The organism is Mycolicibacterium sp. ND9-15 (assembly GCF_035918395.1).
Lineage (GTDB): Bacteria > Actinomycetota > Actinomycetes > Mycobacteriales > Mycobacteriaceae > Mycobacterium.
In genome coordinates this window covers 3689423-3801271 of record NZ_CP142362.1, presented here as the reverse complement: position 1 = coordinate 3801271, position 111849 = coordinate 3689423, and the positions used below count along the sequence as shown (strand labels likewise).

Here is a 111849-nt window from a genome sequence, read left to right as displayed (position 1 = left end):
GGTCATCGCGACCGCGGCTTCCTCGACGTTGAGCGTCACCCCGTCGCGGGCGCGCCGCAGCACCCGCCGCAGAGCCGCGGGACTGGGCTGTTCGGATTTCGGTGGGATCACCGGGCTGGGCAGATCGGCGCCGCGCTGAGGGTTCAGAGCCACTCCCCTGTAACCCCGGCATTGACGAGTTTCATCCGTGCGTCTCACATTCTGAAACCGGTGCACCCCGCATACCGGTCACGATAGTCCCCGCTTCACGTAGGCCCGCAGCACCGCGGCCGGTGGCAGGGTGCCGAGCGCGATCAGCAGCAGCGCCGCATACTCCAGTAGCTCGACGCCGCCGAAGATGACGTCGTCACCCGGCCCGCCCAGCGTCATCAGCGCGACCGTGAGCAGCCATGTCCACAGCGGCAGCGCCGCAACGCGCGGCGACGAGGTCCAGTGCAGCGCGGCCCACACCAGCGCGGCATTGACCACGCCGGCGATCACCGCGCTGACGGGAAACGGCGTCGTGCCCAGGCGTAGGGGAAGGAAGAAGGCTGCGGCGACCGCGCACAGCACCCCGTCGATGGCCAGCAGCGTCAGGACCGCCACGCGACGACGATCCGCGGCGAAAGGAAGTGAGCTCAGGTCGGGATGCTGTCCAGCAGTCCGGTGAGCGAGCCGATCACCCACTGCAGGCTGTCGAACCGGTCTTGCCAGTGCTGCAGATTGGGATCGAGGTCTTGATCCATGTGCCGTCCCTTCGTCGCGCCGCCGACTGCGGGGGAGCTTACTCCTCCACAACCTCCTTATCGAAGGTCAGTCCGGCGAGGAGGTCGGTTTCCCAGCCGCGGTGGTCGCGCTGGCCCGCGCTGCCCGCCGCCAGGATGTAGTGCTCGACCGCGCCGATGGGTAACGCGATGTTGTTGGACAGCGCGAACGAGCGACCGGTCGGTGCGACGCTGATCTGCGTGGTGTGCGCGCGCATCGCCGCCACCTTGGCGCTCAGCTTTTCGGGAGCGTCGATCACCGCGTCGATCTCGTCGTCGGGGTAGCCGAAGGGCACCTCGTCGGCCGTCACCCGGATCCACTCCGCGGGCGCATCACCGAGCCCCGCAAGACCCTCGGCGATGGCGGTCTTCGACGTCACCGTCCAGTAGACCTTCGGCACGGTCCAGGGGACACCTGGGCAGTCGGGCCCGCCGGCGGCTGTACCGGCGGCCCTGACGGCGGCCATCGTCACCTCGTGGCAGCGGATGTGGTCGGGATGGCCGTAGCCGCCCCGCGGATCGTAGGTGACGACGACGTGGGGGCGCAGGTCACGAATGGCCGCGACCAGTGCTCCGACCGCCTCGATGGGATCGGCGTCGACGAACTTCTGGTGGTGGCGGGCCGGCGTGCCCGCCATCCCGGAGTCGCGCCAGCGGCCGGCCCCGCCGAGGTAGTCGGGTTCGTCGAGCCCCAAAGCGTTGAGCGCGGCGGTCAGTTCGCCGACGCGATAGCCACCAAGTTGGTCGGCGGCGTCGACGGCGAGGTTTGCCCACCGCTCGCCGATCACCTCCCCCTCCTCGCCGAGCGTGCATGTAAGGACCCGCACTTGTGCGCCCCGGGCGACGTAATGGGCGATCGTGGCGCCCGTCGTCAGCGTCTCGTCGTCGGGATGAGCGTGCACGAACAACAACCGTGCGGCGGCGGCGCCGTCCATCGTCTTGGACTCCATTCGCACCAGCTTGTCTACGGCTTCGTCTTCACCCATTTGCCGGCGTCGCCGACGATGCCGACCGGCACGGCGCCGGACAGGCTGACGTTCTCGACGCTGGGCCCGGCCGCCACGATCGTGGTGTCCTGCAGGATCGGCAGCACGGTCGCCATGTTCCACAGCCGCGGTTCGACGGCGCTGATCACGTCGGCGATGTCCTCGCTGCCGTCCAGCGCGGCGTCGATCTTCGGCTGAATGCTGCGGTCGCAGATGCCGGTGATGTTGCTCGGCGCCTGGACGAGCTCACCCGAGTCCGGTGCCGGACTGGGCGTAGTGGCGGTGGGAGTCGGCTGCGTCGTGGTGGGTCTGGTCGCGGTGGTCGTCGCCGGCCGACCGGGTCGCGCCGTCGCCACTGGAGTAGCCTCCAGCGCCCGGCAGCCGTACCGCGACGCAAGGGACGTCGCGAGGTCTCCGCCCGCGTGATGCCAGCCCACCACCGCGTCCACCCGGTTGTTGGCCAACGCGTCGCCGTAGAGAACCACCGGGTCGAGCGCCGACACCGAGGCCGCGATGCCGACGTTGCGCAGTTGGTCGGCGGCGGTGTTGGCGACCGCCACCGAGGTGGGGTCGTTGGCCGCCACCCCGATCACCAGCGACAGCGGCTCGCCGTCCTTGGCGATGTACCCGCGCCCGCCGTCCGGCGGCGGGGTGCCCGGGGTGGGCGGCGGGCTGATCACGGCCGGCTCGGGCTCATAACCGGCGTCGGCGAGCAATCCGAGCGCGTCGGCCTTGGCCATCGCCGGCGGCGCGGTCGGCACGTAACCCGGATCCGACGGCGAGCGCACTTGCGCCTGCGCCAACGTCACCGTGTTGTCGTCACCGGCGCCCACCGCGGCGAGAAGATCGATATCGAGCAGGCCCAGAATCGCCTTGCGGACTTGAGGATCGACCAACGTCGGCTGCTGGGCGCGCAGGCTCAACTGCATCACGCGCGGCGTCACGATCCGCGCGGTGCGCACATCGGGGATCGCGGAGAGTTGCGCGAACGCGGCCGCCCCGCCGTGCACCTGGGCGACCTGCGTATCGCCGTTGCGAATCGAGTCGGCGAGTGCGGCCGAGTTGCCGCCGCGCCGGAACAACACCTGATCCGGCTTCGCGGGCGCGCTCCAGTACCTGTCGTTGCGGGCCAGCAGGATCTCGTCGCGCTGCGGGTCGATGTTCTCGACACGGAACTGACCGCCCGTCACGGGCAGCGCACGCGCCAACCCCGCGGCGAATCCGCCCGGCACGTCCTTGACGATGTGGGCCGGAAGGATGTTGTTGAACAACTCGCGCCACGCCGGATACGGCTGGGAGAACGTCACGACCGCGGTCTTGCCGCCCTCGATCGACTGGACGCCGGTGATCAGGTCGTAGCCCGCCGGGTCGACGACACCGGGCTGGCTGACCATCTGCCGCCACAGGTACCAGAAGTCGTCGGCGGCGATGGGCGCGTTGTCCGTCCACGACGCCTCGGGGCGGATCTTGTAGGTGATGGTGAACGGGTCCTCGCTCGTCACCTCCGCCGACTGCAACAACGTGGTGTCGAGTTCCCAGCGCGACCCGGTCGGGGTCTTCGGATCGGCGATGGGCCGGAACGAACTGGGCAGCACCAGCGAGCTGATCGCGGCGTTGACCGGTGACTGGTCGGACAGCAGATGCGGATTGAAGCCCGGCCCGATCCAATCGATGGCCATGATGATCTGCGTCGCGCGCAGAGGCGGCGGGGGCGGCGTCTCGGAGGTGTCGGTGCTCTGCGGCGCGGGTGGAGGGCTCACGGTGCACGCGGCCACCAGTGTCACCATCGCGAATACCGCGGCGATGACGCGTTGGGGGCCCGACACGACAAACAGGGTATCGACAGCTCTAACCGCGGGCCTTCGCGCGCGCCTTGGCGCGGGCACGCAGGCTCGCGGTGAGCTCGACCTTGCGGACGCGGACGACCTCGGGAGTGACTTCCACGCACTCGTCCTCCGCGCAGAACTCCATGGCCTGCTCGAGCGTCAACTCCAGTGGACGGGCCAGGGTCTCCATGACGTCGGCCGTCGAGCTGCGCATGTTGGTCAGCTTCTTCTCCCGGGTGACGTTGACGTCGAGATCCTCGGCGCGCGGGTTGATTCCGACGACCTGACCTTCGTAGGTGTCCTGGCCGGGCTCGACGAAGAACTGGCCACGGTCGGCGAGCTGGATCATCGCGAACGGCGTGATGCTGCCGCTGCGGTCCGACACCAGCGACCCGCTGTGCCGGGCGCGGATCTCCCCTGCCCACGGCCGGTAGCCGTCGAACACGGCGTTGGCGATGCCCGTGCCACGCGTCAGTGTCAGGAAGTCGGTGCGGAAGCCGATCAGGCCGCGGCTCGGCACGACGAAGTCCATCCGCACCCAGCCCGCAGCGTGGTTGGTCATGTCCTCCATGCGGCCCTTGCGCGCGGCCATCAGCTGCGTGATGGCGCCGACGAACTCCTCGGGGCAGTCGATGGTCATCGCCTCGAATGGTTCGTGCAGCTTGCCGTCGATGGTGCGAGTGACCACCTGCGGCTTGCCGACGGTCAGCTCGAAGCCCTCGCGGCGCATCTGCTCGACGAGGACGGCCAGCGCCAGTTCGCCGCGGCCCTGCACCTCCCAGGCGTCCGGCCTACCGATGTCAACGACCTTGATCGACACGTTGCCGACCAGTTCCTGGTCGAGCCGGTTGCGCACCATCCGCGCGGTGAGCTTGTGGCCGGACACCTTGCCCGCCAGCGGGGAGGTGTTGGTGCCGATGGTGACCGAGATCGCCGGCTCGTCGACCGTGATGCGCGGCAACGCGTGAGCGTGCTCGGGGTCCGCGAGCGTGTCACCGATCATGATCTCGGGTATGCCGGCGACCGCGACGATGTCACCCGCGATGGCCTCGTCGGTGGGATTACGCTCGACGCCCACGGTGGCCAGCAGTTCGGTGATCTTGGCGTTCGTGATGACGGGCACGCCGTCGACCTCGCGCATCCAGGCGACTTGCTGGCCCTTGCGCAGCTTGCCGTTGTAGATGCGGATCAGCGCCAGGCGGCCGAGGAACGCCGAGGCGTCGAGGTTGGTGACCAGGGCCTGCAGCGGAGCCTCCGGGTCGCCGCTGGGCGGCGGAATGTACTCCATGAGGACGTCGAACAGCGGGTCGAGGTTGGTGCCGTCGGGGTTCTCGCCGTTGGCCGGCGCGGTGGTGCTGGCGATACCGGCCCGGCCCGACGCGTACAGCGTCGGCAACCCGAGTGCTTCCTCCGCAGCCGTCTGCGCTTCCTCATCGAGGTCCGATGCGACGTCGAGCAGCAAGTCGTGGCTGTCGGAGACCACCTCGCTGATCCGCGCGTCGGGGCGGTCGGTCTTGTTGACCACGAGGATGACCGGCAGGTGCGCGGCCAGCGCCTTGCGCAGCACGAACCGGGTCTGCGGCAGCGGGCCCTCGGACGCGTCGACCAGCAGCAGCACGCCGTCGACCATGGACAGCCCGCGTTCGACCTCGCCGCCGAAGTCCGCGTGGCCGGGCGTGTCGATGACGTTGATTACCGTCACACTGCCATCAGCGTGGTGGCGGTGCACGGCGGTATTCTTGGCGAGGATCGTGATGCCCTTTTCGCGCTCCAGGTCACCGGAGTCCATGATGCGCTCGGTGGCGTCGTCGCCGCGGTGTGTCAGGGCGCCGGACTGGCGCAGCATGGCGTCGACCAGGGTCGTCTTCCCATGGTCGACGTGTGCCACGATGGCGACGTTGCGAAAATCCACTGCGAGATTGTCGCAGCGCGGTCGGCCAATCACGAAAACGAGAGATCCCCGTCACTTGCGATACGGCGAGCCGATCGAGCTCGAGGGTCGTGCGATCAGCCGGTTTCCGCGGGCGCGAGGGCCTCTTCGGAATCGGCTTTCTGGTCGGCGGCGGCTTCCCGATGACCGACATTTCGCATGGCGACCGCATGTCCGACTCCGATGAGTAGCGCGACCGGCCAGTCGATCACCTGAGCCGCGGCCAACACGCCAAGTGCAGCGTAGAAGGCCAGCTGGTCTGGCCGCGGCACGCCCACCCGCCCGAGGACCGGGACTCGGACCGAGAACCGCTGACCCTCCTCGACCAGTTTCGACAGGTCACGGTGCTCCGCCACGAACGACCGTGCTGCATCCCACATCTCGCCTCCATCAAATCGGCGTGAACCGCTGACATTTTTATCTTGGTTGGTTAGCCTTACCTGCATGACTGATGTCTCGCGCTCGGTGGGGCCCGAAGCCTTGCTAGACGCCGGTGTCCGCTTACTGACGCCCCCTCTGCGCGAGATCTATGCGCTGCTCGTTCGCGTCGGCGTACTGACCATCGACGACTGAGAGACCTTCTCCCACACCTCGGGCAGCGACTGTATCGCTGCGGAGGCCCTGTCGGCCAGGTTCGGGGCGACCTTCGGAAGCGCACCGGCGATCGCGGCGGCGCCGGCCGCCTGTGCCCAACCGATGGGGCCGACCGGAGTGCAACCGAACACCTGGCTGACCCCCGGGGTGCTGATGATCGCGGCCATCCCGGCCAGCGTCCCGATATTGGTCAGCACCACCAGGCGCCCACGTGAATCGGTCAGTGTCTGACCCATCTGCGTCAGCACCAGCCCGATCAACCCCATCGTCGCCGCCCGGCGCGGCGTTCCGGTGGCGCGGCCGAACACCCAGGCCAGCGTCCCACCGGTCGCGGTGGAGGCGCCCCGAACCCAGATTGCTCGCCACAGCGCGGCCTCGTCGCGATCGGACATCTGTTCGCCGGTCTGCGGGCTCACCGCCAGCGCGGCCGCAGGCAACGCGTCGGTGAGCATGTTGATCAACAGGATCTGACGGGCATTGAGCGCGGGACGACCCATCACCAAAGTCGTGATCAAGGCAAAACTCAGCTCACCGATGTTGTGTCCCACCAGCATTGACACGGCGGACCGCACCCGTTGCCACAGTTGTTCGCCTTCGTCGAGAGCGTCGGTCAACGCACCGATGTCACCGCCGAGGAGCATCACGTCGGCCGCGGTACGGGCGGGATCGCTGCCCGCGGACACCACTCCCACACCCACTGTGGCCGCACGAATGGCGCCCGCGTCGTTGGCTCCGTCACCGACCATCGCCGTCACCAGGTCGGCCGCCTCGAGGGCCTGGACCACCTGAACCTTGTGTTCGGGCGCCATCCGGGCGAACACGCGATGGTTCCGTGCCGCCTCGACACGCGCTTCCGTGGTGAGCGACTCCCACTCCGGTCCCGTGATGACTTCGTCGGCGGTGACGGTCAGCCCGAGGTCGTTGGCCACCACTGCGGCGGTTACCGGATGATCTCCGGTGATCAGGCGCACGCCGATATTCCGTGCCTGCAACTGCTCTAACAGCGGGCGCGCACCGCTGCGGGGTGTGTCGGCGATCCCGACCACGCCCAGCGGGGTGAGGTCGGACCCGCACAGTTCGGCCAGCTTGGCTTGATCGGCCGCTGCTGCCGTGGCCTGCTCGGGGGACAGTTCACGCTCGCCGACCGCCAGTACCCGCAGACCGGCCGCGGTCATTTCCTCGATCAGCGCCGTCATCTCCTCGTGGGCCCCGGCCAGTGCGGCCGTCACCGCCTCCGGCGCCCCCTTGACCGACAGCCGGGTGCCGACCAGCGCGCCGGCGTAGGGCCGGTCGGACTGGAACGGCAGGCGGGCGTCGGTGTCCCCGGGGAAGACGTCGATCTCGGCCGCAGCCAGGCGCACGGCGTCGTCGGTGGCATGGTCGGACTGGTCGCTGGACGTGGGCCGCACGGTGCGCACCGCGGCGGCGAGCACCCTGCCGGCGTCGACACCCGCGAGGGGCCGGACCGTTTTCACCTGCAACCGGTTCTCGCTCAGCGTGCCGGTCTTGTCGAAGCACACCACGTCGAGGCGGGCGAATGCCTCGACCGCCCGCGGATTACGGATCAGGACGGATGACCTGGTGAGCTCGCGGGCCGCAGCGAGCTGGGCCAGCGTGGCGACGAGCGGCAGGCCTTCAGGTACGGCGGCCACCGCGATCGCGACGCCGCCGGCCACCGCCTCCCGCAGCGGGGTGCCCCGCAGCAAGCTGAGCAGGCCGACCGTCCCGCCGCCGGTGATGCTCCACGGCAACGCCCGGCCGGTGATGTGCGCCAACTGGGCGTGCAGCCCCACCTTGCGTGACTTGCGTCCGGTCATCGCCGCCACCCGGTTCATCTGTGTGCCGGCGCCGACCGAGGTCACGATGCCGGTGACGCGGCCGGAGAGCAGGGTGGTGCCCGCGTAGAGCATGCTGACACGTTCGGCCAGTGGAGCCCCGGGGGCGGGTTCAGCGGTCTTCGCGACGGGCAGCGACTCGCCGGTCAGCGACGATTCGTCGGCCTCCGCGGCGTCGGCGACGATCACCCGGACATCGGCGGGGATGACCTCCCCCGCTTTGACGCGGATCAGGTCACCCGGTACCAGGGCTCCGGCGGGCACGTCTTCGTACCGCTCCCCGGATGCCGGGCCGACAAGTCGTCGGGCCAGCGGATCCTGTACAGCCAGCAGCCGATCGAGCACGCGCTCGGCGTGCAGCGACTGTTGGGCGGATATCGTCGTGTTCGACAGCAACACGCCGGCCACCAACGCAGCGTCCAGTGGTGAACCGAGCAATGCGCTCGCGGCAGCGCCCGTGGCGAGGAACGGCGTCATGGGATCGGACAGGTCCTCCCGGATGGCGTCGAGCAGATCGGCGAGCATTCGCCACGACCGCGAGACCGCTGCGATGATCGGCTGCAGCGGACCCGTCGCATCACTCTCCGTGCGTGCGGAGCCGTCGAGATGTTCCCGGGGCAGCAGCCGCCGCACTTCCTCGACCGGCAACGCGTGCCACTCGTGCCCGGGTTCGGGATGCGGCAGTCGCTCACCGAAGACCCCGTCACCGATGCGGTAGCCGGTCCACAGCGCAGCGAGCGCGGCGAGGTTGCCGGCCGCCGGCCCGTTGCCGACGACATCTGGCATCAACATCAGCGCACCGAGCACCGAGGAGCTTGCCGACACCTCGATGCCCTTGGCGGTGGCATGACGTGCGGCGGGCAACGCGTGCAGCATCCGCCAGACCCCGGCGAGGTCAGGCAGCAGCACGTCCGCCGCCCACGGCGGAGGGTAACCGTTACACCAAACGCCAACTGTCACATCGGCTTCGGCTGCAGCGCGCCCAGCGCCCGCCGTCACCAGCATCACTTGGGCATCGCTGCTCCGCAGCGCCGCCACCGTTTCGGCGAGCGCGTCGTCGACCGTTCCGGTGGCCGGTCGCAACTCGTCGAAGCCCTGACCCAGCGAGCGCAGGCCCTCGTCGTCCAGCGACACCACCCGGGCGCCGGCCCGGCGCGCCTCGGTGACAACCGCCGATGCGAGCGGATCACGGATGGCGCTCACCAGCGCCTCCCCGTCGTCGCCCGCGTCCGCGATGCCGGCCAGCCTGTGCCAGCCTGGCGCCAACCGGCCGTCATCGAGCGCCGCTAGCGCCGCCTCCCAGGCCGTGGCGCGGCTCGCGTTCTCGACGCCGCGGACGCGGGTGACGGTCAGCTCATCGGTGTAGAGCACGCGCGGATCGATCACGACGGTGTCGATCCGGTCCAGTCGGCGCAGCGCGGCCGGGCGGAGCACCAGTCCGTGGTGGCGGGCCGTCAGACCGCGACCCAACGCGCATGCGAAGGACTCCTTGACGCTGCGCACCGGTCGCGCGGCGGCAACGAGTGCTGCGTCGCCGGCCGCGCGGACGCTTCGGGTGGTCAGGCCGATCACCGCGGACGCACCGGCACCGACCGCAGCGGCGCGATCGGCGTACCGCTCACCGGCACCGTAGGCGGACTCGTCGATTCGGCGGGGCACGTCGCCGGGGTCACCGGACGACTTGATCGCCTGTTCGGTCAGGCCGGGTTCGAGCCGGCGCCAGCTGCGTCGACCGTTGACCGTCTCGGCAGCCAGCATGGCACGGGTGACCGCCTGGCCGAGCACCGCAGCCGGCGAGGCGCTCAGCACTGAGGTGCCGGTGCTGACCAGTGCGATCGCCAACTCGGCGCCGTCGCGACCGAGATAGCGCTCGAGGTGCCCGCGCAGCCGGGGGACGTTCTCGAACCAGACGACGGGGACGGACAGCGCGCGGGTGAGCCCGCCGAGGCGCAATCCGGCGGCGACGGCGGCGGGGCCGATCCCGGCCGCGGCGACTCCGGCGGCAAGCAGCCTGGCGGCCAGCAGTTCGTCGTCGCCCGGCAGCGAGACGGGTGAGCACGGGGTGGCGGAGCGGCGTGCCCGCGTCTCGGCCTCGTCCACGACGCGGCCCAATTCGGTGCAGTCCGGGCCGCCAGGGCGGACGGTCACCACTACCCGGGAGCTCGCCACGTTCAACATCGCGGTGTCGACGCCGGGCGCCGAGCGCAGCGCGGCGAGCACCTCGGCGCCGATACGTTGCGCGTCTTCACCGTCGAGCCCGCGGATCTCGATCCAGCGGCCATCCCCATTGGAACTGGTGCGGCGCGCCGGTCGACCGGCGACCGCCTCGAGCACCACTCCCGCGGCAGTGCGGGTCATCGCCCCCACGCCGGCCTCCACCGCGGCCGCCCCGCCGGCCGCGGCGCGAACGGCCTGAAGCGGAAGTCCCAGCAGTCCCATCTCACTGCCCTCTTCTGTTGCCGGAGATCTTGAGCCACAGGCGCCGCTTCTGCGTGGTGCGGACCTCGCGGATCTGCGGATATTGCGCCTGAACTGCGCGTGCGATCAGAATTCTCAGCGTGCGCCCGCGCAGCGTGCATCCCGCGCAGGCACCGCCGAAGTCGACGGTGACCACGCCGTCGCTCACCGACTCGACGGTGACGCTGCCGCCGTGCGAACCGGCCACCGGCATCACCTCGCGCTCGATGATCTCCGCGACCTTGCGTCGTATGTCGTCAGACTGCTCGTCTGCGCCGCCGGAGCTGGACAGCGCCTCCAGCAGCGCCGAGCGCACCCGGGGGCCGTCGACCGGCCAGGAACGGTCGTCGCCCAGGCATGTGTGCACCTCGCCTGGCAAGACCTGAACCTGCTCCAGCGTCCCGTCCGCGATCAACGCGGCCAGTTCGGGACAGTTCGCCGACAGCTGGCGACCTCCGGTGACCCACCGGATCAGGCGGGGGTCCGAGGTGCCCTCGGGATGCAGCGTCGGCATCGACATGTCGGACCCCTCAGCCCGTCAGCCAGATGGTGATGTGGCGGGCGAGCAACGCCGCCACCCACGCCAGCACGAACATATAGGTCCACGCCACCACGGGCCATTTCCACGAATTGGTCTCGCGGCGGATCGTGGCCACCGTGGACATGCACAGCAACGCATAGACGAAGAACACCAGCAGCGCGACGGTGGTGGGGACGGTGAACAGTAGCTCGCCTTGGTGCGGGCCGGACATGAACACCGCTGTCTGCACCGCGTCGGTGGGGCTTTCCGGGTCGGCGGCGGCGAAGATCTGCCCCATCGTCGCGACGAACACCTCGCGGGCCGCGATCGCTCCGATCAGCCCAACGCAGATGCGCCAGTCGAAGCCCAGCGGCGCGAACAGCGGCTCGATGAATTTTCCGAGTGCCGCGGCGTAGGAGTTGTCGACCACGAAGGCGGCCGCCGCCGAACTGTCCATGCCCGCGATCTCGGCAGTGCGTAGTGGCAGATTCAGCAGCAGCCACAGCACGATCGAGGTGGCCAGGATGATGGTTCCGGCCTTGCGCAAGAAGGCTTTTGCCGAGTCCCACATCGTCAGCACCACGGACTTGATGGACGGGAACCGGTAGGGCGGCATCTCCATGTAGAAGGGCAGCAGGTCGCCACCGAGCACCACCGACTTGAACAGCCACGCGGTGAACATCGCCGAGGCACCGCCGAGCACGTAGAGCCCGAACATTGCCAAGCCCTGCACCGACAGTGGGCCGACCCGTGCGTCGGCGTCGACGAGCAGCCCGATCAGCAATATGTAGACGGGAAGCCGCGCTGAGCAGGTCATCAGCGGCGCCGCCATCGAGGTGGCGATCCGGTCCCGCGACGACGGCAGGGTTCGGGTAGCCATGATGCCGGGGACCGCACAGGCCACCGAGGACAGCATCGCGACGAACGCGCGGCCCTCCAAGCCGGTGGTGGCCATGATGCGGTCGACCAGGAACGCCGCCCGCGCCATATAGCCGACGTTCTCCAGCAGCGCGATCAGCAGGAACATCAGCATGATCTGCGGAATGAACACCAGCACCGCGCCGACACCGCCGATGATGCCGCCGCTCACCAGCCCGGACAGCGTGGCGTTTGGGATGACGTCACCGGCCACCGGACCGAGCCAGCTGAAGAACTGCTCGATGAGATCTTGAAGTGGCGCCGCAACGGTGAAGATCACCTGGAACAGCAGGAACATCACGGCGACGAAGATCAGCGAGCCGAACACCGGATGTAGCAACACTCGGTCGATGTGGGCGCTGCGACGGTCGGGTTCGGGCAGCCGATATCGTCCTGCGTGCAGCACGGACGCCACCCAGCTGTTGAACTCGGCGTCGTCGCGCGGCGGCGGGATGGGGGCGCGGCCCCAGTTGTGCGGGGACGCCAGTAGCGCGCGCAGCGGTTCGAAACCCTTGCCGCGGCTGCCGATGACGCCGACGACGGGGATGCCGAGCGCCGCGGCGAACCGGTCGACGTCGAGATGGCCGCCGCGCGCGGCCAGTTCATCGGTCATGGTGAGGATCACCATGGTCGGTTTGCCGAGCGCCAACACCTGCGCCACCAGCGACAGTGATCGCTCCAGCACGGTGACGTCCACCACGACCGCCATGGCATCGGGAGCGGTTATGCCCGGTAGCCGGCCGTGCAGCACGTCGGCGACGACCTTCTCGTCCGGGCTGACCGGGTGCAGGCTGTAGGCGCCCGGGAGGTCTTCGACGGTGAACTTGTGGACGCCGTGCTCCTCGCACCGGAAGCGTCCGGTTCCCAGGTACCGGGCGACGGTGACGCCGGGATAGTTTCCGGTGCGGGCGCGCAGTCCGGTGAGGTGGTTGAACACACTCGTTTTTCCGGCGTTCGGGCTGCCCACCAGGGCGATGCGGACCTGGTCTGAATCGGCGACGGTGCCGCTGTCCTGGTGACAGGCGGCGGTCATGACGGGTCGGACACCTTGATATACGCGGCCTCGTGCCGGCGAAGGCACGTGTCGTAGCCGAGCAGCCGATAGACGGACGGGTCTCCCAGCGGCGCGGTGCGCAACTTGGAGACGGTGGTCCCGGCCCGGAAGCCGAGATGGCGCAGCCGCTGCGCCACGTCGTGCGGCGCCACGGAGTCGAGGCCCACGATTTCGGCTACCGTACCGATCGCCAGGTCAGCCAGCGTGCGCGACGTGTCTACGCTCATCGAATCCCCGTCCTCGATTTGCGCTGGCCGCGCGAGCCCAGCTTTGGACAGCCAAACCTAAGCGATCTTACCGCGAACACCGCGACGTGCGGTGTTCAGGGATGAGCAGCGGTCGATGGCGAGGGATTGAGGTGATATGCGGGAGGGGTGTCATCGGGCCCGTCGACGCGTCCGATCGCGGCCACTGCCACCAGCACCAGCAGCGAGATGACCGCCAGCCCGACGACGGATGCCGCCGCGACTGTGAACAACCTGCGCCGTGCCCGGGGCTCGGGGCGGCCCCGGCGGTCGTCGGTCACGGCCGTCGATACTACGCTCGCGGTGCCCGTCCGCGGCCGGGCACGGTATCGGCTCTAACCGCTTGTGCCACGATGGCGCCAGCGCGCCCTCACGCCGATATCGTCATCGAATTCGAAGCGAGGATCCGGTCACTTGAAGCCGAGCAAGCTGGCCGACGTCAAGCCGAAGAAGAAGTGCTGCCGCAGCAAACCCCGGTGTAAGCGCTGCCCCGTCGTCGTGCACCGGGTGCGCAAGGCCGAACGCAACGGCATCCGGGGCAAGGATCTGGCGAAGGTGTACAAGCGCGCTCGGCGGACCCGCTAGGTCGTCCGTCCTGACTGGGTCCGCCTTCGAAAATTCACAGCGCCTCTGCAGGTTGACCGATTTACCGTCGACTACACGTCAACAGGGAGGGGAAAGTGATGGCGGTTTACGAAGTCTCCACCGTGCCTTTGATCGCCCTGCTGGCGGCGGCTGCGACCACGGCGATCTACCTCGGATTGCTCAATTGGATGGGTGTTTTCCACGTCGTGCGATGCGTGCACTGTCATTATCTGACGTTCTCGTGGACCAACCGATCGCTACGCCAACGCCTGGAAGCCCTACCGGGAGTGGCGAGAATCCTGCGCCCACTGCCCCCACCCCGTGCTGTTGCATCCGATCTGCGCGGCGCACCACCATCCGGCGGTTCGGGTGGACGACGACCGACTTCGCTACTCAACGAGGGTTGCGCCTACCCGCCGAGCGCGCGCCTCAGCTCGCCCAACCAGGCCCGATCGGCGGGCACCCAGGTCAGGTCGTCGAGTTCGGCCTCAGTGATCCAGCGCAGCGCGCGATGGTCGTTCGGGTGCAAGGTCCCGCCGGTCTGGGTGACAAGGTAGGCGCGCAAGACCGTAGTCGGATCAAGCGCGACGTCCTCTCCGAGCCGTACGCCGACGCTCACCGCGACGCCGAGTTCCTCGTGCAGTTCACGGGCCAGGGCGGCTTCGTCCGTCTCGCCGGCCGCCACCTTGCCGCCGGGCAACTCCCACAGGCCGGCGAGATCCGCGGGCCGGTCGCGCTGGGCGACGAGCAGCGAGGACCCGGAGATCAGGGCACCCGCGACGACGATCTGGTTCGACGGCTGGTTCGACATTGCGGCTGACGGTATACGGTCGAAGACATGGCTGTGTTAACGGACGAACAAGTGGACGCGGCACTGCCCGGACTGCCCGGCTGGGAGCGCGCCGACGGGGCCCTGCGCCGCTCGGTCAAGTTCCCGGCGTTCCTCGACGGCATCGATGCGGTCCGCCGGGTCGGCGCGCACGCCGAGGCCAAGGACCACCATCCCGATATCGACATCCGCTGGCGCACAGTGACTTTCGCATTGGTAACGCATTCCGAGGGCGGTATCACGGACAAAGACGTGGAGATGGCCAGCGACATCAACGGGATTATCGACCAGTAGCTAGGCCGAATCGTCGGAGTCCTCAACGCGGCTGGCGCCGCTTGATCGTCGTCCGACAGCGATCCACGCCAACGTCGCAAGCGTCGCGACGATGTAGATCAGCCCGGCCCACGCCAGGTACCACGGCCGGGAGATCACCCAGATCGTCGGCTGCGCGAAACTCAGTAGCCACGGCACGCCGATCAGGGTCAACGTCAGCCAACCCCAGCCCAGCACCCGCGCGCCCACCCGGGCGCGCAGCGGCCCGTGCAGCAACCAGATCATCAACGGGATCAACCACACCCAGTGATGCGTCCACGAGATCGGTGACAGCAACAGGCCGAACAACTGTACGACCACGATCGCACCCAGTCGGTCCGAAGCGCCGCCGATCGCCCGCCACGCCAGCACCGCCAACACCGCCGTCACCGCGATACCGGCCAACACCGCCGGCCCGTAACCGGCGTCGTGCCCAAGGATCCGGGATATCCCCCCGCGCCACGACTGGTTGAACGATGTCCCGACCGGGCCGACTCGGTCGGCGTCACCGAGCAGTTCGGTGAAGTAGCGCCGCGTCTGGTCACCGACCACCAGGGCCGAAACACCCACCGTGGCGAAGAAAACGACCGCCGAGAACGCTGCCGCACCCCATCGCCGCGCGCCCAGGAAGTAGAGCCCGGAAATCGCCGGCGTCAGCTTCACTCCAGCCGCGAGTCCCACCAACAGGCCGGATAGCCACCACCGCTTGCTGTACACCGCGTACAGGACAGCCAGCACCAGCAAGACGTTGATCTGGCCGTAGTCGAACGTGCTGCGCAGCGGTTCGATCCAGATGCCAACCGCCGTCCACAGCATCGCGACCCGCCGATCGCCGGCGCCCAAGAGCCGCTGGCTGATCCGCACCACGCCGTACAGCGCGGCGACGATCCCGAGTTGCCACAGCAGCGCGACGAATCCGAACGGCAGCAGATGCAGCGGATAGAACACCACGGCGGCGAACGGTGGATACGTGAACGGCAGTGGGAAGTCCGGCGTCTGGTCGGCGTAGACGTAGTCGTAGAGCGTGCCTGGCTGGTCCAGTGCGCCGGCACCACCTACATAGACGTGCAGGTCGACGAAGTTCGCACCGTTGGGCAGCAGATATGTCCACGCGAGTCGGGCCGCGATGCTGATCGCCAGCAGCACAGGTGCCACCGCGGCCAGTCGGGCGGGCATCCGCGGCGCTGACGGGGCGGCGCTGGTCGAGGTGTCTATCCGCCCGACTCTATCGGCCGGTCACCGAAACCCCTCGCTTGCGTAACGGTTGAGTCACTGCCACACGTGTCACTTGAGTCACACCAGTAACTCCGTAGCTTCGGGCGAAGGCGTGCCGACACAACCGATTGGGAGAACCATGCACAGCACCGGAAAACTGTTCGCTACCACCATGATTGCCGCCGCGGGAGCGGTCTCGGCCGCAGTGGCATTGAGCGCCACCGCGTCCGCCCAACCCGCGGCTCCGGCGCCGGCGCCGAGCGTGCCCGGCCTGCCGATCATCCAGCAGCTGGCGTCGAATCCGGCCGCAGCGACGCAGTTGATCCAGGGTTTCACGTCGTTGCTCGGTAATGCGCAGGCTCCGGTTGCGCCGGCCGCAACGCCTCCGTCGGCGACCGCTACGGTCACCCTGCCGCAGCCGCCGGCGACCCTGCCGGGGATGCCGCCGGCGGCGGCCACGCCCGCGGCCGCGCCGGGCAACCCGGCGGGCAACCTGCTGTCGAACCTGCCGACCGGCCTGGCCTCGTTGCTGCCGCAGGGAACGCCGTTGACCGGCCTCCTGCCCGCCGCGGCGTCGGCTGCCACACCGGCAGCGCCCGCTCCGTCCGCTCCCGCCGCAGCCGGAGCCGGTATGGCGCCGCTGCTGATGCCGCTGTCGGCACTTCCGTGATCACCGCGGCGACGCGGAACACTCACCGGCCGACACGACCACTACAACCATGTTCTGAGGGAGCCATGTCAGCTCGAAGGATGTTCGCCACCGTCGCCGTCGCGATCGGCTCATCGGCCACGCTGCTCGTCAGCGGCGTGGTCGGTGTGGCCGGCGCGGAACCCCCGCCACCACCGCCGATCGACGGGGCGCAGGCCCCCGGCCTGTCGGCGGTCCAGGGCATCAGCCCGGCGATCCAGCAGGCCGCCGCCGATCCGACCAATGCCGCGTCGACGTTGATGGCGGCTGCCGCGGTGTTCGCCGGTGACGCGATCGCGCCCGCCGACTCACGAAATGTCGCCGCCGCGGTCAACCAGTTCGTCGCGCACAATCCCGCACCGGGCGCGGTGCCGGGCGAGCAGGCACACCTGCCCGCGGGTATCGACCCGGCGCATGCCGTCGGACCGGTGACGGAAGCATTGCCTGCACCCGCGCCGGCCCCCGAGGCCGCGCCCGCGCCTGCACCCGCGCCGGCCCCCGAGGCCGCGCCCGCGCCTGCACCCGCGCCGGCCCCCGAGGCCGCACCCGCGCCTGCACCCGTGCCGGCCCCCGAGGCCGTCCCCGTTGCAGCCCCTGCCCCACCGGCGCCCGACGCCGCGCCCGGTCCGGCCTTCGGCCCGGATGCGCCGCCCACACAGGACTTCCTGTACCCGTCGATCAGCAACGGCTGCCTCGCGGACGGCGGAAACGTGCTCGCCACGGCGATCTCGGTGGCGGGACCCGCGAAGATTCCGACGCCGGGCCCCGGACCCGGCCAGACGGCCTACGTGTTCACCGCGGTCGGCACCCCGGGCCCCGCCGCCGAGCAGAAGCTGCCGCTCAACGTCACCTGGGTCAACCTGACCACCGGCAAGTCGGGCAGCGCCACGCTCACGCCGCGGTCGGACATCAATCCCGAAGGGCCGACCACGTTGACGGCGATCGCCGACACCGGATCGGGCAGCATCCTCTCGACGATTTTCGGGCAGGTCACGACCACCGAACGGCAGTGTCAGTTCATGCCGACCATCGGCTCAACGGTCGTTCCGTAACGTCGCGCCCTCTCCGCGAGCGACCGCGTTTGCGCCACGACACGCCGCCGCGGCATGTGCAAACGTGGTCGCTCGCCAGCTTGCGCATGGGCGCACGTCGGGGATCAGTAGGCCATGAAGAGGATCGCGTCCCGGTCGTACTCGCGGCCGGGATGCTTCTCGGAGAGGTGCGCCTGGGCCTTCTCGACCAGGTCCTCCTCGTCCTTACCGACGATCGCTTCGCCACACGGGCAGTTCAAATGCGTCTTCATATCCCCACCTTCGCATAGGTCGGCGCGAACAGGCCCAAGATATAGCCATGGATCTCTATGACGTCATGCGCACGACGGCCGCGGTGCGCGAGTACACCGGCGACCCGCTGCCCGACGACGTCCTCGAGCGCATTCTGGACAACGCCCGCTTCGCGCCCAGCGGCGGCAACCGTCAGGGCAACCGAGTCGTCGCCGTCCGCGATCCGCGCACGCGCGAGGCGCTGATCGAATGCGCGGTACCCGGGACCAAGCGCTACATCGCACAACTGCGCAGCGGCGAAAGTCCGTGGAATCCCTTGCATCCGTGCGGGGTCGACGAACAGACGATCGCGGCGGTCCACGTCCCCGACCGGTCACCACTACGCTCTGCCGAGGTGGTGCTCGTGGTCTGCGTCGACCTGGGTGTCGTGGCGGCGTTCGATCAGCACCTCGACCGAGTCGGCCTGATCTCGGGCGCCTCCATTTATCCGTTCGTGTGGAACATCCTGCTGGCCGCGCGCAACGAGGGCTACGGCGGCGTGCTCACCACGGCCGCGGTCGCCGACGAGCCCCGCGTCCGGGAACTGCTCGGCATCCCCGGCAACTACGCGGTCGCTGCCCTGCTTCCGCTCGGCAAGCCGGTTCGCCAGCCGAGGAAGCTGACCCGCAGGCCCGTCGCCCAGATCGCCACCAAGGAACGCTTCGACGGCGACCCGCTCGGCATCTGACGCAGGTTGACGCCCGGTAACAGTTCGGTCGGCAACGAGACTCGATGTGGCGGTGCCGGTTCCGCGCAGCCCACATTTCGTGGGACCTTGGGCAGGTGACCTGCATGCTGGGCTACGCCACAGCCAGCACCGCCGAGCAGGGCCTCGAGGGTCAGCTCGCGGCGCTCAACGCTGCGGGCGTCGACCCTCGACGAGTATTCACCGACCGGCTCCCCGAATCCGCCGACCGTATCGGTGCGGGGCTGCACGCAATGCTGAGCTATGCCCGCTCGGGGGATACCGTCATCGTCGTCGCGCTCGACCGACTCGGCCGCACCGGCACCGAGATCACCCGCACCATCGCCGAACTCTGCGACCGCGGCCTTCGGCTCCGCACCCTGAAAGAAGGCCTTGACACCGGATCCTCGACCGGACGCGTCGTCGCCGCAGTCATCAAGACGCTGGCCCGCTTGGACTCCGAGGACTCCGCTGTCGCTACCCCTTAGCAGCCTTTGCGGCCGCTTTCGCCTGCTTCCTGTACGAGCGCACCTTCTCCAGCGAACCGGCATCGACGACGTCCGCCACCGACAGAAACGACCCGGCCTTGCCGTAATCGCCGGCAGCCTTCCGCCAGCCTTGCGGACTCACTCCGTACTGCTTGCCCAGCAGCGCCAGGAAGATCTTCGCCTTCTGCTCGCCGAACCCGGGAAGGGCTTTGAGCCGCCGCAACACCTCCGCACCGTCCGGGTCACCCGCGGTCCACAACGCGGCGGCATCGGCGTCGTAGCGGTCGACGATCAGCTGAGCCAGTGCCTGGACGCGCTTGGCCATAGAGCCCGGAAAACGGTGAATGGCCGGTGTTTTCGAGCACAGCTCGATGAACTTCTCGGGATCGTAGTCGCCGATTTCACGGACGTCGAAGCCGCCGAGACGGTCGGCGATCTTCTTCGGCCCGGCAAACGCCGCCTCCATCGGGTACTGCTGATCGAGCAGCATCCCGGTCAACAGCGCGAACGGATTGGATTCCAGCAGCTCGTCGGCCGCGGGATCTTGAACTAGCTGCAGTCTCGGCACGCCGCCAGTCTAGGATGATCGCAGGCCTCGACGCCGAAGCCGACTGCTACCTCAGGCGGTGGACTGGACGCATCCCCTCTCGGGCATGGGGCGATCTGGCCGGTTGGTCTGTGTCGCGGGGGTGTGCCATCGTGGAGTGATCTCGGGTGGACACCCCTAGGAGACGGACATGAGACGGGTCATCACACCTCTTGTTGCCGCGTTCGTTGCGGCCGTTGCCTTGGCCGGCGCGGCCCAAGCGGTGCCGGACCAGGGCACACCGGCATTCGACGAATACCTACAGGGCCTGCAACGCAATGGCTACCACCTGAATCCAGATACCGCGTGGCGCGTTGCGCACCAGGCGTGTATTGGCGGCATACCCGGATACATCGGTCTGGAACTGGCTGCTCAGGGCGTTGTCGGACCCGGGGCACAGCAGCGCGTCATGGACGTGGCCAGGAAGTACGCCTGCCCCGTCCAGTAGTTTCGGCACGCCGCCGGGCCGGCTCCCGGGTTTGGCCTTAAAGTTGCCTGGCAATCAGCTGAGTGTCGCGAGCACCATCCTTGCGCGCACGACTACGTCACGATGGGGAGTGGGCGGTGTCCGAGATACGACAATCACCTTCGGACACCCCGGTCAGCGGCGTCGAGTATCGAGCCGTACAGGCCAGCCCGGAGTTTCAGGAACTGCGAAGTAGGCTGCGCCGCTTCGTCTTCCCGATGAGCGCGTTGTTCCTGGTGTGGTATTCCGCGTACGTGATGCTGGGCGCGTTCGCCCGTGAGTTCATGGCGATCAAGGTGTGGGGCGACATCAACGTCGGGCTGCTGATCGGACTCGGCCAGTTCGTCTCCACGTTCGTCATCACCGGGCTGTACGTGCGCTTCGCGAACCGCGAGCTGGACCCGCGGGCCGAGGCTGTCCGCGCCGAGCTGGAAGGCGGCGCGGCATGACCACGGTGCTCGCCGCCGACCCGACCATCGGCAACCCGGTCGCCAACATCGGCATTTTCGGGTTGTTCGTCGCGGTGACGCTCTACATCGTGATCCGTGCGAGCAAGAAGAACGCCACCGCCGCCGAATTCTTCACGGCGGGAAGGTCATTCACCGGTCCGCAGAACGGCATCGCGATCTCCGGCGACTACCTGTCGGCCGCCAGCTTCCTCGGCATCGCGGGCGCCATCGCGGTCTACGGCTACGACGGCTTCCTCTACTCCATCGGCTTCCTGGTGGCCTGGCTGGTAGCGCTGCTGCTGGTCGCCGAATTACTGCGCAACGCAGGCAAATTCACCATGGCCGACGTGCTGAGCTTCCGCCTCAAGCAGCGCCCGGTGCGGCTCGCCGCCGCCACCACGACGCTGGCCGTCTGCCTGTTCTATCTGCTGGCCCAGATGGCGGGCGCCGGCGGGCTGGTCGCCTTGCTGCTCGACGTCACCAGTGATCTCGGCCAAGCCGTTGTCATCGCCGTCGTCGGCGTGCTGATGATCGTCTATGTGCTGATCGGCGGCATGAAGGGCACCACCTGGGTGCAGATCATCAAGGCCGTGCTGTTGATCGGTGGTACCGCGCTGATGACGGTGTGGGTGCTCACCAAGTTCGGGGCGAACTTCTCCGAGGTCCTCGGCGCCGCGGAGTCGGCGGTCTCGGGGTCGGCCAACGAGGCCGTCGCCGACCGAGACGTGCTGGCACCCGGCGCGCAGTACGGTGTCTCGCTGACATCGCAGATCAACTTCATCTCGCTGGCGCTGGCGCTGGTGCTGGGCACTGCGGGTCTGCCGCACGTGCTGATGCGGTTCTACACGGTGCCGACCGCCAAGGAGGCGCGCCGTTCGGTGGTCTGGGCGATCGCGTTGATCGGTGCGTTCTACCTGTTCACCCTCGCCCTCGGCTACGGCGCCGCGGCACTCGTCGGCCCCGACGCCATCCTGGCCGCGCCCGGCGGGCAGAACTCGGCGGCGCCGCTGCTGGCGTTCGAACTCGGCGGGGTGATCCTACTGGGCATCATCTCGGCCGTCGCGTTCGCGACGATCCTCGCGGTGGTCGCGGGCCTGACCATCACGGCGGCGACGTCGTTCGCCCACGACATCTACGCCAGCGTAGTGCGAAGCGCCCACGGAAAAGGCGCAGTCTCCGAGGAACGAACAGGTACGGGTATCGCGGATCACCGTCGTGGTGCTCGGTGTGTTCGCGATCGGCCTGGGCGTCCTGGCCGCCGAGCAGAACATTGCGTTCCTGGTCGCGCTGGCGTTCGCGGTGGCCGCCGCGGCGAACCTGCCGACGATCCTGTATTCGCTGTACTGGGCGCGCTTCAACACCCGCGGCGCGCTGTGGAGCATGTACGGCGGGCTCATCTGCACGATCGTGTTGATCGTCTTCTCCCCAGCCGTATCGGGTTCCAAGACCGCGATGCTGCCCAGCGTCGACTTCGCCTGGTTCCCGCTGGCCAACCCCGGCATCGTGTCGATCCCGCTGGCCTTCCTGCTCGGCATCATCGGCACGCTGACCTCCTGCGATCGCGGGGATCCAGACATCAACGCCGAGTTCGAGGTCCGCTCGCTGACCGGCTTCGGCGCCGAGAAAGCGGTCACACAATGACCTGATCGAGGATTAGGGTGCCCGCCAACGTGGTTATCAACAAGCGTGCTTGACGCCGCCCCGGCGGGTTCCCCTGCGACGGCCCGCCGCCTGGCCTTCCCACTGCTGGCCTACAGCTTCGCCGCGATCATGTTCGGCACCACGATGCCGACGCCGATGTACGCGCTCTACGGCGAGCAGATGAACTTCTCGGTGGTGATCACCACGGTGATCTATGCGGCCTACGCGGGCGGCGTCCTGTTCGCGCTGCTGGCGTTCGGACGGTGGTCCGACGTGATCGGCAGGCGGCCACTGCTCCTGGGCGGCGTGGCCGCGGCGTTGATCAGCGCCGGGGTGTTTCTGGCGGCGGATTCGCTGCCGCTGCTGCTCGTCGGCCGCGTGTTCTCCGGACTGTCGGCGGGCGTCTTCACCGGAACGGCCACCGCCGCCGTCATCGAAGCCGCCCCGCCCCACTGGCGCACCAGGGCGGCGGCGGTCGCGACCGTCGCCAACGTCGGGGGCCTCGGAGCGGGTCCGATGGTGGCCGGCTTGCTCGTGGAGTACGCGCCGCAACCGCTGCACTTGAGCTTCGTCGTGCACATCGTTCTGGCGAGCCTGGCTGGTGTGGCGGTACTGCGGGTGCCGGAGACATCGCCGCGTTCCGGGCGGATCGCCCTACAGCGTCTGTCGGTGCCCTCCCAGGTGCGCTCGGTGTTCATCATCGCGGCGATCGCCGGGTTCGCCGGGTTCGCCGTGACGGGCCTGTTCGCCGCCGTGGCGCCATCTTTCGTGGTCGATGTCATCGGCATCGACAACCAGGCACTGGCCGGACTCATCGCCGGCTCGATCTTCGCCGCGTCCGCCATCACCCAGGTCGTCACCAACTCCATGGCGCCGCAGCGGGCGCTCGCGGCCGGATGCGGGATCCTGGTGGCCGGTATGACGACTCTGGCTGTGGCGCTACAGCTTTCGTCGTTGACCGGGCTCATCGCCGCTGCCGTCGTGTCGGGCATCGGGCAGGGCATGAGCTTCAGCCGCGGCCTTGCCGCCATCTCCGAACACAGCCCGCCCGAGCGCCGCGCCGAGGTCAACTCGACTTATTTCGTCATCGGCTACGTGGCGATCTCGCTACCCGTCGTCGGCGAGGGCCTGGCGGCGCAGGAATGGGGGTTGCGCACGGCGGGCGTCAGTTTCGCGGCGATAGTGGCAATCCTGGCGCTGGCGTGCCTCATCGGAATCATGACGCAGAATCGCGCCTGATCGGGTCTGCCATCGAGACACGCTGCGCCGGTCGATCACCGAAAAGACGCGGGCCGACCTACCGTCCGGGGCCCATCGGACCAGGACCCATACCCCCCGGACCCATGCCGGGATGCATGGGCAGGCCGCACCTGGTGCTCAGATCCTGAACCGGCTGGTGGATGTTTCGGAAAGCGGCCGCCACGTCGGGATGGGAATCGGCGTAGGACTTGATCACGTCGTGTCGCTCCTGAGGAGTGGCGCGGCCCCTGGCGTCGACGAACACCTGCTGGACATCTGGGCGCGAGTCCAGATAGTCGGCCATCTGCGTCATCGCGGCGGCGTGCGCACGCATCACTGCTGCCGGGGAACAGGGGTCCGGATTCGGCTGGGCGCTCGCTGCGCCGGCGACCGCCAGTGCCATCGCTGCGGCGACGCCCGCAGCGGCCAGGAACCGCGGCGCGCGTCCGCCCGTGTGTCGTTGTTCCACTGCCATCACTCCTTTTCATCGCTGTTACTGATAAACACCTACGGCATTCCGCGCAATGAATGGTTTGAAACGTCCGAATGCGCTGGACGGCCGGTGGGCGCCCCTCGTCCCCGCTCAGGCCGGGTGCCCGGCGCGAATTCCGTCGGCGAGACGTCCGACTAGCCGCTCTTGCGGCGGAACTCGCGGCGATTCTCGACGGGCCCGTGGGCCCGTGGCTGCTTGGCGCCACCGTCCTTGTGGGCGGCACCCCCAGCCGCATGAGCCTTCTTCCGCTCCAGCGCTTCCCGGAACTTGCGTTTGGTGTCGTCTTCCGGTGACTCGGCCATAGACGGCAGCCTAGCCCGTCCAGCCCACAGCCGTCGCCTGCTTTTAACGTGTGCCCGGTGGCATGCCGTAGACGTGGCTGATCGGCAGCGTCATCACCACCCGCCGGTCATCGACCATCGCACGTCGGTAGTCATCCCAGTCGGGATGCTCGCCGGCGATGTTGCGGTACAAGGCGATCAGCGCTTCAACGGTGTCGTCGTCCGGCGCCGATGCGGGAGGGGTGAGGACCGCGTCACCCTCAGCGACCGCGTAGGCCCAGCCGTCGTCCGAGCTGACGTGGATCGAGGCACGTGGGTCACGCCGCAGATTGCGGGTCTTGGCCCGCGGTTCGGTGATCGACACCTGGATCGTCATCGCGCGTGAATCGAAGTGGTAAGACACGTTCGACAGCTGAGGCCGGCCGTCGCGTTTGATGGTCGCCAGGACGCCCAGTGAGTTCCCGCCGATCAGCGCGAGCAGCTTGTCATCGAACACGTGACGCCCCATGTGCCGAGCCTACGTCTCTACCATCGACATGTGACCGGCCCAGCACCTCGAGTCGACGGCAATGTTCTCGAAGGCGTCTCCGCGACTGCATTGTGGGCGCTGTACTTGGACCGCGTCGGAGTCCTGCGCCGGGGCCGGCCGAGCTTCACCCTTCTGGAGTTCGGCTGATGACGCGCTACGCCGCGTTCCTGCGCGGGGTCAACGTCGGCGGAGTCAATCTCAAGATGGCCGACGTCGCGAAGGCCTTCGAGGACGTGGGATTCGCCTCTGTACGAACAATTCTCGCCAGTGGCAACGTCCTGTTCGAGAGCAGGTGGGGAGTCGACGCGGTGCGCGAGAAAGCGGAGAAGACGCTGCGCGATGCCTTCGGTTACGACGCCTGGGTGCTGGCCTATCCCATCGAGGCGGTGGCCGCGATCTCCCAGGCCTACCCTTTCGAGCGGGAGGTCCCCGGACACCACTCGTACGTGACGTTCGTGACCGACGAACGGGTTCTCGACGAACTCGCCGGCCTGGCCGAGGACGCCGCGCCCGAGGAGAAGACAGAGCGCGGCGACGGGGTCGTCTATTGGCAGGTGCCCAGGACCACGACGCTGAACAGCACCGTCGGCAAGACCATGGGCAAGAAGCGCTACAAGTCGTCGACCACCACCAGGAACCTGCGCACGCTGGACAAAGTCCTGCGCTGGGTAGATTCGGACGGGTGAGCTCCGAACCCACTACGAAAGCAGACGCCACCGCGCTGACCGGCGTCTCCGAGACCGCGCTGCTGACGCTGAACGTGCGGGCGACGGAGGCCCGTCGACCCGATTCACTCATCGAGGACCCGATGGCGATTCGGCTCGTCGACTCCATCGACTTCGACTTCGCCAAGTTCGGTCGATCGCGACGCCAGGACGTGGCGGCGCGCGCGTTGGCCTTCGACCGCGAGGCGCGTCGCTACCTCGGCGATCATCCGCGCGCGACCGTCGTGGCGCTCGCCGAAGGTCTGCAGACCAGCTTCTACCGCCTCGACGCGGCCGATGTGGGGCATGAATTCCGTTGGCTTACCGTGGATCTGCCGCCGATCATCGAGCTGCGGCGTGAGCTGCTGCCCGCATCGGACCGGGTGCGGATGCTCGCCCAGTCGGCGCTCGACTTCAGCTGGATGGATCAGGTCGACACCGAACACGGCGTTTTCATCACCGCCGAAGGACTGCTGATGTACCTGCAACCGCAGCAGGCGCTCGACCTGATCGCGCAGTGCGCCGCCCACTTCCCCGGTGGACAGATGATGTTCGAGCTGCCGCCTGCCTGGTTTGCACGGCTGATCAGCCGAGGCCTGTTACGGCCCTCGTTGGGCTACCGGGTTCCGCCGATGCCGTTCTATATGACGCCGTCGCAGGTCGCCGACCTCGTCAACGAGATCCCCGGCATCCGCGCAGTGCATGACGTGACCTTGCCGCCCTTACGCGGCAAGGTGCTGAACGCGCTGATGTGGGGCGCGCAACGACTTCGGTGGTTCGATTCCGTGCGAGCGGTCTTGACAGTGCTCGAATTCGGCTGAGTCCAGCGCCCGGGGAGTCAACCGAACGCCGACTCCACGTACCGCAGCGCGTCGTCCTTGGCCACGCCGAGCGCCTTGGCCGCCGAGACGAACGTGTTCGCGGCCGTGGCCATCGCCGCGTCCGCCGGGTCCGCGCGTGCAACGAATGTGCCGAAACGGCCGCGGGTTTCGAGGATGCCCGCCGACTCCAGCTCGCGATATGCGCGCGCCACCGTGTTCACCGCGAGACCGAGCTGCCCGGCCAGTTGGCGCACCGTCGGCAACCGGGTACCCGGCACCAGCCTGCCGTCCCGCACACCGTCGATGATCTGCGTCCTGAGCTGGTCGAACAAGGCGCCCGACGAGCGCTGGTCGATGCGCACCCAATCCCCCAATTCGGCCACGTGCCCAGTATTGCCCACACCGGCTAGTTTGGTCGTGTGAAGGTAACGGTCCTCAGCGGTGCGGGCATCTCGGCCGAAAGCGGGGTCCCGACGTTCCGCGACGCCGAAACCGGGCTGTGGGCGAAAGTCGACCCTTACGAAATCTCCAGTTCGGAGGGGTGGCGAGCAAACCCCGAGAAAGTGTGGGCCTGGTATCTGTGGCGGCACTACATGATGGGCTCGGTGCAACCCAACAACGGCCACCGGGCCATCGCGGCCTGGCAGGACTACGCCGACGTGCACGTCGTCACCCAGAACGTCGACGACCTGCATGAGCGCGCGGGCAGCAGGAACGTCTACCACCTGCACGGCAGCCTGTTCGAATTCCGCTGCGATCGTTGCCACGCGGTCTTCGGCGGTGATCTACCGGCCATGCCGGAGCCGGTGGAGACCGTCGACCCGCCGCGCTGCGTATGCGGCGGACTCATCCGGCCCAACGTGGTCTGGTTCGGCGAGGCGCTGCCCGAGGATGCATGGCAACGGTCGGTCGAGGCGGTCAGCGACGCCGACCTCGTGATCGTGGTCGGTACCTCCTCGATCGTCTACCCCGCCGCGGGCCTGCCCGACATCGCACTCGCCAACGGCGCCGTCGTGATCGAGGTGAACCCGGAACGCACACCGCTGTCCGACGCCGCGACGGTATCGCTGCGGGAGACTGCAGCGGGCGCACTGCCCAACCTGCTACAGCGCCTGCCCGCCCTGCTCGGCTAGCCGGGATCTGCTCAACGTCAGGATCGCCCCACCCGGGGACCAACCGGCGGAGAAGATCAAATCCGTCGTTGTCGAAGTGTCAAGATCAGCGCGCTGTAATATCCTCCCTCTAAACTTTGTTGACGAGAGGGACCGCAATGGTCAATACCCGTTTGGTTTCGGTGATCGCGGCTGCGGGCCTTATCGGCGCGGGAATCACGGCTGGCACCGCTTGGGCGGGCGGCCCGGGTGGAGTGGTCGAGGACCCCGAGGACATCTCCGCGGCTGTCGGTACCGGGCTGTTCGATGGCGCCCTGGTGGGTTTCACCGCGACGGGCGACACCAACGAGGAGGCCTCGGCCGCCGTGGTCGCGCAATGCCAGAGCGCCGGTGGCGTCGAGTGCACCAGCGACGAGGTCACCAACGATAATCTGTGCATCGTATCCGTCGCTGATGACATCAGCGATGTAGTGGCCGGCGGCGCCGGAGCGACTGTCGAGGCTGCGCGTGCGGACGCGTTCAATCGGGCGGCGGCCCACAACACGCCACTGGATCCGTCCGCTTCGGTTGTCATATCGGCCTGCCCCTGATGGCTGACCGGATGTCAGGTCGTGCGGCGCATGACCATTTCGCTATCGCGGTAGTACCCCCAAGGGGAAGGACATAGTAATGCGTCGCATTAACCCAGCACTGCTGATGGTGAGTTTGGTTGTGATAACCGGTATTTCGGCTCCAACCGCCGATGCGCGACCGACCTGCCAGACTACGGATACCAAGTCCATCTGCCAGACCAACGGCAGCGTGTCGATCAAGACGAGGCCGGGAACGGTGGCACCCCCCGCGAACCAACCCCAGCTTCCGTTCGGGATGGGAAGCGGCGTGCCTGGTCGTCGGCGATCGTAGCCACCTTCGGCACAAATCACACGGGCTTGACCGCACGTCCGATCGCGAATTCGGCGACTGGCAGCGGCAGCCATCGCGGCATTGTCCATTCCCGCCGAGCGCCGGACACCGCGAAACCCGCGCCGACGATGCTGTCCTCGGTGTTGCGGTGAGTGTGGCAGTTTCCGAACAGCCGCGGCCACACCGTCGCATCGGCGATCTTCTGCAGGCGCGCCCGGCCGCCGGCGCTGGCGATGTGCTCGAGGTAGCGGAGTTCACCACCCGGACGTAGCAACGAATGTAGCTGTTGCAGAACGAGATTTGGATTTTCGATCGAACACAGCACCAGTGAGCAGACCACGGCGTCGAACGGCTCATTACCGGCCGCCAGGAACTGCTCGACCGTGCCGGTGCTCACGGTGACCGGGACAGGCGCGGCCGCCGCGGCCCGCTGGGCGTGTCCGGCGAGGAGGCGCTCCGGTTCGACGGCCACCACCTCGGTCACCGTGTCGGGATAAAACTCGAAATTCGTCCCGGTGCCCGCACCGACCTCCAGTATCCGGCCGGACAGGCCTGCGAGGTTCTCCCTTCGCAGGCGCCGGATGGCATCGGTCTCGTGCGTGGACATCACCGTCCACAGCCTCGCGAAAAACGGGTTATCGACCGTGTTCGACATTGAGTAGTCCCTTCAATTGAGCGACGGTTTCCGGCGGCGGCGCGTCCGGGTCGACCGCACCCTTCGTGATGTGCCCGAGACACACCGCGGTCAGTACGCGGTCGGCGAAGTCTTCCATATCGCCCCACGGCAGATACGGCTTGGAGATCAGCATGGCGGCCACCCCGTGCGCGACGGTCATCAACTCTAGCGCTGTCGCCGTCGAGTCGCCCGGCGGATAGATGCCCTCCGCCATCAGCTTCTCGACCGTGGCGCGCAGGTGCACGAACGCCGAGCTGTTCAACGCCATATCCATGTCGCTGCCCGGGCGACTCTCCCCCATCGTGGCAACGCGGTACAGCTCAGGAGTTTTCATCGCGAACCGGACGTACTCCAGACCCTGGGCTCGCAGGACCTCGATGGTCGACGGCTGCCTCGCCGCCACACTTTGCATCTCCTCGTCGAGTTTCTCGAAGTACCGTGCGCACACCGCGTCGAGCAGGGCGTCCTTGTCGGCGAAGTGCAGATAGATCGACGGCGGCGTGACCCCGACGCGCTGTGCCACGGACCGGATCGACACCTCCTTCACATGGCCGGTCTCAAGCAGCAAGTCTGTCGCCGCGTCGAGAATCTCCTCGCGCAACTGTTCGCCGGACCCCCGCGGCGCACGTCGTCGTTTCATCGGGTCCCCGCGGGCTCGGTCGATCTTTCTCCGGCTGCCCGTGAGGATTCGCCGGACTCGCTGAAGCCGATTCGTGCGTGCAGTTTGACCAACGGCTTTGGCGCCCACCAGTTCCAGCGGCCGAGCAGATGCATGAACGCGGGCACCAACGCCATGCGCACCAGTGTGGCATCGACGAGCACCGCGAGGGTCAACCCGACGCCGAACATGCGCATGAACGCCACCTCGGCGGCGATCAGCGCCGCGAACGAGATCGACATGAGCAGCGCCGCAGCCGTGACGACGCGGCCCGTCTTGGCCAGGCCGAGCGCCACGCTCTCGTCATTGCGTACGCGAGCAGATGCCTCCCCGCCGTTTCCTGACTGCAGCCAGAACTCGCGGATCCGCGACACCAGGAAGACCTCGTAGTCCATCGACAACCCGAACGCGATGCAGAACAACAACACCGGCATGTTCGCCACCAACGTCCCGGTCGGTGTGGTGCCCAGTGCGCCGAGGTGGCCCTCCTGGAAGATCCACACCAGTGCCCCGAACGCCGCCGTCAGCGATAAGACGTTGAGCACCAACGCCTTCAGTGGCAGCACCACGCTTCCGGTGAGCAGGAACAGCAGCACGAAGGTGATCACGGCGATCACCCCGAGCACCAGCGGAAGCCGCGAGGTGATCGCCGAGGCACTGTCCCGGTTGACCTGCGCGACCCCGGTGATCAGAACGGGAACGTCGGCGGGAGTGCTCACCGCGTGTAACCGGTCGAGTTGCGCCTCGGAGGCTTCGCTGAACAGCGGCGCGTCGCTGGCGATCGTGAGAAACGCGCTGCCGTCCTTGACGCCGGTCGCGGTCGACGGCGGGCCGACCGGTCTGCCGTCGACGAACGTCCCGCCGGGGGCGGACACCGATGACACGTCGGCAACCCGCGACAGGTTCGCGGCGTAGCGGTCCAGAACCGCGGGCGTGGTCCCGTGGGTGTCGGGTATGACGACCGTGACATTACGCGCGGAGTCGACGGCGAAGTTGTTGCGCAGGTCGTCACCGACCTGTCGTGACGACGCGGACGCGGGCAGCACCCGGTCGTCGGGGAAGCCCCACCGAGCACTGAGGAACGGCGCACCGAGCACCAGCAGCAACGCGACGATCGCGAGCCCGATCGGAACCGCCCGTCGGATCACATATTCCGTGCAGCGGTACCAGAACGTCTGCTCGACGGGCTTGCGCACCGGCTCTGGCCTGCCCAAGAGCCGACGGAAGAACCGTCGCACGTCGAGTGAGTCCAACCGGTCACCGAGCAGCACGATCGCCGCGGGCGCGACCAACACCGCTGCGGTCGCCGCGAATGTCACCACCGCGATTCCCGCGTAGGCGAACGACTTCAGGAAGTACATCGGGAAGAGCACCATTGCGGCCATGGACAGCGCGACCGTCATCGCCGAGAACAAGACCGTGCGCCCTGCCGTCACCATGGTACGAACCAGCGCGCTCTCTCGGTCCACCCCGTCAGCGACCTCGTCGCGGTACCTGCTGATGATCAACAGCGTGTAGTCGATGGCGAGCGCCAAACCCATTGCGACGGAGAGGTTCATCGCGAAGATCGACACGTCGGTGACATAGGTGACCGCTCGCAGCACCGCCATCGAACCCAGGATTGCGAAGCCACCGATGGCCAGCGGCAACGCGGCGGCGAGCAGTCCTCCGAACACCCAGACCAGTGCCACGAAACACAACGGGATCGCGATCGCTTCCATCCTCAGGAGGTCTTTTTCGCTCTGCCCGTTGATCTGCACATAGATCATGGCCTCGCCGCCGGCGCGCACGGCGACGCCGTCGCGGTCGTGCACGAGTCGCTCGGCGAGTTCTTTCGCGTGCTTTTGCGCGCCACTCTCGCCGCCGGTGATTCCGGCGACGATCAACCCCGTCTTGCCATCCGCACTGATCATCGCGGGAGCGGCCGTCGGCGGCGCGGTCCACAACGAACTGACTCCGACGACGAACGGAGCGGTCCGCAGTTCGGCCGCGATCTCCTCCCCGACGGCACGGGCCTTCGCGCTCCGCGCACCGTCGTCGGAGCGCACACTGACGATGAACTCCATATCCCCCTGGCCGAACCTGTCCACCAATAGCTCGGTGGCCTTCGCCGACTCCGACGTCGGGTCCTGAAAGCCGCCGGCGGACAAGTGCTTGGCGACGGGAATCCCGAAGATTCCGCACGCCACCATCACCAGGACCGCGATCGCGATGATGCGCCGAGGCGCTGCGATAGCCAGATTTGCGATTCGTTGCAGCACGCCGCACCCTCTCGGTCCCCGTTGGACTAACGCCGCTAACTTAACAACGGTAAGTCAGTGGCGTCAATGCACTCCTCATCCTGCGGATCGGAGTCGGCGCCGCGATACTGCAGGCCGGCCTGATCAAAGCCCTCGACTTCGGCACCGCGGTCGGCTTCATGGAGTCCGCGGGGTGGCGCCTGCCCGGCCTGGCCGCGGCCATGGTGACCTCGGCCGAGACGCTCGGCGGTCTCGGCTTGATCTTCGGCGCGCTGACGCCGTTCGCGTCTTTCGCGGTGATCGCGGCGATGGTCGATGCCTGGGCGGTCAACGTGTCGGCCTCGGCGTTCTGGTCCGAGCCGTTCAATGCGCCGTTCCTGATCGGCATCGGAGCCACCGCGCTGTTGTTCACCGGCGCCGGCGCTTACTCGCTCGACGCGAAGGTGCTGGGCCGAACGGTCTGGCGGACGCGCATCGCCGTCGGCCTGCTCGTCGCGGCATTCGCCGCCGCGATCCTGACCTGGGTGGCGCTGCTCGGGACGGACCCGATCCACTTCACCGCGCCGAGTTAGCCGCCCAGCAAATCGCTACCGACGGGTATTCCGGGACCCTACCCGGCGGTAATATTGCCACGATATTCCGAATCGTGACTCAATGATTCCTTAGAGCTGAACCCTACTGTCGAGTACATGTGGATCGACGACACCAGTGCCGATGTCATCAAGGTCGACTTCGATGCGCTCTACCACGGCGACGTCCTGGTAGAAGGCGACACTTCGGAGCAGGTCGACGACGAGCACCCCCTGCGCACCGCCGTCTGACCGAACGCGCGCCGAGGGGTCGCGCATTCGCTCCGACGGTTCGGCCGCAGCCCGAGCCGGGTTCCGTGTTGCTTTCTTGTCGAGTCCGCCCGCTAAGTCCTTAAGCCACGTTCTCTTCTTCTTCGTCCGCGATCATGTCGCCGAGCCGGCCGCTGATGATTTCCACGGCTTCGTCGACGATCCGTGCGACCAGTTCACCGCACGTCGGGATGTCGTTGATCAGGCCCATCGCGGTGCCCACACTCCAGATGCCGGCGTCGAGGTCGCCGACCTCGTAGACCTTCACCCCGCGTGAGCCGGCGACCAGGTCCTTGACGTCCTCGAATTGACCGCCCCGGTCGAGGATCTCCACAACCTCACGCGAGACGGCGTTGCTGGCCACCCGGGCGGTGTTGCGCAGCGGCCGGAAGATCAGCTCGGTGTCGAGTTCGGTGCCCGCGACGATCGCTTCCTTGACGTTCTGGTGGATCGCCGACTCGACGGTGCACATGAACCGCGAGCCCATGTTGATGCCGTCGGCCCCCAGCGCCAGCGCGGCCACCAGACCACGGCCGTCGGCGAAGCCGCCGGAGGCGATCATCGGGATGTCGATCTTGGTCGCCGCGGCGGGGATCAGCACCAGACCGGGGATGTCGTCCTCGCCGGGATGGCCCGCGCACTCGAAGCCGTCGATGCTGATGCCGTCGACGCCGAGGCTCTGCGCCTTGACCGCATGCCGCACCGAGGTGCACTTGTGCAGCACCTTGATCCCGTTCTCGTGGAACATCGGCAAGTGCGGCGCCGGGTTGGAGCCCGCGGTCTCGACGATCTTGATGCCGGCGTCGACGATCACCTGGCGGTACTCGTCATAGGGCGGCGGGTTGATCGTCGGCAGGATCGTCAGGTTGACCCCGAACGGCTTGTCGGTCAGCTCACGACACTTGGCGATCTCGCGGGCCAGGTCGGCGGGCGTCGGCTGGGTGAGCGCGGTGATGAACCCCAGCGCACCCGAGTTCGCCACCGCGGCAACGAGTTCCGCGCGGCCAACCCATTGCATCCCACCCTGCACGATGGGGTGCTCGATACCGAACGTCTCGGTGAACTTCGTCGTAATCGTCATCTGTGCTCAATTCTCTTCGCGCAAGCGCTCATCGGGGCGCCATCCGGATCGCGCCGTCGAGGCGGATCACCTCACCGTTGAGCATCGGGTTCTCCACGATGTGCACGGCCAGCGCGCCGTACTCGTCGGGATCACCGAGGCGGGCCGGATGCGGCACCTGCTTGCCCAGCGACGCCTGCGCCTCCTCGGGCAGCGACCCCAGCAGCGGGGTCTTGAACAGTCCCGGCGCGATGGTGACGACGCGGATGAACTCACGCGACAGGTCGCGGGCGATCGGCAGCGTCATCCCGACCACGCCGCCCTTGGACGCCGAGTAGGCGGCCTGACCGATCTGACCCTCGAACGCCGCGACCGAGGCGGTGTTGATGATCACGCCGCGCTCGCCGTCGATGGGTTCTGTCTTGGCGATCCGCTCGGCGCTCAGGCGCAGCACGTTGAAGGTGCCGATCAAATTGACCTCGACGACCTTGCGGAACCCGTCGAGCGGGAACGGGCCGTCCTTGCTCAGTGTCTTGACCGCGTTGCCGATGCCCGCGCAGTTGACGTTGATGCGCAGCGGGCCCATTTTCTCGGCCGCGTCGAGGGCCGCGCTGACCGCGTCGGGGTCGGTCACGTTGGTCTCGACGAACTGGGCCCGCTCGCCGAGTTCTTTGACCGCGTCTTCGCCCTTGAGGTCGATGACGACGACCGACGCGCCCTTGTCGAGCAGGCGCTTGGTGGTGGCCAGGCCGAGGCCCGATGCACCACCGGTGACGACGGCTACGGCGTCCTTGATCTCCACTTATTGAGTTCCTCTCCTGTTACGTCCAGCCCCGTAAGACGGCTTCGGTGTCGGCTCCGGCCGGCCCGGGTGGAGTGGGTGCGTCCGGCGCGCTGCGCGAGAACCGCGGTGCGGGCATCGGCTGCAGATGGTCACCGTCGCGATAGAAGGTGTTGCGTTCGGTGACGTGCGGCTCGGACTCCACCTCGGAGAACGACAGCACCGGCGTCACGCAGGCGTCGCTGCCCGCGAAGACCTTCGCCCAGTGGTCCCGGTCCTTGGAAGCGATGACCCCAGTGAACCGGTCGCGCAGTTCGGGCCAGCGGCCCATGTCGTTCTGGTCCGGCAGGTCTTCACCTTCGATACCGAGACCCTTGAGGAACTCGGCGTAGAACTGCGGCTCGATGCAGCCCACGGCGATGTAGCGGCCGTCGGCGCAGGTGTAGGTGTCGTAGTACGGTGCGCCACCGTCGAGGATGTTGACCCCGCGCTGGTCCACCCACAGCCCGTCCTGCAGGAAGCCCCAGATCATCTGCGCCAGCACGCTGGAGCCGTCGATCATCGCGGCGTCGACCACCTGGCCCTTGCCTGATGTCTGGCGTTCCCATAGCGCGGACAGGATGCCGACGAGCAGGAACATCGAGCCGCCGCCGAAGTCACCGGTCAGGTTCAGCGGTGGAACGGGCCGCTCCCCCGCGCGGCCGATCGAATGCAGCACGCCGTTGAGCGAGATGTAGTTGATGTCGTGGCCGGCCTGCAGGCGGCGGGGTCCGGTCTGGCCCCACCCGGTCATGCGGCCGTAAACCAGCCGCTCGTTGACCTTCGTGCAGTCCTCCGGGCCGAGGCCGAGCCGCTCGGTCACTCCGGGGCGCAACCCCTCGATCAGCACGTCGGCCTTCGCGACGAGCCGCAGCACCAGTTCGCGACCCTCGTCGCTCTTCAGGTCGGCCGCGACGGACCGCCGGTTGCGCAATGCGGCCTCGCGCTTGCTGGTGGGGACGCCGCCGAGCTTGCCCGGCCGCTCGATGCGCACAACATCCGCGCCGAGATCGCCGAGAATCATCGCGGCATGCGGGCCCGGTCCGATGCTCGCGAGCTCGATCACCCGCAGCCCGTGCAGAGGTCCCGCCATGCTTACCGCCCTTCGTTGGACTAACGCTCCCGGATCGCCGACATAGCTTACTTGTATAACCAAGTCGTTCAGACCTAGGGTGCAGGTCATGACATCGCTGGACGCGAACGCCCCGACCTACACCGGTATCGACGCGCTATGGGTCGAACTGGCCGATGGAGTGCTGTCGGTGACTTTGAACCGACCGGACAGCCTCAACTCGCTGACCCAGCCGATGCTCGCCGGCATCGCCGACGCGCTCGATGCGGCGGCCTCCGATCCACGGGTCCGGGTGGTGCGGCTGGGCGGGGCCGGTCGCGGATTCTGCTCAGGGGCGGGCATCAGCGAAGAGGACCACGCCAACCCGGGCGTCAACGGGACACCGGCCGACGTGCTGGACGCCGCCAATCGCGCCGTCCGGTCCATCGTGGCCCTGCCGCAACCGGTGGTGGCCGTGGTGCAGGGCCCGACGGCGGGGGTCGGGGTGTCGCTGGCGTTGGCTTCCGACATCGTATTGGCCTCGGACAGCTCGTTTTTCATGCTCGCGTTCACCAAGATCGGCCTCATGCCCGACGGCGGCGCGTCAGCGTTGGTGGCCGCGGCGATCGGACGCATCCGCGCCACCCGGATGGCGCTGCTGGCTGAACGCATCCCGGCCGATCAGGCCTACGACTGGGGCCTGGTGACCGCGGTGTATCCCGCCGACGAGTTCGACGCCGAGGTGGACAAGGTGATCGCCACGCTGGTGTCGGGTCCCGCAGTGGCCCTGCGGAAGACGAAGCACGCGATCAACGCCGCCACCCTCACCGAGTTCGAAGGCGCACTCGAGCGCGAGAAGCAGGGCCAGTTGGCGCTGTTGAACTCGTACGACTTCCGCGAAGGCACCAAGGCGTTCCAGCAGCGCCGCCAGGCCGACTTCTCCGACTTCTGACCTTCTCCTTCTGCGCGAGCGACCGTGTTTGCACCGCGGCACGCCGCGGATGCGCGTACAAACCCGGTCACTCGCGCAGGAAAATCGGTGGACTCGCCGCCCGCGCGTCGGCGACCATCTTTGAGTGAGTACGCAGTTCGAGACCCAACGACCGGCCCGGTGGCGCGTGCTCGCACCCTTCCAGTTCCGCGAGTACCGGCTGCTGATCACGGCGGTCACGCTGTCGATCTTCGCCGACGGCATGTTCGCTGTGGTATTGGCGATGCAGGTCATCGCAATCGACAACGATCCCGTGTCGCTGTCGATCGTGACGACGTGCTTCGGCGCCGCCCTTGTCACGTTCGTTCTGGTCGGCGGGATCGCCGCCGACCGGTTCCGCCAACGCTCGATCATCATCGCGGTCGAGATGGTCAACGTGCTCGCCTCGACGACGATCGCTGTGCTGGGACTGCTTGGCGCTCTGCAGATTTGGCACCTGGCGGTGGGCGCGGCAGCCGTGGGGGCCGCGGCGGCATTCTTCTTCCCTGCCTACAGCGCGATCCTGCCGCGGATCCTGCCGCCGGAGCAGTTGCTCGCGGCCAACGGCGTCGAGGGCGTGGTGCGTCCGGTGTTTCAGCGCGCGGTCGGTCCGGCCGTCGCGGGCGTGGTCGTCGGCGCGACGTTCCCGGCGCTCGGCGCAGTGGCGGTGGCCGCGTTGTTCGCCATCGGCCTGGCATTGCTCGTCGCTACCAGAGGGCCACTGAAACCGCATGCAGCGCAGGTACGTTCACATGCCCTACGCGATCTTCGCGATGGCTTCATGTTCATGCTCGCAACGCCATGGCTGTTGTGGACGGTGCTGTTCGCGAGCATCTTCGTCCTGGTGGTGCTCGGACCGATCGAGGTGTTGCTACCGTTCATCGCCAAGGACCGATTCGCCGACGGAGCCCGGATGTACGGGTTCATCCTGGCGTTCTTCGGGGTGGGCAGCGCACTCGGGGCGCTGACGGTGTCGTCGCGCCTGATGCCGCGCCGCTACCTGTCGGTGATGATGGCGATGTGGAGCCTCGGCGCCATCCCGCTGATCGTGTTCGGCTTCACCACATCGTTCGCCGTGATGGCCGTCGCGACGTTCGTCGTCGGGTTCACAGACGGCGCAGGCATGGTCATCTGGGGCACGCTGTTGCAGCGTCGGGTGCCGACGGCGATGCTGGGCCGCGTGTCGAGCCTGGACTTCTTCGTCTCGTTGGCGTTCCTGCCGGTGTCGTTCGCCATCGTCGGTCCGCTGTCGAAAGTCGTTTCGGTGCAGACGATCTTCCTTGTCGCGGGCGTCCTCCCGGCGCTATTGGCGGCGGTTGCGGTGTCGGCCGCCGGGATGCGCCGTGACGAGGTGGCCCACCCGCTGTGGTGAGCTATACGCCGAAGATCGACGGCAGGGCGAGCACCATGATCAGACCCCAGAAAAAGTGGGTCAGCATCGGTGCCAGGATGCCGCCGGTCACCCGGCGTTCGAATGCGCAGATCGTGCCCAGGATTATCGCCGCGAAGCCGAGCATCGGGTTGCCTGTGGTGGCCGCCGTCGCGATGACGTAGAAGGTCGTCGAAATCAGTATCGGTCTCGCTGCGCCCAAGGCGGTGTAGAGGGCTCCGCGGAAGAACATCTCCTCGGCCAGACCATTGATCACGGTGATGAACACCACCAGCGCCAGCGGACCGTAGTCGGCGTATTCCAGTACGCGCGTGATGTATTCGCGCACACCGGGGATCTCTCGCGCGATCAGGCCACCGACGACGAATACCGCGCCCAGCGTCAAACCCACTACGGTGCCGGTGATCACGGGCCGCTGGTTGCGGCCGCGGAATCGGATGCAGCCCAGGTGCAGGGGACCCGATGCGAACGCGCCCAGCGCCCACACCCCGGCAAGTGCCAGCGTCAGCCAATAGAACGACGAGTCGCCCGGCGTCCTGGTCAGCGAATACCCAAGCAGCGCAGCGCCGATGACGAGCACCACGGCGACGACGATGCGCCGACGCCGTATCACACTCGGCGGCTCGTTATGCGGTACCGGACACGCCCCGAGGATCTCCCCGGCTTCGGCGAGCCAACCCCGGAGCGCCTGCGTGGATTCCGTCATGCCGGACTCGCCTTCGGTACCAGGTTGAGCAGGGTGTCCAATCCGGTGCGCACGACCCCGGCGACCGGGCCGGGCACCCCGCCGATGAGGCCGAGGGCGGGGCGGACGATTCCCGGCGTGACCGCACCGGCGACCTGCTGCAGGCGCAACGTGTCCCCGCCGGCCCACTCGGGGTCGGTGTCGGCGAGGTGGTGCGCGTCGGTGAGGTCGTCGACGGGTCTGCGCCGTCGACTCGCCAGCGCTCGCGTGATCGCCTCCTCGACGCCGATCAGCCCGCCGGGCGGATCCGGCACGAATTCCCGCAATCGGACGTCGGACGCCATCATCGGGTGGTCCAGCGACCGCACCAGATCTGCCGCCAGCCCGGCGGGCACCGGAAGCACCGCCGAAGTCATCCACGACACCAGGCCGGTGTCGATGCCGTTGACCGGCAGTTCGGCACGCCACTTTCCTGCGATCCGCGCATAGGTCCGGAGCAGGTCGCCGTACGACGTGGTCTCCGGGCCGGTGATGTCGTATGCGCCCGCGGGCACGCGTTCGCTGTCCGCGGCGGCGACAAGGTAGTGCAGCACATCGCAGATCGAGATCGGGTCGATCGGGTTCGCCGACCACGACGGCATCGGGATGACCACGAACCGGTCACCCACGTAACGCAGCATCTCGAACGACGTGGACCCGGCTCCGATGATGATGGCCGCGCCCAACCACACCACGTCTGCGCCACCGTCGACATGCAAAGCGTCGGCGACTTCGGCGCGGCTGGCCAGGTGCTCGGACAGGTCGTCGCCGTCGGGCACGAACCCGCCCAGATACACGATCCGTCGCACACCGGCGTCCTTGGCGGCCCTCGCCACGTTGGCCGCCGCCCGGTTGTCCGCTTCCCGGAAATCCGGTTGCCCGATGGCGTGCACCAGGTAATACACGACGTCGATCGGACCGGTGTCGGCAAACGCCGACCGCACCGAGGCCTCGTCGTGGGCGTCCAACGCGACCGCGGTGACGCGATCCTGCCAACCGAAATCGCCCAGTTGGTCGGGGTTTCGGCTGGTGGCGACAACGTCGTTGCCCTCTGCGAGCAGGGCGGTGATGAGCCGAGAGCCGACGTAACCGGTCGCGCCGGTCACCAGAGTGCGAGCACGTTTCACGGTAGGGGCTGTACCCGGATCGGACCCGGAAGAATCTACGTGGTCGCGCCGCGGTGCAGATCGATGAGGTGCTGGTACACGTGTGCGTTGTATCGACTGTGGTTGACCTCGGCGTCGCTGAGGTCGCGGCGCACCTTACCCGGCACCCCGGCGAGCAATGTCCGCGGCGGCACGACGAAGCCCTGCGGCACCACCGCACCCGCGGCGATCAGCGAGCCCTCACCTATCGTCGCGCCGTTGAGGATGACCGCACCCATGCCGATGAGCGCCCCGTCCTCGACCGTGCAGCCGTGCAGAACGGCGTTGTGCCCGACGCTGACCTCCGCGCCGATGCTGACCGGAAACTCCGGATCCACGTGGATGGTCACGCCATCCTGGATGTTGGTGCCGAAACCGATCTCGATGGGTTCGGCCTCGGCCCGCAGCGTCGCGCCATACCAGACGCTGGCCCGGGCGGCGAGCGTCACTTGGCCGATCAGGCTCGCGTTGGGGGCCGCCCAGGCTTCGGCGTGCAGGGCCGGGGCGCGACCCCGTATCGGAACGATGAGCGGCTCAGGCATGCGCGTCATCGTAAGCACCGCCTATTCGCCGTTCTGCGGCATCATGTGGGCAGATTCGCAATGCGCAGGTCAGAGCCCTGCAGAGACCGTTTCACGAGGTGACGACTTTGGCGCTGGCGTAGCACTGCCTTTAACATGCCAGGCGACCTGTCTAGCTGAGGAGCCGTAAGTGAAGACTCGCACCAGCAAAGCCCTGGGTGCCACCGCCGGGATCGCCGCCATCGCTTTTTCGGTGCCGCTGGCCGTCACCGCATACGCCGATCCGGCCGTGCCTGCACAGCCGGCCGAGCCGACCTCGACCGCGGAGGTCGAGATCCCGAATCCCGAGGGATCAGGCTGCGACGCGTTCAAGGAAGCCGTGCCCAACTGGAAGTCACTGAACAACCTGCCCGTCGGCCAGGCGCTGCAGGCCATTCCGGACGCAAGCACCTTCTACTCCGCGATCTCGGGTGGGTTCAACCCCGTGGTCAACGTGGTGCCGGTCCTGGAGAACGGCCCGTACGTGGTGTTCGCCCCGACCAACGAGGCGTTCGCCGCGCTGCCGCCGACTCAATTGGACGCGCTGAAGGCCAATCCGGCGGCGCTGACGGACTTCGACTACTACCACGTGTTCCTCGGCACCCTCGGCCCCAAGGACCTCAAGGGGCAGCGGCCCACCCAGCAGGGCGCGGAGATCAAGGTGACCGGTGAGAACTCCGACATCGAAGTCAACGACACCGCCAAGGTCGTCTGCGGTGGTATCCAGGCTGCCAACGCCCGGATCTACTTGATCGACGCGGTGCTCGACCCGGCCAGCCCGCCGAGCGCGGTGACGCCGTCGGGCACGTCGACGACCGAAACGACGCCCGAGACGACCACGACGACAACCGCCGCGACGACGACGGAGCCGACGCCGGCCTGATCCGTTCGCCCAAACCGACGTTTTGGCGGAAAAGTGCGACTGGAATCCGCCGAAACGTCGGCCTCGAGGAGCTAGACGCCACGCCGGCCGAGCCGGCTAGACGCCTAAGTCGCGGCCGATGATCTCCTTCATGATCTCGGTGGTCCCACCGAAGATCGTCTGGATGCGTCCGTCGACGTAGGCGCGGGCCACGCGGTACTCCAGCATGTAGCCGTACCCGCCGTGCAATTGCACGCACTGGTCGACGACCTTCTTGGCGACCTCGGTGGCCCACCACTTGGCCTTGGCCGCCTCGACCGCGGTCAGCTCATCGTCGACGACCGCCCGCAGGCAGCGGTCGATGTAGTTCTCGGTGACCTCCAGCTCGGTCTCCATCTCGGCGAGCAGGAAGCGGTTGTGCTGGAAGCTGCCGATCGGCTGCCCGAATGCCTTGCGGTCCTTGGCGTATTGCAGCGTCTCGTCGAAGACCGCCCGGGCGCCGGCGATGGCCGAGATCGCGATCGACAACCGCTCCGAGGGCAGGTTGGTCATCAGGTGGTAGAAGCCGCGACCCTCCTTGCCGAGCACGTTGGCGTTGGGCACGCGTACGTTCTCGAAATGCAGCTCGGAGGTGTCCTGCGAGTGCAGCCCCATCTTGTCGAGCTTGCGGCCGCGGGAGAAGCCTTCCATGTCGCGCTCGACGACCAGCAGCGTGAAACCCTTGTGACCGGCCTCCGGGTCGGTGCGGGCCACCACCACGACGAGGTCGCAATTGATGCCCGACGAGATGAACGTCTTGGAGCCGTTGACGATCCAGTCGTCGCCGTCGCGCACCGCGGACGTCCGGATACCGGCGAGGTCGCTGCCCGCGCCGGGCTCGGTCATCGCCACCGCGATGATGGTCTCGCCGCTGGCGATGCCGGGAAGCCACCGCTTTTTCTGCTCGTCGTTGGTCAGGTCCTTGAAGTACGGGCCGACGACGTCGTTGTGCAGGCTCAGCGCCGGGCCGTGCGCACCCGATCGCGCCATCTCCTCGTCGATGATCGCGTTGAACCGGAAGTCATCGGAGCCGCCGCCGCCGTACTCCTCGGGCATGTTGAATCCGATCAAGCCGTACTTGCCCGCCGCGGTGTAGGCCGACCGGTCGACGATGCGCTCGGTCTCCCACTTCTCCTGGTTGGGGACGAGTTCGCGCTCGATGTATTCGCGGACGGTGTCGCGGAACGCCTCGTGTTCGGCGTCGTAGATCGTTCTCTTCACTGCTACTTGGCCTTCCAAACAGGCTGGCGCTTCTCGGCGAATGCCAGCGGTCCTTCCTTGGCGTCCTCGGAACGGATCACCGTACCGATCTCGCGCATGGTCCGTGCCCAACCGTCCTCGTCGCCGGTGATGACGCCGTCGTCGACACCCATCGCGACCCGCTTGCTCGCCCACACGGCCAGCGGCGCATTGCATGTGATCCGCTCGGCGAGTGCGAGCGCCGCATCGACCGCGGTGCCGTCTGGGACGACCTGGTTGACCAAGCCCCATTTCAGAGCGTCGGCCGACGACATCGGCTCACCGGTGAACAACAGTTCCATCGCGACCTTGCGGGGCAGATGGTCGACGATGCGGAACACCCCGCCCGCTGCGGCGATGAGCCCCCGCTTGACTTCTGGCAGGCCGAATTTCGCGCGCTCCTCGGCGACGACGAGGTCGCTGGCGAGCGCAAGCTCGGTGCCGCCGCCCAGCGCGGTGCCGTTGACCGCGGCGATGGTCGGCTTGTCGATGTAGTGCTGCACGTAGCCCGCGAAGCCCCACTCGGCATGCTCCCGATGGAACAAGCTCTCCCGCCGCGAGATCGCCTTGAGATCTGCACCGGCGCAGAAGGATTCACCCGAGCCGGTGATGACGACCGCACGGACCTCGGGATCGTTCTGCGCCTCGTGCAGGGCGTCGCCGACCGCGGTGCTGACCGCGCTATTGACGGCGTTGCGCGCCTCAGGCCGGTTGATCGTGATCACCATGACGTTCCCCTGCCGCTCAGTAAGAGCGGCGGGGGCTTGGACGTCTGCGGTCACAACAGCTCGAGGATGGTGGCGTTGGCCTGGCCGCCGCCCTCGCACATCGTCTGCAGGCCGTACTTAATTCCGTTGTCGCGCATGTGGTAGAGCAGCGTGGTCATGATGCGCGCACCCGAACCGCCGAGCGGGTGGCCCAGCGCGATCGCACCGCCGTTCGGGTTGAGCTTCTTGTCGTCGGCGCCGATGTCCTTCAGCCACGCCATCGGCACCGGGGCGAACGCCTCGTTGACCTCGAACGCGCCGATATCGTCAACGGACAGACCGGAGCGCTTGAGCGCCTTCTGGGTCGCCGGGATCGGGGCCGTCAGCATGATCACCGGATCGGCGCCGGCGAGCACCGCGGTGTGCACGCGGGCGAGCGGTTTGAGGCCCAGTTCTTTTGCTTTCTCCTCCGACATGAACAGCAGCGCCGCCGAGCCGTCGGAGATCTGCGACGAGTTGCCGGCGTGGATCACACCGTCCTCCCGGAAGGCAGGCTTGAGCTGGCCCATCTTCTCCAAGGTCGTGCCGCGGCGGATGCCCTCGTCCTTGAGGACGGTATTACCCTGGTCGTCTTTGATGCCCACAATCTGGTCGTCGAACGCACCCGCATCCTGTGCAGCAGCAGCCTTTTCGTGCGAGTCGAGCGAGAACTGGTCGAGATCGGCGCGGCTGAAGCCCCACTGCTCGGCGATCATCTCGGCACCGATGCCCTGGTTCGGCGTCTGCCTGTAGCGGTTCTTGAATCCCGCCGAATACGGGTTGCCGCCGCTGGCCAGCGAGGCGCCCATCGGGGTGCGCGACATGGACTCGACACCGCCGGCGACGACGACGTCGTAGTGGCCGGCCACCACGCCGGCGGCGGCGAAGTGCACCGACTGCTGGCTCGAACCGCACTGGCGGTCGACGGTGACGCCGGGCACGGTCTCCGGCCATCCGGCGGTCAGCAGCGCCGTGCGGCCGATGTCGAGCGCCTGCTCGCCGGCCTGCATGACGCAGCCCCAGATGACGTCGTCGACGAGCGCCGGATCGACGCCGGCCCGCTCGACCAGGCCGTTGAGCACCTGCGCGGACAGTTCGGCCGGGTGAACACCCGACAGTCCGCCGTTACGCTTGCCGACGGGCGATCGTACTGCCTCGACGATGACGGCTTCAGCCATGACACTTCTCCTTCGAAGTTCGATGATTCACCCACGCGGGGTCCACCCCCGAACGTAAACGAACAAGGTTTACTAGGTCAACCTACTGGTTGGTAGGCAGGGTCAGTCCAGTTTCCAGGCCATCGCGATATGACCTTCGAAGCGCAGTTCGGTCGCTCTGCGTAGATACCGACCGGCGATGTCACGATAAGCCTCGACGCTGCCCCGGGCCCGAATGCCCACATGGTTTACTGAGTTGCACAGCTGGCTGACCGGCCAGCCGAATGTCTTGGGAGTGGGAGTGGCTCGAAGTACACCGCTGGCGCCGATGATCGGCCCGGACGGCGTCGGCGCCGGAACGGCGGTCCGGTCGCCGAAGACGGCCGAACTCGTTGCGGGCACGCTGCGCAGGATGGTGGTCGATGGCCAACTCAAGGACGGCGATTTCCTGCCCAACGAGGCCGAGCTGATGGCGCACTTCGGGGTGAGTCGGCCGACCCTGCGCGAGGCGGTGCGGGTGCTGGAGTCCGAGCGCCTCGTCGAGGTCCGCCGCGGCTCGCGCACCGGCGCCCGCGTTCGGGTGCCCGGCCCCGAGATAGTCGCCCGCCCCGCCGGCCTGCTGCTCGAGTTGTCCGGCGCGACCATCGCCGACCTGATGACGGCGCGAGCAGGCATCGAGCCGATGGCGGTGCGGCTGCTCGCCGAGTCCGGCTCCGCCGAAGCCTTCGACGAGCTCGACAAGCTACTCGAAGAGCACGTGCCGTCCGGATGGCAGAACGACACGCTCGCCGAGACCACGGGCGACTTCCATCTGCGCGTCGTCGAGTTGTCGGGCAACGCGACGCTGTCCATCATCGCCGGGATGCTGCACGAGATCACGGTGCGACACAACGCCTTCCTGTTCAAGGAGCGACGCCCGGTGTCGAAGTCCGACTACGACAAGTTGATGCGGTCGTACCGGAAGTTGATGCAGCTGTTGCGGTCTGGTGACGGCGCGGCCGCCGAAGCCCACTGGCGCAAACACCTCGACACCGCGCGCGATCTTCTGCTGCAGGGCCTCGAGGACGTCAAGGTCCGCGACGTGATGGGCTAGGGCGCGTCGGCGCTGTCCTTCTGCCACGTCACCTGCACGGGCACCGTGTCATCCCACGGCTGGCGCGTCACCATGTCGGCGACCCGGATGTAGCCGCGCTCGAACTCGCCTGTGGCAGCGTCGACCAACCGGTACTGCTGGGTCTGGCGGTGGATCGGTTGCCCGTCGATCAGCACGACGATGACTTCGCCCGGTTCGAAGTGGCAGCGCTTCTGCAGCGCCGCGATGAGCTGTTCGTTGTGCATGTGGCCGTCGCCGAAGTTCCAGCCGATCGCGGTGCTGCAGATGCGCTCTCCGTCGGTCAGCACGTAGTCGTCCTCGTTGTGGCCGGCCATTGCGCGGTGTGCGAGGGTGAACATCGCCCGACCGTGAGAGTTGAACGCGCGGAACGCATATCCCATGTAGAGATACATCTGGGCGGTTTCCGGGCTGCCGTAGTACCGCTCCATCTGCGCCTGCGGCATACTCGCGATCGAGACGACGTTCTCTTCGATCTTCGCCGCGCCCGACGGTTTCACGCACCAGAGCCCGGTGTCCCAGTTGCCGGCGTAGTACCGCATGCCCGGCAGGAAGGACACCTTGCGCGGGAGCAGGTTTCCCATCACCACGGTGCCCGCGACAACCGCGAACAACACGATCGGCCATGGGCTCTGCAGGTCGCCGAGGCCTATGCCGGCGTGCCCGACGAACAGCGCCAGGACGGAGAACATCATGAAGACGTTCCACTCCAGCGGCACGCCCATCGGAATCGACGACAGGATGCCGAAGTGGAACACCAGCATCACGAACGCGGCGATGTACGTCGGCCAGCCGCCGCCCGAGAAGAACAGCACCAGCGGAACAAGGCCTTCGATCGCCGTGCTGAAATGCGCCAGCCACCGCGACCCCCGGCCGGGCCGCAGATCGTCTGGAAAGCGTTCGAAGAACTTGCGTTTGATCCACCGCGGGCGGAACACCGGGTTGTTGCTCATCATCGTGGAGATGACGAACGGGAAGTGCTTGTTGAGCTTCGACGTTGCGGCGCCGAGCCAGATCACCAGGCACACCAGTTTCGCCGCGATGATGATGTCGGGCCCCGCGAACAGGAAGCAGACCGCCAGCGAGGCGTAGACCTCGCCGCGGGCGGCCAAAAAGATCACCTTGTCGCGCAAGCCGAGCACGGCGAGGACACCGAGGATCGCCCAGATCTGCCACACCGGCAGCACCCCGACCGTCGTGCCCAGTTCGGGTATCGGGCCGGTGCCGTCGGAGAACAACGCCACGACGAGCAGCACCAGAAGCGCGCCGTACAGCAGCACGTCGAACGGCGTGCGAGTGTCCCCCTTGGTCAGCGGGATGCGGGTCGGCCACGGTGGTAGCCGGATCGTGTTGGGCCGCAACCAGTAAAGGATCGAGCCCATCGGCGGGAAGAAGCGGTTGTTGAGCGGTCCGAAGCCGCAGCCAAGGCCGATGACCTCGAACAGCATCGTGTACAGCACGACCTTCTCGAACACGATCGGCTCGTCGTACCAGGAGGCGACGTCGGTGAACCCGTCGATGCCGGTGGTGGTCAGCACGACCAGCCAGGCGCCCAGGATGTAGAGCAGGATCTTGACGACGTAGAACAGGTGCAGAACGACCGGCGTCCCGAACCCGACTTCGGCCCAGTGCCGGGCCATCGGCACGATCTTTTCCGCGCGGGTGCCCTTGCTCCATTCCTCGAAGTCGACGACGGGCGCGTCCTGCTTCAAAAACCCCATGGCATCAAAGACTAGAACGTGTTCTAGCTGCGTGAGATGCGGTTCGTGTTCTCGATCGAGCGCTCAGGCGTCGGCCTTGGCAGGCGGCCGGTAGAAGATCGCCAACTGTCCGATGCCGCCGAGCAGGCCGAGACCCAGCGCGATCGCCAGACCCCACCAACCGTGCAGCAGGTCGGCCAACCCGGTGTCACTGAACAGGACGTAGTCGAGGCTGTACTTGCCCGCGCCGATGGTCGCGATCGCGACGGCCGTCGTCGCAAGGATCAGGTTGTACTCCCAGCCCTCCTTGACGATGAAGAAGCCGTTCGCCCGGTGCACGGTCCATGCCGCGACGAGCATCAACGCCACGAAGCCCGCTGCCGGAATCGGCGTGAGCAGGCCTGCTGCCAGACCGATACCGGCGGCCATCTCTGTCGTAGCAGCCACCCGGGCGTGGAAGGTCCCCGGCTTCATGCCGATGCTCTCGAACCACCCCGCGGTGCCCGGGATACCCCCGCCGCCGAAGAACTTGTTATAGCCGTGCGCGGCCATGGTCACGCCCAGCACCACTCGCAGGAACAGCAACCCGAAATCCAACGCTGAGTCGTAGGCAGTCATGCGACAAAATCTAGGCCATGTGTTAAGCCGCTGCCCAGCCCCCCTATGCAGTAACCGACTTCGGCTGCCTCATGCCAAGATGCGCGCGTAGGGGTCTTGGTCGGGCAATGTGAGCGTGCCCAGATGATCAGGAGTCAACGCTGCCAGTTGGTTCGAACGTAGTCACTCCCGTGATCACGCTTGACGGTGACCTTGGTGACGTTGCCGCCGATGTCATACCATCGGTCCCCCTGGTTCCCGGCGCTCCACACCGGCGTCCCGCTGCGGTCGAACATCGCGATTGAGTACCTGTCGCTGGGTATACACGCCGCGGGGCGCGAAAATGCACAGTATGGCTTTGTTGCCCACACGCGCAGCCTGACAGCGCCAAGGGTTTTTCGGTCGGGATCTTGCGGCACAGCCCTGGGCAACTCCGCGTCGATGGCTCGGGCGCGGTTTTCGGCGCGGGTGTGGTGCCGGACCGCCTTCGGACGAACGCCGCCACAACGCAGCCTACGTCGCCGAACGCAACAAACCCCCAGCCTTCTAGAGGGTCAGTGTTGCATCCAATCTTTCGACATACGAGTCGATTTCGCCGATTGCTGATTCGGCAGCGTGCACACTGACGGCGATGGTGTCGCCGATGCCGTGCACACCATGCGTCAGGCCCATCATCGGAGAGAGGGCGGGGAATCCGGCGGTCAGTACGACGGGTGTGTCTCCGAAGCGCAAATCGGCGGGACCGCGGTTCACGCTCGAAACGACGGTGTTGCCGGTGACCGTCGGCGAGCGCACTGTCGGATCGAAATTAGCTACTTCCCAACGCAATAACGGCTCGGGCACTGCAGCAGAGGCGCGGCCCGCGGCAACCATTGCTGGATGTGCTGCACGACGTTGGCGTTCCTCCAGCTCCGCTGCAATATGCGATGCACGCTCCGCGAACGGCTTGTCCGGATAGAGCCCGACACCGACGTTGCCGAAGTGGTTGTGTGCCCGTCGCGCACCGGTTTTGGCCATCGGCACCTCGGCGCCGAGCAGCGACGGGTCCTCCCCCACCTCGCGCAGATGACCCGCCAGCGCCGTCGACACCACCGCGAGCACCCCGACCGTCACTGTCGGGCCCGGCACCTGCGACCGCTGCCTGACCAGGGTCCGAACGCTACGCAAGCCGTCCGGCCGAGTATTGCTCCGCAGCACCGGACGCAGCCTGGCGGGCGGCGGAACCAATCCGGCCTCGGTATCGCACACGAGCCGGCGGTGGGCCCGCGCGGCTCGGTAACCGCGCCACGGCAGTGTGAGGCCCTGAAACGGGCGCGGCACCGGGACGGCGTGCACCGGCGTCGTCCGTCCGAACAGCCACGCCGCCAACGCCGATGAACGAATCCCATCTCCCAGCGCGTGCGCCATCTGCACCACCGCGACCGTGCCCTGCCCCGCACGGGGGATCGCCTCGACGGCGGGGAAGATGTGAATCCGCCACGACATCATCTGCGGGTCGAGTTGGTCGGCGTCCAAGCCCGCCACTGCGGCCAGGCATTCCGGCCAACTGCAACCCGCGGCGTGCATGACGAACTGGTTCGGCGACACATCCGCGGTCACCCACCGCGGATAGGTCAGCGCACCACGATCGCCCAACCGCAGCCGCAACTCCCCGCACCCGCGCGCCCGGTCAGCGATGCGCGCGAGGGCCGCGGGAAGATCGGCGACGGCCCCCGCGAAGCCGTAGACCAGAAACTGGTCACTGGGGATCTTCGCCGACATCCAATACGTCTGCGCATCCACCGCCGCCAGCCGACGCAACATGCCCTTCAGGCTGCCGCGCCGATGAAGTCGACGATGTGTCCGGCCACTGCCTGCGGCTGCTCCAATTGCAGGAAGTGCCCGGCCCGTTCGACCGTCGCCACTTTGCCGCCCTCGGGCAGTACCCGCTGCACCCATCGCGCGTAATCCGCTGAGGCGCAACCATCCTCGGTGCCGTGCAGGTACAGCGTCGGCAGCTTCGGTGCCGACAGCCAATGCCGATGAAGTTCGGCGTACCGCGCGGGCGGCTCGCTGTTGCGCACGGCGGCCCGGTAGTAACCCAGCGCGGCGCGCCAGTGCTCCGGCGCACCGATCGAGTCGGCCACGTGAGCGACGTCCTCTGCGGCGTCGTAGCCCGGCGACCATTGCCGCCATAATCTGGGGACCACCCACGACGCGGATCGTTGCGGAAGTCCCGGCAACTGGAAATACATGACGTACCAACTGCGCAGCAGCTGACGAGGCAACTGCGCGGCAAGCCGGCCCGCATCCGGTGTCCTGCCCAACGGCCGAAACGCTGCGGCGAGTGGCACCGACATGATCACGGCCTTCGAGAAAGGACTCTCGGGCATCGCAGCGAGTCCGGCACCGGCGATCGCGCCCCAGTCATGCCCGATGAGCACATCGCGGCCCGTCGGCCCGGCCGCATCGAGCACCCGCAGTGCATCGTCCATCAGCGCCCCGACGTGATAACTGCCGTCCGATGCGATCGACGACGGTGCATAGCCCCGCATGAACGGTGCGACCACCCGCCATCCGGCGTCGGCCAACAGCGGTGCCACCTTGCGCCATCCGTGCGCGGTGTCGGGAAAGCCGTGCAAACATAACGCAATCGGCGCACCGACGGCTCCCCAGCTAAGGGCGCACAGCCGCACGCCCGGGGCATCGACGTCGATGAGCTCCGGTTCGGCCACTACGGCCCCTATACCGGGTCGAACGCGGAGATGAGCCAGCGGCCGTCGATCTTCTCCAACGTCACGCGCACACTCGAGGCGGTGTCCGTCGGGGTGTCCTGGCCGACGACCACCGTCTGGTTGACGAACACCAGGACCACGGCCTCGTTGGGATCGGCCGACACCGAGGCCGCCGCAGGCACCGACGCCACTGCGGAGATCTGCTTCTGTTTCGCGCCGGGGATCACCACGTCGTTGATCAGGCCCGTGTAGGACTCCCGGAACTCGCCGGTCAGCAACCCACGGGCATCGTTGAGTTGTTGTTCGACGGTGTCCGGCTTGTAGGACAGCATCGCGACGGTGCTGTCCTTAGCGACCTGTACCGACTCCGTACGGGCGATCTCGGCGTCGCGCACCGAGTTGTCGACCCACTTCAGGTAGCCCGCCCCCGCCCCCAGCAGCAGTGCGATTGCGGGCAGCACCCCGAAGGCGAAGACACGCGCCCAGTTGATGCGCGGCTTGGCCGCGACGGGTTCCGCGACGTCGGATGGCGCCTCTGCGGCCTCGGACTCCTCCGCCGGCTCGGACACCTCCGCCGCATCTGACGTCTCCGCCGACTCGGGCGCGTCGCCTCCCGACACGTCACCGGCTGCCGTCGGCTCGGCCGACGACTCGGTCGGCTCGACCGTTTCGGATGCCTGCGCCGTGTCCGTCTCGACGGACTCGTTCTCCCCGGACACGTCGCCGTCCTTGCCCCGCCTGGGCAGTCTGTGTCTGCTACTCACGGTACGAACTCCACATTCGAGATCTTGGCCTCATCCTCGCCGGTCTTCTCCACCGTGATCCTCATTCGCCAGGCGCGCGGCTGCTGCTCCGGCGCCCCCGCATTGGTGGTGTTGACGGTCACCGCAACCAGGACGGTCGCGTCGGTATCGGTGCACGACTCGATCCCGGCCTCGGCGATCGTGCCCTCGGACTTGGACTGCGCCTGCTTGACCACCTCGATGAACGGTTGGGACCGCGCCTGGAAGTCGTCGTAGAACGTGCCCGTCGACGAATCCAGGACACGTTGCACATCCTGCTCGGCGTGCTCATGGCTGATCGTCGTCAGGTTCAGCGCGCCTTGACGTCCGACCTGCAGGAACAGGTTGCGCAGATCCTCGGCCTGACGGGACTCGTACGCCCGGTAGCCGAGCCACCCGGCCAACCCGGCGAGCACCACCACGAGCACGAGGCCCGCGATGGTCGCCAGCTTCACATGCGACATCGGCGGCTTGGCCGGGGCGGGTTCCGCGGCATCGTCGGCTGCTTCGACGTCAGCAGCTTCGACGTCGTAATCTTCGACGTCGTAATCTTCGACGTCGCCGGCATCTTCCGTCGTGTCAGCAGACGGCGTGGTGGACTCGCCACCTTCCGCCGGGGCGTCGACGTCAGGCGTCGATGCGCTTACGTCCTCGTCGCCGGGAGTGGTCTCGTCTGCCATCAACGTTCCTCTACGGCCCGCGGGCCAAGTCGGGTTTCGGTACAGGTCGGCTACAACCTACGCGTCCGACACGATAGCGTCGGAACCTGGTCACTAACTTGGGGCCTCAGCCCCCCGGCGGGACGAGCATCGACTGCCACGGCCGCTCCCCCGACGCACCATCGGCCAGGTTGGACTGGGTGTACACCTTCCCGTCCGGACCGACGTAGGACCCCGAGGCCGGATCGTATTCGGCGGCCGCGACGGGCAGCGGCGGCGTACCCGGGGGAGGAGGCGTTATCGCAACCGGGATGTCCGGCGGGACATGGGGGATCGGCTGCCCCGACAGGGTGGCGTTCGGATCGCCCTTCCAGTTGTAGCCGTCGTTGAGCGGCACGTACTGCTCGTCGCTCTCACACTGCTGCCACGTCGGGGCGCGCTTGCCGGGCACCGTGATGCAGGGCAGGTTGCGGGCGCCGCGGACGTTGAACGGCGCGTCCTGCGGCGTCCGACAGTACATATCGCCCTTCGGCCGGTCCGGATAGTCCTCGAAGGTCGGCACGCGCATCTGCTGGGCCGGCAGGAACCCGGTGGTGCACGGCGGCGGCAGGTTCTGCGGTGGCAGCGGCAGCGGGGCCGGGAGGGCAGGCAGGATCGCGTTGAGGTTGAAGACTAGGGAATCGCCCATGTAGTCCTGCTTGGTGTTGCGCTTGTGCACGCCAACGGCCTGCGTGACGGCGGTGCCCTGGGGCAACAACACCAGCAGCTGCTCGAGGCTCGGCTGATAGGCGACCGCCACTTCTCCGATGCTGACGAGGTTGGCCAGCACGATCGGCAAGGTGGGCTGCAGCCGTTCGAACAGCGCACGCGCCTCGTCCGCCGCCCCCGGGGCCTTCTCGAGGATTCCCGCCACTGCCGGGTCCTGACTCTGCAACTGACCGCTGATGTTTGCCAGATTCGCCGCCCACGCCTGAATCGAGCCCGCGGTATCGGTCTGGGTGTCCAGCACCGGCTTCGACTCGTCGATCAACGTGATCAGCGGGTCGAGGTTCTTCCGGGCGTCAATGGCCAACGTGCTGCTCCCGGTGACCAGCCGGCGCAGTTCGGCCCCGAGCCCGCCGACCGCGACATAGGCCTCGTCGACGACGGTCTTCAGGTTCTCTTGCGGTATCGCCTGCAGACCGCGAGCCGTATCGTTCAGGACCGCGTTGATATCCGTCGGAACGCTGGCCCGACTCAACGGGATCACATCGCCGTTCCGCAACTCCGGACCTTCGCCGCTGCGCGGAAGCAACTGGACGAACTGCTCGCCGACGGTGGACACGCTGTGTACCTCGGCCTCGAGGTCGGCGGGAATGCTGATGTCGGAGTTCAGCGACAGCACCGCCTTGACTCCGGTGTCGGTGAGCTCGACGCTCTTCACCTCTCCGACCTGTACACCGCGGTAGGTGACGTTGCCCCTCGGATACAGCCCGCCCGTCTCGGGCAACTCGAGGGTCACACGGTACTGGCCGATGCCGAGGAGGTCCGGCAATCGCATGTACCCGAAAACCATGATCGCGAGCGCGGTGGCCGCGATGACGGAGAAGATCGCGATCTGAATGAGGATCCGGCGGGTCATTCGCATGTTATGGCCCCTGGTCCCAGCGATACGGGGCGACCAACGGGTTGCCCTGCGTGCCCCCGCCACCGATGAGGCACGGGTTGGGGAACTGGCCGATGGTGCGTCCCCACTGCAGCTCCAACCAGGTCAGGTTGCACTCGAACCGCGTTCCGGTGAAGAACCCGGAATCGATCCGGCTCAACGTCAGGTCGAGGACCAACGTCAGGTTCGCGTAGTCGCCCCGCATCCAATTGAGCAGCGTCTCCTTGGGGAACGGGAAGGTGGGCAGGAAGCTCAGCGCGCGGGTCAGCGCGGGGCCGGCGTCGGCCAGTTCCTCCAGCACCACGCCGAGGTCCTTGAGCTCTTGCACCAGCGCTTCCTTGGTCTGGTTGACCGAGTCGGCGGCCAACGCGCTGAACCTGCCCAGCTGGGTCAGCGCCTCGGCCAGGTTCTGCCGCTGATCCCGCAGCACGGCCAAGGCATCGGGGATGGTCCGTAATGCCTTGTCCACCACCGGCTTCTGCTCGGCGAACTGTCCGATCAGATTGTTCAGACTCTCCGTCGCGTCGATGATGTCTTGCTTCTGGTCGTCGAGGTGGCCGATCGCGATGTCGAGCTGCTCGATCAGGCTTCGCAGGTCGTCTTCGCGGCCGGTGAACGCGACGCTCAACGCCTCGGTGATGTCGTAGATGTTGCCGATCCCGCCGCCGTTGAGCAGCAATGCAACAGAGGCCAGCGCCTGCTCGGTACTCGGATACGCACTCGACGACGCCAACGGGATCAGCGAGCCTTCCTTCAGCTTGCCCTGCGGCGGCTCGTCGGTCGGCGGCCCCAGCTCGATGTGTAGGGAACCCAGCAGGCTCGTCAGGCCGAGCTTGGCGGTCGCATTCGCCGGCAGCTCGACGTCACCGTTGAGCTTCATCGTCACCAGTGCATGCCAGTCCTGACGCTGGATCTTCGTCACGTGGCCGACGTTCACATCGCCGACCCTGACCCGGGAGTTCGGCTCGATGTTGTCCACGTCGGGCATCTGCGCCTGAATGGTGAACGCGCCCGGCCCCGTCCCCTCGACACCCGGCAGCGGAATCGAGTTCAGGCCACGCCACCCTGCACAGCCCGACAGCAGTCCAGCCGACACGACCATGACGGTCACTGTGCGAAAGAGCTTGCGCCGCATCACGGTCCCACCCCCTGCGGCACCATCAGCCCGTGCAGCCCGTCGGCCGGGTTCGGCGTGACCGGCGCCTCGGCAGGCAACGGCGGACCCGCGGCAGGCGCGGGCTGCGCCATCGGGGACGGCGGTGGTGGAGCTTGTGGCGGAACAGGTTGCGGCGGTATGTAATCCGGTCGCAGCCAGTCCTCGCTGTAGGTCAACTCGTTCGGTCGGGTCGTCGCACCGGAGAAGACGTTCTGCATGATGGGCAGGAAGTTGTACTGGCGGTTCTTGAGGATCGGCGCCATGTACTGCACGCACAGCTTCGCGGACTGCTCGGCGCCCAACCGCGACGCCGCCTGAATTGCGCCGCACAGGAACGAGATCGGATTGGCGAAGTTGTTGAGCATCGGCAAGCTGCTCACCGCCCCCTGAGCGGGCTGCCAGATGTTCACGTAGTTCTGCAATGTGTTGGGCGTGACGTGCAGGAACTGCTTGACGTCGGCGAGGCTGTCGGTCAGCGCCTGGGTCACCCCCGCCAGCTTGTCCGAAGTGGTGCCGAGCGATTCGCGGTTGTCGGCCACGAAGGCCTGGACCTCTCCGACGGTGTTGTTGAGGTCGCGGACCGCGTCGGCGACTTCGTCGGGGTCGTTGGCCAGTAGGCCCGTCACGGTGGCCAGGTTCTGGTTGAGCTGGCGCATGACGTCGGTGCTGTCCTGCAGAGCCGACACCAGGATCGCCAGATTCTTCAGGCTGGAGAAGATGTCGGTGCTTCGATCCCCCAGCGCAGTGATGGCTTGGGACAGTTTGATCACCGTGTCGCGGATGTTGGCACCTTCGCCCCGCAGGTTGTCGGCGGTGGTGTTGATGACCGAGCCGAGCGGGCTCACGCCGCCCGGCTCTGTCGGTTGCAGCGTCTCGGTCAGCTTCTCCAACTGTTGGCGGACCTGATCCCACTCCACCGGGACGGCGGTGCGCTCCTGCGGAATGACCGCGTCGTCTTTCATCGCGGCGCCCCCGGTGTAGGCCGGGGTGAGCTGGATGCTGCGCGCGGTCACCAGCGTCGGCGACAGGATCGCGGCCTTCGCGTCGGCCGGGACCTTGTACTTGCTGTCGTACCAGAACGAGATCTTGACCCGCTCGGGCTGCGGCTCGATGGACTCGATCTTGCCCACGGCCACACCGATGATCCGCACGTCGTCGCCGGGGTAGATGCCGTTGGCGTTCTCGAAGTACGCGACGACGTGCGTGCGGTTGATCCCTTCGACGTTGCGCAACAGGACGATCGCGCCCCCGGCCAGTATGACGACCAGGGCCACGGCCAACAGGTTGCGGGCGGCGCGCGTCATCGTCCGGCCTCCGCGGGTGCGAGATGGTCCACGCCGCCGGGAGCGGGTACCGCGACCGGAGACGGCGTCGGGTCCGGGGTCGACTGCATACCGGCCAGCGACTCGGCGGGCGGTCCGGGCGGCGGCCCGCCGGGCGGCGGCGCCGGCAGCGGCTCGCGGTACGGGTAGCAACCGGGACCGGGTAGCGGCAAGCCGGGCAGCCCGCACGCCCGGTCCTCAGGGTTACCGGTGATCGCGTCGGGAACGGTCAGACGCGGCTCGCCGCCCTGGCCCGTGCGCGGGAAGGGCACCGGCAAGGCCGGTGTCCCCGGCTGGCCGACCTGCGGGTCGGTAAGCTCCGAGGGCAACCGCACGTTGGGATCGAGGCCGAGGTCGGAGAAGGCGGCGTCGACGAAGGGCTGGATGAACTGACCCGGCAGCAGGTTGGCGACGTAGTTCTTGAAGAAGGGACCGCCCGACACCGATTCGCCCAGCGACATCGCGTAGTCGGTGAGCAACTCGAGCGATTTCTGCAAGCGCGCCTTGCGGTTGTCGACGATCGTCAGCACGCCGTTGAGCTTGTCCAGGGCGGGCCGCAGGGTTTCGCGGTTCTCGCCGATGAAACCCCGCAACTGTTGGCTGAGCGACGAGATGTTGCCGGAGACCGCATCGAGGGCGGCGCTCTGGTTCTGCAGCTCGGCCAGCAGCGCATTGGTGTCGTGGACCAGTCTCACGATCTGGTCGCTGCGCTCGGCCAGTACCGTGGTCGCCTTGTTTGCGTTGCCCAGCAGATTTCGGAGCTGCTCGTCGCGTTCGTTCAACGTATCGGAGAACCGCGCCACGCCCTCGATCGCGATCTTCAACTGCGGTGGTGTTTCGGAGAATGTCGCCGCCAGCACGCGCAGGGAATCCGACAACTGGTCGGTGTTCAGGCCGCTGATCGTCGTCGCCAACTCGCCCAGAGCATCCGGCAGTTCGTATGGCGGTGTCGTGCGATCGAGGGGGATGGTGCCCTCCTGTTGCCCTTCGCCGCGGGAGGTTACCTCGAGAATCTTTGTGCCCAGTATGCCCTCGGTCTTGATCGCCGCCTCGCTCCGGTCGCCGATCCGGATGTCCCTGGCGATGGTGAACTTCACCAGCGCGCGCGACCCGTCCAATTCGATGGACTTGACCTTGCCCACCTCGAACCCCGAAACATGCACGGCCTTACCGGTTTCCAGCCCGCCCACCTCGGCGAAGTAGGCCGAGTACTCCTTGCCTTGAAAGAACGGCAGTCGCTCGTAATTCAGCGAGAACAGCACGATGCCGATCGTCAACGCCAAACCGATGGCGCCGATGACGAACTGATTCCGCTCGGAGAAAGACCTCACCTCGGCGCGCACCTCCCGGTGGACTGGCCGGCGACTTTCACATACACCGGCTGACCGCCCTTGCCGTTGAGCTTGAGCACGATGTCGCAGAGGTAGAAGTTGAAGAAGTCGCCGTAAAGACCTTGCCGCGCGAGCGCTTGATGGGCGTCCGGCAGGGTGTTCAGCAGGTTGTCGAAGTACTCATGGTCGGCCACGACGATTCCCGCGGCACGGTCCGTCTCCCGGATCGCCTTGCTGAACGGCGGCCGAGCCTCGGACAAGAGGTCCGCGACGGTCGCGGCCGCTTCGTTGGTGTAGGCCAGCCCGTTGCTGATGTCCTCTCTGCGCTCCTGAAGCGTCCCCACCAGTTCACTGAGGGCGTCGACTGCCTTGGCGAACTGGTCGCTCTGATCGCCGAGCGATCCCAGCACCGTGTTGAGGCTGATGATGGTCTCCCCGATCAGGCGATCACGGTCGGCCAGCGTGGTCGTCAGCGCCGCGGTCTGGGCCAAAAACGAGTTGATCGTCGCGCCCTGACCCTGCAAGGCCGAAATCAGTTGACTCGACAACGCGTTGACCTGGTCGGGATCCAGCGCCCGGAACAGCGGCCGGAAACCACCGATCAGGGCGTCGAGGTCGAGCGCGGGCGACGTGCGGGCCAACGGGATCGTGCCCCCGGGCTCGAGCTTCTTGACCCCGCCGGGACCCTCCTCCAGAGCCAGGTAGCGGCCGCCGATGAGGTCGTCGTAACGAATGACGGCCCTGCTGCCCTCGGTGAGCACCACCGACTCCTCCGCGCTGAACTTGACCCGCGCCGTGGTGTCGGGCTGGATCGCGACCTTGTCGACCTTGCCGACCTCCACGCCGGCGATGCGGACGAAGTCGCCGTTCTCCAGCCCGGTGACGTTGGTGAACTCGGCCACGTAGCTGTTGGTGGCTTCCCCGAAACGCATCTGCCCGAAGACCGCGAACAACCCGAACACGCCGAGAAGGCACACAGACAAGAACACGGCAAGACGCCAAGCGTCGTGTCGGACCTTGGCTCTCATGCCTGCCATGTCGGATTACCTTTCATGGTCTTGTCGCCGGCGCTCATCCGAACGGCGGGCCCGGCCGCGCCGGGGTGGGCAGGGGTGTCGGACGTAGGGGCGTGGGCTGCATCTGCGCGGGCGAATGGACGATGAACGGCTCCGAACCCGGCCTCGGGCCCGGGTCCCGCGGCGCCATCGGCGGCGGTGCGGCCGGCAGACCCGGCCACAGCGGGGTTCCGTCGTCGGCGTACAGGTCCGCACCGTAAGCCGGTGCGCCGGGGTACGGGATCGGACCGATCGCAGGCCCACCGAAGAGGTTGCGCACGCTCGGCGGCTCTGGCACGGCGCGCGTGACCGGCAGGTAGTTGGCATACCCCGGGAAGCCGATACCGGGGTTCGGGCGCCAGTCGATTCCGGTGCCGAACCCGGTGTTCGTGACGAGATTGCGCACCGGCCAGTTCTTCGCGACATCGGGCAGCGAGCCGCAGCTCGGTTTACCTCCCGGGCCGCCCTTGGCCCCGATGATCGGCAAGTGGTCGGGGTAGCGGTACGAGTCGTCGCCGAGCGCCAGGCCCACGTCGAGCACCAGCGTCCGGCCGTTGCCGCCCGGTGCGTCATAACCGCCGGTGTCCAACAGCGTCTTTGCACCCGTCAGCAGGCAGGTGTACTCCGGGCTGTACTTGTAGAGCAGGTTCGTCGTCGGCTCCAGCAGATTGATGGCCTTGATGAGGTTGGCTTGATTCGGCGCGAGCAGGCTGATGCCGCTGTTGGAGAATCCGATGGTGGCCAGCAGCAAGGCGTCCAGTTGGCCGGCGCGGGCAGCGACTGTGGTGCTGGTCGTGCTCAGCGCGTCGAGCGTGGTCACGATGTCCTGGGCGGCAGCGCTGTAAGTGTCGTTGAAGTCCCTGAGCGCGCGTAAGTCTTCGGTCACGGTCTCGTAGCGCGGGTTCAGTTCCAGCAGAACCTGATTCGCGTCGGTGGTGGCCTGGCCGATCCGCTCGCCCTGGCCTCGGACGCCCTCGGCCAGCGCGTACAACGTGCTGTTGAGCTTGGCGGGGTCGACGTTTTCGAGGACGTCGACCACGTTCTGGAACACCGTGTTGGCCTCGACGGTGACATTGCGCGACTCGATCACCTGACCGGGCGCCAGTCGCTGCGAGCTGGGATCGTCGGGATAGATCAGGTCGACGAACTTGGCGCCGAACACCGTGGTCGCCCGGATCTGCCCCTCGACGTTGGCCGGGATGAACTCGAGCTTGTCCTTGTCGATCTCCAGCTTCAGCGCGACGGGTTGACTGCCGCCCTGTATGTCGGCGACCCGTCCCACCTGCACTCCGCGCAGCTTGACCTTGGCGTTCTTCTCCATCACCAGGCCTGACCGGTCGGAGGTCAACGTGACCGTCTCGGTCTGTCTCAAGGTGCCGAAAAACAACATATACGTCAGCACGAGAGCAACCGCGATGAGCACGACCAGGATCAACGTGTACCACGCGGGGTGCAGGCCTTCGTCTCTTGCCTCCATCGTCACCCGGCCAGGTTGAAGTTGCCGGATTGGCCGTACACCGCAAGCGAGAGCATGACCAGGACGAATGCCGAGACGATCAGCGACGTGCGCACCGCGCGGCCGACGGCCTCCCCCACCCCCGCCGGGCCGCCTCGTGCGGTGAACCCGTAGTAGGTGTGGACCAGCATGATCACCACCGACAGGGCTATGCACTGGCCGAACGACCACATCAGGTCGGTGGGGTTCAGGAAAGTTCGGAAGTAGTGGTCGTAGACGCCCGTCGACTGACCGTAGAGAACGGTGGTGCCGAAGCGCGCCGCCCAGAACGCCATCAGCACGCCCACGCAGTACAGCGGGATCACCACGAGGAAGCCCGCGATCACCCGGGTGGACGCGAGGAACGCGATGCTGCGAATGCCCATCACCTCGAGCGCGTCGATCTCCTCGTTGATCCGCATGGCGCCGAGTTGCGCGGTGGCTCCGGCGCCGATGGTCGCGGACAGGGCGATCGCGGTGGTGGCCGGTGCGATCAGGCGGACGTTGAAGTAGGCCGACACGAATCCCGTAAAGGCCTCCACGCCGATTTCGGAGAAGTCGCTGTACCCCTGAACCGCCACCAGAGCGCCCGTGGTCACCGTCAGGAAGCCCACGATCGCGACCGTGCCGCCGATGATGATCAGCGCTCCCGCCCCGAGCCCCATCTGAGCGATGATCCGAACCAGCTCGACCCGGTAATGGATCAAGACGTAATGCATGTTGCGCAGGGTGCGGCCATAGAACTTGGTTTGTGTGCCGATGTGGTTCCAGGGTTCGGCCACGCTGCGGAACCGGCTTTTCAGCCAGGGGAACTGGGAATGCGGCCGCGAAACCGTCATAACGTTATCTTGATCGCTACGGCCGTTGCGACGATGTTGATCGCGAACAGCGCCATGAAGGTGAACACCACGGTCTCGTTCACCGCGTTACCGACACCGGCCGGACCGCCACGCACGGAAATCCCTTTGTAGCAAGCGATCAGGCCCGCCGAAAGCCCGAACAACGCGGCCTTCACCAACGCGATCACCACATCGGCGGCCCCGATGATCAGGGTGAGGCCGGCCGCGAAGGCACCCGGCGAGACGTTCTGAATGTAGACGACGAAGAAGTACGCGCCGGACAGGCCGACGAGAATCACGGTGGCGGACAGTGCCAGCGACACTACGGTGGCGGCCAGCACCCGGGGAACCACTAGGGCCTGAATGGGATTGACGCCCATCACCCGCAGCGCGTCCAGCTCCTCTCGAATGGTTCGCGCACCCAGATCGGCGCACATGGCGGTGGCGCCGGCCCCGGCGACCACCAAAACGGTGACGATCGGCCCGATCTGCCGCACCGTGCCGAGGGCAGCCCCGGTACCGGAGAAGTCTGCGGCGCCGATCTCGCTCAGCAGGATGGTTTCGATGAAGGTCAGCAACACCGTGTAAGGAATGGTCAACAACAGCGTCGGCATGATCGACACGCGCGCGACGAACCAGGCCTGAGCGATGAACTCGCGCCACGCCCAGGGCGGTCTGAACATCTGCACGAAAGTGTCGAGCGCCATCGAATAGAAGCCGCCGAAGGCGGCCACGGGCTTGGTAAATGCAGTGGAAGCGACCATCAACCGGGCCTCGTCCTGATGCACTGACCTGCCATAGGTCGCCAAACCTTTCCTCGACACCGACAACCCGCGCCCGTGACTGGCTGTGGCGCAAGGTTACACACCGGCGGACGTCGGGGAACCGTATATCGAGAATTTACGGTTGGGCAACAGCACACGTCGAGCGGACGCGTTTTCCCACCCTAGGGCACGCGACTGACTGTCGCGCACGGCTTCTTCGAGTTCGGCGATGACGATCCTGTGCACTCCGAGCATCGCCTTGGTTGCAGCGGCGGCACGGGCGGGATCCGGATCGTCGAGCGGTTCGTAAAGCCGGTCGGGCACGATCTGCCGGCTCGGTCCGAAGCGGGCGGTCAGCCAACGGCACTGCGATTCCAGGCCCCTGCCGTTGCGACCGGAAATCATCGCCTTTCGGCGACGGACTGCGTTGCGCCGAGCGCGCGCATCGCGAAGTCCAGAACGCGGGCCTTGGCCCGCCGCAAACCGCCGTGGTCATCGTGGCTTTGGGTGATCATGACCCGGCTGATGATCGCGTTGATGGCGGACGCATCCTGCTCGGGGTCGGCCATCGGAAACGCACCTTCGTCCCGGCCGCGCCGCAGGATTTGCACCAGCGAGCGCTCGCGATCTGCGTGGGCCCTTTCGCGCGTCGCGCGGTAACCCTTAGCCGCGCGGACCTCATCCGAGTCGATGACCGTGAAGTGCATCCGGGTCTCGTCGTCGTGAATCAGCCCGAACATCACCTCGATCCACGCCTCGACTTGCTCGGCGGGTGTCCACGACTTCTCCTCGGCCACGCGGTCCAGCCGCTGGGCCAACCCGTCGGTTTCCTCGCGCAGCATGGCAAGGAACAACTCGTCTTTCGATTCGAAGTGCCGGTAGAACGCCCGCGTCGACACCCCGGCGTGGTGCAGGATCGCGGCGACCGGGACGGAGCCCGTGTGCGGTTGGGACAGGCAGGCGTAGGCAGCCTCGATGATCCGTTCACGGTCTCGGGCGGCAAGCTCGGGCTGCACGAGGGCAAAGTATATTGACGCTCGCGCCAAGGACACCGGGATCCGCGGATTTCCCCGATAGGTAACGTGAGCCAGGGGTGAGCCGGAGAGGACGGCCGTGAGCGTGACTGACAGCGAACCGCAAACCGTGAAGTTCCGCGGGTCCGACGACATCACGCTGGTCGCCGACGAGTGGAACCGCGGCGTACAGACCGAGCGGCCCTCCGTACTGCTGCTGCACGGCGGCGGGCAGAACCGTCACTCATGGAAGCGGACCGGACACATCCTGGCCGACTTGGGCTTGCACGTCGTCGCCTTGGACAGCCGGGGTCACGGCGACAGTGACCGTGCGCCGGATGCGAACTACACCGTCGACGCGATGTGCTCGGACACGCTGCAGGTCGTTGAGCAGATCGGTCGTCCGGTCGCCTTGATCGGCGCGAGCATGGGTGGGATGACCGGCATGCTCGCGGCCGACGCGGCGGGGCCGGAAAAGGTGACCAGGTTGGTGCTCGTCGACGTGGTGCCGCGGTACGAGAAGGATGGCAGTGCCCGCATCCGCGAGTTCATGTCCAGCGGCGCCGACGGTTTCGGATCTTTGGACGAGGCGGCCGACGCGGTCGCCGCGTACCTGCCGCACCGGAAGCGGCCGCGCAGCCCCGAGGGATTGAAGAAGAATCTGCGGTACCGCGACGGACGGTGGTTCTGGCACTGGGATCCGGCGTTTCTCACCGCACCGGTAGATGACAGGTTCGTCCGCGAAGAAAAGCTGGAGCGAGCGGTCATGAGCTTGACCATCCCGATTCTGTTGATCCGCGGCAAGCTATCCGACGTGGTGAGCACCGAGGGTGTGACGGACTTCCTGCAGAAGGTGCCCGGAGCGGAGTTCGTCGAACTGTCCGCGGCCGGGCACACCGCGGCCGGTGACGACAACGACGCGTTCTCCGAAGTCGTGGTGCAATTCGTCAACCGGTGACATCGGACCGCCGAAACTGAAGTTCTGCGGCAGAACGTCGTGAGAGTTGGTGCAAAGCTTCAGATTCGACGCGAGCCTGTAGGTGACGCGAACCGGCCGACGGCAACCGTCGGCCAGTCCGTTTACACGTCAGGTGAGTGTGTCGCCCGGCGGTGACTGGTCGAGGTAGACCGGCACCAACTCCGGAGCGAATGCCACCATCGCCGCGGCGACCACCGAAGCGGCCCCGTCTTTGGTAAGCGACGGGTTGTTGACCCAGACGACGTACGCCACCGCCCCAGGGTTGATTCCCTTGCGGAGGTCATACGCGATCTGATGACCGGTGAAGATGAAATCGTTGTAGGTATAGCCCGGTGCCGGAGTGATTCCGTCGTCGGCGAGCAGGCTGATGTAGAGCGCCTCGTCCTGAGTAAGCGCCGCGGCGGTGGGAGCGGTCGTCAGCGACTGTCCGAGCAGGCCGATCATCAAGGCCAGGCCTGCTGCCAACATCGCCAGCATCCGGGTCGGGGCGCGGGCTGGGCTGTGTCTTACTGGGCCGAGACATGCGATGGTGTTCATGATTTCCCCCTCTCCACCTTCTGTCGGTCTCGCACTTCTCATCCTTCACCGGAGAATGGCTTCGGAGCAGGGGTCGATTGCCAACACGTGTAGAGACGAAAGTCGTTGGGGGAAAGGAACAACGTCACAATTTGACGAACACGTAACTGCGGGGCCTCAGACGAGTATCGGCACAGTCTCGTGGCGGGCGTCGGTGAGGATCTCGAACATGGCGCGGCGAGTGGCCGTCAACTCGGCACGCTCGAATGCCCTGCCAGCCACCTGTATTCGGCATGTGGCGATCGCGGAGTTGTAACAGTACTTCGTCCCGCCGCTCGTGTCGGTGTACGTCAGCCCGATGACGTCGGACGGTTCCGCGACGATCTCCCCCTCGATCATGTGATCGCCTACCCGACCACCGAACGTCCACGAGAACGGCCGGTAGCGTCCGTGCGTCTGCAGCATCCCGCGGACCGAGCGCACCGCGAACTCTTGCCCCGCGTGGCGGAACACGAACAGCGTCACACCGGGTAACAGCACCGGCCCGAGAGCGGCACGGGCGGTGACGATCTCGAGCGTCGTATCGGGTGCGTCGTCAAACCCGCACACCTGTCCGAACGCGTAGGCCGGCGTGTGCCGGGTGCCCCAGTTGTGGTTGACGCTGCCGGTCCAGCCGTCGACCACGAGGCGGACCTCGTCGAGTTCGAGCAAGCCGTCGAACCGGGCCAAGGGGTGGCGCACCGTCGTCTTGGCGGTCGGAAACCGCGCCGCGTACGCACGTTCGGTAAGCAACCGCACCGGCGGTTCGTCGCCGGGAGTGATACTCAAGTCCCACCGCGCCGAGCGGGCGCCGCCGGTGACCACACCCTCGGCCGACCGGTCGTCGAGGAAGGCAGCGGCGATGCGGGCGGTCCAGTCCTCGTAACCGTAGTCGGCCGAATCGATCGGGTAAGGCTGCTTGAGCGCCAGGTTGCCCGCACCGTCCGGATCGAAGACCATCACCCACACATCGGCGGCCGGTGCACCGGCGGTGGGCAGCAACAGCGTTTCCCGCAGCCACAGCGCCTGTGGCCGGTCCGGGTGGTTGGCGCGGATGTAGCGGCTTTCGTAATACGGGGGCTCCGCAGACGTCACTGGTTCAGCATCCAATACTTGAGGGGTGACGGGTATGCAGATCGCGGCCTACATTTTGGCGATGGTGGCGGCGGCGGAAGCCGTCGCGCTGGCCGTGCTGTGGATCCGCTACAGCCGCCAACGGGACGAACTCGAGGACGCTCGTCGACGCGTCGACACCAAGAACATGCTGCTCACCGGTGGCCGCGAGGCGGTCAAGCAGGTGTGGCAGACCGCCAACATCCTGCGCAAGGACGGCATCGGCGCGGCGGTGCGATCCTCGATCGAGGATCTCGCGGACTGGGCCGAGGTCGAGCGGCCGGATCTGGCCAGGCTTTCGCCAGGCGGCAAAATGGTGGTCCTGTTCTCCGATATCGAGGAATCGACGGCGCTCAACGAGCGGATCGGCGACCGCGCCTTTGTCAGGTTGCTGGCTCGCCACGACAAGATGGTGCGTCGCCACGTCAATAACCATTCGGGTTACGTGGTCAAGAGCCAGGGCGACGGGTTCATGGTGGCGTTCGCCCAGCCGGAGCAGGCGGTGCGGTGCGGCATGGCGGTACAGCGATCACTTCGCAGGCAGCCCAACGGCATTCGCGTCCGGATGGGGATTCACATGGGCAAGTCGGTGCGCCGTGGCGATGACCTGTTCGGCCGCAACGTGGCGATGGCGGCACGCGTTGCGGGTGCGGCCGACGGGGGCGAGGTGCTGGTCAGTTCGGTCGTGCGCGACGCACTGGCAGATCTCGACGACATTGCGTTCGACGACGGCCGCGACGCCGAACTCAAGGGCTTCGGCGGGTCACACCGCCTCTACGCGGTCACGCCCTAGTCGCCGCCTTTGTCGGCCTCGGCCGCGCGCTGATGCAGGCGCGCCCGGATGTCTTCCGGCGTATAGGAATTGCGCCGACGCTGGTCGCGAGCGACCAGGACGCCGCCCGCCACCACGCCCGCGACACCCGCCAGGCCGATCCATTTCCAGATACCGCGCATGGCGGTCAGTCTGCCTAAGCTGCGGGGGTGAATCCAAGCGCGGTCTCGCTGGAGCAGGCGCTCGACGCGACACGAACCGGTGACCTCTGGCTGTTTCGGGGGCGGTCGGGGCCGGACCGGGCGATCCAGTCGATGACGAACGCCCCGGTCAATCACGTGGGCATGACGATCGCGATCGAGGATCTGCCGCCGCTGATCTGGCACGCGGAATTGGGCGACAAGCTCATCGACATGTGGACCGGTAAGAACCAGCGCGGGGTGCAACTCAACGACGCGCGGCAGGTGGTGGAGCGGTGGATCATCAACTACCACCAGCGCTGCTGGCTGCGGCAGCTCACCCCGTATGCCGGCCGGGACCAGGAAGACCGCGCGTTGCAGGTGGTGGCGCGGATGGACGGCACACCGTTTCCGAGCACGGCGCGGTTGACCGGCCGGTGGTTCCGCGGACGGCTCGCGGCCACGGACTTGACCCGCGGAATCCCGTTCGTGCACAGGAGAGTCCGAGAAAAGACGCAACGCCGAAAGCGCAAGGAGCTCCAAGCCGGGCTCGAGACCGCATACTGCGCCGAGACCGTCGCCATCACCTACGAGGAGATGGGGTTGCTGACCAGCGAGAAGCACTACAACTGGTTCGATCCCGGCTCGTTTTGGAGCGGGGACTTCCTGCCGTTGGCGCCGGGTTACGAGCTCAGCGCGGAGATCGCCGTCGAGCTGGACTGATCGCTACGCTCGGTGAGGTGCCGAGATCATGGGCCGTCCCGCCGACGTCGGCGTGATCGCGTGGACCGTGCCGGCGGCCCTCGTCACGGTGATGGCGACGATCGCCGTCCTCGCCCGATATCTGCGGGATCGTCGCTAAAGACGCGCGAAGCAGGGGTTGGCGTCCGCTTTCGGAATCGAGGCGTCCCGGCTGGAGAATTTCCCGACGACGCCGGAGTCGGTCACCTCGACGCTGTCGGCGTGAATCCCGAGCGGGTAGTTGTCGTTGAGCTTCTTGGTCAGGTCGTTGAGCGCCGTCTGCACCGCGTCCTCGGGCAGCGGACCGGTGACGCCGAGGACCTCCAGGTTCAGGTCGCCTGCCGTCACCACGGGCTTGGCGGTGACGCTGTTGTCACCGGCCGCCAAGATGACTGTGCCCGCCGCGGGGTCGGTGCGTACACCGGTGATCAGAGCGCCCACTCCCGGGAGGTTGGCGGCGACGGTGTCTTTGATGCCCGCCGACTTCCAGCTCAACGTCGCGTCCAGTGCGCCGATGGTGCCCTTGGCATTTCCGGTTTCCTGCAGCCGCACGTCGGCCAGCGTGACCTCCGCTGTCATCCCGTCGGCACCCTGCACCCGATTGCCGTCGGTCGCGACCGAGATGTTGGTGTAGTGCCCGGTGATGTGCTGCCACAGGAACGGCGGATTGACACCGAAGGAAATCTCGACGCCGTCGTCGGTCACGCACTCGGCGACCTCCGTCAGGATGCTGTCGGCGCGCTGTCGAGCATAGAGTTCGCCGGCGGCCAGGCCGCCTGCCAGCAAGGCGACCAGGATGACGGCGATCAGCACGATCGCGGTCCTGTTGAAGCCCCGGGAGCGACGCGGCTTCTCATCGCCCTCCGGTGTCGAACCGGAGGTCTGCGGCGGGCGTCGTTGGATCTGCTCCGTGGGCCGCAGATCGGCCGGTGACGGTGGCCGCGGGAACCGCTGCGTCGGGCCTGCACTCGTCGCTCCCCGTGGTGTCCCCAACTGCTCGGTCGGCGACTCGGACGACAACGGGTCCGGCCGCCTCGGCGGCGGTGGCCTGCGGTGTCCCGGGTTGGGTGGTGGTGGCGCACCCCGACGCCGCCAGTCGGGCGGTCCAGGGCGTTGTGGCGGCTGCGTCACTTGGGCGATTCTGCCTTATCCGAGAAGCGGAACAGGTGTCCGACCGGCCGGTGGGCACTTGGGCGCACCACTTGCCGCTGATCAGTCGACGCGAAACGCGATCTGTCGTTTTGCGAGGTATGCGGCGAGATTGTTCAGGGCGGAATTCATGTCGTCCACATGATCGGCCGCCGAAATTTCGGCGGGCACGTCGTCGGCACACAGTTCCACCCGCGTCCCGCCGTCGACCCGCGTCACCGTCCACGTCCTCGTCACGGGTCCGCTGAAAGTGGGGGCCTCCGAGGCGAATTCGACGGTTTGGACGACGCGGTGATCCGGTTCGATCTCGATGAAGCGACCCTCGACGACATCGGAGTCGGAGTCGGTCGCACCACCGTGGGCGGGTAAATCGGCATACGTCAAGATCATCCGGTAGGAGCCGCCCGGGCGCGCGTCGAAGTGTTCGAACCGACCGCGCATCCCGGCCGGCGCCAGCCATTCGACGAGCGCCCCGGGGTCGACGAGCGCTTCGAAGACGCGGCTCAACGGCGCCTTCACGATCTGCGACGCGGTATCCGTGCGGGTCATGGCACACCATTGAACCGGATCGTGGCGACCAGAATCTCGGGATCGTTATCCCTAGGACCGACTGTGTGACGGTTCGGTGCGCCTGGTCGGGGCCGCCCGTGACTGACAAGCCCTACGGCGGTGGTGTGGATCGTCGAGACGGCAGGGTGCGCCTGGCCTGCCAGCTCAGCCCCGGCACGGTATTCGCCAGATCCGACCTGGCCCTGGCGAACACACGCAGCGCTCTGTAGGACGACCAAACCTGAAGGAGTGTCGGAACTTTAGGCACCCATGCCAGTTCCCAGTGAATGCCGTTGATCGGGTCGTCGAAGAACACCGCATAGTAGCCGGGCCAGTACTGCGGATACTCCTTGGGCGCGTCGGTGACGAGGATGTCCCCGGTCACCAGAAAGTCGCGATGAAAACGGTCGACTTCTTTCCTGCTCCGGGCCCACGGGGCGATGTGGTTGACGCCGACGGCCTGCTCCGCGTGGGTCAACTTCGCCCCGGTAATCGCCGGTTGAATGCCAATGTAGCTGTGCGGGTTGACGTATCGCGTCATGTAGTAGATCGACTAGTATTCCATGTTCATGGAGGAGAAACTGCTGTACCCCAACCAGCCGAACAGCGCGTCATAGAAGGCGATCGATTCGTCGTAGTTCAGCACGGCGAACTCCACGTGACTGATCCCGCGCCACCGCATCCCGCCTCCCGAAGGTTCTATTACACGGAGTGTGTAGACGGTCGGTAATCGTCACTTACGGCGCTTCGAAGCTCGATTGTCGCGGTTGACCTTGACCGCCTCCCGGATCAGCGTCGTGAATGCGGCCGTGTCCAACTCGTCGTTCTCGCGGAGGTCGATGGAGCGCCCGACGGGTGCGTGCAGGCTCGCATTGAACAATTTGTCCGGGTCGCTGATCGACGAACCCTTGGCGAAGTTCACCTTGACCTTGCCTTTGTACATCTCCAGCGTGCAGATGAGGCCGTCGAGCGAAAATGCTTGCACACCATCGGGATTCGACGGTTTACGCCATTTTATCTCTTCGATGACGTCGGGTTCGACCTGCTTGATCAGAGATCGGATCTCCTCGACCCGATCCACGCGCCAGTCGTCAGTCATATCCCGAATGTACGTCCGGGCCTCCGCCGGTTGCCAGCGCGCGTTGCCTGCCGGTCGGCCGCATAGGTCAGGGGGGCGCTATGGGACGACGTCGCCGGCCCGCTGTCGGAGAAATCGCTGCTCGTGAAAGATTTCGATCGTAAGCGGCTTGTCCTGCGTCCAGCGCTGCGCCCCGCACGAGCGCGACGGACCCGAGGAGATGCACAGCCGAACGACCTCAACCGCCGGGTGCGAGCACCTCGGTAACGACGCCCAGTGCCTCGGAGGTAGACCGGGCGCGAGCATCGCGAGTGGCCAAAACGGCGCCGTGCTCGCGAGCCGCTAGTGCAACCAATCCGTCGTATGCCGCACCACCGGCGATACCTCGGCGCGCGAACTCGCGATGAGCGGAACGCGAGGCGCGCACACCGAGTTGCAGCGACGCAGGAAAGTTTCCAGCGATCAAAGCCACGGCATCCGCAGCGTCGACGCGGGCATCGCCGGGCAACCGGGTCAAGACTGAATACGTCTCCACGAGGGCATGCCCACAAAGACCCAGGGTTCGACTCTCTGCCCAGGCAGCGACCACCGTGTGAGACCGGTGCGAGCTCATCAGGAGTGGCACCGCGACACTGGTGTCGACCGCAGTGACAGGCGCGGCTGTCAACGTCGTCCCGAGTCGATCAGAGCAAACATCATCTCGTCGGTAACCTCGGTGTCTGCGCGAGCTACCAAACGCCCCTTCGTATCCCGCTCAATTCGAGCAGTTCTGCCACCGGGGGTGATCTGCAATCCACCCCCATATGCCGAAATGTCGACCTTCGCTCCAGGAGTCAGCCCCAGCGCGTCGCGCAGCTGCTTGGGCAGGACGACACGGCCACCGGAATCGATGACAGCCTCCATGGGATTAGCGTACCAGTGAAATCCCATTCAAATCCCGGCGGAATTCGATCGGCTATTGAAAACCCCACCGGCTTGCGACGTCAAACAACGCCATTCGCCGTGAGACCGACCTTTCGGCGGAGTTTGTGCACTCAACCCCGCCAAAGCGTCGGTCTCGGCGGAAGCCGCTCAGACGTTGAACCGGAACTCCACCACAGGTCGTTCGAACGTCAGAACCGGAACCCTCGCGCCCGAAGGTGTCTGTTGCTCCGTCGGCATGCCCTTCTGCTCGAAGCCGGCACGCTCGAGTACGCGCTGCGATGCGAGGTTCTGCGGGGAGGTCCGCGCCGTCAGTACCTCGAGACCCATCGCCGCAACGATCTGGTTGGCTGCTTCCAGAGCCTTCACCGCCACTCCACGCCCGCGGGATTCCGACGTCAGCCAGAACCCGACCTCAGCGCGATCGCCGCTGAGCTCGAACAGAACAAGGCTGCCCAGAAACGCCTCCGAGTCTGCGTCAGCGATGGCCAACACCGCCAGCGATCCATCCGCCAAGCCCTGAGCGATCACTCCGTCGATCTGATCGCGCACGATCTCCGGCGTGTAATGAGTCAGCGGCAGATGACCATACTTCTGCACCGCCGGATCGGTCGTTCCCAGCGCGAAGGCTTCGGCGTCACGAGGGTGAAGCTCTCGCACCACAATGTCGTCGACCCTGCATGGAAGGTGTGAAGAGAAGGTCATTTCTTCCCGCTACCTGACGTTCCTCCGTGCCGGAACTCGACCACGTCGCCGTCTTGCATGACGTAATCCTTGCCCTCCATGCGGACCTTGCCCGCCGCCTTGGCCGCGGCCATCGATCCGGCCGCGATCAGGTCGTCGTAGGAGACGATCTCGGCCTTGATGAAGCCCTTCTCGAAGTCGGTGTGGATGACCCCGGCCGCCTTCGGCGCAGTGTCGCCCTGGTGAATCGTCCACGCGCGGGCCTCTTTCGGGCCGGCGGTCAAGAATGTCTGCAACTTAAGCGTGTGAAAACCGGCCCGCGCCAACGCATCCAGCCCACGTTCGGTCTGTCCGATCGACTCCAGCAGCTCGGCGGCGGACTCGTCGTCGAGTTCCTGCAACTCGGCCTCGATCTTCGCGTCCAAGAACACCGCATCGGCAGGCGCGACCAGTTCGCGCAGCTCCGCCTTGCGGGATTCGTCGGTCAGCACCGCCTCGTCGGCGTTGAAGACGTACAGGAACGGTTTGGTCGTCAGCAGGTTCAGCTCTCGCAACGGCGCGATGTCCACGCTCAAGCCGGATGTCGCCGGCTTCTCGGCTCCTGCGGCGAACAACGTCGTCCCGCCGTTGAGAATCTCCTGCGCCGCCGCGGCGGCCTCATACGCCGGCCTGCGTTCCTTGTGCGTCCTGGCTTCCTTCTCCAATCGCGGTAACGCCTTCTCCAGCGTCTGCAGATCCGCGAGGATCAGCTCGGTCTCAATGACCTCTATATCGGATTTCGGGTCGATGCGGCCGTCGACGTGGGCCACGTCGTCGTCGCTGAACACCCGCACCACTTGGCAGATCGCATCGCTCTCGCGGATGTTGGCCAGGAACTTGTTGCCCAGCCCGGCGCCTTCGGACGCGCCCTTGACGATCCCGGCGATATCAACGAAGGTGACCGGCGCATGAACAATCTTTTCCGACCCGAACATCCTGGCGAGCTCGGCCAATCTCGGATCGGGCAGCGGCACGACACCTTCGTTGGGCTCGATCGTGGCGAACGGGTAGTTGGCCGCCAACACGTCGTTGCGCGTCAACGCGTTGAACAGCGTCGATTTACCGACGTTCGGCAGGCCGACGATTCCCAGGTTCAAGCTCACAGGGTCCAGAGTCTAGGAGACTGTGACGCGCGCGCGAGAACCGCGCTGACAGCCACACGTAGCGAAAGCCGGTACGGTCTACCTGTGTCAGCACAGCGCGCACGGCCGGCGGTCAGCGCCGACCATCGCTCCGCGCATCCCAATTTCCCGGGTGTTCCCGGCTGGGGTGCTGTGTTGATCGCGGTCACGGCGACCACTATCGGGTTCGCGTTCGACGCTGGGTCGGGCAGCAAAGAACTCAGCTCCGTTTTCGCGGCGTGCTACGTACTCGGCTGCCTCGCCGCGGTTCTGGCGGTCCGACAGGAAGCGCTGTTCACCGCGGTGATCCAGCCGCCGCTGCTCCTGTTCGTCACCGTGCCAGGCTCCTACTTCCTGTTCACCGGCGGGCAATTCACCGGAATGAAGGATCTGGCGATCAACTGCGGCTATCCGCTGATCGAGCGCTTTCCGCTGATGTTTTTCACGTCCGCGGTCGTGCTGTTGACCGGCATGGCCCGCTGGTACGTCGGCATGTCGGCCCGCCGCGCGTCCCCGCGGGCCACCGACGATGTCCGCCACGAGCCGAAGCCGGCTCTGGTGGCGGCGTTGACGGCCAAGATCTCCTCGCTGCTCGAGCGCCACCGCCACGATGAGGATGACGAGGTTGTCGCCGCGCCGCGCCGCAAGCGCCCCGACGGCGCGAGCCGGTCCACCCGAACCAGCAGGACGGCGCCGCGAACCGGCAGAGCAGCGGCGGCTAACCGCAGCGGTCGGCCGACCAGCCGGACCCCGACGTCGCGATCGCGCCATGCCCGACCGCCCGAGACCGAGATCATCGAGCCGGTCGCCGAGCGTCCGCGCCGCACCCGCTCCGGCAGGCACGCTGAGCCGCCGCCACCGCCCGCCCAGCCTCGGCGCAGGCCCCGCCCGGCGAACCCACGTCAGCCCGGTCCTCCCCCGTCCGAGCGGCGCGCCGGCTATGACCGCGCCGGGGAGCGCCCGGAGCGGCGGCGCCGCTTCGACGACTACCAGCCGCGCGAGCCACATGACAGGAACGGCAACGGGACGCATCACCCGATCTCGCGAGTGCGCTACCGGGGCGAAGAGGCCGACGGCCCCACGGAGTACCGCACCCGCCGCCGGAGCGCGCGCGACGTGGAAGCCGATTCCTGGGAGTACGACATCTGAGTCCGGCTCGGCCGTCCGTCACCGGAGCCGCCGGCGACCAGCCACGAAAGTGCCCTGAAACAGGCTATTTTTGGGCACGCTTAGGTCTCCTCACGCTGAGAAGGCTCAGGACCGGGCGGGGCGGATCTCCCTCGGCAACGCGAACACCAGCGTCTCGTTGGCCGTCGTCACCGGCTGCACCACGTCGTATCCGTACTCGGCCAGCCGCTCCAACACACCGCGCACCAGGATCTCCGGCACCGAGGCGCCCGAGGTGACGCCGACCGTCGTCACTCCATCGAGCCACGCGGGGTCGATGTCGTCGGCGTAGTCGACGAGGTGAGCGGCATCAGAGCCGGCGCCCAGCGCAACCTCCACCAGCCGCACCGAGTTCGACGAGTTGCGCGACCCGACGACGATCACCAGCTCACATTCCGGTGCCATCGCTTTGACCGCCACCTGGCGGTTCTGGGTGGCGTAACAGATGTCGTCGCTCGGCGGGTCCTGCAGGGTCGGGAACTTCTCCCGCAGTCGGCGCACCGTCTCCATGGTCTCGTCCACGCTCAGCGTGGTCTGCGACAGCCAGATGACCTTGTTCTCGTCGCGCACGGTCACGTTCTCGACGGACTCCGGCCCATCGACGAGCTGGACGTGCTCGGGTGCCTCCCCGGCGGTGCCGATGACCTCCTCGTGGCCCTCGTGGCCGATCAACAGGATGTCGTAGTCGTCGCGGGCGAACCGCTTGGCCTCGTTGTGCACCTTGGTGACCAGCGGGCAGGTCGCGTCGATGACCTGGAGGTCGCGCTCCTTGGCGGTCTGGTGCACGGTCGGCGCCACGCCGTGCGCGGAGAACACCACGATCGCGCCCTCGGGCACCTCGTCGGTCTCGTCGACGAAGATGGCGCCCGCCTTGGCCAGGGTGTCGACGACGTGCCGGTTGTGCACGATCTCGTGGCGCACGTAGACCGGGGCCCCGTGCTTCTCCAGCGCGCGCTCGACAGTCTCGACCGCGCGGTCCACCCCCGCGCAGTAACCACGCGGTTCGGCCAAAAGCACCCGCTTGCCGGTGGGGCCACCGGTCACCGAGCTGGAGGCACCCGGAATCCCCATGTTGATAGTCGGCGGCATGCCTTTCAGGGTACGCATCCGCGACCCACCCGGACCAGCCGAGACACCCGCCGTAGGCTGGGGGCCATGGCAACCGCACCGTATGGGGTCCGTCTGCTGGTTGGCGCGGCGGTGACCGCCATCGAGGAAACCCGCAAGCTGCCACAGACCATCCTGATGTACCCGATGACCATCGTCAGTCAGCTGGCGCACCTGGTGATGAAGTTTCAGCAGGACGTCGCCGACCTGGTCAACAGGGGTGACGAGACCCTCGAGTCGATCTTCCCGCCCAAGGACGAGCAGCCCGAGTGGGCCACCTTCGACGAGGATCTCGACGGTTCCGGTACCCGAACCGAGACTCCCACCCAGGGCGAACGTATGACCGAGGGTCGCTTTGCGCTGTTCAGCAACGGAGAGCCGCAGTCGGCACTCGAGGATGACGGCGCGGATACGGGCCTGGCGATCGGTGAGGCGCCCGAGATCGTCGAGGAACTCGACTACGAGTCGCTCACGCTGGCACAGTTGCGGGCACGGTTGAACACGCTGCGGGTGGCCGACCTCGAGGCGCTGCTGGCCTATGAGGAGACCACCAAGGGCCGCGCCCCGTTCCAGACCCTGCTCGCCAACAGGATCACCCGCGCGTCCACCAAGTGAGCCGGCCGACTGACCATCGGCGGATCGCAGCGGGGCCGGGAAGATGACCGACGCCGAGCAGGGCCAGTCCCCGGACAACCCGTATCCGGTGCGCTCCGTCTCGATGAAGATCAAGGACTGGATCGAGCGACTCGGCACGGTCTGGGTCGAGGGACAGGTCGCCCAGCTGTCCACCAGGCCGAACTCCAGCACTGCGTACATCACCCTTCGAGACCCGTCCGTCGACATGTCGCTGTCGATCACCTGCCCGCGAGAACTCGTGCTCAACGCGCCCGTGAAACTCACCGAGGGCACCCGGGTGGTCATGCTCGGACGGCCTAACTTCTTCGTCGGTCGCGGGTCATTTTCGTTGCGGGTCAACCAGATTCGCGCGGTAGGTGTCGGCGAGCTGTTGGCGCGTATCGAACGTCTGCGCCAGCTGTTGCACGCCGAGGGGCTGTTCGACCCGCGGCTCAAGCGGCCGATTCCGTTCCTGCCCGACACCATCGGCCTCATCACGAGCCGCGGCAGTCATGCCGAACACGACGTCATCTCGGTGGCCACCGACCGCTGGCCCGCGGTGCGGTTCGCCGTTCGCAACACCGCAGTGCAGGGCCCCAACACCGTGCCCCAGGTCGTCGAGGCACTGCGTGGACTCGACGCCGACCCCGACGTCGACGTGATCGTCATCGCCCGCGGCGGTGGCAGCGTCGAGGACCTGCTGCCCTTCTACGACGAGACCCTGTGCCGCGAGATCGCCAAGTGCACCACCCCGGTGGTCAGCGCGATCGGTCACGAACCCGACAACCCGCTGTGCGATCTGGTCGCCGACCTGCGCGCCGCCACGCCAACCGACGCGGCCAAGCGCATCGTCCCCGACGCGGCCGCCGAGCAGGCGTTCATCACCGACCTCTGCCGACGCGGTGGGCGTGCGCTGCGCAACTGGGTGCATCGCGAGCAGCACATCCTCGACCAGTTGCGCAGCCGGCCCGTGCTGGCGCAGCCGTTGGCGGCGATCACCGCGCGCGCCGACGAGGTCGACCGATTGCGCACCACCGCCCGGCGCGATATAGCGCGGCTCGTGGCCAGCGAAACCGATCGCATCGGGCATCTTTCGGCGCGGTTGAGCACACTGGGTCCGGCGGCGACGCTGGCGCGCGGATACGCGGTCGTGCAGACGATGCCGGACGCTGCGGTGCTGCGTTCGACGGCCGACGCCCCGCCCGGGGTGCGGCTTCGAGTGCGGCTGTCCGACGGGGCGGTCACCGCAGTCAGCGAGGGGTCGGAAGGGGCGACGAAATGAAGCCTGTTAGTGCGTTGGGCTACGAAGAGGCGCGGGATGAGCTGGTCGCAGTCGTCCAGCAGCTCGAACAGGGCGGACTCGACCTGGATACATCGCTGAAGCTTTGGGAAAGAGGCGAAGAACTCGCTAAACGATGCGAGGAGCACTTAGCTGGAGCTCGCAAGCGAATCGAGGACGCCCTGGCGGCCAAAGAACCCGGCGACAGTTGAGAGCGCAATCAACCTCCGCTTCGGGGGTCGAAACTGTAACACGTTTCAGTTAAGCTGCCCCGCATGGGTGACTCCACGCTGACCACCGACTTGGGCCGGGTCCTCGTGACAGGCGGGTCCGGGTTCGTCGGCGCCAACCTGGTGACCGAACTGCTCGAGCGCGGATACGAGGTGCGGTCCTTCGACCGTGTCCCCTCGCCGCTGCCGACACACCCTCGCCTCGAGGTGTTCGACGGCGACATTTGCGACCCCGACAGTGCGGCGGCCGCGGTCGCGGGCGTCGACACCGTGTTCCACACCGCGGCGATCATCGATTTGATGGGTGGCGCCTCGGTCACCGAGGAGTACCGCAGGCGCAGCTTTGCGATCAACGTCACCGGCACCGAGAACCTCGTGCGTGCGGCCAGGGCCGCCGGCGTGAAGCGGTTCGTCTACACGGCGTCCAACAGCGTGGTGATGGGCGGCAAGCGAATCTCCGGTGGCGACGAAACGCTGCCCTACACCGAGCGATTCAATGACCTGTACACCGAGACAAAGGTCGCCGCGGAGGATTTCGTGCTATCGCAGAACGGAGTCGACGGCCTGCTCACCTGTTCGATCCGGCCGAGCGGCATCTGGGGCCGCGGCGATCAGACCATGTTCCGCAAGGTGTTCGAAAGCGTGCTCGCCGGACACGTCAAGGTGTTGGTCGGCGGCAAGAACGTCAAACTCGACAACTCCTACGTGCACAACCTGATTCACGGCTTCATCCTCGCTGCGCAGCACCTCGTTCCCGGCGGCACCGCCCCCGGCCAGGCGTACTTCATCAACGACGGCGAACCGATCAACATGTTCGAGTTCTCCCGCCCGGTGGTGGAGGCGTGCGGCCAGCGCTACCCGAAGATCCGCGTTCCCGGCCGCCTGGTGTGGTTGGCCATGACGATATGGCAGTGGTTGCACTTCCGCTTTGGGCTACCCAAGCCGATGGTCGAACCCCTTGCGGTGGAACGGCTTTACCTCGACAACTACTTCTCCATCGCCAAGGCCGAACGTGACCTCGGTTACCGGCCGCTGTTCACCACCGAGCAGGCGATGGCCGAATGCCTGCCCTACTACGTCGACTTGTTCCACCAGATGAAGAACGCCTCGAAGGAGCCGGCGGTGAGCGTCGCCGCCTCCGCCCCGCCCGAGGGCTGAGTCAGCGATACGCCAGGTTGCCCACAACTTTGTCGTACCTGTCGATCACCTTCCGGCCACCGGGGTGCTCGTTGCGTCGAGGCTTCGAAGGTGTTCGGCAGCACCGAAGGCACTGACCGGGCATGGTGGTGGTGATGGTCGAATCACGGTTCACAACCAGCGCCGGTGCGCACCTTCACTACCTCGACTCGGGCGGACCCGACCGCGGAGCGCCCCTGGTCTTCGTACCGGGCTTCACCGATGTCGCCGACGACTACCTCGAGGTGCTGCCGCTGTTCGGCCGGCGGACGCTGGTTGTCGACCTGCGCGGCCATGGGCGCAGCAGCGCGCCCGAAAGCGGTTACGATTCAGGAACACTCGGACGCGACGTCGCCGCGGTGATCGACTCGGTCACCGACGGGCCGGTACACCTGATGACGTTCTCCCGGGGCACCCCCTATGCACTGGCCTGGGCGCTCGACGTGCGTGAACGGGTCCGGTCGATTTCGATCGGCGACTATGTGCCGGAGGAGATCACGCTGCCGCAGGAGGTCTCGACGTTCTTGTTGGACGGTCGCTGGCGTGGCACGCCGGTGCACGAACGGGTGAACCGTGCCGCCGGCGAGGCGGTCTTTCGTGCGGCGCGCCGGCAGTCCTTCTGGGAGCCGCTGGCGCAGTGGCAGCCCCCGCTGCTGGTGGTGCGCAGTCCGAACAGCCCGTTGATCGACGATGCCGCCTGGAACCGCTACCGAGACCTGTTCCCTGCAGCGTCACTGCACGTGTTCGCCGACTCGCCGCACGATATTTTCCGTCCCGACCGCGAGCGCTACCCCGCACTGGTGCGCGCGCACATCGACACCGTCGACGGAATCGTCACGGCAGCGTCGCCAGCGCAGTGACTTCCTGTGCCGCTGTTGGTCAGCGCCGCGTGATCCAGCCGCGCGCTGAGTGGCCTTGCAGACCGAGATGTGGGAATTGGCATCCGGCGGCATCGCCCTGATGGTGTCCAGACTCGCGGTGTCCGTACCGCCCGCCGTCGGCACACCGTCCCAATCGGCGAGTGTCCAGCCGGCCCGGGGATTTCCAGCGATCGCCGGTTTCGCCGCCAACGGTCTCGAGCACGTCATCGTCGGCAATGCGACCGGTCGTCGGCGGACTCGACGAAATCGGGGCCAGCACCGGATAATTGACGAGGGTGGTCGACAATCTGCGTGCACTGACCTGATCGGGTCCACCGATTACTGCACAGTGGTCCTGAAATCGTCGCGGCGACAACCCTGGTGTAGATCTCGGCGTGGCTGAGTCGCTCAGGTTCGGCTCGGATGTCCGTGTATCGCCACGACGTGACGGGTATCCACCTAACGTTCCGACTGGACACAGGTTTTCCGATCTCACGTGAGAGGCGCCATGAAGGCATTGCGGTTGACCGGTTGGAAGACCGATCCCGAACTCGTCGAGGTGCCGAAGCCCACCCCCGGACCGGGACAGGTCGTCGTCAAGATCGGCGGAGCGGGAGCCTGTCACTCAGACCTGCACCTGATGCACGATTTCGACGCCGGGATGATGCCGTGGCAGATGCCGTTCACTCTGGGCCACGAGAACGCCGGCTGGGTCGACTCGGTGGGTGATGGAGTCGTCACGGTCGCGGAAGGTGATGCCGTCGCCGTCTACGGCCCGTGGGGCTGCGGCAAGTGCGGGCGATGCCAGCAGGGGGCAGAGAACTACTGCGAGAACCCCGCCGCCGCACCGGTCGTCAGCGGCGGCGGTGGACTCGGGCTTGACGGCGGTATGGCGGAGTACCTGCTGGTGCCCGCGGAGCGACTGCTGGTGCCACTTCCGGACGGGCTGGATCCGGTGACCGCGGCGCCACTGACCGACGCGGGTTTGACGCCGTACCACGCGATCCGCCGGTCGTGGCCGAAGACGACACCGACGTCGACCGTCGTGGTGATCGGCGTCGGCGGCCTCGGCCACATGGCGCTGCAACTCGTGAAGGCGACGACGGCCGCCATGGTCATCGCCGTCGACAACCGCAAGGAGGCGCTCGAACTCGCCACACGCTTCGGTGCCGATCATGCCGTCGTGTCGGACGCGACGGCGGCCGAGGCCATCAAAGACCTCACCGGCGGCCGGGGCGCGGACGTGCTGCTGGACTTCGTCGGCGCCGAGGCGACGATCGAGCTGTCCCGAGCCGCCGCCAGGCCACTCGGCGATGCGACCATCGTCGGCATCGCCGGTGGCTCGGTCCCTCTCTCGTTCTTCTCTCAGCCGTACGAGGTCAGCATCCAGACGACCTACTGGGGGACCCGTCCCGAGCTCGTCGAGTTGCTCCAGCTGGCAGCCCGAGGCATGTTGCATGTCGAGTCGACCACGTACTCCCTCGACGACGCACCCCGCGCATACCGCGATCTACAGGACGGCAAGGTTCGCGGCCGCGCAGTGATCGTGCCCTGAGATATTCGGCCGAAACTGTGTTCCAGCAGAGAAACTTCGAGTAGCGGTCTGCGGGAACACAGTTTCGCGCGGTCGACCGTCTAAGCGCTAGGTTGAGAGCGACCAACGTCGAAAGGGCAACTGTATGAGCAACGGGCGCACCGCGATGGTGATCGGCGCGGCGTCGGGGATCGGCTTGGCGACGGCGCGTGCTCTCGCCGCGGAAGGAGACAGCGTCACGCTTGCCGACCGCAACGTCGACGGTGCCCGCGAGCACGCCGCCGAACTCGGCGACCCGCACACCGCCGCGCACGTCGAGGTCACCGACGAAGCATCGGTGCAGGCGCTGTTCGAACGGGCCGGCCCGCTCGACATCGTGGTCAACTGCGCGGGTTTCAGCAACGTCGGCATGATCGTCGACATGGCCGTCGAGGACTTCCGCGCGGTCATCGACGTCTGCCTCAACGGCGCCTTCATCGTCGCCAAACACGCGGGCCGAACCCTGCGCGAAGGCGGTGTGCTGGTGTCGATCACCTCACTAAACGCGCGCCAACCCGCCGCCGGGATGAGCGCGTACTGCGCGGCGAAGGCCGGCTTGTCCATGCTGACCCAGGTGGCGGCGCTGGAACTCGGCCCGCGGGGCATCCGCGTCAACGCGGTCGCGCCCGGGTTCGTGCACACGCCGCTGACCGCGCCCGCCGCGGCCGTCCCCGGCGTCGTCGAGGAATACGTCGAGAACACCGCGCTCGGCCGCGCGGGGACCCCTGAGGACGTCGCCGAAGCGGTGCTGTTCCTGTGCTCGCCGAAATCGTCCTGGCTGACCGGTGAGGTGCTCGACCTCAACGGCGGCGCCCACATGAAGCGCTATCCCGATGTGATGGGCCATGTGATGAGGCTCGCGACGCAGTGATGAGCGCTCGCGCGAAGAACAGGCAGCGATGAGTTTCACCGGAAAGCAAGCGATCGTCACCGGTGGCGGATCGGGTATCGGCGCGGCATTGTGCCGGGCGCTCGTGCGAGCGGGCGCCGAGGTGGTCTGCACCGACGTCGACGGTGACGCGGCCGAGCGGACCGCGTCGGCCCTCGGTCCCAACACCCGCGCCGCACGCCTGGACGTCACCGACGCGGCGGCGGTGCAGGCGGCCGTCGACGAGGTGGTGAACCGGGCCGGCCGGCTCGACCTGATGTTCAACAACGCCGGAATCGTCTGGGGCGGCGACACCGAACTGCTGACGCTGGACCAGTGGAACGCGATCATCGACGTCAACATCCGCGGCGTGGTGCACGGGGTGGCCGCCGCCTATCCGCTGATGGTGCGCCAAGGCCACGGCCACATCGTCAACACCGCCTCGATGGCCGGACTGACCGCCGCCGGACAGGTCACCAGCTACGTGATGAGCAAGCATGCCGTCGTCGGAATGAGCCTGGCACTGCGCTCGGAGGCCGCTGCGCGCGGCGTCGGGGTACTCGCCGTCTGCCCCGCTGCCGTCGAGACGCCGATCCTGGACAAAGGAGCCGTCGGCGGGTTCGTCGGTCGCGACTACTTCCTGCAAGCCCAGGGCGGCAAACCCTACGACGCCGACCGCCTCGCAAGCGACGTGCTGCGAGCCGTAGAGAAGAACAAGCCACTGTTGATAAAACCCCGCATCGCGTACGCGCAGTGGATGTTCGCGCGGTTCGCGCCGACGCTGATGAACCGGGTGTCGATGCGGTTCATCGCCGGCCAACGCGCCAAACAAGCGCAAGCGAGGTCCGACACGCTGTAGACATAGCGGCAATGGACACCGAGTTCTCGCAATCTCAGCGCCGCGCGCTGGCCGTCGCGACCGTGGTCGCGATCGCGTTCGGCGCGTACTTCCTGCGCGGGTACTTCATCCTCATCGTGGTGGGCGCCGTGGCCGCCTACCTGTTCTCGCCGCTGTACAGGCGGCTCAACAGCCGGATGGGCAGCGGGTTGTCGGCGACGCTGACCCTGCTCGCCGCGATCGCCGCGGTGATCGTGCCGTTAGGCCTGTTCGTGACGCTGGCCGTCGTGCAGATCACGACCATGGTGGAGCGAGTGGCCGAGTGGGTCGACCGCACCGACCTCTCGGCCCTCGGCGATCGAGCGCTGGAGTTCGTCAACGACCTGCTGCGCCGCGTGCCATTCATCGACACCACGGTCACCCCCGAATCGCTGCGCGAATCGATGACGAAGGTCGCCCAGGAGGCGGGCCAGTGGCTGCTGAGCCTGCTGCAGGGGGCGGCGGGCGGTGTGTTCGGCGGTGTCACCGCGGCGATCCTGTTCCTCTATGTGTTCGTCTCGCTGCTGACGAACCGCGACCGGGTAGTGACGATGATCCGCCAACTCAACCCCCTCGGCGAGGACGTCACCGACGTCTACATGGGCAAGATGGGCGCGATGGTGAAGGGCACCGTGATGGGCCAGTTCGTCATCGCGGTCTGCCAGGGCGTCGCGGGTGCGGGGTCGATCTATCTGGCCGGCTTCCACCAGGGTTTCTTCCTGTTCGCCGTGCTGCTGTCCGCGCTGTCGATCATCCCCCTCGGCGGCGGCATCGTCACGATCCCGTTCGGGATCGGAATGATCCTGTTCGGCAACATCTTCGGCGGCGTGTTCGTCGTCCTGTTCCACCTGATCGTGGTGACCAACATCGACAATTTCCTGCGGCCCATCCTGGTACCGCGCGAGGCCCGCCTCGACGCCGCGCTCATGCTGCTCGCCGTGTTCGCCGGAATCAGCATGTTCGGGGCCTGGGGCATCATCATCGGGCCGGTGCTGATGATCGTCATCGTCACCACCATCAGCGTCTACTTAGAGGAGTACAAGGGCGTGCCGATGCAGCGCCCCGACGCCGCCGACGAGAAGCCCAGGCGCCGAAACCCGTTCTGGTGGTTCGGCCGTCGGATCAGAGAGGCCCGCGGCAAACAGGAAGCCGACGACGATTCGATCGACGACGAGGCGCCGGAACCCGACGCTCCTAAGTCAACCGCTCCTTGAGGAACGCGACCACACGTTTGAGTGCCGCGTCGGTCGGATGCCCTTCCCGCTGACGCATTTCCAGCGTCAGCACCGAATGGGCCATCTTGGCGAACCCGTGCTCGTTACCCTTACCGGAGTCGATTTCGATCACCTCGAACGCGTCGCCGAGCCGGTCCTTGAGCGTCTGGAAGCGCTCCGCAGGCACCAAGGGGTCCTCGCTGAAGCGCAATCCCAACGCGCACAGCCCTTCGTCGGCGGCCCGGCGCTCGACGACCTTCAACTCCGCCTCGGACAGTCCGGGGTCGCGGCGCTGCTTCGGTGTCAGCGGCAACGGCAGCGACGGCTGGCTCAGCACCGGGGCGAGCACGCTGTCGTCGACCGCCGCGGCCAGCGCGAACCCACCCGTGAAGCACTGACCGATCACGCCGACACCCTTACCTGGCGTCCGCTCGTTGAGGTCGCGGGCCAGCGCGCGCAGGTAATGCGCGACGGGCCGGTCGGCGTTGGTGGCGAACGCGGCGAATTCCTTGGCCACACACCCGCGCACCATGATCGGCACCATGGCCGGACGTACAGGTGGCGCGCCGGGTGTGCCGAACAGCGACGGTATCGCAACGGTGAACCCGTTGTCGACGAGGTGGTTTCCGAGAGCGAGCACGCCGGGATGCGCGCCGGGCATCTCGGGGATGAGCACCACGCCGGGGCCCTCGCCCTTGCGGTAGACGTCGTGGGTGTAGCCGGACGCCGTGAACGGCGCGGCGGTCCACCCGGTGAGGTCGGCTTCCGGAGCGGTTTCGGTCAACGGGTTCTCCGTCCGTTACGGGGTGGGCAGCGGCGAAGCGGCCTGCGTCGCCGCCGCCAGCGTACGGAACTCGTCGGCATCCGCGGCGCCGGTCAGTGCGATCTGCGCGGGCCCGGTCGCGCCGGTCAGCCGCGTGGTCCACACCGGTTCGGCGGGCTTGCCGTCCTCGTCGCTTCCCTCGTAGACCACCCAGCGCACACCGTCGACGTCCCGCACCCCGGTCGGCACGACATCCGAGTCGAGCGATCCGACGAGCTTCTCCTCGTCGGCGTTACTTTGGGTCAGGCTCACGTACATCCCGCTCGGGGCGAGGTAACCGACTGTGGAGCTCACGGCGCGCACCGGCTGCCGCGTGGCCGGGTCGGTGCGGCCGGCCTCGATGCCTCTTCGGCTCCCCGAGTTCGACATCCACCCCTCGGGCAGCTGCGGCACCCGGATCGGGATCTTCAGCGCGTCGGCGTCGGCGCGTAGCGCGGCGGGTGCGTCGTGGGACGGGGCCGGCCCCTGACCAGGGCCGCGGGCCTGAAACGAGCACATGCCCAGCATCCCGGCCAACACGATGCAGGCCAGCACCAACGGCGCCATCGACCAGAACATGTCCCGGCCGTCGTGCAGCAGCCGCGACTTCGCAGGCTTGGGAGCCGGCTGCGGCTGTTGCGTCGTCACGGTGCCAGTATCCCAGCTCCCGAAGGTGGACCGACAGATGGGACAATCTGGCGCATGAGCCCCACACGCCGTGAAGCACCCGACCGAAACCTCGCCTTGGAACTGGTTCGAGTCACCGAAGCCGGCGCGATGGCCGCAGGCCGTTGGGTGGGTCGCGGTGACAAGGAAGGCGGCGACGGCGCCGCGGTCGACGCGATGCGCGAACTGGTGAACTCGGTATCGATGCGCGGCGTGGTCGTGATCGGCGAGGGTGAGAAGGACAACGCACCGATGCTCTACAACGGCGAGGAGGTCGGCAACGGCGACGGACCGGACTGCGACTTCGCCGTGGATCCCATCGACGGCACCACGCTGATGAGCAAGGGCCTGTCCAACGCGATCTCGGTGCTGGCCGTCTCCGAGCGAGGGACCATGTTCGACCCGTCCGCGGTGTTCTACATGAACAAGATCGCCGTCGGCCCGGACGCCGTCGACGCCATCGACATCACCGCCCCGATCGGCGAGAACGTGCGGCGGGTGGCCAAGGCAAAGAACGTTTCGGTGTCGGACTTGACGGTGTGCATTCTGGACCGGCCGCGGCACAAGCAGCTGATCGCCGACGTGCGCGCCGCCGGCGCCCGCTGCCGGCTGATCACCGACGGCGACGTCGCCGGCGCGATCTCGGCGTGCCGGCCGAACACGCCCACGGACATGCTGGTCGGTATCGGCGGTACCCCGGAAGGCATCATCGCGGCCGCTGCGATCCGCTGCATGGGCGGCGCGATCCACGGCCAGCTGGCGCCCAAGGACGACGAAGAGCGCGAGAAGGCCATCGACCGCGGCCACGACATCGACAAGGTGCTGACCACCGAGGACCTGGTCTCCGGCGACAACGTGTTCTTCGCCGCCACCGGCGTCACCGACGGCGATCTGCTCAAGGGTGTCCACTTCTACAGCGGTGGGTGCACCACGCAGTCGATCGTGATGCGGTCCAAGTCGGGCACCGTCCGGATGATCGAGGCCTACCACCGGCTGTCCAAGCTGAACGAATACTCCGCGATCGACTTCACCGGCGACAGCAACGCCGTCTACCCGCTGCCGTAGATCACCGACACGAGAAGGGCACACATGAGCGTCGACTCGACCTCGAATGACGATGTCGAATACCGGATCGAACACGACACCATGGGCGAGGTCCGGGTGCCGGTCAACGCGTTGTGGCGTGCGCAGACGCAACGCGCGGTGGAGAACTTCCCGATCTCCGGCCGTGGCCTCGAACGCACCCAGATCCGGGCTCTCGGCCTGCTGAAGGGTGCCTGTGCGCAGGTGAACAAGGACCTCGGGCTGCTGGCCCCGCAGAAGGCGGACGCGATCATCGCCGCGGCCGGTGAGATCGCAGACGGTCTGCACGACGACCAGTTCCCCATCGACGTGTTCCAGACCGGTTCGGGCACCAGCTCGAACATGAACACCAACGAGGTGATCGCGGGCATCGCCGCGCGCAACGGCGTGACCGTGCACCCCAACGACGACGTGAACATGTCGCAGTCGTCGAACGACACCTTCCCCACCGCGACGCACATCGCCGCGACGGAAGCCGCTGTGCGCCATCTGATCCCGGCGCTGGAGGTGTTGCACGAGTCGCTCGATACGAAGGCCCGGCAGTGGCGCACCGTGGTGAAGTCCGGTCGCACCCATCTGATGGACGCCGTTCCGGTGACGTTGGGCCAGGAGTTCGGCGGTTACGCCCGTCAGGTCGAAGCCGGCATCGAACGGGTGAAGGCGACTCTGCCCCGACTCGGTGAGCTGGCGATCGGCGGCACCGCGGTCGGCACCGGCCTCAACGCCCCCGACGATTTCGACGAACGCGTCGTCGCCGTGCTCAGTGAGCAGACCGGCCTGGCCGAACTGCGCGTCGCGGCCAACCACTTCGAGGCCCAGGCCGCCCGCGACGGGCTGGTCGAGGCGTCGGGCGCGCTGCGCACGATCGCCGTTTCGCTGACCAAGATCGCCAACGACATCCGGTGGATGGGCTCGGGGCCGCTGACCGGGCTCGGCGAACTCCAACTGCCGGATCTACAGCCGGGCAGTTCGATCATGCCGGGCAAGGTGAATCCCGTGATCCCCGAGGCGGTCACGCAGGTGGCCGCACAGGTGATCGGCAATGACGCCGCGATCGCTTTCGGGGGCGCATCGGGAGCCTTCGAGCTCAACGTCTACATCCCGATGATGGCCCGCAACATCCTCGAGTCGTTCAAGATCTTGACCAACTCCTCGACGTTGTTCGCCGAGCGGTGCATCGACGGCCTGGTGGCCAACGAGGACCGCCTGCGTGAGCTCGCGGAGTCCTCGCCTTCGATCGTGACGCCGCTGAACTCGGCGATCGGCTATGAAGAGGCCGCCGCGGTCGCCAAACAGGCGCTCAAAGAGAAGAAGACCATCCGGCAAACCGTCATCGACCGGGGCCTGATCGGTGACAAGTTGTCCGAGGAGGAACTCGACAAGCGCCTCGACGTGCTGGCGATGGCCAAGGTGAAAGACGACGATCGCTGAGGATTCTCGCCCTCCCTGTCCCGCTGCCCGCGTGATGTCGCATGGTCACGAGTATAGAAACGTCACGCTATGTTGGGATCAGCTGAAATTGTGAAGATGTGCCAGGGAACGTGGTGATCGGCCAGTCGACACATCAGCGCACCGTCGCTGCCTTCCTGGACTCGTTGGCGGTCGGTCCGTCGGCATTGCTGATCGAAGGTGAGGCGGGGATCGGCAAGACCACGCTGTGGTCGGCCGTCGTCGACCAGGCGCGGGAGCGCGGATTCCACGTGCTCTCGACACGTCCGGCGGCTGCCGAATCCGTGCTCGCCTACACCGCGCTGGCCGACCTGCTTGACGAGGCGGGCCCCCGCGCCTGGGCCGAGCTGCCGACGCCTCAGCTGCTCGCGGTCGACCAGGTCCTGCTGCGGGCAAACGAGGATGCGGTGACCGACCAGCGGGCCGTAGCTGCCGCGTTCCTGTCGGTGGTCGAGCGCCTCGCCGACGAGCGACCCGTCTTGCTGGCCATCGACGACCTGCAGTGCCTCGACCCGTCGAGCAGGCACGTGATCGCGTTCGCGGTACGGCGGCTCAGCGGGCACACCGGGCTGCTCGCCAGTCATCGGACCGAGCCCGGCGACGGTGCGGGACTCGGCTGGCTGCAGTTGCCCAGGCCCGAGGCAGTCAGCCGAATCCGGTTGCGCCCGTTGAATGTTCAGGATCTGCACGCGGCGGTTTCCTCGCGGCTGCGGCGGCCCTTCTCGCGTCCCACTATCAGCCGCATACACCAGGTGTCGGGCGGTAACCCGTTCTACGCAATCGAACTGGCGCGCTCCATCGACGAACGCGCCCCGGCCGCCGACACACCGCTGCCCCGCACCCTCGCCGACGTGGTCAGTTCCCGGCTCGGAAGGCTCGATACCGATGTGCACGACGCACTGTTGGCCGCCTCGTGCCTTGCGGCGCCCACGGTGGAGTTGGTGTCGAACGCGACGACGGGCGACGAAGACCGGCTCGTCGAGCTGTTGGAGATCGCCGAGGGCAGGGGCATCATCACCCTCGACGGCAACCGGATCCGGTTCGCCCATCCGCTGCTGGCCAGCGGTGTCTACACCGAAGCCGCCCCCGATCGTCGTCGGGCGATGCACCGTCGGCTCGCCGAGTTCGTCGACGAACCCGAACTGCGGGCCAGGCATCTGGCGCTGGCCACCACCAGAGGTGACGAGGTCACGCTGCAGGCGCTCGACATGGCAGCGGACTCGGCGCGGGTGCGCGGTGCGCCCGCCGCGGCTGCCGAACTGATGGACTTGGCGATCGGCCTCGGGGGCGGCACCCCGGACCGGCAGCTGCGTTCGGCGCTACACCATTTCGACGCCGGTGACCCGGAGCGGGCGGCAGCCGTCCTCGAAGAGGCGATCGGACAGCTGCCGGCGGGCGCGTTGCGCGCAGAAGCGTTGGGCCGGCTGGCCGTGGTGCGGCTCTACGGGGACGGCTTCATCGCGGGCGCGGAGCTGCTGCGCGACGCGTTAGACGAACCGCACGACAACCTCGCGTTGCGCATACAGACCCAAATCACGTTGGCGTATACGCTCTTTCACGCAACCCAACTGAGGGAGGGGCTCGAGGTCGCCGGGGAAGCGGTCGCGGGCGCCGAGAGCCTTGCAAATCCGCACCTGCTCAGTTCGGCGCTCGGAATGCTGGTCATCTTGCGGTTCGCCGCGGGCGAGGGGTGCGACGAGGAAACCTTGCAGCGTGCGCTGCAGTTGGAGGATCCCGACGCGTATGCCCCGTTGGTGTTTCGGCCGACGGTGCAGCGTGCGCTGCTGCTGGAATGGACCGGCCGGCTCGACGAAGCGCGTGAGGAACTGGAGAAGATCCGCGCCCGGTGCCAGGAAAGGGGCGAAGAGGGCGAGCAGGTGTTCGTCTGCCAGCATGTGGCGACGAACGCAATGCAGCGCGGCGACTTCGTCTCGGCCAACCTTGTCGCCGAGGATGCCCTGGAGAAGGCGCGGCAGCTGGGGGGCGACACCCCGCAGTTCGTGGCCCAGAGCCTGCGGGCACAGCTGAGCGCGTTCGCCGGCCGGGAAGACGTCGCGCGGCGTGCGATCGACGTTGCCCTCGAATGTGCCAGTCGCACCGGAACCTTCCGGCTCGCAGAGCGGGTGCGGGCTGCCCTCGGATTTCTCGAGGTGTCGCTGGGCAACTACGAAGCCGCGGTGGCCGCACTGCAGCCGATGTTGTCGCGGTTCGACCCCCGGTCCACGCCCACCGAGCCGCCCCATGCCTCTTTTCTGCCGGATGGAATCGATGCGCTGATCCACCTTGACCGCCTTGCCGAAGCAGAACCGCTCGTCGCGGCGCTGGAACGCAACGGCCGCAGGGTGAACCGCGAGTGGATGCTCGCTGTGGGGGCGCGGTCGCGCGCCATGCTGCTGGCCGCCCTCGGCGACCTCGACCGCGCCCATGATGCGGCGCAGCAGGCGATGACGACACACGACGCTCTGATGATGCCGTTCGAGCGCGGCCGGACGCTGCTGGTCCTGGGCCAGATCGAGCGACGTCAGCGCAAGAAGGAGTCGGCGGCGGCGCACCTGCAGGAGGCGTTGGAGATCTTCGAGCGTCTCAACATCCCGCTGTGGGCGGACCGGGCCCGCGCCGAGCTTTCTCGCGCGAGTGTCGGGCCACACCGCAAGGGGGCGCTGACGCCGTCCGAGCAGCGGGTGGCCGAACTCGCCGCATCCGGAATGAAGAACCGCGATGTCGCGGCCGCGCTGTTCATCAGCCCCAAGACCGTCGAAGCCAACCTCGCCCGCATCTACCGCAAGCTCGGCATCAAGTCGCGCGCCGAGCTGGGCCGCCATGTCGCCCCGCCGGGCGAGCCCGAAACAAGGGCCTAGACATAGGGAAACACCCTATTTTCCCGTCGAGGGTCGAGGACTTACCGTCGGACCGCTGTCATCCGCCATACAGGAGGATCGGTGCATCTCGACGAAGCTCCCGCGACCGTGGCCGACGCGGAAATCGCCCTGGTCACGACGGCCGCCAGCCAGCCCGCCCTGGGCACCGGACTCGCGGTGCTCGGCCTGGTCTCGCTGCTCCACCTCATCCGTAGCAGTCGTCACCGCCAGGGATTTCGGTGCGCTACCGATCGCTGAGCGACTACTAGCGCACCGAAGCCACCGGTTCAGGGCAGCGCGCCGGGGCTGATCTCCTCGAGCATCTCGGTCACCAGCGCGGCGATCGGCGAGCGTTCGCTGCGCAGCAGTGTGATGTGGGCGAACAACGGGTGGCCCTTGAGCTTTTCGATCACCGCCGCGACGCCGTCGTGCCTGCCGACGCGCAGATTGTCGCGCTGGGCGACATCGTGAGTGAGGACGACTCGCGAGCCGGCACCGAGCCGGGACAGCACGGTCAGCAGCACGTTGCGCTCGAGTGATTGCGCTTCGTCGACGATCACGAACGAGTCGTGCAGGGAGCGGCCGCGGATGTGCGTCAGCGGCAACACTTCGAGCATGCCGCGCGACAACACCTCCTCGAGCACCGCGGGGCTGGCCAAACCCTCGAGCGTGTCGAAGACCGCCTGCGCCCACGGACCCATCTTGTCGCTCTCGCTACCGGGCAGATAGCCGAGGTCTTGACCGCCGACCGCGTACAGCGGACGGAACACCACGACCTTGCGCTGAGTACGGCGCTCCAGCACCGCCTCCAAACCCGCGCACAGCGCCAGCGCGGACTTGCCGGTGCCGGCCTTGCCGCCGAGCGAGACGATGCCGATCGTCTCGTCGAGCAGCAGGTCCAACGCCACTCGCTGTTCGGCGGAGCGGCCGCGCAGCCCGAACGCCTCCCGGTCACCGCGCACCAGCCGCACCCGCTTCTCCGGGGTCACCCGGCCCAGGGCGTGAGAGCTACCGCCGAGCAGGCGGATCCCGGTGTGGCACGGTAGGTTTCGGGCCGCCTCGAGGTCGGTCTCGCCCTCGGCGAACAGCGCATCGATATCGTCGGCGCAGACCTCGGCCTCGGCCATGCCCGTCCAGCCTGACGTGATGACATCCTGGGCGTGGTACTCGTCGGCCAACAACCCCACCGCACCCGCCTTCACGCGTAGCGGGATGTCCTTGCTGACCAACGTGACGCGCTTACCCTCGGCGGCGAGATTGGCCGCGACGGTCAGAATCCGGGCATCGTTGCTGTCGGTGCGAAACCCTGCGGGGAGGACCGACGGATCGCTGTGGTTCAGCTCGACGTGTAACGAGCCGCCTTGTGCACCAACGGGAATCGGCTGGTCCAGCCGACCGTGTTCGAGCCGCAGATCGTCGAACAGCCGCAGGGCTTGACGCGCGAACCAGCCGAGCTCATGATGGTGCCGCTTGGCTTCCAGTTCGCTGATCACGACCAGCGGAACCACGACCTCGTGCTCGGCAAAGCGCGTGCAGGCCCAGGGATCTGACAGCAGCACGGAAGTGTCGAGCACGTAGGTGTGGATTGCCGATTCAGTCACGTGGCGCTCCTCGCGGTCGCGCGGCCCCGCACGAACCTTCGGCGGACACTGCGGCACTGAGACCGGGGCCGGTCCCTTCCTGATCGAAACGATCGGTACCGCCCGGACAGCAAAGCACGTCGCTAGCCATCGAAAGCGACGCTACTCCCGGTGCGCCACATGCGCCGCGCAGGCGCGCCGTAGCTACGGTTACCGCGAAGTGAACTGCGTCAGCGAAGGCTCGTCGGCCAGCCCCCATGCGGCGATCCGGTCGGTTCTCACCTCACGCAACTGCTCCGGCCCGAAGATGCCGGACTCGGCCATGCGCCGCACCTTGTCCGCGTATGCGTCGATGTCGCCACCGACGACCTGGAGTTCGGCCGCGCGTCGCGCGATGGCCTCGACCGTGTCGTCACGGTTGGTGGTGAGCAGGTGTGCGACGAGGTTGGCGAAGAACTCCTCGTGCCGCTCCTCGTCGCGGGCGATGCGCCCGATGAGGGCCTTGAGCACCGGCTCGTCGATCTTCTTTTCGAGATTGCGGCAGAAGACGGCGTGCGCCCGCTCGAAGAAGGCCATGAAAACGAGCCGCTCGATCTGGCTGTAGGTGTCGGCGCGGTAGCCCTTCATCACGTGCTCGACGCGCACGTCCTCGTTGGCGGCGGGGTCGATCTCGCGGGTGACGACGAGGTAGTTGCGCAGCGCGATCGCGTGCAGGTGCTCCTCGGCGGTCCACCGGCCGATCCAGCGGCCCCACTTCTCCTCGAGGATGAAGCTGAAGACGAACTCGCGGTGGAAGCCCGCGAGGTTGTCCTTGGTGATCAGCAGGATCTCCAGCGCGTCGGTGACGTCTTTGGGCAGGGTCACCTGCGACGGATCCCAGTCCTGGCCGCCGAGGAAAGCGAAGTTCTCGCCCTGGTCGAACGGTACGTAGTCATGGGCGTACCAGAGGTCCTCGGAGTCGATGTGGCGACGCAGCTCCTGCTGCACGACCGGCTCGAGCTCGAGGATCAGCGCATTGGGTACAGGTTTCTGTGCCATGCAGTTACAGTAACCCAATTCTGTGGGAATCGTAAAATTTCCCGGCCTGGCGTGGCGCGCGGCTTACAGCGTCAGCCCCGGGTACAGCGGGTTGGCCGCCAGCAGCTCGGCCGACGCGGCGTGCACGCGTTCGGCGGTGCCGTCGGCCAGGGTGTACTTCGCCTTCGAAGGTCCAGCGGTTCCTTCCGCAGCTTCGGTGTTGGCGAGCACGTCGACGATCAGCTCGGCCACGCGGTCGAAGTCGTCGGCCCCGAAACCGCGCGTGGTCAACGCGGGAGTACCCAACCGGATACCGCTGGTGTACCAGGCTCCGTTCGGGTCCGCGGGCACCGAGTTTCGGTTGGTGACGATGCCCGCGTCGAGCAGGGCCGACTCCGCCTGCCGGCCGGTCAGCCCGAACGAGGTGACATCCAGCAGCACGATGTGGTTGTCGGTGCCGCCGGTGACGAGCGCCGCGTCCCGCTTGAGAAAACCGTCGGCCAGGGCTTGGGCGTTGTCGGCGACCCGCTGCGCGTACAGCTGGAACGCGGGTTGGCGGGCTTCGGCGAGCGCTACCGCCTTCGCGGCCATCACGTGCGACAGCGGGCCGCCCAGCACCATCGGGCAGCCCTTGTCGACGGCGTCGGAGTACTCCGGCGCGGCGAGCACCATCCCGCCGCGCGGCCCGCGCAGCGATTTGTGGGTGGTCGTGGTGGTGACGTGGGCGTGCGGCACCGGATCCTCGTCGCCGGTGAACACCTTGCCCGCGACCAGGCCCGCGAAATGCGCCATGTCGACCATCAACGTCGCGCCCACCTCGTCGGCGATCTCGCGCATCTTGGCGAAGTCGACCCGCCGCGGATAGGCGGAGTAACCAGCGACGATGATCAGCGGCTTGAACTCGCGGGCGGCATCGGCCACCGCGCCGTAGTCCAGGAACCCGGTGTTCGGGTCGGTGCCATAGCTGTGCTGGTGGAACATCTTGCCGGAGATGTTGGGCCGGAAACCGTGGGTCAGGTGACCGCCGGCATCCAGCGACATGCCCAGCAACCGCTGGTTGCCCAGTTTGTTGCGCAGCTTCTCCCAGTCCGCCTCCGACAGGTCGTTGACGTGTTTGAGGCCGGCCTCGGCCAGTTCGGGTGCTTCGACGCGGGTCGCCAGGATCGCCCAGAAGGCGACGAGGTTGGCGTCGATACCCGAGTGCGGCTGCACATAGGCATACGGCGCCCCGAACAGCTCACGGGCGTGCTCGGCGGCGAGGCTCTCGACGGTGTCGACGTTTTGGCAGCCCGCGTAGAACCGGTGCCCGATCGTGCCCTCGGCGTACTTGTCGGACAACCAGGTGCCCATGGTCAACAGGACCGCCGGGGAGGCGTAGTTTTCGCTGGCGATCAGCTTGAGCGAATCCCGTTGGTCCGCAAGCTCTTTACGGGTTGCGGCCGCGATCCGCGGTTCGACTGACTCGATGACCTGCAACGCGGCCCGGTAGGCGGCGCTCGCGGTCTCGGCGTACTCGGCTCCGGGCGCGGGCGCTGAGGTGGTCACGGACGGGTCTGCAGCCATGGACTCAGCCTACTTTCCGCGCCTGGGCCTTCGGTTTCTGCATCAGGGTCCGGGGCACGGCCCTCGGGTATAAACGGCGCCGTCAGGCCGCCCGCAGCGCCGACGGGATCAGTGGCTGGTCGAGCAGCGTGCCGAACCGGCGGGTGAGGCTGACGCCGGCGGGCCGCTCGTCCAGCCAACCCCGCAGCAGTCGATACCCCTCGACGTAGGTGCTGGTGTAGGCGCGCCACAGCGGGGAGGACAAGAACCGCAACATCTGGCGGGCACGCTCGTCGTTGACGAGCAGCCACCGCTTGAGGAAATCGACGACGTCGTCGACGTCGCGGTGCTCGTCGTGCAGCATCAACGCCGCATCCTGCCGCACCTCGGCGAGGGCCGCCGTGGCCTCCGACACCGCCTGGGCGTGCTCGCCGTCGAAGCGCAGCCCCAGGTCGGCGTAGATGTCCCGAGCCCAGGCGCCCCAGTCGGGGCCGATCGCCGCGTACAGGGCCAGGTCCGCCAGGCCCTCGGCCATCAGACACTGCGGGGTGTTGACCAGAAAGATCGTCTGCTCGGCCTGGCCCAAGCCCTCGACCAGACCCGCCTCCTTGCGGCAGTGCTCGGTGTGGTGACCCGGATACGACTCGTGGGCGACCAGCCGGGGCAGGTTGGACATCTGCTGTTTGAGATCGGCGTTGACGGCGACCGTCGACTTGTAGTCGCCGTGGTAGTAGTTGAAACCCGACCACGGCTTGTCGGTGACCACCTCGTAGGTGATCGTCTCCGCATCGGGCAGCGGATATTCGGCGCGCACGCGGTCCCGCAGGGCGCTCGAGAACGCGTGAATGCACTCCTCCAGGCGCGCGGGTGCGATCTCCTCGCCCGCTCGGTAGGACTGCATCCGCTCGGCGAGCGAACCGGAGCCGCCCAACACCTCGTCGAGCTGCCGATGTGCTTGCCGATACCGCTCCGGGTCGCCCTTGGTGATGTGCACGTCGAAATACGCCGCGACCTCGTCGACGAATCCGACCTGCTCGCCGGCGAACTTGCGGCCGGCGCACTCGAGCGCCTTCAGGTGGGCGCCGATGTAGTCTGCCCGCGCCTGTTCCAGCCCGTCGACCGCGGCCACCTCCGCCCGCAGCCGGTCGGCCTGCCTGGCCAGGTCGGCGGGATCGGGCTGCGGCTCGGCGGCCACCGCACGCCGCAGGGCCGGATCGCCGGTGAACGAGTCGACATAGCCCTCCTCCACCCGGTCGAAGCGCAACCCGAGCAGCAGATATTCGCGGACCACCGAAACTGAGGTGCTGGCCTCCATGACCTCAACGGTAAATGCAAGACTGGGCGCATGGCGCGGCTGAGTGAACCCAGCCCATACGTAGAGTTCGACCGGAGTCAGTGGCGAAATCTGCGCATGTCGACTCCGCTGAAGCTCAGCGAAGACGAACTGGAGAAGCTGCGCGGTATCGGCGAGAAGGTCGACCTGCTGGAAGTCGAAGAGGTCTACCTGCCGCTGGCCCGGCTCATTCATCTTCAGGTCGCCGCGCGTCAACGGTTGTTCGCGACGACCGCGGAGTTCCTGGGTGACGGCGGCGGCGAGCCGGCGCAGAACCCGGACCGGCCGGTGCCGTTCGTCATCGGCGTGGCGGGCAGTGTCGCGGTCGGCAAGTCCACGACAGCCCGTGTGCTGCAGGCACTTCTGGCGCGTTGGGAGCACCACCCGCGCGTCGACCTGGTCACCACCGACGGATTCCTGTACCCCAACGACGAGCTGGTACGGCGAAACTTGATGGGCCGCAAGGGCTTTCCCGAGAGTTACGACCGTCGGGCGCTGATGCGGTTTGTCACGACGGTCAAGTCCGGCTCGGAATACGCGTGTGCGCCGGTGTACTCGCATCTGCTGTACGACATCGTGCCCGGGGAGAAACAGATCGTCAGGCACCCTGACATTCTCATTCTGGAGGGGCTCAACGTGCTGCAGACCGGGCCGACGTTGATGGTGTCCGACCTGTTCGACTTCTCGGTCTACGTCGACGCCCGCATCGACGACATCGAACAGTGGTACATCGACCGGTTTCTGGGCCTGCGGACGACGGCGTTCGCGGATCCGGCGTCACACTTTCACCACTACGCCACGCTCACCGACGAGCAGGCCGTGTTCGCCGCCCGCGACATCTGGCATTCGATCAACCGGCCCAACCTGATCGAGAACATCCTGCCCACCCGGCCACGCGCGACGCTGGTGCTGCGCAAGGACGCCGACCACTCCATCAACCGGTTGCGGCTTCGCAAGCTGTGAGCGGCTCGAGGCAACGTCTCAGGCCGTGATACGACGTATGCCCTGGTACTGCAGCTCGGCCATGATCAACGTATAGACGCCGGTAGCCAACGTGAGCAGCACGCCGGCGGTCGTCAGTGGGAAGACATCGGCGAGCACGAACACGACGGTGGCGACCGCATACGCGAAGTTTCCGACGGCGATCACGATGCCGGTGGCCCTCACCGATGGCCTGGCGGCGAACGCGAATACACCAACCGCGAAGGCGATGAAGACACCGCTCACGGTGTACTCGAAGGCGACCGGAGTACCCGATGTCCGCGCCAGCCAGCCCGCGAGTGGGATACCGGCCAGACCCATCAGTCCGCTGGCGGCGGCGTCGGCCCGCAGCGCGAAGCGCAGAAACGAGTCGTTGGACTCGCGGAGCCTCGGTGTGGAGATGACGGACATAGCGCTTCCTTTCATGTGGGGGTGAGGGAACCGTTCCGGAGCCGACGCCGCAACCTCTTACAACGGCGGCTCCGGACCAGTCATGTGGAGGCCACGTCGAGCCGACGGACCCCGAGGTACTGGGCGTAGGCGAAGGCGAGCGTGGCCGCGGTGAATGCGACCGTGCCTGCGGCGCCGAACCCCGTGAGCGGCAACCAGCCCTCGACCAGCACGACGCCGACGGCCACCGCGAACACGACGTTGCCGACGAGCACTCCTTGACCGACGCGCCGGACGTCGGGCACCCCGGCGGCCAGGAACAGCGCCGCGCCGTAGCCGACGAGCGCGGCGCCGGCGATCCACTCGCTGGCGGCGGACAGACCGGTCACCCGCGAGAGCGGGTCGGCGGCCATTGCGATAACGAGACCGACCGCGCCGCATAACGTCGCGTCGGCGCGCAGGGCGAACCGCAGCAGCGCATCGCTGTCGCGGACGGAGCGGTTGGTGATGGTGGTCATGTCACCGACGGTGCTCGGATACCGCTGCCAGATCGACGCCGAACGCTGCCAACTAATGCCAACCGCAGGTCAAGACGTTTTCAGTCCTGCGCCGCCACCAGGTTGCCGCGCAGATCGGCGGCGATCATCCTTGCGGCGGCGTTCTGCCAGTTGTGGAGCGACCGCTGCGGTACCTCGGTGACGAACCACTGCCAGGCCTGCCGGGCCACCGGATCGAGCCCGGCGGCCGTTGCGTTCTGCGCGTAGGCTCGCACCCCCGCGACGTACGGAAAGTACAGCGAGTTGTAGTGGCGCCATTCCTCGGTCGTGCCGAACTCGCCACCGTCGCGCGGTTTGAGCCGGTTGATGCGATCGGCCAGCAGCGCCTTGAGTTCGGCCGCCCGCTCCAGGGGTTGATCCGGCGCTCCGCGGGACGCCAACCGCTCGTCGATGATCGGCAATCGGGTCAGCGGGCTGGCGATCAGCTTGGAGAGGTCGCCGTAGTGGCCGAGTGCGCGGCGGGTGAGGCGGGCGAAGGCGTTCTCGTCGACGCCGTCGAGCGGGTTGTCCTTGCGCAGCGGCAGCGCCGCCTCGGTGCTGCGCAGTGCCGCCCGATCGGCGCGCAGGGCCGGCGACCGCGAGAACGCCAACCGATCGAGCGTGCCGGCCAACGGGTCGGCGAGCACGTTGATCGCGATCGCGATCGCCAAGCTGGTGAACAGCAGCACCGTCAACGCGGTGTCGTGGCCGGTGACGGCCAGGCCGATCAAGGCCTGTCCGCCGAACAGCACCGCCACCACGGCCGTCGCCGCGAACGAGCGCAGCATGTCGGCGCGCAACGCCTGCCCCTCGTCGAACGCGTCCCCGATCGCGACCGCCACACCGAGCAGTGCCACGTCGAAGCCGGTGGAGGCCAACGCCAACCAGCTCGGCACCAATCCCAGCGGGATGACGAGGATCGCGTTGCCCAGCACGAAGAACAACGTCGCAATCACGACGAAGCCCACCACCGGGCCCGGCTGGGACCGGTGCAGCACCGCGTTGACCATCGCCCCCAACGACGACAGCGAGACCGCGGCGAACATCACCCAGTGGCCCAGCCGTAGCGGCCCGTCGACGCTTCCCGCCATGGCGGCGCCGACGAACGCAGCCCCGGCGACGGCGGCGACCAAGCCGATCTCGCCCGCACGACTGCGCCAGGTGTCGCGCGGCCGGGACAGCTCGAGCAGGACCGCGAACCACGCGATGCCCGGCACCGCGACCAGGTAGACCTCGATGCGGCTGAGCACGTCGGCGCCGCTGATGGTCCGAACGGCGTCCAGCGCGACCACCGCCGCGAAGCTGGTCAGTCCGATCGCGGCCAAGACCAGCACGGGTTTACGCGGGTCGCGGGCCAGCAGGTACAGGCCCAACCACCAGCTGAGTGCGAAAACCACCGCTGACAGCGCAGCCACGTCTTCAGTGTCTCACCAACGACGGCGTCGCATCAGGTTCCGTACCGGCGGTGGCGCGCGGTGTAATCGCGCAGCGCCCGCAGGAAGTCGACCCGCCGGAACGCGGGCCAGTACGCCTCGGTGAACCACATCTCCGAATACGCGCTCTGCCACAGCAGGAACCCCGACAGCCGCTGCTCCCCCGACGTGCGAATGACCAGATCCGGGTCGGGTTGCCCGGAGGTGTAGAGGTTTTCCGAGATCGCGTCGACCGTGACGGCCTCGATCAGCTGTTCACCGGTCTTGCCGTTGGCCAGTTCCTTGCCGAGCAGTTGGCGGACGGCGTCGACGATCTCCTGGCGCCCGCCGTAGCCGACGGCCAGGTTCACATGGAAAGTCTGGGCAGGACCCTCCGACCGCGTCGACTCGACGGCACCACGCAGCCGACGGGCGGACTCCTCGCCGATCAGCTCCAGGTCGCCGACCGTGCGCACGCTCCAGTGGTTCGCCGGCGCGCAGATCTCCTCGACGACATCGGTGATGATCTCGATCAGAGAGGACAGCTCGTCCGGTGCGCGCTGCAGGTTCTCGGTGGACAGTAAATAGACCGTGGCCATCTCGACGCCGGCTTCCTGGCACCACCGCAGCATCTCGGCGATCTTGCGGGCGCCCATCCGGTAGCCGTAGCTGACGTCATCGTGGCCAAGGTCACGTGCCCATCGGCGATTGCCGTCGCACAGCACGGCAATATGCCGGGGCAGTTGGGATTTGGCATGCACCAACTCCTGGCGCAACCGCATCTCGTAGAGCCGGTAGGCCGGCTCCTTGAGACGTCGGGGAATAAGCTCCACGAAGATCCAGACTACTGTGAGGTTCCCCAACCCCCCATGGCAATAGTGGAGGTGACATGACCCGATCCGTCGACGCCACCGATTCCGGCCGGCCCCCCGAGCCGCAGCCGGCGGAAGACTTCCCGGAAGCCGTCGTCGACGGTGTCGCCAGTTTCATCGGCAGACCGCGCGCCCGTGGCTGGATCCACGTCTATGCGGCCGTCATAGCCGCGATCTGCGGCGCCACGCTGGTGTCGGTGTCGTGGTCGGTGGAGTCCACGCGCGCGGGCATCGCAACGTTGATCTACACGCTGACCATCGTGGCGATGTTCGCCGTCAGCGGCGCCTACCACCGGACCACCTGGAAGTCCGATACCGCGCGCAAGTGGATGAAGCGTCTCGACCACTCGATGATCTTCGTCTTCATCGCCGGCAGCTATACGCCGTTCGCTTTGCTGGCGTTGCCGCAGACCGACGGGATGGTGCTGTTCTGGATCGTCTGGGGCGGTGCGATAGCCGGGGTGCTGCTCAAGTGCTTCTGGCCGTCGGCCCCGCGGTGGGTGGGCGTACCGCTCTACATCCTGCTCGGCTGGGTGGCGGCGTGGTTCGTCGGCCCGATCATGAACGGCGCCGGAATCGCCGCGCTGGTGTTGTTGATCGTCGGCGGCGCGCTCTACAGCATCGGCGGCGTGCTGTACGCGCTCAAGTGGCCCAACCCGTGGCCGACGACGTTCGGCCACCACGAGTTCTTCCACGCGTGCACCGCCGTGGCCGCGATCTGCCACTACATCGCGATGTGGTTCGCCGTCTTCTAGTGGTTTCGGTGCGCTACCTGTCGCCACGCGACTGTTTCCGCACCGAAATCCCTCAGAGCTGGGTGACGTCCTCCGGGGTCCAGTAGGCCTTCATCGAGGCGATCTTGCCCTCTTCGTCGAAGGTCATCACGCTGATGATCTCGATGCGCATCTTGTTGTCGCCGAGGTCGACGGTCAGCGCCCAGTAGAACGCCACCTCGTTGCCGAGCGCGCGCAGCGTGACGACGTCGGCCTGGGCGCCCATCGTGGGAAGCGCGTCGTAGAAGCCCCGGATCGCCGTGCGGCCGATGTGTACCTCACCGCCGACGGGATCCTCGACGGTGGCGTCGTCGGCATAGAGCTCGGCGATGTCGTCGGCCTTGCCCAGGGCGGCCAGCTCGAGGTAGCGGGCGACGGTCTTGGCGTTGTCATCGGGCGTCGACATGCGCAGAACGCTACACGCGCGTGCCGAGGGCGGCGGCAAGTTCCGATGCGGTGGTGACCGGCAGGTCGCATGTGCGCCCGCGACACACGTATGCCGCATCGGCGCCATCGACGCGATCGCGGTCGACCAGCAGCTCCGACGAGTTCACCGCTCCGCCCACGACGACGGCGCCGCCCGGCGCCAACCGGCGCGCCGCGGCCAACAGCTCCGAATCCGAACTGTCGCAAGCCACCGCGATCTGCAGCGGCCCGCGCACGGCGGCTTCGGCGACGGCGAGCCAGTGCCCGCCCGAGCGCGGCAGCCGGGTCAGGATCGGCGTGGCTGCGGCCAGGGTGGCTTCGGCGGTCGCGGCGTAGCGGCCGGCCCGCTCGGCGGGAGCGAGGTGAGCCGCGATCAGCAGTGCCTCGCCGATAAGCGACGCACCCGACGGGGTCGCGCCGTCGAGGGGATCGGCGGGCCGCACCATCAGCACCTCGGCATCGTCGGCGGTGTCGAACCATCGACCCGGGCGGTCGGTGTCGGCGAAGTGGGCGAGCGCGATGTCGAGCAATGTCATTCCCGCGTCGAGCCATTCGACCTCGCCGGTCATCTGATGGACGGTCAGCAGGCCGGTGGCCAGCGCCGCGTGGTCCTCGAGGATCGCTGCGCTGTAGCCGACCGCACCGCCGAGGCTGGCCCGACGCAACCTGCCGTCAACCAGGTGCAAGCCCCAGATGGCGCGCGCGCATTTCGTTGCGGCGTCGAGGAGTTCGGGCCGGTCCAACGCAACGCCGGCTTCAGCGAGCGCGGTGATCGCGAGCCCGTTCCACGCGGTGACGACCTTGTCGTCTCGGCTGGGTTGCGGCCGGGTGAGCCGGGCCGCCAGCAGCGCCGACCGCACCCTGGCGAAGCGTTCGGCGTCGTCGGGGTCGCGCGGCAGCTGCAGCACCGAGGTGCCGTGTTCGAAGCTCCCCGCTGCGGTCACAACGAAAAGCTCTGCCGCCCAACGTCCGTCGTCCCCACCGAGCGCTTCGCTCAGCTGCGCGGGAGTGAACACGTACGTCAGGCCTTCCACCCCGTCGGCGTCGGCGTCCAGCGACGAGGTGAACATGCCGTCGGCGCCGAGTTCGTCGAGCATGAACCCGGCTGTCTCCGCTGCCACCTTGTGCGCCAACGGGTTTGCGGTGCGTCGCGCCCAGTGTGCATAGACCCGCAGCAGCAGCGCGTTGTCGTACAGCATCTTCTCGAAATGTGGCACCACCCAGGACGCGTCGACACTGTAGCGGGCGAACCCACCGGCCAGCTGGTCGTAGATGCCGCCGCGGGCCATCGCGGTGCAGGTTCGCTCCACGGCCTCCATGGGCATGATGTCACCGGTGCGCTCATGGCTGCGTAGTAGCGCCTCCAGCAACGCCGACGGTGGGAACTTCGGCGCCCCTGCCGGATTGGCGGCGAATCCGCCGCGCGCGACGTCCTCGTCCTGCAGCACCGCGGCGACGGCGTGGTCGCACAGTGCCGGTTGCAGCGGCGGTCCGCCGCCCGGCAGCCCGGAGGCCATGGACCGCAGTTCGTCGGTGATCTTGTCGGACGCCTCCTCGACCTCGTTGCGCCGGTTGTGCCAGGTGTCGGCCACCGCGGCCAACAGTTGCAGGAAGGTGGGTTTCGGGTAGTACGTGCCGCAGAAGAACGGCTTGCCGTCGGGGGTGAGGAAGCAGGTCATCGGCCAGCCGCCCTGCCCGGTCAACGCGACCGTCGCGTTCATGTACACGGCGTCGAGGTCGGGTCGCTCCTCACGGTCGACCTTGATGCACACGAAGCCGTCGTTCATCGCCGCGGCGACCTGGTGGTCCTCGAAGGACTCGTGCGCCATCACATGGCACCAATGGCAGGCCGCGTAGCCGATCGACAGCAGGATCGGCAGGTCGCGGGCGACGGCTTCGGCCAGCGCCTCAGGCGTCCATTCGCGCCAGTGCACCGGGTTGTCGGCGTGCTGACGCAGATAGGGGCTGGTGGCCCGAGCGAGCGTGTTAGCCGCCGGGCTCACGTTTCGTCCCGTCGGGCGGCACGTCGGATTCGCTCGGCGCCTCGGGCTCGGTCGGCGGCTCGCCGGCCGAATCCGGTTCCTCGTTCTGTGGCTCGAACGACTTCGGCACCTTTCGCAGCTGCCGGTTCATCGACCAGACCAGCAGGAACGTCCCGATCAGCAGCAGCACCAGAATCAGCAGCCCGACCGGGCTGGCCTTACCGAACTCGGGCCCGGTGTCCCTGGGTTGGTCCTGGGCCAACAGGCCGACGGCGAGCATGAGGTTCATCATTCCTCGATTCCGGCGAAGAAGTCGTCCTCCATCAGCGTCACAGGCACGCGGGAGCGGGCCAACTCGAACTCCTCGGTCGGCCAGAGCCGCTGCTGCCATTCGATCGGGGCGCGGAAGAAGTCCCCGTTCGGATCGATCTGGGTGGCGTGTGCGCGCAGCGCGTCGTCGCGCAGGGCGAAGTACTTGGCGCACTCGATGCGCGTGGTCACCCGCTTGGCGAAGATGTCGTGATCGGGATCCCAGTGTTTGAGCCATTTCTCGAACGGGCCCACCTCGTCGTACTTGGCGAACTCGTCCTGCAACAGTTGCATCCGTTGCCGAAGGAAGCCGTGGGTGTAGTACAGCTTGCGGACGTTCCACGGCTCACCGGCTTCGGGGAACAGGCGATAGTCACCGGCGGCCTCGTAGGCCGCCATGGAGACTTGATGGCACCTGATGTGATCCGGATGCGGGTAGCCGCCGTTCTCGTCGTACGTCGTCATCACGTGTGGTCGGAATTCGCGGACGACGCGCACCAGCGACTCGGTCGGCTGGTCGAGGGGAACCACGCCCAGGCAGCCTTCGGGCAGTGGCGGGGGCGGGTCACCTTCGGGGAGCCCCGAGTCGACGAACCCCAGCCAGTGGTGCTCGACGCCGAGGATCTCGGCGGCCTTGGCCATCTCGTCGCGGCGGATCTCGGCCATCCGGCCGTGCACCTCGGGCAGGTCCATCGCCGGGTTGAGGATGTCGCCGCGCTCGCCACCGGTGAGCGTCACCACGAGCACGCGGACACCCTCGTCCACGTAACGGGCCATCGTGGCGGCGCCCTTGCTGGACTCGTCGTCCGGGTGGGCGTGGACGGCCATCAACCGCAGTTCGCTCAACCTGCTCTGCCTTACCATCGCGATTCGTCGTCTCCGGGAATATCAACCCGCGGGCGCTTTTTTGTAGTCCCTATAGTTCCAGTTCTGTAGATCTGTCCGACGAGGAGCCTAGGAAAAGGGCGTCGAAACAAGATGATCGAACGTCCCGCTGCGCGCTACGGGCGCCGGCAGCTGTCCCATCGCCACCGGCGTTGGGCCGCCATCGCGTTCACCGTGGTCGCACTGGCGGTGGGGGTGGCGGTGGCGGTGGTGGCATTCGGACGGTTCGGCAGCGAGGACGTCAAGGGTGAGCTGAACGCATACCAGCTGGTCGACGACGAAACGGTGTCGGTGACGATCAAGGTGACGCGCAAGGACCCGTCGCAACCGGTGGTCTGCATTGTGCGGGCACGCTCCATCGACGGCGCCGAGACCGGCCGTCGCGAGGTGCTGGTGCCTCCGTCGACGCAGCAGACTGTGCAAGTCACCGCGCCGGTCAAGGCCACCCGCCAGCCCGTCGTCGGGGACATCTACGGCTGCGGCACCGACGTGCCGGCATACCTGGTTGCCCCTTGAGATCACCGCGAACTGCAAATACGTGAAAAACAGCCGCCCTTGCGGTGCTATCATGGTCCGGTACACGGTTCCTGCTGGAGCCGTGTATTGCTGCATTTGGTGCTGTGATTAGGCGCCGACGATCGCGGCAATACACGTCAAGCTCCCCAGCGCCGTACCACGAGACTTCTTACGCGAGAAAAGCGCGAGAGCGATTAGGACAGGAGCGCGACGACATGACCGACACGCAGGTCACCTGGCTGACACAGGAGGCACACGACCGGTTGAAGGCGGAGCTCGATCAGCTGATCGCCAACCGGCCCGTCATCGCTGCGGAGATCAACGACCGCCGCGAAGAGGGCGACCTGCGCGAGAACGGCGGATACCACGCCGCTCGGGAGGAACAGGGTCAGCAGGAAGCCCGGATTCGCCAGCTGCAGGAGTTGCTCAACAGCGCCAAGGTGGGCGAGGCACCCAAGCAGTCCGGCGTCGCGCTGCCGGGCTCGGTGGTCAAGGTCCAGTACGGCGACGACGAGAACGACACGGAGAGGTTCCTGATCGCCACCCGCCAGGAGGGCATCAGCGACGGCAAGCTCGAGGTGTATTCGCCCCAGTCGCCGCTGGGCGAGGCGCTCATCGACGCGAAGGTCGGTGACGTTCGCACCTACACGGTGCCCAGCGGCAGCACGGTCAAGGTGAAGCTGCTCGAGGCCGAGCCGTACCACGCCTGACGCGCGCCCCGGCGCACCTGCCCAATGCGCGCCCCGGCGCACCTGCCCAATGCGCGCCCCGGCGCACCTGCCCAATGCGCGCCCCGGCGCACCTGCCCAATGCGCGCCCCGGCGCGCGGGTTTAGCATCCGCTGATGGCGCAGATCGCCGAGGACCTGTTCCTCCTGCTGCTCGACAACGCGTCCGCGCAGCCGGTGCTGGATCGCCACCGCCGCGAGCGGGTGCTGTCCGCCGCGGTACTCCTCGACCTCGCGCATGCGTGCCGAATCCGGCCGTCGGTCGACGGTGAGGCGGTGGAACCCGGCCGCCTGATCGCATTGGCGGTACCGGGGTCGATGGACCCGATCGTCGAGCCGGCGTTCCAGCTGCTGCAACGCCGCCCACTGCGGCCGCGGACGGCGCTGAAGCGGCTGGCCAAGCACACCGAGAGCCACATCGCCGAACACCTGGAGCGGACCGGTCAGATCAGGTGTATCCCGTTACCGGACAAGCGATTCGGCCATGAGTTCGCGTGGCCGCTGACTAATCGAGACCGCGTCGGCCAAGCGCGTTCGGCGCTGCTGTCGGCGCTGTTCGACCGCAGACCGCCGGCGCCGTCGACAGCGGCGATCGTCTCCCTGCTGCATGCAGTCGACGGCCTGGGCGCGCTGCTGAGCCTCAATGACCGCGGGTGGCGGTGGGTGCACGCCCGGGCAGGCGAGATCGCGCTCGGCAGCTGGGTCGACGAGTACCAGACCGGGCTGCCCGACGTGAACCTCGCCGTCACGGCTTCGGCGCTGCGCCCCGCATTGTCCTGACCTCTAGCTCAACGCGTGCTCGAGGTCGGCGAGCAGATCCGCGACATCCTCGATGCCGACCGACAGCCGTACCAGGTCGTCGGGAACCTCCAATTGGGAACCGGCCGTGGAGGCGTGGGTCATCGCACCGGGGTGCTCGATCAACGACTCGACCCCACCCAGCGACTCGGCGAGAATGAAAACCTCTGTGCGGGAACAGAACTTGCGGGCGGCGTCCGCTCCCCCGCGCAACCGCACCGAGACCATACCGCCGAAGCCGCTCATCTGTCTGGCGGCGACCTCGTGGCCCGGGTGCCCGGGCAGACCTGGATAGAGCACGGTCTCGATCGCGGGATGACCGTCCAGGAACTCGGCGATCACCGCAGCGTTGTCGCTGTGCCGCTGCATGCGTATCACCAGGGTCTTCAAGCCACGCAGGGTGAGGTAGGAGTCGAACGGGCCGGGCACGGCGCCCGCACCGTTCTGCAGAAACGCGAACGCGGCGTCGAGTTCCTCGTCGTTGGTCAGCAGCGCTCCACCCACCACATCGGAATGCCCGCCGATGTACTTGGTGGTGGAGTGCAGCACGATGTCGGCGCCCAAAAGCAGCGGCTGCTGCAGCGCCGGTGAGGCGAACGTGTTGTCCACCAACACTTTCGTGTTCGAAGCCGAAGCCAGCCGCGCGATCCCTGCGATGTCGGCGATCGACAGCAACGGGTTGGTGGGCGTCTCCACCAGGATCAGCCGGGTGTTCGGGGTGATCGCCGCGCGCACCGCCTCGAGGTCAGCGAGCGACACGGCCGTGTAGTCGATGCCCCACTTGGTGAACACCTTGTCGATCAGGCGGAAGGTGCCGCCGTACGCGTCGTCGGGCATCACGACGTGATCACCCGGTCGCAGGATCGCGCGCAGCGCGCAGTCGGTGGCGGCCATGCCGGACGCGAACGCCCGGCCGTAGCTGGCCGCTTCCACCGCGGCCAGCGAGGTCTCGAGTGCCGCTCGGGTGGGATTGCCCGTCCTCGCGTACTCGTATCCGCCGCGCAATCCACCGACGCCGTCCTGCGCGAACGTCGAACTGGCGTAGATCGGGGCGTTGACGGCGCCGGTGGTCAGGTCGGGTCGGACGGCGTGGATGGCCCTGGTGGACTGGCCGTGGGTCGACAGGCCGTGCCTTCTGTTCTCGTTCATCACTGCTCAGCCTAGCCGTCGGGGGTCGCGTGCCGAGCGTGTAGACATGACCCATGAGCGTCCTGGACGATCTGCTCGAGTTGGATTCATTGCTGTCACCCGAGGACATCGAGTTGCGCCAGACGGTGCGTCGGTTCGGCGACCAGCGATTACGGCCGTACATTGCGGAGTGGTTCGAGACCGGCGTGGTGCCGGTGCGCGAGCTTGCCGCCGATTTCGGCAAGCTCGGTGTGCTGGGCATGCACCTGGAGGGCTACGGCTGCGGCGGTTCGACCGCGACCGCCTACGGCCTGGTATGCCAGGAATTGGAGGCCGTCGACAGTGGCCTGCGCAGCCTGGTCTCAGTGCAGGGCTCGCTGGCGATGTTCGCGATCCACCGCTGGGGCAGCGAGGAGCAGCGCGACAAGTGGTTGCCCGCGATGGCAACCGGCGAGGCCATCGGTTGTTTCGGGTTGACCGAGGCCGACTTCGGGTCGAACCCCGCGGGTATGCGCACGACCGCCAAGCGCGACGGATCGGACTGGATCCTCAACGGGTCGAAGATGTGGATCACCAACGGGTCGGTCGCCGATGTCGCGGTGGTGTGGGCCCGAGCCGATGAGGGGATCATCGGCTTTCTCGTGCCCGCGGGCACTCCCGGATTCTCGGCTACCGACATGACGCGCAAGCTGTCGCTGCGCGCTTCGGTCACGTCGGAATTGCATCTCGACGACGTCCGGTTGCCCGCCGACGCGAAACTGCCGGAGGCGCGCGGGTTGTCGGGACCGCTGAGTTGTCTGTCGGAGGCCCGGTTCGGCATCGTGTTCGGCAGCGTCGGCGCGGCCAGGGACTGTCTGCAGACCGCGCTCGATTACGTGGGCACCCGCGAGGTCTTCGACAAACCGCTCGCGGCCTACCAGCTGACCCAGGCCAAGATCGCCGACATGGCAGTCGAACTCGGCAAGGCCCAGTTGCTGGCCCTTCACCTGGGCCGGCTCAAGGATGAGGGCACAATCAAGCCCGAGCAGGTCAGTCTCGGCAAGCTCAACAATGTTCGGGAAGCCATCCAGATCGCCCGACAATGTCGAACCCTGTTGGGCGCCAACGGCATCACCCTGGAGTATCCGGTGATCCGACACGCCAACAACCTGGAGTCGGTGCTGACTTACGAGGGCACCTCAGAGGTACACCAGATGGTCATCGGACAGGCGCTGACCGGCGTCAGCGCCTTCCGATGAGCCTTCGCTACTGCTGGGGGACCTGGGGCGGTGGACCGGGCGGCAAGGGTTGCGGGTTGAGGTCGGCGACCTGGCCACCGCTGAGCTTGCGGTACGCGTACACCTCGATGAGCGCCACCAACGGGAGCGCCACGAGCAACCCCACGCCGCAGAGCAATGCCCCGGCGGCCACGATGACCATGACCAGCAGCAACGTCAGGAGCACCTGACCGAAGTTGTTCTTCGCGATGTCGAAGCTCGTCCTAATCGCGTCGATCGGCGACAGGTTGCGGTCCAGCAGGGCGATCACGGTGAACATCGTGAAGGTGGCCACGATGAAACCCGGCAGGACGCACAGCCCGAAGCCGATCGAGGTCACGAACCCGACGATCACGCCCGCGACGATGACGTTGCCGACGTTGCGCGGCTTGAAGAACGACCCGATGGTCACCGGTCGACCGTTGGCGACGTCCAGCATGCCGCTGTAGTAGGCGGATTGGATGGCCCCAGCGACGACCAGCAGCACGATCCAGCCGATCACGTTGACCGCGATGCTGGCTGGCCCGGACACGTCATATGAGAACGAAAAACCGTCGCCATCGGACATGTAGCTTGTCGACTCCGGATCCACCGCGGCCGACAAGACGCCGACAAGCACCTGCAACAGGAAGATGACGAGACCGTAGACGAGCGTCGGGACTATCAGCGCGGCGGCGTTGGCGGTGAACTTGGCCCACGCCCACGAGAACGCGTCACCGACGCTGTACCCCTGCGCGCCGGGGAAAGCCGGACCGCCGGTTGGCGGATAGCCGCCCGTCGACGGGTAGCCACCCGGTGCGGGCGGCGGGTAACCGGGCCCGGGCGGCGGATAACCCCCGGGCGGCGGGGGCGGCGGATAACCCCCGGGCGGCGGGGGCGGCGGATAACCGCCGGGGGGCGGTGGCGGAGTATTTCCCGGCGGAGGAGGCGGTTGGTCAGACATGGGTCCTTCCCGGTTGACTACAGCGGTAAGCAGACGGTTCTGATGAGTTTGTCCGCGATAGTCTGCCGTTTGGCGTCCCACAACGGGAACAAAAAACCGATATAGCAGATCGCGGCGTCGATGATATGCGCCAGTTGCCGCACGATGGACATTCCGAAACCGATTGGATGACCGGTATTTTCGCTCACGACCTTGAACTTGAGTAGTGACTTGCCAATGCTGGAACCGGTGGTGCCCTGACGGTAGCCGTAGTTCCAGATCACATACGCTAGAACAAGTATCGACGTGACACCGATCGCGAGTTGCCCGATCGTCGATGCGCCCGTCTCGCAGAACTCGCCCAGTCGGTACTCGGGACTATCGGTGATACACACCGTTTCCCGCGTCCCGAGCAGAAGCGCGTACCCGATGCCTTCGAGCACGAAGATCGGGATCGAGTCGACAAGCCACGCCAACACCCGGGTGAACCACGATGTGTACGCCTCTGTCGGCAGCGCTTGAAGCGGTTGTGCCGGTGGCGGATAGCCGGTGGCCGTCGGCGGGTACGGGGCGCCGCCCAGTGGTGGGTCACCACCCGGCGGGGGTGGTGGCTGATCGGTCATCGGACGTCTCCAGTCGGTTTTTCAGCTGGGATCAAGCGTGCTTACATTACCGGAGAAGCGCGTTAGGGCAGGGTTTTCTGGCCGGAAGCAATCACCAGACCTGTCCGACGCCAAGCTCTGTACCGCTAGCGAACCGCGCGTTCACTTCCGTCGGACAGGAAGCCGAGCAGGTCGTGGCGGGTCAGCACGCCGACCGGCTTGCCTTCCTCGACAACCATCACCGCGTCGCACTCGCGCAGTTCCTTCGCCGCGGCGCTGACCAGTTCGCCGGCCCCGATCAACGGCAGCGGCGGGCTCATGTGCTCGGCCACCGCATCTGCGAGCTTGGCCCGCCCCTCGAACACCGCGGACAGCAGTTCGCGCTCGGAGACGCTGCCCGCGACCTCACCGGCCATCACCGGCGGTTCGGCGCCGACGACCGGCATCTGCGAAACCCCGTACTCGCGCAGGATCCCGATCGCGTCGCGGACCGTTTCCGAGGGGTGCGTATGCACCAGGTCGGGCAGCGCGCCCGACTTGCCGCGCAGCACCTCACCGACCGTCGACTCCTCCACCGAACCATCCAATCGGCTGCGCAGAAACCCGTACGAAGACATCCACTCGTCGTTGAAAACCTTTGAGAGATAACCTCTTCCGCCGTCCGGTAACAGTACTACCACGAGTGCGTCGGGCCCGGCCTGCTCGGCCACCTTGATCGCAGCGACGACGGCCATACCGCACGACCCGCCGACCAGCAGGGCCTCTTCGCGAGCCAGTCGCCGCGTCATCTCGAACGAATCGGCATCCGAGACCGCGATGATCTCGTCGGGCACCGTGGGATCGTAGGCCCCCGGCCAGAAGTCCTCGCCGACCCCCTCGACCAGGTACGGCCTGCCGCTGCCGCCGGAGTACACCGAACCCTCGGGGTCGGCGCCGATGATCCGTACCCTGCCGCCGGACACTTCCTTCAAGTAGCGTCCGGCGCCCGTGATGGTGCCGCCGGTGCCGACGCCTGCCACGAAATGGGTGACCTTGCCATCGGTGTCGGCCCAGACCTCCGGGCCGGTGGTCTCGTAGTGCGACTCGGGACCCATCGGGTTGGAGTACTGGTCGGGCTTCCAGGCGCCGTCGATCTCTCCGACCAGCCGGTCGGAGACGCTGTAGTAGCTGTCGGCATGGTCGGGTGGCACCGCGGTCGGGCATACCACGACGTCGGCGCCGTAGGCGCGCAGCACGTTCCGCTTGTCCTCGCTGACTTTGTCCGGGCAGACGAAGATGCACTTGTAGCCGCGCTGCTGGGCGACCAGGGCCAGCCCCACCCCGGTGTTGCCGGACGTCGGTTC

At 67.1% G+C, this 111849-nt stretch carries 119 protein-coding genes and 3 pseudogenes (2 of these 122 only partly in view); 45 read left to right on the top strand and 77 right to left on the bottom strand.

Translation table 11 applies throughout. The features are described 5' to 3' along the window. From QGN32_RS18145 to QGN32_RS18120, 6 genes are all read right to left on the bottom strand, one after another. Positions 1-153: the start of a bifunctional FO biosynthesis protein CofGH gene (locus tag QGN32_RS18145; protein ID WP_326545690.1), read on the bottom strand. 2478 nt of this gene lie to the left of the window's left edge; the window shows 153 of its 2631 coding nt (coding positions 1-153); it begins with the start codon at positions 151-153; its stop codon lies beyond the left edge, outside the window. A gap of 75 nt (positions 154-228) precedes the next feature. Continuing rightward, positions 229-621, bottom strand: coding sequence for a hypothetical protein (locus QGN32_RS18140; protein WP_442791847.1), 393 nt, complete (start codon positions 619-621; stop codon positions 229-231). Positions 622-763: 142 nt separating this feature from the next. Further along, positions 764-1678 carry an N-acetyl-1-D-myo-inositol-2-amino-2-deoxy-alpha-D-glucopyranoside deacetylase gene (mshB, locus tag QGN32_RS18135; RefSeq protein ID WP_326549133.1) on the bottom strand — a complete coding sequence of 305 codons (915 nt, stop codon included), beginning with the start codon at positions 1676-1678 and terminating at the stop codon, positions 764-766. Positions 1679-1707: 29 nt separating this feature from the next. Then, a complete protein-coding gene (locus tag QGN32_RS18130; protein WP_326549132.1) occupies positions 1708-3516 on the bottom strand; it encodes an ABC transporter family substrate-binding protein in 1809 nt (602 codons plus the stop codon). A gap of 61 nt (positions 3517-3577) precedes the next feature. Then, positions 3578-5467: a translational GTPase TypA gene (typA, locus tag QGN32_RS18125; protein ID WP_326545688.1), complete on the bottom strand. Its 1890-nt coding sequence runs from the start codon at positions 5465-5467 to the stop codon at positions 3578-3580. 95 nt (positions 5468-5562) lie between these two features. Then, complete coding sequence (locus tag QGN32_RS18120; protein WP_326545687.1) at positions 5563-5865, bottom strand: hypothetical protein; 303 nt, start codon at positions 5863-5865, stop codon at positions 5563-5565. Positions 5866-5929: 64 nt separating this feature from the next. Between QGN32_RS18120 and QGN32_RS18115 the strand changes: the two genes are divergently transcribed. Beyond that, on the top strand, positions 5930-6058 hold the full coding sequence (locus QGN32_RS18115; protein ID WP_326545686.1) for an Rv1535 domain-containing protein: 129 nt from the start codon (positions 5930-5932) through the stop codon (positions 6056-6058). Here QGN32_RS18115 and QGN32_RS18110 read toward each other — a convergent pair. The 5 genes from QGN32_RS18110 to QGN32_RS18090 all read right to left on the bottom strand — a co-directional run bounded on the left by QGN32_RS18110 (position 6013) and on the right by QGN32_RS18090 (position 13389). Further along, positions 6013-10353, bottom strand: coding sequence for a cation-translocating P-type ATPase (locus QGN32_RS18110; RefSeq protein WP_326545685.1), 4341 nt, complete (start codon positions 10351-10353; stop codon positions 6013-6015). The genes QGN32_RS18115 and QGN32_RS18110 overlap by 46 nt on opposite strands. A 1-nt stretch (position 10354) precedes the next feature. Next, positions 10355-10891 (bottom strand): NifU family protein, encoded by a 537-nt coding sequence (locus tag QGN32_RS18105; protein ID WP_326545684.1) that lies wholly within the window; start codon positions 10889-10891, stop codon positions 10355-10357. 10 nt (positions 10892-10901) lie between these two features. Further along, positions 10902-12842: a ferrous iron transporter B gene (gene feoB / locus QGN32_RS18100; protein WP_326545683.1), complete on the bottom strand. Its 1941-nt coding sequence runs from the start codon at positions 12840-12842 to the stop codon at positions 10902-10904. Beyond that, positions 12839-13090: a FeoA family protein gene (locus tag QGN32_RS18095; RefSeq protein ID WP_326545682.1), complete on the bottom strand. Its 252-nt coding sequence runs from the start codon at positions 13088-13090 to the stop codon at positions 12839-12841. Before QGN32_RS18095 ends, feoB begins: the two co-directional genes overlap by 4 nt. A gap of 95 nt (positions 13091-13185) precedes the next feature. Continuing rightward, positions 13186-13389: a hypothetical protein gene (locus tag QGN32_RS18090; RefSeq protein ID WP_326545681.1), complete on the bottom strand. Its 204-nt coding sequence runs from the start codon at positions 13387-13389 to the stop codon at positions 13186-13188. A gap of 133 nt (positions 13390-13522) precedes the next feature. On the opposite strand from QGN32_RS18090, the gene QGN32_RS18085 reads away from it, so the two are divergent. Beyond that, a complete protein-coding gene (locus tag QGN32_RS18085; protein WP_326545680.1) occupies positions 13523-13693 on the top strand; it encodes a hypothetical protein in 171 nt (56 codons plus the stop codon). A 409-nt stretch (positions 13694-14102) separates the two neighbouring features. Here QGN32_RS18085 and QGN32_RS18075 read toward each other — a convergent pair whose 3' ends face one another. Continuing rightward, a complete protein-coding gene (locus QGN32_RS18075; protein ID WP_326545679.1) occupies positions 14103-14504 on the bottom strand; it encodes a (deoxy)nucleoside triphosphate pyrophosphohydrolase in 402 nt (133 codons plus the stop codon). 27 nt (positions 14505-14531) lie between these two features. Here QGN32_RS18075 and QGN32_RS18070 point away from each other — a divergent pair, with 27 nt between their 5' ends. Beyond that, positions 14532-14816 carry a 4a-hydroxytetrahydrobiopterin dehydratase gene (locus QGN32_RS18070; RefSeq protein WP_326545678.1) on the top strand — a complete coding sequence of 95 codons (285 nt, stop codon included), beginning with the start codon at positions 14532-14534 and terminating at the stop codon, positions 14814-14816. Here QGN32_RS18070 and QGN32_RS18065 read toward each other — a convergent pair whose 3' ends face one another. Then, complete coding sequence (locus QGN32_RS18065; protein WP_326545677.1) at positions 14817-16010, bottom strand: mannosyltransferase; 1194 nt, start codon at positions 16008-16010, stop codon at positions 14817-14819. Positions 16011-16188: 178 nt separating this feature from the next. Here QGN32_RS18065 and QGN32_RS18060 point away from each other — a divergent pair, with 178 nt between their 5' ends. After that, on the top strand, positions 16189-16719 hold the full coding sequence (locus QGN32_RS18060) for a hypothetical protein (RefSeq protein ID WP_326545676.1): 531 nt from the start codon (positions 16189-16191) through the stop codon (positions 16717-16719). 65 nt (positions 16720-16784) lie between these two features. Beyond that, positions 16785-17789 carry an Rv1157c family protein gene (locus tag QGN32_RS18055; protein WP_326545675.1) on the top strand — a complete coding sequence of 335 codons (1005 nt, stop codon included), beginning with the start codon at positions 16785-16787 and terminating at the stop codon, positions 17787-17789. Positions 17790-17893: 104 nt separating this feature from the next. Here QGN32_RS18055 and QGN32_RS18050 read toward each other — a convergent pair whose 3' ends face one another. Then, positions 17894-18040, bottom strand: a complete 147-nt coding sequence (locus QGN32_RS18050) for a DUF1059 domain-containing protein (RefSeq protein ID WP_326545674.1) — start codon at positions 18038-18040, stop codon at positions 17894-17896. A 47-nt stretch (positions 18041-18087) separates the two neighbouring features. Here QGN32_RS18050 and QGN32_RS18045 point away from each other — a divergent pair, with 47 nt between their 5' ends. Both QGN32_RS18045 and QGN32_RS18040 read left to right on the top strand, forming a co-directional pair. Continuing rightward, entirely contained in the window at positions 18088-18747 is a 660-nt protein-coding gene (locus QGN32_RS18045) for a nitroreductase family protein (RefSeq protein WP_326545673.1), read from the top strand. A 95-nt stretch (positions 18748-18842) separates the two neighbouring features. Continuing rightward, positions 18843-19232: a recombinase family protein gene (locus tag QGN32_RS18040; protein WP_326545672.1), complete on the top strand. Its 390-nt coding sequence runs from the start codon at positions 18843-18845 to the stop codon at positions 19230-19232. Here the strand turns inward: QGN32_RS18040 and QGN32_RS18035 are convergent. Next, positions 19222-19800 (bottom strand): HhH-GPD-type base excision DNA repair protein, encoded by a 579-nt coding sequence (locus tag QGN32_RS18035; RefSeq protein WP_326545671.1) that lies wholly within the window; start codon positions 19798-19800, stop codon positions 19222-19224. The genes QGN32_RS18040 and QGN32_RS18035 overlap by 11 nt on opposite strands. A 169-nt stretch (positions 19801-19969) precedes the next feature. Between QGN32_RS18035 and QGN32_RS18030 the strand changes: the two genes are divergently transcribed. From QGN32_RS18030 to QGN32_RS18015, 4 genes and pseudogenes are all read left to right on the top strand, one after another. Next, positions 19970-20266 carry a DUF732 domain-containing protein gene (locus QGN32_RS18030; protein ID WP_326545670.1) on the top strand — a complete coding sequence of 99 codons (297 nt, stop codon included), beginning with the start codon at positions 19970-19972 and terminating at the stop codon, positions 20264-20266. Between the two features lie 125 nt (positions 20267-20391). Next, complete coding sequence (locus QGN32_RS18025; RefSeq protein ID WP_442791846.1) at positions 20392-20733, top strand: DUF485 domain-containing protein; 342 nt, start codon at positions 20392-20394, stop codon at positions 20731-20733. Continuing rightward, a pseudogene (locus QGN32_RS18020) lies at positions 20730-22374 on the top strand (monocarboxylic acid transporter). Before QGN32_RS18025 ends, QGN32_RS18020 begins: the two are co-directional and overlap by 4 nt. Before the next feature lie 129 nt (positions 22375-22503). Further along, complete coding sequence (locus tag QGN32_RS18015) at positions 22504-23613, top strand: MFS transporter (protein ID WP_326549131.1); 1110 nt, start codon at positions 22504-22506, stop codon at positions 23611-23613. A 58-nt stretch (positions 23614-23671) separates the two neighbouring features. On the opposite strand, the gene QGN32_RS18010 is transcribed toward QGN32_RS18015, so the two are convergent. The 3 genes from QGN32_RS18010 to QGN32_RS18000 all read right to left on the bottom strand — a co-directional run bounded on the left by QGN32_RS18010 (position 23672) and on the right by QGN32_RS18000 (position 24895). Further along, complete coding sequence (locus QGN32_RS18010) at positions 23672-24082, bottom strand: hemophore-related protein (RefSeq protein WP_326545668.1); 411 nt, start codon at positions 24080-24082, stop codon at positions 23672-23674. A gap of 158 nt (positions 24083-24240) precedes the next feature. Beyond that, positions 24241-24408, bottom strand: coding sequence for a DUF5302 domain-containing protein (locus QGN32_RS18005; protein WP_326545667.1), 168 nt, complete (start codon positions 24406-24408; stop codon positions 24241-24243). 43 nt (positions 24409-24451) lie between these two features. Further along, positions 24452-24895: a PPOX class F420-dependent oxidoreductase gene (locus QGN32_RS18000; RefSeq protein ID WP_326545666.1), complete on the bottom strand. Its 444-nt coding sequence runs from the start codon at positions 24893-24895 to the stop codon at positions 24452-24454. Positions 24896-24925: 30 nt separating this feature from the next. On the opposite strand from QGN32_RS18000, the gene QGN32_RS17995 reads away from it, so the two are divergent. From QGN32_RS17995 to QGN32_RS17985, 3 genes are read left to right on the top strand one after another with little or no spacing between them, the layout of a single operon-like run. Next, entirely contained in the window at positions 24926-25063 is a 138-nt protein-coding gene (locus tag QGN32_RS17995) for a hypothetical protein (protein ID WP_326545665.1), read from the top strand. Then, on the top strand, positions 25063-25602 hold the full coding sequence (locus QGN32_RS17990; RefSeq protein ID WP_326545664.1) for a DUF1697 domain-containing protein: 540 nt from the start codon (positions 25063-25065) through the stop codon (positions 25600-25602). Before QGN32_RS17995 ends, QGN32_RS17990 begins: the two co-directional genes overlap by 1 nt. After that, positions 25599-26441, top strand: a complete 843-nt coding sequence (locus QGN32_RS17985) for a class I SAM-dependent methyltransferase (protein WP_326545663.1) — start codon at positions 25599-25601, stop codon at positions 26439-26441. The genes QGN32_RS17990 and QGN32_RS17985 overlap by 4 nt, the downstream gene beginning before the upstream one ends. A 17-nt stretch (positions 26442-26458) precedes the next feature. On the opposite strand, the gene QGN32_RS17980 is transcribed toward QGN32_RS17985, so the two are convergent. Next, positions 26459-26824: an Rv1152 family transcriptional regulator gene (locus QGN32_RS17980; RefSeq protein WP_326545662.1), complete on the bottom strand. Its 366-nt coding sequence runs from the start codon at positions 26822-26824 to the stop codon at positions 26459-26461. A 36-nt stretch (positions 26825-26860) separates the two neighbouring features. Here QGN32_RS17980 and QGN32_RS17975 point away from each other — a divergent pair, with 36 nt between their 5' ends. Continuing rightward, a complete protein-coding gene (locus QGN32_RS17975) occupies positions 26861-27574 on the top strand; it encodes an NAD-dependent deacylase (protein WP_326545661.1) in 714 nt (237 codons plus the stop codon). A gap of 137 nt (positions 27575-27711) precedes the next feature. Then, complete coding sequence (locus QGN32_RS17970) at positions 27712-28143, top strand: DUF4189 domain-containing protein (RefSeq protein ID WP_326545660.1); 432 nt, start codon at positions 27712-27714, stop codon at positions 28141-28143. Positions 28144-28472: 329 nt separating this feature from the next. On the opposite strand, the gene QGN32_RS17965 is transcribed toward QGN32_RS17970, so the two are convergent. From QGN32_RS17965 to QGN32_RS17955, 3 genes are read right to left on the bottom strand one after another with little or no spacing between them, the layout of a single operon-like run. Continuing rightward, positions 28473-29111: a class I SAM-dependent methyltransferase gene (locus QGN32_RS17965; protein ID WP_326545659.1), complete on the bottom strand. Its 639-nt coding sequence runs from the start codon at positions 29109-29111 to the stop codon at positions 28473-28475. Next, the gene (locus QGN32_RS17960; protein ID WP_326545658.1) at positions 29092-29772 is read right to left on the bottom strand and encodes a TetR/AcrR family transcriptional regulator; all 681 of its coding nucleotides are present in this window, start codon (positions 29770-29772) and stop codon (positions 29092-29094) included. Before QGN32_RS17960 ends, QGN32_RS17965 begins: the two co-directional genes overlap by 20 nt. Continuing rightward, positions 29769-32051 carry an MMPL family transporter gene (locus tag QGN32_RS17955; protein ID WP_326545657.1) on the bottom strand — a complete coding sequence of 761 codons (2283 nt, stop codon included), beginning with the start codon at positions 32049-32051 and terminating at the stop codon, positions 29769-29771. The genes QGN32_RS17960 and QGN32_RS17955 overlap by 4 nt, the downstream gene beginning before the upstream one ends. 77 nt (positions 32052-32128) lie before the next feature. Between QGN32_RS17955 and QGN32_RS17950 the strand changes: the two genes are divergently transcribed. Continuing rightward, positions 32129-32602: a DoxX family protein gene (locus tag QGN32_RS17950; protein WP_326549130.1), complete on the top strand. Its 474-nt coding sequence runs from the start codon at positions 32129-32131 to the stop codon at positions 32600-32602. Positions 32603-32719: 117 nt separating this feature from the next. Next, the gene (locus tag QGN32_RS17945) at positions 32720-32851 is read left to right on the top strand and encodes a hypothetical protein (RefSeq protein WP_326545656.1); all 132 of its coding nucleotides are present in this window, start codon (positions 32720-32722) and stop codon (positions 32849-32851) included. Between the two features lie 100 nt (positions 32852-32951). Here the strand turns inward: QGN32_RS17945 and QGN32_RS17940 are convergent, their stop codons facing one another. Genes QGN32_RS17940 through QGN32_RS17930 form a run of 3 tightly spaced genes read right to left on the bottom strand, consistent with a single transcriptional unit; the run spans position 32952 to position 35842 of the window. Next, positions 32952-33950: an NAD(P)H-dependent flavin oxidoreductase gene (locus QGN32_RS17940; RefSeq protein ID WP_326545655.1), complete on the bottom strand. Its 999-nt coding sequence runs from the start codon at positions 33948-33950 to the stop codon at positions 32952-32954. A gap of 28 nt (positions 33951-33978) precedes the next feature. Next, positions 33979-34731 carry a 3-hydroxyacyl-CoA dehydrogenase gene (locus tag QGN32_RS17935; RefSeq protein ID WP_326545654.1) on the bottom strand — a complete coding sequence of 251 codons (753 nt, stop codon included), beginning with the start codon at positions 34729-34731 and terminating at the stop codon, positions 33979-33981. A 19-nt stretch (positions 34732-34750) separates the two neighbouring features. Beyond that, positions 34751-35842, bottom strand: a complete 1092-nt coding sequence (locus QGN32_RS17930) for a CaiB/BaiF CoA transferase family protein (protein WP_326545653.1) — start codon at positions 35840-35842, stop codon at positions 34751-34753. Between the two features lie 88 nt (positions 35843-35930). Between QGN32_RS17930 and QGN32_RS17925 the strand changes: the two genes are divergently transcribed. Further along, on the top strand, positions 35931-36752 hold the full coding sequence (locus QGN32_RS17925; protein WP_326545652.1) for an enoyl-CoA hydratase: 822 nt from the start codon (positions 35931-35933) through the stop codon (positions 36750-36752). A gap of 124 nt (positions 36753-36876) precedes the next feature. Then, positions 36877-38142 (top strand): tetracycline efflux MFS transporter Tet(V), encoded by a 1266-nt coding sequence (gene tet(V), locus QGN32_RS17920; RefSeq protein WP_326545651.1) that lies wholly within the window; start codon positions 36877-36879, stop codon positions 38140-38142. A 1-nt stretch (position 38143) separates the two neighbouring features. On the opposite strand, the gene QGN32_RS17915 is transcribed toward tet(V), so the two are convergent. The 3 genes from QGN32_RS17915 to QGN32_RS17905 are packed head-to-tail and all read right to left on the bottom strand — an operon-like array spanning position 38144 to position 40571. Continuing rightward, a complete protein-coding gene (locus QGN32_RS17915) occupies positions 38144-38866 on the bottom strand; it encodes a CPBP family intramembrane glutamic endopeptidase (RefSeq protein WP_326545650.1) in 723 nt (240 codons plus the stop codon). Continuing rightward, complete coding sequence (locus tag QGN32_RS17910) at positions 38863-40011, bottom strand: NAD(P)H-binding protein (protein WP_326545649.1); 1149 nt, start codon at positions 40009-40011, stop codon at positions 38863-38865. The genes QGN32_RS17915 and QGN32_RS17910 overlap by 4 nt, the downstream gene beginning before the upstream one ends. Before the next feature lie 35 nt (positions 40012-40046). After that, positions 40047-40571, bottom strand: a complete 525-nt coding sequence (locus tag QGN32_RS17905; RefSeq protein WP_326545648.1) for a gamma carbonic anhydrase family protein — start codon at positions 40569-40571, stop codon at positions 40047-40049. Between the two features lie 169 nt (positions 40572-40740). On the opposite strand from QGN32_RS17905, the gene QGN32_RS17900 reads away from it, so the two are divergent. Then, the gene (locus QGN32_RS17900; RefSeq protein WP_326545647.1) at positions 40741-41472 is read left to right on the top strand and encodes a fasciclin domain-containing protein; all 732 of its coding nucleotides are present in this window, start codon (positions 40741-40743) and stop codon (positions 41470-41472) included. Positions 41473-41568: 96 nt separating this feature from the next. Here QGN32_RS17900 and QGN32_RS17895 read toward each other — a convergent pair whose 3' ends face one another. Genes QGN32_RS17895 through QGN32_RS17885 form a run of 3 tightly spaced genes read right to left on the bottom strand, consistent with a single transcriptional unit; the run spans position 41569 to position 44653 of the window. Continuing rightward, positions 41569-42711: an acyl-CoA dehydrogenase family protein gene (locus QGN32_RS17895; RefSeq protein ID WP_326545646.1), complete on the bottom strand. Its 1143-nt coding sequence runs from the start codon at positions 42709-42711 to the stop codon at positions 41569-41571. Between the two features lie 2 nt (positions 42712-42713). After that, positions 42714-43511, bottom strand: a complete 798-nt coding sequence (locus QGN32_RS17890) for a crotonase/enoyl-CoA hydratase family protein (protein ID WP_326545645.1) — start codon at positions 43509-43511, stop codon at positions 42714-42716. Next, positions 43508-44653 carry a thiolase family protein gene (locus QGN32_RS17885; RefSeq protein WP_326545644.1) on the bottom strand — a complete coding sequence of 382 codons (1146 nt, stop codon included), beginning with the start codon at positions 44651-44653 and terminating at the stop codon, positions 43508-43510. Before QGN32_RS17885 ends, QGN32_RS17890 begins: the two co-directional genes overlap by 4 nt. A 280-nt stretch (positions 44654-44933) precedes the next feature. Between QGN32_RS17885 and QGN32_RS17880 the strand changes: the two genes are divergently transcribed. Continuing rightward, positions 44934-45725, top strand: coding sequence for a FadR/GntR family transcriptional regulator (locus QGN32_RS17880; RefSeq protein ID WP_326545643.1), 792 nt, complete (start codon positions 44934-44936; stop codon positions 45723-45725). Here the strand turns inward: QGN32_RS17880 and QGN32_RS17875 are convergent. The 16 genes and pseudogenes from QGN32_RS17875 to QGN32_RS17800 form a co-directional block, all read right to left on the bottom strand. After that, a complete protein-coding gene (locus QGN32_RS17875; RefSeq protein ID WP_326545642.1) occupies positions 45722-47464 on the bottom strand; it encodes a DUF3556 domain-containing protein in 1743 nt (580 codons plus the stop codon). The genes QGN32_RS17880 and QGN32_RS17875 overlap by 4 nt on opposite strands. Before the next feature lie 63 nt (positions 47465-47527). After that, positions 47528-48061 (bottom strand): DoxX family protein, encoded by a 534-nt coding sequence (locus QGN32_RS17870; protein ID WP_326545641.1) that lies wholly within the window; start codon positions 48059-48061, stop codon positions 47528-47530. Between the two features lie 525 nt (positions 48062-48586). Continuing rightward, complete coding sequence (locus tag QGN32_RS17865; RefSeq protein WP_326545640.1) at positions 48587-49843, bottom strand: DUF1298 domain-containing protein; 1257 nt, start codon at positions 49841-49843, stop codon at positions 48587-48589. Between the two features lie 5 nt (positions 49844-49848). Continuing rightward, positions 49849-50754 (bottom strand): alpha/beta fold hydrolase, encoded by a 906-nt coding sequence (locus QGN32_RS17860; RefSeq protein WP_326545639.1) that lies wholly within the window; start codon positions 50752-50754, stop codon positions 49849-49851. Between the two features lie 8 nt (positions 50755-50762). After that, complete coding sequence (locus QGN32_RS17855) at positions 50763-51518, bottom strand: hypothetical protein (RefSeq protein ID WP_326545638.1); 756 nt, start codon at positions 51516-51518, stop codon at positions 50763-50765. After that, on the bottom strand, positions 51515-52216 hold the full coding sequence (locus QGN32_RS17850; RefSeq protein WP_326545637.1) for an Rv1363c family protein: 702 nt from the start codon (positions 52214-52216) through the stop codon (positions 51515-51517). The genes QGN32_RS17855 and QGN32_RS17850 overlap by 4 nt, the downstream gene beginning before the upstream one ends. A 106-nt stretch (positions 52217-52322) precedes the next feature. Further along, the gene (locus QGN32_RS17845) at positions 52323-53822 is read right to left on the bottom strand and encodes an MCE family protein (protein WP_326545636.1); all 1500 of its coding nucleotides are present in this window, start codon (positions 53820-53822) and stop codon (positions 52323-52325) included. A gap of 1 nt (position 53823) precedes the next feature. Continuing rightward, the gene (locus QGN32_RS17840) at positions 53824-54942 is read right to left on the bottom strand and encodes a virulence factor Mce family protein (RefSeq protein WP_326545635.1); all 1119 of its coding nucleotides are present in this window, start codon (positions 54940-54942) and stop codon (positions 53824-53826) included. A gap of 32 nt (positions 54943-54974) precedes the next feature. Continuing rightward, positions 54975-56300: a virulence factor Mce family protein gene (locus QGN32_RS17835; RefSeq protein ID WP_326545634.1), complete on the bottom strand. Its 1326-nt coding sequence runs from the start codon at positions 56298-56300 to the stop codon at positions 54975-54977. Further along, the gene (locus QGN32_RS17830; RefSeq protein ID WP_326545633.1) at positions 56297-57649 is read right to left on the bottom strand and encodes a virulence factor Mce family protein; all 1353 of its coding nucleotides are present in this window, start codon (positions 57647-57649) and stop codon (positions 56297-56299) included. Before QGN32_RS17830 ends, QGN32_RS17835 begins: the two co-directional genes overlap by 4 nt. Continuing rightward, positions 57646-58677: a virulence factor Mce family protein gene (locus QGN32_RS17825; RefSeq protein ID WP_326549129.1), complete on the bottom strand. Its 1032-nt coding sequence runs from the start codon at positions 58675-58677 to the stop codon at positions 57646-57648. Before QGN32_RS17825 ends, QGN32_RS17830 begins: the two co-directional genes overlap by 4 nt. 43 nt (positions 58678-58720) lie before the next feature. Then, the gene (locus QGN32_RS17820) at positions 58721-60181 is read right to left on the bottom strand and encodes an MCE family protein (protein WP_326549128.1); all 1461 of its coding nucleotides are present in this window, start codon (positions 60179-60181) and stop codon (positions 58721-58723) included. Positions 60182-60183: 2 nt separating this feature from the next. Beyond that, positions 60184-61038 carry an ABC transporter permease gene (locus QGN32_RS17815; protein ID WP_326545632.1) on the bottom strand — a complete coding sequence of 285 codons (855 nt, stop codon included), beginning with the start codon at positions 61036-61038 and terminating at the stop codon, positions 60184-60186. After that, positions 61035-61802: an MlaE family ABC transporter permease gene (locus QGN32_RS17810; protein ID WP_326549127.1), complete on the bottom strand. Its 768-nt coding sequence runs from the start codon at positions 61800-61802 to the stop codon at positions 61035-61037. The genes QGN32_RS17815 and QGN32_RS17810 overlap by 4 nt, the downstream gene beginning before the upstream one ends. Positions 61803-61898: 96 nt before the next feature. Then, positions 61899-62183: pseudogene (locus QGN32_RS17805) on the bottom strand (hypothetical protein); the annotation flags it as partial. 20 nt (positions 62184-62203) lie between these two features. Beyond that, a complete protein-coding gene (locus QGN32_RS17800) occupies positions 62204-62818 on the bottom strand; it encodes a TetR/AcrR family transcriptional regulator (protein ID WP_326545631.1) in 615 nt (204 codons plus the stop codon). A 97-nt stretch (positions 62819-62915) separates the two neighbouring features. Here QGN32_RS17800 and QGN32_RS17795 point away from each other — a divergent pair, with 97 nt between their 5' ends. Next, positions 62916-63773, top strand: a complete 858-nt coding sequence (locus QGN32_RS17795) for an alpha/beta fold hydrolase (RefSeq protein ID WP_326545630.1) — start codon at positions 62916-62918, stop codon at positions 63771-63773. 129 nt (positions 63774-63902) lie between these two features. On the opposite strand, the gene QGN32_RS17790 is transcribed toward QGN32_RS17795, so the two are convergent. After that, entirely contained in the window at positions 63903-64331 is a 429-nt protein-coding gene (locus tag QGN32_RS17790) for a DUF732 domain-containing protein (protein WP_326545629.1), read from the bottom strand. 156 nt (positions 64332-64487) lie between these two features. Further along, on the bottom strand, positions 64488-65444 hold the full coding sequence (locus QGN32_RS17785; RefSeq protein WP_326545628.1) for a hypothetical protein: 957 nt from the start codon (positions 65442-65444) through the stop codon (positions 64488-64490). 34 nt (positions 65445-65478) lie between these two features. On the opposite strand from QGN32_RS17785, the gene QGN32_RS17780 reads away from it, so the two are divergent. Beyond that, positions 65479-66255, top strand: a complete 777-nt coding sequence (locus QGN32_RS17780; RefSeq protein ID WP_326549126.1) for an adenylate/guanylate cyclase domain-containing protein — start codon at positions 65479-65481, stop codon at positions 66253-66255. On the opposite strand, the gene QGN32_RS17775 is transcribed toward QGN32_RS17780, so the two are convergent. Then, on the bottom strand, positions 66252-66416 hold the full coding sequence (locus QGN32_RS17775; protein ID WP_326545627.1) for a hypothetical protein: 165 nt from the start codon (positions 66414-66416) through the stop codon (positions 66252-66254). The genes QGN32_RS17780 and QGN32_RS17775 overlap by 4 nt on opposite strands. Positions 66417-66443: 27 nt before the next feature. On the opposite strand from QGN32_RS17775, the gene QGN32_RS17770 reads away from it, so the two are divergent. Further along, positions 66444-67136 carry a guanylate cyclase gene (locus QGN32_RS17770; RefSeq protein WP_326545626.1) on the top strand — a complete coding sequence of 231 codons (693 nt, stop codon included), beginning with the start codon at positions 66444-66446 and terminating at the stop codon, positions 67134-67136. Positions 67137-67271: 135 nt separating this feature from the next. Here the strand turns inward: QGN32_RS17770 and QGN32_RS17765 are convergent, their stop codons facing one another. The 8 genes and pseudogenes from QGN32_RS17765 to ychF all read right to left on the bottom strand — a co-directional run bounded on the left by QGN32_RS17765 (position 67272) and on the right by ychF (position 72677). Next, entirely contained in the window at positions 67272-68285 is a 1014-nt protein-coding gene (locus QGN32_RS17765) for an LmeA family phospholipid-binding protein (protein WP_326545625.1), read from the bottom strand. An 81-nt stretch (positions 68286-68366) separates the two neighbouring features. Next, positions 68367-68852: an SRPBCC domain-containing protein gene (locus QGN32_RS17760; protein WP_326545624.1), complete on the bottom strand. Its 486-nt coding sequence runs from the start codon at positions 68850-68852 to the stop codon at positions 68367-68369. Positions 68853-68964: 112 nt separating this feature from the next. Continuing rightward, positions 68965-69534, bottom strand: a pseudogene (locus tag QGN32_RS17755) (VOC family protein). A gap of 51 nt (positions 69535-69585) precedes the next feature. After that, complete coding sequence (locus tag QGN32_RS17750) at positions 69586-69951, bottom strand: DUF1801 domain-containing protein (RefSeq protein WP_326545623.1); 366 nt, start codon at positions 69949-69951, stop codon at positions 69586-69588. A 217-nt stretch (positions 69952-70168) separates the two neighbouring features. Continuing rightward, positions 70169-70543, bottom strand: coding sequence for a PIN domain-containing protein (locus QGN32_RS17745; RefSeq protein WP_326545622.1), 375 nt, complete (start codon positions 70541-70543; stop codon positions 70169-70171). A gap of 50 nt (positions 70544-70593) precedes the next feature. Continuing rightward, positions 70594-70833 carry an AbrB/MazE/SpoVT family DNA-binding domain-containing protein gene (locus QGN32_RS17740; protein WP_326545621.1) on the bottom strand — a complete coding sequence of 80 codons (240 nt, stop codon included), beginning with the start codon at positions 70831-70833 and terminating at the stop codon, positions 70594-70596. Positions 70834-71001: 168 nt separating this feature from the next. Beyond that, entirely contained in the window at positions 71002-71511 is a 510-nt protein-coding gene (locus tag QGN32_RS17735) for a GNAT family N-acetyltransferase (protein WP_326545620.1), read from the bottom strand. A gap of 41 nt (positions 71512-71552) precedes the next feature. Continuing rightward, positions 71553-72677, bottom strand: coding sequence for a redox-regulated ATPase YchF (ychF, locus tag QGN32_RS17730; protein WP_326545619.1), 1125 nt, complete (start codon positions 72675-72677; stop codon positions 71553-71555). Between the two features lie 84 nt (positions 72678-72761). Between ychF and QGN32_RS17725 the strand changes: the two genes are divergently transcribed. Then, entirely contained in the window at positions 72762-73844 is a 1083-nt protein-coding gene (locus tag QGN32_RS17725; RefSeq protein ID WP_326545618.1) for a DUF6542 domain-containing protein, read from the top strand. 105 nt (positions 73845-73949) lie between these two features. Here the strand turns inward: QGN32_RS17725 and QGN32_RS17720 are convergent, their stop codons facing one another. Then, a complete protein-coding gene (locus QGN32_RS17720) occupies positions 73950-74951 on the bottom strand; it encodes a 4-hydroxy-3-methylbut-2-enyl diphosphate reductase (RefSeq protein ID WP_326545617.1) in 1002 nt (333 codons plus the stop codon). A 66-nt stretch (positions 74952-75017) separates the two neighbouring features. Between QGN32_RS17720 and QGN32_RS17715 the strand changes: the two genes are divergently transcribed. From QGN32_RS17715 to QGN32_RS17675, 9 genes are all read left to right on the top strand, one after another. Further along, on the top strand, positions 75018-75584 hold the full coding sequence (locus tag QGN32_RS17715) for a lipid droplet-associated protein (RefSeq protein ID WP_326545616.1): 567 nt from the start codon (positions 75018-75020) through the stop codon (positions 75582-75584). A gap of 43 nt (positions 75585-75627) precedes the next feature. Then, positions 75628-76866, top strand: a complete 1239-nt coding sequence (gene xseA, locus QGN32_RS17710; RefSeq protein ID WP_326545615.1) for an exodeoxyribonuclease VII large subunit — start codon at positions 75628-75630, stop codon at positions 76864-76866. After that, on the top strand, positions 76863-77075 hold the full coding sequence (locus QGN32_RS17705; RefSeq protein WP_326545614.1) for an exodeoxyribonuclease VII small subunit: 213 nt from the start codon (positions 76863-76865) through the stop codon (positions 77073-77075). Before xseA ends, QGN32_RS17705 begins: the two co-directional genes overlap by 4 nt. A 63-nt stretch (positions 77076-77138) precedes the next feature. After that, positions 77139-78251 carry a 3-beta-hydroxysteroid dehydrogenase gene (locus tag QGN32_RS17700; RefSeq protein WP_326545613.1) on the top strand — a complete coding sequence of 371 codons (1113 nt, stop codon included), beginning with the start codon at positions 77139-77141 and terminating at the stop codon, positions 78249-78251. A gap of 134 nt (positions 78252-78385) precedes the next feature. Further along, on the top strand, positions 78386-79129 hold the full coding sequence (locus QGN32_RS17695) for an alpha/beta fold hydrolase (protein WP_326545612.1): 744 nt from the start codon (positions 78386-78388) through the stop codon (positions 79127-79129). A gap of 508 nt (positions 79130-79637) precedes the next feature. Then, positions 79638-80684 (top strand): NAD(P)-dependent alcohol dehydrogenase, encoded by a 1047-nt coding sequence (locus tag QGN32_RS17690; RefSeq protein ID WP_326545611.1) that lies wholly within the window; start codon positions 79638-79640, stop codon positions 80682-80684. Positions 80685-80808: 124 nt separating this feature from the next. Then, complete coding sequence (locus QGN32_RS17685) at positions 80809-81573, top strand: SDR family NAD(P)-dependent oxidoreductase (protein WP_326545610.1); 765 nt, start codon at positions 80809-80811, stop codon at positions 81571-81573. Positions 81574-81601: 28 nt separating this feature from the next. Further along, the gene (locus QGN32_RS17680) at positions 81602-82429 is read left to right on the top strand and encodes an SDR family oxidoreductase (protein ID WP_326545609.1); all 828 of its coding nucleotides are present in this window, start codon (positions 81602-81604) and stop codon (positions 82427-82429) included. Positions 82430-82440: 11 nt separating this feature from the next. After that, complete coding sequence (locus QGN32_RS17675; protein ID WP_326545608.1) at positions 82441-83661, top strand: AI-2E family transporter; 1221 nt, start codon at positions 82441-82443, stop codon at positions 83659-83661. Here the strand turns inward: QGN32_RS17675 and QGN32_RS17670 are convergent. Further along, positions 83642-84445: a dienelactone hydrolase family protein gene (locus QGN32_RS17670; RefSeq protein ID WP_326545607.1), complete on the bottom strand. Its 804-nt coding sequence runs from the start codon at positions 84443-84445 to the stop codon at positions 83642-83644. The genes QGN32_RS17675 and QGN32_RS17670 overlap by 20 nt on opposite strands. 15 nt (positions 84446-84460) lie before the next feature. Next, positions 84461-85111 (bottom strand): DUF4245 domain-containing protein, encoded by a 651-nt coding sequence (locus QGN32_RS17665; protein WP_326545606.1) that lies wholly within the window; start codon positions 85109-85111, stop codon positions 84461-84463. Positions 85112-85165: 54 nt separating this feature from the next. Here QGN32_RS17665 and glpX point away from each other — a divergent pair, with 54 nt between their 5' ends. The 4 genes from glpX to QGN32_RS17645 all read left to right on the top strand — a co-directional run bounded on the left by glpX (position 85166) and on the right by QGN32_RS17645 (position 90777). After that, entirely contained in the window at positions 85166-86194 is a 1029-nt protein-coding gene (glpX, locus tag QGN32_RS17660) for a class II fructose-bisphosphatase (RefSeq protein ID WP_326545605.1), read from the top strand. 24 nt (positions 86195-86218) lie between these two features. After that, positions 86219-87643 carry a class II fumarate hydratase gene (locus tag QGN32_RS17655; protein ID WP_326545604.1) on the top strand — a complete coding sequence of 475 codons (1425 nt, stop codon included), beginning with the start codon at positions 86219-86221 and terminating at the stop codon, positions 87641-87643. Positions 87644-87741: 98 nt separating this feature from the next. Beyond that, a complete protein-coding gene (locus QGN32_RS17650; protein WP_326545603.1) occupies positions 87742-90519 on the top strand; it encodes a helix-turn-helix transcriptional regulator in 2778 nt (925 codons plus the stop codon). 81 nt (positions 90520-90600) lie between these two features. Then, positions 90601-90777 carry a hypothetical protein gene (locus QGN32_RS17645; protein ID WP_326545602.1) on the top strand — a complete coding sequence of 59 codons (177 nt, stop codon included), beginning with the start codon at positions 90601-90603 and terminating at the stop codon, positions 90775-90777. A gap of 29 nt (positions 90778-90806) precedes the next feature. On the opposite strand, the gene phoH2 is transcribed toward QGN32_RS17645, so the two are convergent. From phoH2 to QGN32_RS17625, 4 genes are all read right to left on the bottom strand, one after another. Beyond that, positions 90807-92120: an RNA 5'-3' helicase PhoH2 gene (gene phoH2, locus QGN32_RS17640; protein ID WP_326545601.1), complete on the bottom strand. Its 1314-nt coding sequence runs from the start codon at positions 92118-92120 to the stop codon at positions 90807-90809. Between the two features lie 189 nt (positions 92121-92309). Then, positions 92310-93137, bottom strand: coding sequence for an acyl-ACP desaturase (locus QGN32_RS17635; protein WP_326545600.1), 828 nt, complete (start codon positions 93135-93137; stop codon positions 92310-92312). A 63-nt stretch (positions 93138-93200) separates the two neighbouring features. Continuing rightward, positions 93201-94679, bottom strand: coding sequence for a glycine hydroxymethyltransferase (locus QGN32_RS17630; protein ID WP_326545599.1), 1479 nt, complete (start codon positions 94677-94679; stop codon positions 93201-93203). 82 nt (positions 94680-94761) lie between these two features. Then, positions 94762-95973, bottom strand: coding sequence for a DUF885 domain-containing protein (locus QGN32_RS17625; RefSeq protein WP_326545598.1), 1212 nt, complete (start codon positions 95971-95973; stop codon positions 94762-94764). A gap of 30 nt (positions 95974-96003) precedes the next feature. On the opposite strand from QGN32_RS17625, the gene coaA reads away from it, so the two are divergent. Then, complete coding sequence (coaA, locus tag QGN32_RS17620) at positions 96004-96954, top strand: type I pantothenate kinase (protein WP_326545597.1); 951 nt, start codon at positions 96004-96006, stop codon at positions 96952-96954. A gap of 18 nt (positions 96955-96972) precedes the next feature. Here coaA and QGN32_RS17615 read toward each other — a convergent pair whose 3' ends face one another. The 4 genes from QGN32_RS17615 to QGN32_RS17600 all read right to left on the bottom strand — a co-directional run bounded on the left by QGN32_RS17615 (position 96973) and on the right by QGN32_RS17600 (position 100143). Beyond that, positions 96973-97383 (bottom strand): hypothetical protein, encoded by a 411-nt coding sequence (locus tag QGN32_RS17615; RefSeq protein WP_326545596.1) that lies wholly within the window; start codon positions 97381-97383, stop codon positions 96973-96975. A gap of 80 nt (positions 97384-97463) precedes the next feature. Beyond that, positions 97464-97880, bottom strand: coding sequence for a hypothetical protein (locus QGN32_RS17610; protein WP_326545595.1), 417 nt, complete (start codon positions 97878-97880; stop codon positions 97464-97466). Between the two features lie 80 nt (positions 97881-97960). Beyond that, positions 97961-99313, bottom strand: coding sequence for a hypothetical protein (locus QGN32_RS17605; RefSeq protein ID WP_326545594.1), 1353 nt, complete (start codon positions 99311-99313; stop codon positions 97961-97963). A gap of 32 nt (positions 99314-99345) precedes the next feature. Continuing rightward, positions 99346-100143 (bottom strand): (2Z,6E)-farnesyl diphosphate synthase, encoded by a 798-nt coding sequence (locus QGN32_RS17600; RefSeq protein WP_326545593.1) that lies wholly within the window; start codon positions 100141-100143, stop codon positions 99346-99348. A gap of 56 nt (positions 100144-100199) precedes the next feature. Here QGN32_RS17600 and trhA point away from each other — a divergent pair, with 56 nt between their 5' ends. Continuing rightward, positions 100200-100937: a PAQR family membrane homeostasis protein TrhA gene (gene trhA / locus QGN32_RS17595; protein WP_326545592.1), complete on the top strand. Its 738-nt coding sequence runs from the start codon at positions 100200-100202 to the stop codon at positions 100935-100937. Between the two features lie 52 nt (positions 100938-100989). Here the strand turns inward: trhA and QGN32_RS17590 are convergent, their stop codons facing one another. The 4 genes from QGN32_RS17590 to mca are packed head-to-tail and all read right to left on the bottom strand — an operon-like array spanning position 100990 to position 104518. Next, complete coding sequence (locus QGN32_RS17590; protein WP_326545591.1) at positions 100990-101361, bottom strand: nuclear transport factor 2 family protein; 372 nt, start codon at positions 101359-101361, stop codon at positions 100990-100992. A gap of 10 nt (positions 101362-101371) precedes the next feature. Then, the gene (locus QGN32_RS17585; protein WP_326545590.1) at positions 101372-103384 is read right to left on the bottom strand and encodes a thioredoxin domain-containing protein; all 2013 of its coding nucleotides are present in this window, start codon (positions 103382-103384) and stop codon (positions 101372-101374) included. Further along, positions 103368-103655 carry a hypothetical protein gene (locus QGN32_RS17580; RefSeq protein ID WP_326545589.1) on the bottom strand — a complete coding sequence of 96 codons (288 nt, stop codon included), beginning with the start codon at positions 103653-103655 and terminating at the stop codon, positions 103368-103370. The genes QGN32_RS17585 and QGN32_RS17580 overlap by 17 nt, the downstream gene beginning before the upstream one ends. Next, entirely contained in the window at positions 103652-104518 is an 867-nt protein-coding gene (gene mca, locus QGN32_RS17575) for a mycothiol conjugate amidase Mca (protein ID WP_326545588.1), read from the bottom strand. Before mca ends, QGN32_RS17580 begins: the two co-directional genes overlap by 4 nt. Before the next feature lie 132 nt (positions 104519-104650). Between mca and QGN32_RS17570 the strand changes: the two genes are divergently transcribed. The 3 genes from QGN32_RS17570 (at position 104651) to QGN32_RS17560 (ending at position 106580) form a co-directional block, all read left to right on the top strand. After that, a complete protein-coding gene (locus QGN32_RS17570; RefSeq protein WP_326545587.1) occupies positions 104651-105073 on the top strand; it encodes a DUF4307 domain-containing protein in 423 nt (140 codons plus the stop codon). 215 nt (positions 105074-105288) lie between these two features. After that, the gene (gene greA / locus QGN32_RS17565; RefSeq protein ID WP_326545586.1) at positions 105289-105783 is read left to right on the top strand and encodes a transcription elongation factor GreA; all 495 of its coding nucleotides are present in this window, start codon (positions 105289-105291) and stop codon (positions 105781-105783) included. 134 nt (positions 105784-105917) lie between these two features. Continuing rightward, entirely contained in the window at positions 105918-106580 is a 663-nt protein-coding gene (locus QGN32_RS17560; protein ID WP_326545585.1) for a GOLPH3/VPS74 family protein, read from the top strand. A gap of 3 nt (positions 106581-106583) precedes the next feature. On the opposite strand, the gene QGN32_RS17555 is transcribed toward QGN32_RS17560, so the two are convergent. Then, positions 106584-107747 (bottom strand): cystathionine gamma-synthase, encoded by a 1164-nt coding sequence (locus QGN32_RS17555; RefSeq protein WP_326545584.1) that lies wholly within the window; start codon positions 107745-107747, stop codon positions 106584-106586. Between the two features lie 53 nt (positions 107748-107800). Here QGN32_RS17555 and QGN32_RS17550 point away from each other — a divergent pair, with 53 nt between their 5' ends. Then, positions 107801-108964 (top strand): acyl-CoA dehydrogenase family protein, encoded by a 1164-nt coding sequence (locus QGN32_RS17550; RefSeq protein ID WP_326545583.1) that lies wholly within the window; start codon positions 107801-107803, stop codon positions 108962-108964. A gap of 7 nt (positions 108965-108971) precedes the next feature. Here QGN32_RS17550 and QGN32_RS17545 read toward each other — a convergent pair whose 3' ends face one another. The 3 genes from QGN32_RS17545 to QGN32_RS17535 form a co-directional block, all read right to left on the bottom strand. After that, positions 108972-109925 (bottom strand): hypothetical protein, encoded by a 954-nt coding sequence (locus tag QGN32_RS17545; protein ID WP_326545582.1) that lies wholly within the window; start codon positions 109923-109925, stop codon positions 108972-108974. A gap of 17 nt (positions 109926-109942) precedes the next feature. Further along, a complete protein-coding gene (locus QGN32_RS17540) occupies positions 109943-110527 on the bottom strand; it encodes an RDD family protein (protein ID WP_326545581.1) in 585 nt (194 codons plus the stop codon). 125 nt (positions 110528-110652) lie between these two features. Next, positions 110653-111849: the 3' portion of a cystathionine beta-synthase gene (locus tag QGN32_RS17535; RefSeq protein ID WP_326545580.1), read on the bottom strand. 204 nt of this gene lie beyond the right edge of the window; 1197 of the gene's 1401 nt are visible here — the last part of the coding sequence; its start codon lies beyond the right edge, outside the window — the gene reads right to left on this strand; its stop codon occupies positions 110653-110655.

Excerpts from the sequence above, each read along its gene's own strand:
- mshB (WP_326549133.1), bottom strand. The coding sequence starts at position 1,678 with ATGGACGGCGCCGCCGCCGCACGGTTGTTGTTCGTGCACGCTCATCCC.
- QGN32_RS18130 (WP_326549132.1), bottom strand. The coding sequence starts at position 3,516 with ATGGTGACACTGGTGGCCGCGTGCACCGTGAGCCCTCCACCCGCGCCG.
- QGN32_RS18120 (WP_326545687.1), bottom strand. The coding sequence starts at position 5,865 with ATGTGGGATGCAGCACGGTCGTTCGTGGCGGAGCACCGTGACCTGTCG.
- QGN32_RS18115 (WP_326545686.1), top strand. The coding sequence starts at position 5,930 with ATGACTGATGTCTCGCGCTCGGTGGGGCCCGAAGCCTTGCTAGACGCC.
- QGN32_RS18110 (WP_326545685.1), bottom strand. The coding sequence starts at position 10,353 with ATGGGACTGCTGGGACTTCCGCTTCAGGCCGTTCGCGCCGCGGCCGGC.
- QGN32_RS18105 (WP_326545684.1), bottom strand. The coding sequence starts at position 10,891 with ATGTCGATGCCGACGCTGCATCCCGAGGGCACCTCGGACCCCCGCCTG.
- feoB (WP_326545683.1), bottom strand. The coding sequence starts at position 12,842 with ATGACCGCCGCCTGTCACCAGGACAGCGGCACCGTCGCCGATTCAGAC.
- QGN32_RS18095 (WP_326545682.1), bottom strand. The coding sequence starts at position 13,090 with ATGAGCGTAGACACGTCGCGCACGCTGGCTGACCTGGCGATCGGTACG.
- QGN32_RS18075 (WP_326545679.1), bottom strand. The coding sequence starts at position 14,504 with ATGTCGAACCAGCCGTCGAACCAGATCGTCGTCGCGGGTGCCCTGATC.
- QGN32_RS18070 (WP_326545678.1), top strand. The coding sequence starts at position 14,532 with ATGGCTGTGTTAACGGACGAACAAGTGGACGCGGCACTGCCCGGACTG.
- QGN32_RS18065 (WP_326545677.1), bottom strand. The coding sequence starts at position 16,010 with ATGCCCGCCCGACTGGCCGCGGTGGCACCTGTGCTGCTGGCGATCAGC.
- QGN32_RS18060 (WP_326545676.1), top strand. The coding sequence starts at position 16,189 with ATGCACAGCACCGGAAAACTGTTCGCTACCACCATGATTGCCGCCGCG.
- QGN32_RS18055 (WP_326545675.1), top strand. The coding sequence starts at position 16,785 with ATGTCAGCTCGAAGGATGTTCGCCACCGTCGCCGTCGCGATCGGCTCA.
- QGN32_RS18050 (WP_326545674.1), bottom strand. The coding sequence starts at position 18,040 with ATGAAGACGCATTTGAACTGCCCGTGTGGCGAAGCGATCGTCGGTAAG.
- QGN32_RS18045 (WP_326545673.1), top strand. The coding sequence starts at position 18,088 with ATGGATCTCTATGACGTCATGCGCACGACGGCCGCGGTGCGCGAGTAC.
- QGN32_RS18030 (WP_326545670.1), top strand. The coding sequence starts at position 19,970 with ATGAGACGGGTCATCACACCTCTTGTTGCCGCGTTCGTTGCGGCCGTT.
- QGN32_RS18015 (WP_326549131.1), top strand. The coding sequence starts at position 22,504 with ATGTTCGGCACCACGATGCCGACGCCGATGTACGCGCTCTACGGCGAG.
- QGN32_RS18005 (WP_326545667.1), bottom strand. The coding sequence starts at position 24,408 with ATGGCCGAGTCACCGGAAGACGACACCAAACGCAAGTTCCGGGAAGCG.
- QGN32_RS18000 (WP_326545666.1), bottom strand. The coding sequence starts at position 24,895 with ATGGGGCGTCACGTGTTCGATGACAAGCTGCTCGCGCTGATCGGCGGG.
- QGN32_RS17990 (WP_326545664.1), top strand. The coding sequence starts at position 25,063 with ATGACGCGCTACGCCGCGTTCCTGCGCGGGGTCAACGTCGGCGGAGTC.
- QGN32_RS17970 (WP_326545660.1), top strand. The coding sequence starts at position 27,712 with ATGGTCAATACCCGTTTGGTTTCGGTGATCGCGGCTGCGGGCCTTATC.
- QGN32_RS17965 (WP_326545659.1), bottom strand. The coding sequence starts at position 29,111 with ATGTCGAACACGGTCGATAACCCGTTTTTCGCGAGGCTGTGGACGGTG.
- QGN32_RS17960 (WP_326545658.1), bottom strand. The coding sequence starts at position 29,772 with ATGAAACGACGACGTGCGCCGCGGGGGTCCGGCGAACAGTTGCGCGAG.
- QGN32_RS17945 (WP_326545656.1), top strand. The coding sequence starts at position 32,720 with ATGTGGATCGACGACACCAGTGCCGATGTCATCAAGGTCGACTTCGAT.
- QGN32_RS17940 (WP_326545655.1), bottom strand. The coding sequence starts at position 33,950 with ATGACGATTACGACGAAGTTCACCGAGACGTTCGGTATCGAGCACCCC.
- QGN32_RS17930 (WP_326545653.1), bottom strand. The coding sequence starts at position 35,842 with ATGGCGGGACCTCTGCACGGGCTGCGGGTGATCGAGCTCGCGAGCATC.
- QGN32_RS17925 (WP_326545652.1), top strand. The coding sequence starts at position 35,931 with ATGACATCGCTGGACGCGAACGCCCCGACCTACACCGGTATCGACGCG.
- QGN32_RS17915 (WP_326545650.1), bottom strand. The coding sequence starts at position 38,866 with ATGACGGAATCCACGCAGGCGCTCCGGGGTTGGCTCGCCGAAGCCGGG.
- QGN32_RS17905 (WP_326545648.1), bottom strand. The coding sequence starts at position 40,571 with ATGCCTGAGCCGCTCATCGTTCCGATACGGGGTCGCGCCCCGGCCCTG.
- QGN32_RS17885 (WP_326545644.1), bottom strand. The coding sequence starts at position 44,653 with ATGGCTGAAGCCGTCATCGTCGAGGCAGTACGATCGCCCGTCGGCAAG.
- QGN32_RS17875 (WP_326545642.1), bottom strand. The coding sequence starts at position 47,464 with ATGGGGTTTTTGAAGCAGGACGCGCCCGTCGTCGACTTCGAGGAATGG.
- QGN32_RS17870 (WP_326545641.1), bottom strand. The coding sequence starts at position 48,061 with ATGACTGCCTACGACTCAGCGTTGGATTTCGGGTTGCTGTTCCTGCGA.
- QGN32_RS17865 (WP_326545640.1), bottom strand. The coding sequence starts at position 49,843 with ATGTTGCGTCGGCTGGCGGCGGTGGATGCGCAGACGTATTGGATGTCG.
- QGN32_RS17850 (WP_326545637.1), bottom strand. The coding sequence starts at position 52,216 with ATGGCAGACGAGACCACTCCCGGCGACGAGGACGTAAGCGCATCGACG.
- QGN32_RS17845 (WP_326545636.1), bottom strand. The coding sequence starts at position 53,822 with ATGCGAATGACCCGCCGGATCCTCATTCAGATCGCGATCTTCTCCGTC.
- QGN32_RS17840 (WP_326545635.1), bottom strand. The coding sequence starts at position 54,942 with ATGGTCGTGTCGGCTGGACTGCTGTCGGGCTGTGCAGGGTGGCGTGGC.
- QGN32_RS17835 (WP_326545634.1), bottom strand. The coding sequence starts at position 56,300 with ATGACGCGCGCCGCCCGCAACCTGTTGGCCGTGGCCCTGGTCGTCATA.
- QGN32_RS17825 (WP_326549129.1), bottom strand. The coding sequence starts at position 58,677 with ATGAGAGCCAAGGTCCGACACGACGCTTGGCGTCTTGCCGTGTTCTTG.
- QGN32_RS17820 (WP_326549128.1), bottom strand. The coding sequence starts at position 60,181 with ATGGAGGCAAGAGACGAAGGCCTGCACCCCGCGTGGTACACGTTGATC.
- QGN32_RS17815 (WP_326545632.1), bottom strand. The coding sequence starts at position 61,038 with ATGACGGTTTCGCGGCCGCATTCCCAGTTCCCCTGGCTGAAAAGCCGG.
- QGN32_RS17810 (WP_326549127.1), bottom strand. The coding sequence starts at position 61,802 with ATGGTCGCTTCCACTGCATTTACCAAGCCCGTGGCCGCCTTCGGCGGC.
- QGN32_RS17790 (WP_326545629.1), bottom strand. The coding sequence starts at position 64,331 with ATGAACACCATCGCATGTCTCGGCCCAGTAAGACACAGCCCAGCCCGC.
- QGN32_RS17780 (WP_326549126.1), top strand. The coding sequence starts at position 65,479 with ATGCAGATCGCGGCCTACATTTTGGCGATGGTGGCGGCGGCGGAAGCC.
- QGN32_RS17775 (WP_326545627.1), bottom strand. The coding sequence starts at position 66,416 with ATGCGCGGTATCTGGAAATGGATCGGCCTGGCGGGTGTCGCGGGCGTG.
- QGN32_RS17760 (WP_326545624.1), bottom strand. The coding sequence starts at position 68,852 with ATGACCCGCACGGATACCGCGTCGCAGATCGTGAAGGCGCCGTTGAGC.
- QGN32_RS17750 (WP_326545623.1), bottom strand. The coding sequence starts at position 69,951 with ATGACTGACGACTGGCGCGTGGATCGGGTCGAGGAGATCCGATCTCTG.
- QGN32_RS17745 (WP_326545622.1), bottom strand. The coding sequence starts at position 70,543 with ATGAGCTCGCACCGGTCTCACACGGTGGTCGCTGCCTGGGCAGAGAGT.
- QGN32_RS17740 (WP_326545621.1), bottom strand. The coding sequence starts at position 70,833 with ATGGAGGCTGTCATCGATTCCGGTGGCCGTGTCGTCCTGCCCAAGCAG.
- QGN32_RS17720 (WP_326545617.1), bottom strand. The coding sequence starts at position 74,951 with ATGCCGCCGACTATCAACATGGGGATTCCGGGTGCCTCCAGCTCGGTG.
- QGN32_RS17715 (WP_326545616.1), top strand. The coding sequence starts at position 75,018 with ATGGCAACCGCACCGTATGGGGTCCGTCTGCTGGTTGGCGCGGCGGTG.
- xseA (WP_326545615.1), top strand. The coding sequence starts at position 75,628 with ATGACCGACGCCGAGCAGGGCCAGTCCCCGGACAACCCGTATCCGGTG.
- QGN32_RS17705 (WP_326545614.1), top strand. The coding sequence starts at position 76,863 with ATGAAGCCTGTTAGTGCGTTGGGCTACGAAGAGGCGCGGGATGAGCTG.
- QGN32_RS17700 (WP_326545613.1), top strand. The coding sequence starts at position 77,139 with ATGGGTGACTCCACGCTGACCACCGACTTGGGCCGGGTCCTCGTGACA.
- QGN32_RS17695 (WP_326545612.1), top strand. The coding sequence starts at position 78,386 with ATGGTCGAATCACGGTTCACAACCAGCGCCGGTGCGCACCTTCACTAC.
- QGN32_RS17690 (WP_326545611.1), top strand. The coding sequence starts at position 79,638 with ATGAAGGCATTGCGGTTGACCGGTTGGAAGACCGATCCCGAACTCGTC.
- QGN32_RS17685 (WP_326545610.1), top strand. The coding sequence starts at position 80,809 with ATGAGCAACGGGCGCACCGCGATGGTGATCGGCGCGGCGTCGGGGATC.
- QGN32_RS17680 (WP_326545609.1), top strand. The coding sequence starts at position 81,602 with ATGAGTTTCACCGGAAAGCAAGCGATCGTCACCGGTGGCGGATCGGGT.
- QGN32_RS17675 (WP_326545608.1), top strand. The coding sequence starts at position 82,441 with ATGGACACCGAGTTCTCGCAATCTCAGCGCCGCGCGCTGGCCGTCGCG.
- glpX (WP_326545605.1), top strand. The coding sequence starts at position 85,166 with ATGAGCCCCACACGCCGTGAAGCACCCGACCGAAACCTCGCCTTGGAA.
- QGN32_RS17655 (WP_326545604.1), top strand. The coding sequence starts at position 86,219 with ATGAGCGTCGACTCGACCTCGAATGACGATGTCGAATACCGGATCGAA.
- QGN32_RS17635 (WP_326545600.1), bottom strand. The coding sequence starts at position 93,137 with ATGGCACAGAAACCTGTACCCAATGCGCTGATCCTCGAGCTCGAGCCG.
- QGN32_RS17630 (WP_326545599.1), bottom strand. The coding sequence starts at position 94,679 with ATGGCTGCAGACCCGTCCGTGACCACCTCAGCGCCCGCGCCCGGAGCC.
- QGN32_RS17625 (WP_326545598.1), bottom strand. The coding sequence starts at position 95,973 with ATGGAGGCCAGCACCTCAGTTTCGGTGGTCCGCGAATATCTGCTGCTC.
- coaA (WP_326545597.1), top strand. The coding sequence starts at position 96,004 with ATGGCGCGGCTGAGTGAACCCAGCCCATACGTAGAGTTCGACCGGAGT.
- QGN32_RS17615 (WP_326545596.1), bottom strand. The coding sequence starts at position 97,383 with ATGTCCGTCATCTCCACACCGAGGCTCCGCGAGTCCAACGACTCGTTT.
- QGN32_RS17610 (WP_326545595.1), bottom strand. The coding sequence starts at position 97,880 with ATGACCACCATCACCAACCGCTCCGTCCGCGACAGCGATGCGCTGCTG.
- trhA (WP_326545592.1), top strand. The coding sequence starts at position 100,200 with ATGACCCGATCCGTCGACGCCACCGATTCCGGCCGGCCCCCCGAGCCG.
- QGN32_RS17590 (WP_326545591.1), bottom strand. The coding sequence starts at position 101,361 with ATGTCGACGCCCGATGACAACGCCAAGACCGTCGCCCGCTACCTCGAG.
- QGN32_RS17580 (WP_326545589.1), bottom strand. The coding sequence starts at position 103,655 with ATGATGAACCTCATGCTCGCCGTCGGCCTGTTGGCCCAGGACCAACCC.
- QGN32_RS17570 (WP_326545587.1), top strand. The coding sequence starts at position 104,651 with ATGATCGAACGTCCCGCTGCGCGCTACGGGCGCCGGCAGCTGTCCCAT.
- greA (WP_326545586.1), top strand. The coding sequence starts at position 105,289 with ATGACCGACACGCAGGTCACCTGGCTGACACAGGAGGCACACGACCGG.
- QGN32_RS17560 (WP_326545585.1), top strand. The coding sequence starts at position 105,918 with ATGGCGCAGATCGCCGAGGACCTGTTCCTCCTGCTGCTCGACAACGCG.
- QGN32_RS17555 (WP_326545584.1), bottom strand. The coding sequence starts at position 107,747 with ATGAACGAGAACAGAAGGCACGGCCTGTCGACCCACGGCCAGTCCACC.
- QGN32_RS17550 (WP_326545583.1), top strand. The coding sequence starts at position 107,801 with ATGAGCGTCCTGGACGATCTGCTCGAGTTGGATTCATTGCTGTCACCC.
- QGN32_RS17545 (WP_326545582.1), bottom strand. The coding sequence starts at position 109,925 with ATGTCTGACCAACCGCCTCCTCCGCCGGGAAATACTCCGCCACCGCCC.
- QGN32_RS17540 (WP_326545581.1), bottom strand. The coding sequence starts at position 110,527 with ATGACCGATCAGCCACCACCCCCGCCGGGTGGTGACCCACCACTGGGC.